The following is a 115,343-nucleotide window of genomic DNA, read 5'->3' as shown; positions in this document are numbered from 1 at the left end:
GAGGTCCTCGCGAGCGCCACCGCGAAGACCTACGACACCCTGCAGTACGCGCTGGCTCTGCCGCCGCTGGCCTTCCTCGCCGTCTTCCTGCTGACCCGCCGCGACCGGCGCCGCACGCTGTGGCCGCGCGTCCGGCGGTACCTGGTCCGCGGGGTGCCCGGCCTGCTCGTCCTCCTCATGCCGTTTCTGCTCTCCCAGCTCTACCTGTGGCTGAACGACGGCGACGGCGCCATCCCCGGCTCGGCCATCGGGCCGAGGGAGATCTTCATCTTCCTCTGGGCCGCCTGCTTCTACGGCAGCACGCTCTACTGGGCGACGCGCACCGGGCTGTGGATCTCCGACATGCACCCGTTGCTCGCGCCGGTCGGCTCCACGCTCGTCATGCTGCTGGTCAGCGGACAGGAGCTCATCAGCCTGGAAAGGAACGGCGTGCCCTCCTGGCTGTGGCTGACCCTGAACATCAGCGGCGTCGTCTCGTCCCTGACGCTGGCCGTGATGGAGTACCGGCTGCTGCGCACGATGGGCTACCGCTGGCGCGAGGGGCCTGACCCGGTCACCGGCCCGCAGGGTCAGCTCTCGCGGACGACGGGCTCACCGTCCGAGCAGACGATCTTGAGCTCGACCTCCTCGCCCTCGTCCGGCTCGAACTCCACCTTCGCCTCGTGATCCGGCCCGGGATCGACCGAGTCCACCTTGTAGCCCTGGGCGGGGCTCCACGAGCGCAGCGTGACCCGGCCGCCCTCGCAGGAGGCGATCACCGTGCCGCCCGCGCTGCGGATCAGCCTGCTCTGCCCCGTCGGCGACGCCGCGGGGACGGGCGCGGCGGTGGCGCGGGAGGTGGCCGTGGCCAGCTCGGCGCGCACCTCCTCGGGGGCGAGCACGTGGCGGTCGGTGCCGGTCAGTCCGTTGCCGAGCAGGCCGAGCACCGCCACGGCGGCGCCGGTGGCGGCGACGGCGGTGGCGGCCCAGGCCGCGACGAGTCTCTTCATCCCGCTCAGGTTCCCCCCTGTCCGGCTAAGGCCAGGTTAAGGCGACGCTAAGGCTGCTCTAGGCAGCGGAAGAAACCGTCTACGTTCTTCCTATGGCTGACATCCTGCTCATCGAGGACGATGTGGCGATCCGTACGGCGCTCAGCAGGGGGCTGCGAGACCTCGGCCATGCCGTCTCCTCCTCCCCCACCGCCATGGACGGGCTGCGCCTGGCCGTCCAGGACCGGCCCGACCTGATCGTGCTCGACCTCGGGCTGCCCGACCTCGACGGCGTCGAGCTGCTGCGCATGCTGCGGGCGGTCAGCCAGGTGCCGGTCATCGTGGCCACCGCGCGCGACGGCGACGCCGAGATGGTGCCGGTGCTGGACGCGGGCGCCGACGACTACGTGGTCAAGCCGTACAGCGCGGCGCAGCTCGACGCCCGGGTACGCGCGGTGCTGCGGCGGGCGGGCGGCTCCGCGCCGGAACCGCTGGCGGTGGGCGGTCTGCGCGTGGACCCGCGCGCCCGTACCGCCACGCTCGACGGCCAGCCGCTGGACCTCACGCCGCGCGAGTTCGACGTGCTGCACTACCTCGCGGCCCGGCCAGGCGAGGTGGTGACCAAGCGGGAGCTGCTGACCGAGGTGTGGCAGCTGCCGTACGGGGGCGCCGACAAGACCGTGGACGTGCACCTGTCGTGGCTGCGCAGAAAGCTCGGAGAGACCGCCGCCGCGCCGCGCTACCTGCACACCGTGCGCGGCGTGGGCGTCAAGCTGGTCGATCCGTCATGAGGCGCTGGCTCGCGCTGCTCGTGGCGGCCACCACCTCGCTCGTGCTCATCGCGCTGCTGGTGCCGATGGCGCTGCTGATCAGGGCCGTGGCCGAGAACGGCGCGATGAGCCGGGCCACCGCCGCAGCCGAGTCGGTCGCCGTCGCGGTCGGCACGCCCGATCTGCCGCTGACGGTCGAGCAGGTGTCCCGCCCCGTGACGGTGTTCCTGCCGGACGGCGGCATCGTCGGCACCCCGGCGCCGCGCTCCGACGCCGTACGCCTGGCCGCGACCGGGCGCAGCGTCACCGCCGCCGCACCCGGCGGCAGGGAGGTGCTGGTCTCCGCGCAGTCGCCCGGCGGCACGGCGGTGATCAGGGTGTTCGTGCCGGACGACGAGCTGGTGCGCGGCGTGCGCGAGGCGTGGCTGGCGCTGCTGCTCATCGGGCTCGGGCTGATGGTGCTCGGCATCGTGCTCGCCGACCGGCTGGCGCTGGCCGTCACCCGGCCGGTGGACGGGCTGGCCAGGGTCTCGCACCGGCTCGCGGGCGGCGATCTGACCGCGCGGGCCGAGCCGGGCGGGCCGCCCGAGGTGCGGTCGGTGGCGCTCGCGCTCAACCATCTCGCCGGCCGCATCGACGAGCTGCTCGCCGCCGAACGGGAGTCCGCCGCCGACCTGTCGCACCGGCTCCGCACGCCGCTGACCGGCCTGCGGCTGGACGCCGAGTCGCTGCGCGACCCTGAGGAGAAGGCCCGCCTGCAGGCCAGGGTGGACGCGCTGGAACGGGCGGTCAGCGCGGTCATCACCGAGGCGCGGCGGCGCACCGCCGACCGGGAGTCGTGCGACGCGGCCGCCGTCGTGAGCGAGCGGGTGCGGTTCTGGTCGGTGCTCGCCGAGGACCAGGGGCGCGAGCTGACGGTCACGCTGCCCGACGGCCCCCTGCAGGTCGCCGCGGGCGCGGGCGAGCTGGCCGCGTGCCTGGACGCGCTGCTCGGCAACGTCTTCGCGCACACCCCCGAGGGCGCCGCCATGTCCGTACGCCTCCAGAGCCGCCCACCCGGGGCCCTGCTGTCCGTCGAGGACGCGGGACCCGGGTTCGAGCCCGCGCTGCTGGAGCGCGGCACCAGCGGAGGCGGCTCGACCGGGCTCGGCCTGGACATCGCCCGCCGCACCGCCGAGTCGTCGGGCGGCGGCCTCTCGGTCTCCAGCTCCGAACTCGGCGGCGCCCGCGTCGACCTCCACCTGGGCGCGCCTTGAGCCTCCTCCTGCGCCTCCAACTGGGCGCGCCTTGAGCCTCCTGTGCCTCCCCATTGACGCGCCTTGAGCCTCCTTCTGCGCCTCCCCCTTGGGCACGCCGTAAGGCTCCAGAGCGCGCCCATTCCGGCCTTCTCCCCGCCTTAACCGCCGTTTAGCGCGCGATTACCGGGGCCGGCGGTTTCGTAGAGGCATGCGAATCACAAAGAAGCTGCTCGTGGCCGGTGCCGGTGTCGTCTCCCTGATCGCGTGCGGTGGCGCGGCGTACGCGACCGCCTCCGCCGCGGCGGAGGCCGCCGCTCCCATCGCTCTGACGGCCACCGCGCCCGCCGCTCCGAAGGTCACGGCCGAACAGGCCATCGCGATCGCGCACCGGCAGGTGCCGGGCGCCTGGATCCGGGAGGTGGAGCTCGACAGGAACGGCGCCGCCCCCGACGTCTGGGAGGTGAAACTGATCAAGGGCTCCCAGCGGTACGAGGTGAAGGTGAACGCCGCCTCCGGCAAGATCACCAAGTCGGAGATCGACAGGGACCATGACCGCGACGACGACCACGGGGGCCGTGGCCGCGACCACGCCGAGGACGACTGATCCTCACCGACCTCTCCGGCTGCGCCGGCTCACCCCCACGGTGGGCCGGCGCGCTCACGCGGTCAGCAGGAGCTCAGGACGTTCTTCATGGCGTCCTTCTCCGCGGCGGTCACCCACACGCCGTACTTGGCCTTCACATCGATCTGCCGGGCGATGTAGGTGCACCGGTACTCCTTGCGCGGCGGCAGCCAGGTGGCCGCGTCGGAGTCGCTCTTCTGGCCGTTCAGCGGGCCGTCAACGGCGAGCAGGTTGAGCGGGTCGTTGGCGAACTCCTTGCGCTTGGTCGCCGACCACTGCTGGGCGCCCTTCTGCCAGGCGTCCGACAGCGGTACGAGGTGGTCGATCTGCACGGCGCTGCTAGTGCTCTGGCCGCGCTTGAACTTGATGGTCTTGCCGCTGTAGGGGTCGTGCAGGGTGCCGGTCAGCACGATGCAGTCGTGGGTGCCCGGCTTGAACGTCTCGTCCTCCATGTCCCGCTTGAGGATGTCGTTACGGGTGTCGCAGCCGTTGCGATCGACGTCGGCCCAGGCCGGGCCGAACTTGTCGCGGTCGAACCCGGTTTTGGGCGCGCGGCCCTTGACGGTCAGCTTCTCCAGCTTCTCCTTGGCTTCGGCGATCGCGGCCGAGTCCGGCTTCGCATCGCCGATCGAGCCGCTGGTCTGCGCTTCGAGTCCGCCGCAGCCGGCCAGCAGTCCCACCGTGGCCAGACCGGCCATGAACGCCCGTACGCGCACGCTCTTCTCCCCAGACTTCAAGCAAAAATCTTCGTAAAGTCTAGGTAATTCCCAGGTATGGCGGTTATCACCCCTGAAGGGCGTCGAGCAGCCACTCCGCCATGTACCGGGTGAAGGACGATCTTACGTAGATCCAGTACATATCGGGCGCTCGCCGCTCCAGGACGACCGGCGCCTTGCCGAGCAGGGTCTGAGCGTGCCCGGGGAAGGCCGACGGGTGCAGGTCGAGCGGGCATCCGGTGATGAGCACGTCTTCGGTCCCGGGGCCCGACAGCTCCAGGATCGTCCGCTGGCCCGAGACGTCCACCCAGCGGGGGCCAGGCGTCGCGTCTCTGGCAGCGTCCCCCACGACGAGCCACCAGGACGGCCCGAGCCGCAGCCCCGTCCCCGGATCCGCGCCCCTGACCTCCCACATCGGTTCGAACGGCACCTCGCGCAGCCGCACCCGCTCACCGCTCGCCGCCGCGAACCGCGCGGCGAAGGAGGCGGCCGGGCTCTCCGCGCGGCAGCCGGTCAGCGGCGCGATCTCGCCGGGCGGCAGCGGCTCGCCGTCGCGGCGGGCGTTATCAGGGTCGTAGAAGACCGGCTCCACGACCGTCACGGGCAGCGCCGCTCCCCCGGACACCGCCGTCAGCCGGTCGCCGGGGGCCGCCTCCTTGGCCAGGGCCAGGCAGAACGTACGGCCCAGCACCTCGCTGTGGTAGCTGGAGGTGACGTGGCCGAGCATCGGCACGACACCGGTGAGTGCCTGCCCGGCCGCCACGAGCTGCGCGCCCTCCTCCACCCGCGCGGCGGGGTCGTCGGGCAGCAGCCCGACCAGGCGCTTGCGATCGGGACGCGCGGTGTCGGGCCTGGCGTGCGAGCGCTTGCCCACGAAGTCCGGCTTGCGCGTGGAGACCAGCCACGACATGCCGAGGTCCTGGGGGGTGACCGTGCCGTCGGTCTCCTGACCGACGATCGCGAAGCCCTTCTCGGCGCGCAGCACGTGCATGGTCTCGGTCCCGTACGGCACCGCGCCCAGCTCCAGCACCGCGTCCCACAGCGCCCGCCCGTAGGCCCAGGGCACGTTCACCTCGTACGCCAGCTCGCCGGAGAAGCTGATCCTGAACACCCGGCCGGGCACGCCCATCACGTCCACGGCCGCGTACCGCATGAACGCCAGGTCGAGCGCGCCGGGCGCGACGGCCGCGATCACCCGCCTGGCCTGCGGTCCCACCACGGCGACCGTCGCCCAGTGGTCGGTGACCGAGGTGAACGACACGTCCAGGCCGGGCCACTCGGTCTGGTGCCACTCCTCCAGCCAGTCGAACACGGCGGCGGCGTTGCCCGTGGTCGTGGTCATCAGGTAGTGGTCGCCGGCGAGCCTGGTGGTGGTGCCGTCGTCGAACACCATGCCGTCCGCCCGGCACATCACGCCGTACCGGCAGGCCCCGACGGGCAGCGTGGAGTACATGTTGGTGTAGATCCGGTCGAGGAAGGCCCCGGCGTCCGCGCCCCTGATGTCGATCTTGCCGAGCGTGGAGGCGTCCATGGCGGCCACGGCGGTGCGGGCCGCCCGGCACTCGCGCCGTACGGCGTCCTCCATCGACTCGCCGTCCTGCGGGAAGTACCAGGGGCGCTTCCACTGGCCGACGTCCTCGAAGACCGCGCCGCGCGCGACGTGGGAGTCGTGCATGGCGGTGGTCCTGACCGGGTCGGACAGCTCGCCCCTGTCGCGCCCGGCCAGCGTGGCGAACGACACCGGCGTGTACGGCGGCCGGAACGTGGTCGTGCCCACCTGACCAGGCTCGGTGCCGAGCAGCGCCGACATGACGCCCACCACGACCGCGCCCGACGTCTTGCCCTGGTCGGCGCCGGTGCCCGCGGTGGTGTAGCGCTTGACGTGCTCGACCGAGCGCATGCCGGTGCCGGTGGCCCTGGCCAGATCGGCCACGGTCACGTCGCGGTGCAGGTCGGCGAAGGCCGGCTCGTCACCGCCCGCCCCCTCGCCTTCGACCAGCCACAGCGCGGCGGGCGGCGCTGTGATCGGCCGCTCGTCGCACTCGGGCACCCGCAGCTCGCCCGGCCCGCCCCGATCGCGCATGCGCGTCTCCGGCCCTGCCTCACCGGAGTCGCGGGTGGTGCCGAACGCCAGGGACGCCGCCTCCGCGCCCGCCGCGTAGCCGTCGGCGATGGCCGCGGCCGTGCCGTACACGCCTTTGCACGCCCCCGCCGACCGCTCGGCCTGGGCGGACGTGCCCGGCACGAACGCCTGCAGCTCCTCGTCGAACCCGACCCGCCCCTGCGACTGGCTGAACAGGTGCACGGCCGGGTTCCAGCCGCCGGCCACGGCGAGCAGGTCCGCCTCGACGTGCCGGGAGCCGATCGAGACGCCGGTCAGCACGCCGTCGGCGTCGCCGGTCGTGCCGGTGACCACCCGCCCGTCCACGCGCGGGTCCACGATCTCGGCCACCTCCACCCCGGCCGCCGCCAGGTCTCCGGCCGCCTCGTACGCGGAGTCCGCGCAGGCGAACACGACCGCCCGCCGCCAGGGCGCGACGCCGTACCGGTTGGCGTAGGCGCGGGCCGCCGAGGCGAGCATCACGCCGGGCCGGTCGTTGCCGGGGAAGGCGACGGAGCGCTCGTGCGCGCCCGTGGCCAGCACCACCTGGCGGGCCCTGAGGTGCCACAGCCGCTCGCCGCGCGCCCGCCGTTCCACGGCCACCACGTAGTTGTGGTCGTAGTAGCCGATGGCGGTCGTCCTGGTGAGCACCCGGCCCGGCAGATCGAGCCCGTCCACCCAGTCGAGCGCGGGCGCGCCGTCGATGCGCAGGCGGGAGTTGAGCAGGTCGCCGCCCAGGCGGGGCTGATCGTCCACCAGGATCACCCGCGCCCCGGCACGGCCCGCCGCCACCGCCGCGGCGAGGCCCGCCGGTCCGCCGCCCACCACGAGCACGTCGCAGTGCAGGTAGCCCTTGTCGCAGCGGCGGTCGTCCACAAGCTCGGCCGCGCTGTGCGGGTCCACCCGGCCCTTGCCGCGCAGGCTCCACGCCTGAAGTCCGTCGTACAGCTCGACCGTGGTGGCGGGCAGCATGGGGTCGGGGCCGACGCGGACGAGCGCGTTCGGCTCCTCGGGCCCGGCGGTGAAGACGCCGCGCGGCCGGCCCAGCGCGACGCTGCGGCCCACCACCCGCACGCCGTTGCGCAGCAGGGCGGCGGCCAGCGTGTCGCCCGGCTCGCCCCGCAGCGGGCGGCCGTCGAAGGTGAACCTCATGAGGGCTTCCTGATCTCGTGGGTGACGGTGTGCCGCTCGACGTCGAACCAGGTCCGGCAGCCGTGCGCGTGGAACCAGCGCTCGCGGAACCAGCCCTTGGGGTTGTCACGGAAGAAGACGTACGCGGCCCACTCGGCGTCGGTGGTCTCGCCCGTGGGGCAGGCGATGCCGGCCTGGCCGCCGTAGCGGAACTCGGTCTCGTCGCGTGGACCGCAGTGCGGGCAGTCGATGAGCAGCATCAGTGGGCCACCGCCGCCGCGCCGTGCTCGTCGATGAGCGCCCCCGTGGTGAACCTCTCCAGCGCGAACGGCTCCGCCAGCGGATGCGGGCGGTCGTGGGCGATCGTGTCGGCGTAGACCCAGCCGGAGCCCGGGGTGGCCTTGAAGCCGCCGGTGCCCCAGCCGGCGTTGATGTAGAGGCCGCCGATCGGCGTGCGGCCGATGATCGGTGAGGCGTCGGGCGAGACGTCCACGATGCCGGCCCAGGTGCGCAGCACGCGGACCCGGCTGAAGATCGGGAACAGCTCCAGGGCCGCCGCCATCTGCGCCTCGATCACGTGGACGCTGCCGCGCTGTCCGTAGGAGTTGTACGCGTCGATGCCCGCCCCCATGACCAGCTCGCCCTTGTGGGCCTGGCTGACGTACACGTGGACCGCGTTCGACATCACCACGCAGTCGAGCACCGGCTCCAGCAGCTCCGACACCAGCGCCTGCAGCGGGTGCGACTGGAGCGGCAGCCGCAGCCCGGCCCGCGCGGCGAGCACCGAGGTGTGCCCGGCGGCGGCCAGCGCGACCTTGCCGGCGGCGATCCTGCCGCGCGAGGTCCCGACGGCGACCACACGGCCGCCGGTGATCTCGAAGCCGGTGACCTCGCAGCCCTGGATCAGATCCACCCCGTACGCGTCCGCCTTCCTGGCCAGCGCCCAGGCGACGTGGTCGTGCTTGGCGATGCCGCCGCGCCGCTGCAGGGTCGCACCCATGACCGGGTAGCGGGCCTGCCGCGAGACGTTGATGATCGGGCAGAACTTCTTGACCTCGTCGGCGTCGAGCCATTCGGCGTCCACGCCGTTGAGCCGGTTGGCGTTGACCCTGCGCTTTCCCTCGCGCACGTCGCTCTGGTTGTGCGCCAGGTTGAGCACCCCGCGCTGGCTGAACTGCAGGTCGTAGTCCAGCTCCTCGCTCAGCCCCTCCCAGAGCTTGAGCGAGTGCTCGTAGATGGCGGCGCTCTCGTCCCACAGGTAGTTGGAGCGGATGATCGTGGTGTTGCGCGCCATGTTGCCGCCGGCCAGCCAGCCGCGCTCCAGGACGGCGACGTTCGTGATGCCGTGGTTCTTCGCCAGGTAGTACGCGGTGGCCAGGCCGTGCCCGCCGCCGCCGACGATGACGACGTCGTAGGAGGGTTTCGGGTCGGGGTTGCGCCAGAGGAAGTCGGGGTGGGTCACCGTCGGATCTTCTCCATCCCGGGGTCGTACAGGGGCTCGGCGGCGACCTCCGCGGGGATGCGGCGGCCGAAGTAGGAGATCTCCACCTGCGTCCCGGGCTCGGCCAGCTCCGCGGGCAGCCAGGCGTAGGCGATGGGGCGCTCGATCGTGTGGCCGTAGGCGGCGCTGGTGACGTAGCCGACCGTGCGGCCGTCGTGCCTGACCGGTTCCTTGCCCATGACGACCTCGGCGCTGAGCAGCGGCACCAGTGTGCGGGTGACGTCCGTGGTCAGCGCGTCGCGGCCGATGAAGTCCTTGTCCGTCTTGACCGCGAAGCCCAGCCCCGCCTCGTACGGGGTGTGCTCGGTCGTCATGTCCACGCCCCACAGCCGGTAGCCCTTCTCCAGCCGCAGGCTGTTGAAGGCCGCCCGGCCGCCGGCGACCGCCAGGCCCGGGGCCCACAGCGTGTCCCACAGCTTCAGCCCCATGTCGGCGCTGGTGTAGAGCTCCCAGCCCAGCTCGCCCACGTACGACACGCGCAGCGCGAGCACCGGCACGTGGCCGACGTAGCCGCGCCGGCAGCCGAAGTAGCGCAGGCCCTCGTTCGACAGGTCCATGTCGGTCAGCGGCTGCACCAGCTCCCTGGCCCGTGGTCCCCACACGCCGACGCAGCAGGTGCCGGGCGTGATGTCGCGCACCCGCACGCCGGACGGCGCGTGCCTGGCCAGCCATTCGAGGTCGAGGTTGCCGTTCGCGCCGACCTGGAAGGTGTCCTCGTCGAGCCGGGCCACGGTGAGGTCGGAGCGGATGCCGCCCCGGTGGTCGAGCAGCAGCGTGTACGTGACGGAGCCCGGCTTTCTGTCCACGTTGTTGGTGGTCATGCGCTGCAGGAACGCCGCCGAGCGCGGCCCGCTGACCTCGATCCGCTTGAGCGGCGTCATGTCGTACAGGGCCACGCTCTCCCTGGTGGCGCGGGACTCGCCGGCGGCGATCGGCGACCAGTAGCGGCTCGCCCACGCATCGCGCAGCTCGGCGCCGGTGGCCGCGCGGGGCAGCCCTTCGTTGGCCTCGAACCAGTGCGGGCGCTCCCATCCGGCCGCTTCGAGGAAGAACGCGCCCAGCTCCCGCTGCCGTACGTGGAACGGGCTCGTCCGCAGCGGGCGCGGCGACTCCATCGGCTGCAGCGGATGGACGACGTCGTACACCTCGATGAAGTTCTGCTTGCCGCGCTCCTCGATGAACGCCGGCGAGAGCTGCGCCTGCTCGAACCTGCCCAGCTCGCACTCGTGCAGATCGATCTCGGAGCGCCCGTTGACGAGCAGCTCGGCCACCGCGCGCGCCACCCCGGCCGAGTGGGTCACCCAGACGGCCTCGGCCAGCCAGAACCCGTCGAGGTGCGGGGCCTCGCCGATCAGCGGGAATCCGTCGGGAGTGAAGGAGAAGATCCCGTTGATGCCGTCCTCGTACTTGGATCCGGCCAGGGCGGGCAGCAGCTCGACCGCGTCGCGCCAGGCCGGGTCGAAGTCCTCCTCGGTGAACGCCTGCACCGACGGCATCGTGGTGGACTTGGGGCCGATCTCGTGCTGGGCGACCGGCATCGGGCGGTGGGAGTAGGAGCCGATGCCGACCCGGTCGCCGTGCTGCCGGAAGTACAGGTCGCGGTCCTGGTGGCGAAGTATCGGGCCGGGGCGCAGGTCGCCGAGGGGGCCCGACTTGGCGTACTGGTGGGCGAGCGGCAGCAGCGGCACGGTCAGCCCGGCCATGGCGCCGATCGACGGCCCCCAGAAGCCGGCCGCGCACACCACCACGTCGGCGGGGATGGTCCGGTGCTCGCCCCCGGCCACGACGGCGACGCCGGTCACCCGGCCGCCGCGCTGGTCGATGCCGGCCACGGTGTGCTCGCCGAGGAACGTCGCGCCGCGCTCGGTGGCGCGCGCCGCCTGACGCTCGCCGCAGGCGACCGCCGCCGCGAGCCCGTCGGACGGCACGTGAAAGCCGCCGAGCACCTTGGTCTTGTCGAGCAACGGCCATAACCGCGCGCACTCCGCCGGGTCGATCAGGTGCGCCTCGACGCCCCACGACTCGGCCCAGCCGAGCTTGCGGTGCAGGTCGGCCCAGCGTTCCGGGGTGGTCGCCACCTCCAGGCCGCCGACCTGGGCGAAGCAGCCGGCGCCGAGCGCGGTGTACTTCCTGACCGTGTAGGCGGCGAACTCCGTCATCGTCTTCGACGGGTTGGTCTGGAAGACGAGGCCGGGCGCGTGGGAGCTGGAGCCTCCGGCGGCGAACAGCGGGCCCTGGTCGACGACCGTGACGTCCGTCCATCCCCGCTCGGTGAGCTCGTCGGCGAGGGCGCAGCCCACGATGCCCGCTCCCACGATCACCGTACGCGGTCGGCTCATGGTCGCCTCCGGAGTTGTTCCTTAATACGCAACACGCACCGCACTACGCAACGACCATAGATTCCCGGGACCGCCGGTACAAGAGTCACCTTCGGTGCGCGATCCGCCGGGGGACGAACGCCGCGAAATGTGATCATCCACAGCGGGCGTACCAGTACGCTGACCTCGGATCATCGCACGGGGAGGGGGCGTCACGAGACCATGGCGCAGCGGCGCTTACTGGAAGGGCTCGGTGTCACGGCGGCCGAGGAGACGGCCTACCGCGCACTGCTGCGGCACGGCCCGGCCACGCTGAGCGAACTGGGGGCGGAGACCGGCTCGTCCGCCGGCGCCATCCGCCGCATGCTGCCCAGACTGGAGGACCTCGGCCTCGTCTCCCGCGTGGCCGGCCGTCCGCTGCGCCTGGTCGCCACGCCGCCGAGCATCGCCATCGACATCCTCGTCGCCCGCCGCCAGGAGGAGCTCACCCACAGCAGGGCCGCCGCCGCGCTCCTCGCCACCGAGGTCGCCGACCGCGGCGGGCCGCACCCTGAGGAGGTACTCGAGGTGGTGACCGGGCGCGACGCCGTCGCCCGCCGCTACCTCCAGCTCGAACGCAACGCCACCCAGGAGCTGCTGGTGCTGGTGCATCCGCCGTACGCGGTGGACATCAGCGACGATCAGGAGAACCGCCGCCGCGCCGCCCGCCGTGGCGCGCCCGTCACGCGCGGCATCTACAGCCCGCTCGCCTTCGAGCAGCCCGGCATGCTCGCCCACACCCGCCGCGCCGTCGCCGACGGCGAACTCGCCCGGCTCGGCCCTGTGCCCGTCAAGCTCGCCATCGCCGACGCCCAGACCGCGATACTCCCGCTGGTCTCCGACGAGGACCAGGCGGTGGAGAGCGCCCTGGTCGTGCACCCGTCGGCGCTGCTCGACGCCCTCGTCGGGCTCTTCGAGACGCTGTGGCGGGCGGCCGTACCGCTACGGCTGTCGGAGGACGGCCTGGAGACCGAGTCCTGGCCCTCGCCGTCCGACACCGAGGTCCTCGCCCTGCTGGCCGCCGGCATGAAGGACGACGCCATCGCCCGCCAGCTCGGCCTCAGCCCCCGTACGGTGCAGCGCCGCGTCCAGGTGCTCGCCGAACGCCTCGGCGCCCGCACCCGCTTCCACGCCGGCTACCTCGCCGCCCAGAACAAACTTCTCGCCCGCGACCCCTGACGACCACCTGCCGCACCCTCCGGCGGCCAGGGGCCGCAGCCCGCGCCCTCTCACGGTCGCGAGGCGATGCATGCGGCCCCTTACGACCATCGGCTGCGGCCCGCACCCTGACCGCCGCAGGTCCGGCCGGCACACCGGATAGACATCCTGCTATCCCGCTGAGGGACCGCCTTCCAGAGCGCTGGATTCTCCCTCCCATCGCGATGCGCAACCGGGCGGAACGCGATCGTGAGGCCCTGCATCGCCGGAAGGTGGTCTTGGCCACCCGCTGGCGCTCCGGGCGTCGGCTTCGTCTTCGAGCCGCGGGCCGCTAGGTGAGGAGGAGGCCGCCGTCCACGGGCAGGGTGACGCCTGTGATGTACGACGAGGCGTCGCCGGCGAGGAAGACGGCGGCGGCCACGAGCTCGGCCGGGTCGCCGGCGCGGCCCATGATGACGCGGGCCTCCGTCATGCGTTCGAGGTAGCCCGGCTTGTACTGCTCGGTCATCTCCGAGGCGAAGAAGCCGGGCTCCAGGCAGTTGACCCGGATGCCGCGCCGCCCCGTCCACTGCTGGGCCAGGTCGCGGGTGAGACCCACGACGCCGGCCTTGGAGGCGCTGTAGGCGGCCTGCGGCAGCCCGGCCGTGGTCTCGCCGAGCACGCTGCCGATGTTGACGATCGACGAGCCGGGCCGCATCACCCGCGCGCACGCCTGTGCCATCCAGTACGTGCCGTGCAGGTTGATGTCGATGACCCGCCGGAACTCCTCGGGCGTCTCCCGCAGAGCGGGCACGGCGGTGCCGACCCCGGCGTTGTTGATGAGCACGTCGACCGCACCCATGCCCTCGACGGCGGCGGCGACCAGCGCGTCGCACTCCTCGGGCTTGGACACGTCGGTCTGGACGGCCAGGCACCGGCGGCCGGTCTCCTCGACCAGCCGCCGCGTCTGCTCCAGGCGTTCGGCGCGGCGGGCGGCGATCACCACGTCGGCCCCGGCCTCGGCCAGGCCGCGGGCGAAGGCGACGCCGAGGCCCGAGGACGCGCCCGTGACGATCGCCACCTTGCCGTCGAGCCGGAACCGCTCCAGCACCACCGGCCGCCCTCCGATCGGTCTAGAGCCCGTATTCCTTCACGATGCGCTCGTGCCGCTCGACCTCGACGCCGATCTCGCGCGCCAGGTCGAGCCAGGCCAGCGGGTGGACCCAGCGCTCGGTGGCATCGTCGAGCAGCGCGTCGACCTCGGCGGGCGTGACGTTGGGCGGCACCGCGACCCAGCCGAACACGCCGGGCAGCGGCTCGCCGGTGCTCGGGTGGGTGACGGTGTAGTTCTCGTCGCTGTAGACCCACATCGGCCAGCCGCGCTCGGCCATGACCTCGGTGAACTCCGCCCAGTCCTCCTCGCTCGGCGCGGCACCGTCGAAGAAGTAGCTGGTGTAGCCGCCGGGCCGCAGCATGCGCACCGCGGCGAAGGGCGGCACGAAGTTCTGCTGCTCCTCGGGGTCTTCGGGCACCGGCTCGAGCAGCTGCGGGTCGAAGACGACGAGGTCGCCGGCGTTGTAGTCCATGCCGCGCGGCTGCGGCAGGGCGAGCCGGGCGGTGGCGGGGCCGGTGCGGATGGACAGCACCTGGCGCTGGCCGCCGTCGGGCGCGGGCAGGACGAGCCGGATGAGGCCCATCTCCTCCTCGATCGGCCCCTCGGTGGACTTGAGCGGCATGCCGATCTTGGCGGCGCCCTTGCGCACGATCTCCCAGTCCTCGGCCGAGGTGGCCATGACGATCATGCGCCAGGTGTCCTCCTCGGTCAGCTCGTCGAGGGCCTCGGCGAGCACCTGGGCGGCCCTGGCGTTCTGGTCGATCTGCTGGGCGGCGCCGGCCAGCAGGCGGCGGGCCTCGACGCCGGCCCCGCCGCGATGGCGTGCTCGGCCGCGTCGACCGCCTCGGGCCAGCGCTCGCGGGCGCTGTGCAGGCGGGCGAGCGCGAACTGCTGGTCGGCGTGCGGCAGCATGGCGGCCATCTGCTCGAGCCGCTCGTCTTGGCGGGCCTCGATGAGCAGCGTGGTGAGGTAGGCGACGTCGTCGCTGTGGGCCGTGGCGATCTCGCCGGTGTCGACCAGCATCTTCCAGTAGATGTCGGCGCCGGCGGCGGGGTAGCCGAGGAAGCCGAGCGTGGTGGTGTGGCGGCGGGTCGCCTCGATGTCGCTGCCGGACAGCGGGGCCAGCCATTCGACCCACTTCTCGGGGTCGGCGTTGAAGCCGTCTTCGGCGTCGAAGCGCCCGACCCGCTCCTCCAGGGGCACCTCAGCGGGCGGCGGCTCGGTGGCGTCGGCGGCGGCGCGCAGCGCGGCGATGCGCTCGGCCAGGCCGGCGGTCTCGCGCAGCTCGGCGGTGCCGGACTCGGCCAGGTCGGCGAGCAGCCTGGCCTGCCACACGCCCTTCCTGCCGATGGCGAGGTCGCCGCCGACCAGCGCCAGCTCGACGCGGGCGCGGTAGCCGCCCATCATGCCGAAGTAGTCGATCCACTGGCGCACGACGCGGCCGAGCTGCCAGGTGTTGGTGATCACACCGGACGGCGCGAGCTTGCTGACCGCCTGGGTCCACTCGACCCACACGCGCGGGTGGTCGCCCACGACGTCGAGGTCGGGCAGCGCGTCGACGGACTCGGCGGTACGGCCGAGCGTGGCGAGGATCAGCGCCCTGCGCACGCCGTCGCGGTGCTCCTTGGCCACCGGGTCGTCGGGCTTGAAGCCGGATGCGGCCTGCAGCGCGGTGAGCGCGTCTTCGGCGCGGCCCGCGGCCAGCAGCGCACGGGCGCTCTCGGCGCCCAGCTCGAAGCTCGCCTCACGGCCGGCCGCGCGCAGCCGCTCGACGGCGGACTCCGCGTAGCTGACGGCCTCGCCCGGCTTGCCGGCGTCGATGAGGGCCGCGACGTACTGCGTCACGAGACCGGAGAAGGCCGGGTTGTCCGGGCCGACGCCCTCGATGACGGGCGCGAGCGTCTCCAGCCGCTCGGCGGCGTAGCCGGGGCCGTCGGCGTTGGCCAGCGCGATGGCCATCGCCTCGGCCGCCGCGGGGGTGGCCGGGCAGTCGCGTACGTCTTCGCGCTGAGCGAACGCCACGAGCTGCCTGGCGTCGTCGATCGCGACCGCGCCCTGGGCGCGGTCGCCGATGCGGCCCATCAGATGCCAGTAGCGGGCGTAGAACTCGAGCCAGGGCAGCTGGAGGGTCTCCGCCTGCCCGGCGATGGCCGGCGCCATGACGTCGAGCTGCGGGTATCGGCCCTCGTAAGCCTGTGCGGGAAGGTCTCCCAGCGCCATGGCGAGGCCAACGTTGCCCGCCTCGGAAAGCTGCTGCTGGGTTTCGCCGACCCAGGCCCAGATGTCCACGTCCATGGGCAGTCAGTCTGCCAGGTCAACGAGCGTGCCCAAAACGCAGAAGCTCGATCAGCTCGTCCGATTCGCCGTCGCTCATGACCGAGAACACCTCCGCCATGAGATCGTCGGTGGCCTCTTCCACGGCCGCGCGCTTGGCGACGACCTCGGGACCGGGCTTTTCATACGGTTCCGGCCACTGGAAGAACCGCGCCAGGTCCTCCCCGCTCCGCCGCCCGAAGGGGGTGGCGTCGTGGTCGGCGGCCAGCGTCGCCTCCAGGGGGTGCAGCCCTGCCGCGAGCACCGCGTTGGCGTGCAGGCCGCCGCGCAGCTCGCGTACCAGATGCATGAGCTGGACGGCCCTGGCGGGCGGGTCGTCGGGCAGCGGCACCGCCCGCCAGCCGGCGAACAGCGGCGCGCCGACGGGCGACGCCTGCTCGACGACGGGCTCCAGCAGCTCCGCGATCCTCGCGCAGCCGTCGTAATCGCCCAGCTTGCGCCGCGCCCACTGGTGGCAGGCGGCGGCGTACAGCTCGACGGCGCGGTCCGTGGCGAGCTTGCGCCCGCCGTTCCAGCTCTCCTCGACGTGCTCGGGCGGGAAGAAGACCGCGACCGACGTGACGACGTCGGCCGCGCACTCGCCGAGCACGCCGCAGCGGCCGCGGAAGTAGAACTCGCGACCGCCGAGGCCGTACTCGTCGCAGACGGCCTTGACCTCGCGCGAGATCATCCATCCGCCGCCGAGCTGCCCGATCGGCCCCTTGACCTGGGCCGCCGTGGTACGTGGGTGCGCCATGTCCACCTCTCAGTCCGGAATGTGGACTCAGCATCCCCTACCAGAACATCATTCTGCAATAGTGAGTTCGCCCTGGGCGATGATCACCGCAGGGCCGGACAGGTAGCTGGTCTCCTCGTCCAGGATCACCGTCAGCGTGCCGCCCAGCACCTCGATCGTCCACGTGCCCGTGGTCTCGCCGCTCAGGGCCGCCGCCGCGACCGCCGTGGCCACCGCGCCCGTGCCGCAGGCCCGCGTCTCGCCGGAGCCGCGCTCGTAGACGCGCATGACCGCCCGGCTCGTGCCCACGGGGTTGAACAGCTCGATGTTGACCCCCGCGGGGAAGACGCCGGTGTCGAAGCCGGGCTGGCGGTCGAGGTCGAGCTGGGCGACCGGGTCGCCGATCGCGCAGGCCAGGTGCGGGTTGCCCATATCGACGTGGAGCCCGGTGTACTCCTGGCCGCACACCGTCGCCACGCTCTCGCCGTGGACGACGGGCTTGCCCATGTCGACCGTGATGTCGCCGTTCGGCTCGACGCGCACCCTGCGTACGCCGCCCCTCGTCGCCACGGCGAACTCCGTGCCGTGCGCGAGCCCGGCCTCCAGCAGGTAGCGGGCGAACACCCGCACGCCGTTGCCGCACATCTCGGCCGTGCTGCCGTCGGCGTTGCGATAGTCCATGAACCACTCGGCCTGGGCCGCCTGATCGGCCACCTCCGGGCTCTGCTTCGTGGGCGCCACGCGGAGCACGCCGTCGGCTCCGATGCCGGCTCTCCTGTCGCAGATCTTCGCGACCAGCGAAGCCGACAGATCGACCTCACCGCCGGGATCAGGCAGGATGACGAAATCGTTCTCGGTGCCGTGCCCCTTGAGAAAGCGCATCTTAGGAGTTTATTCGTACGGGTGTCCGCCTATGAGCGCGAGGGAGCGCTCCAGAAGATCGGGGGCGTCGTACGGCAGCCAGTGCACCCGCGGATCCCGGCGGAACCACGACTCCTGCCGGCGGGCGAAGCGCCTGGTCAGCCTGATCGTCTCGGCCTTCGCCTGCTCCTCGCTCCACTCCCCCTCCAGGAAGCGGATGACCTGGGCGTACCCCAGGGCCCTGCTCGCCGTGCGCCCCTCGGCCAGGCCCTGCCCGAGCAGCGTGCGCACCTCGTCGACCAGCCCGGCCTCCCACATGCGCTCGACCCTGCGCTCGATCCGCTCGTCGAGCACCGGCCGCGGCACCTCGATGCCGATCTGAACGCTCGGGTAGACCGCGTCGTACGACGGCATGGTGGCCGAGAACGGGCGGCCGGACAGCTCGATCACCTCCAGGGCCCGCACGATGCGGCGGCCGTTGCTGGGCAGGATCGCGGCGGCCGCGGCCGGGTCGAGCTCGCGCAGCCGCTCGTACAGCGGCGCGGAGCCACGCTCGGCCAGCTCGGCCTCCAGCCTGGCCCTGATCTCCGGCTCGGTGCCGGGGAACTCCAAGTCGTCGATGGCCGCCCGCACGTACAGGCCGCTGCCGCCGACCAGCACGGGCACCTCGACGGCGTCGAAGACGGCCCTGGCCAGCTTCTGGTACTCGGCGACGCTGGCGGTGACCGTGACGTCCCAGATGTCCAGCAGGTGGTGGGGCACGCCGCGGCGCTCTTGCGGGGTGAGCTTGGCCGTGCCGATGTCCATGCCGCGATAGAGCTGCATGGAGTCGGCGTTGACGCACTCACCGCCCAGCCTGAGGGCGATGTCGACGGCGAGATCGGACTTTCCTGCCGCCGTGGGGCCCACGACGGCGATCACTGGCTGCTGGCGCACACCGACAAGTCTGCTAGAGATCCAGCAGGGTCGGCTGCAGGTAGCCCTCGTGGGTCAGCAGCCACCGCTTGGTCTCGACACCTTCGCCGCCGCTGAAACCGCCCAGCCCGTTGCCCGCGGCCACCACCCGGTGGCAGGGGATGAAGATCGGGATCGGGTTGGAGCCCATGATCGAGCCGATGCCCCTGGCGGGCACGCTGGAGCCCGCGAGCCTGGCCAGCTCGCCGTAGGTGACGGCGGTGCCGTACGGGACCTTGTGCAGCGCTTGGAGCACCCGCAGCCGCGCGCCCGCCATCAGCCGCCAGTCGATCGGCGTCGCGAACGTCTTCAGCTCGCCCGCGAAATAAGCCTTCAGCTCCGCGACGGCGGAGGCCGTACGATCCGCATCATGGACTTCCGCCAGATCGAGCCGGCCCGCCAGCCGGGCTCGGGTCCCCCAGCCCGACGCCACCAGACCGGTCTCGGTCATGGCCAGGGAGAACACGCCCACCGGCGTGGGCAGCTCGGCGATGGCGACCGTCTCCTCGCTAGGGGTCATCGTGTCCTCACGTGAGCTCGTGGTGCTGGGGACGTCGAGCGCGGTCCCCACCCGCCACCGTAACCACAACGGCTACCTGCTGCGCTGGGACGGCCAGGGCTTCCTGTTCGACCCGGGCGAGGGCACGCAGCGCCAGATGACGTACGCGGGCGTGAGCGCCAACGACGTGCACTGGATCTGCGTGACGCACTTCCACGGCGACCACTGCCTCGGCGTGCCGGGGATCGTACAGCGGATCGCCCGGGACAAGGTACGCCATCGCGTACGCGCCGTCTTCCCCGCCTCCGGCGGGACGTACTGGGACAGGCTCCGCCACGCCACCGCCTTCGCCGACACCGACGTCATCTCCGAGCACCCCGTCTCCGGCGAGGTGGCCGAGGTCGCGCCGATCGTCGCGCGCCGCCTGTCACATCCCGTCGAGTCGTACGGCTACCGCGTCCAGGAGCCGCCGGGCCGCCGCATGCTCCCCGAGAAGCTGGCCGCCCACGGCATCCGCGGCCCCGAGGTGGGCGAGCTGCAGCGCAACGGGTCGGTGCGCGGCGTCACGCTCGCCGAGTGCAGCGTGCCCAAGCCGGGCCAGAGCGTGGCGTTCGTGATGGACACCCGGCTCTGTGACGCCGTCTTCGAGCTGGCCTCCGGGGCCGACCTGCTGGTGATCGAGTCGACGTTCCTGTCGCCTGAGGCGTCCCTGGCCAAGGAGTACGGGCACCTGACGGCGGAGCAGGCCGGTCAGGTGGCGGCCCAGTCCGGTGTGCGGCGGCTGGTGCTCACTCACTTCTCGGAGCGGTACGGCTTCGACGACGAGCCCGCCTTCACCGAGGAGGTGCGCAGGCACTTCGACGGCGAGGTGGTGCTGGCCAGGGATTTGATGAGGATCCCGGTCCCCAAGCGCCGCCACGCCCCTTCGCTCCATCGGCCGCGCTCTCAAGACACCCAGCAGCCGGCGAAATAGCCGACCCCGTAGGGGGCGGTGGCCGTGAGCAGGCGGCCTTTGTACGTCTTCCCGCCCGCCGCTCCCGCCAGCACCTGAAGGGCGGACCTGCCGCTCACCCACAGCCGGTCGGCCTCGTCAGGGCCGATGGCGGCCAGCGGCGCCGGGTCGCCCGCGGCGATGGCGCCCGCGATCAGGTCGTTGAGCGGCTCGGCCGCCTCGTCGTACCGGCCGGGCGCGCGCGGGCCCAGGCACGCCGAGCCGTCCGCCATGACCAGCAGCGCCACCCTGCCGGGGCCGTCCGCCAGCTCCTCGCCCAGCGCGGCGCACTCCTCAGGGGAGGTGTCGAACGCCACGGAGCGCAGGGCGTCCGGCGTCCGGTCGCCGAGCAGCAGCCGGCCGACGGTCAGCGACAGCGGCAGCACCGGCTCGCCGCCGCCCGGCGTCTCCATGTCGATGCCCCAGGGGCGCAGGGTGCCCGCGGCGTCACCGTCGTACGCGGCCGTGGTCTCGGCGCCGCCCACCACGATCAGCGTCTCCGGACGGGCCTCCGCCAGGCTCGCGATCGCGTCATGGCAGGCGGAGCGAAGGCCGGGCAGCGCGAGCACGACCAGCGGGGTTGGCGGGCAGACGGCCGCGGCGACAAGCACGCCGCCAGCGTACTCAGCCCCGGTCCGCCCGCCTCCACCCGGACCGGCTCACCGAAGGGCCGCGGCGCCTCCCGCTCAGAGCGGGCTGCGGCCTTCGGCCACGGCGGCGAGCAGCCCCTTCGTGTACGCCTGGGCCGCCCGGTGCAGCCCGCTGCCGAAGCTGACCCTGGCCACGCCCAGCTCCGCCAGCCGCGCGGGCGGCGGGGTTCCGGGCTCGCACAGGACGTTGACCGGCCCGCCCAGCTCGCTCACCAGCGCCCGGATCTCGTCCTCGCCGGCCGCGCCGATCGGGTACACGCAGTCGGCCCCCGCCTCCAGGTAGCGCCGCCCCCGCCGTACGGCCTCCTCCAGGGAGGGCCGCTCGGAGAGGTAGACGTCCACCCTGGCGTTGATCACCAGCCCTGGGCCCGCCGCGGCGCGCACCTCGGCGAGGAACTCCGCCTGCTCGCCGGGATCGACCGGCTCGCCGGTGTCCGGCCGCGAGTCCTCCAGGTTGCAGCCGACGGCTCCGGCGGCGAGCAGCCGTTCGGCCAGCTCGGCGGGCTTGAGCCCGTAGCCGCGTTCGACGTCGGCCGTCACGGGCACGTCCACGGCCGCGGCCACCCGGGCGATCGCCGCCAGCATCTCCGCCACCGGCGTACGCTCGCCGTCCTCGTACCCGAGCGTGCGGGCCACGGCCGCGCTGCTGGTGGCCACCGCCGGGAACCCCGCCTCGCGCACGGCCCGCGCGGAGGCGGCGTCCCAGGCGTTGGGCAGCAGCAGCGGGCGTCCGGGTACGTGCAGGGCGCGCAACTCGGATGCCTTGTCAGTCGTCATGCGCCGACCCTAGGCACCCGGACGCCCCGCGCCGAAGGTCCAGTACGCCCCAGAACCGTCGAGCCACTTGGCTCAGCGAACCGGCGGCTTCGCGCTGCCGTCGGCGCGAAGCCGCTCAGCGCCTCTCAGCCGCCTTGTGGACCGATCCGGGCAAATGGGGCTAGGCAGCCCGCCGACCGGGCGTAGGGAGCGAGCACAGCCGCTCCCAGCCGCCTTCTGGCCGCACACCACCACCGGCCACCGCACCCGCCGGGCCGAGCGGGGCCGCTCCCGCCGGCGGGCTGGGGTGGGCTCGGTGCGTCAGCAGCCGCTCTTCGAGCACTGCCCGGGGACGAGGCCGGCGGGGCCGTCGGCCGGGGAGTCGGACTGCCCGCCGTCGCCGGCGGACTGCGGTGCCTTGGTGGGGGACGAAGCGGGCTTCTTGCCGTCGCTCGCCTTGTTGCCCGACTCGCCGCGGGAGGTGGCGACGTTCTCGGATCCGCTCCTGTCGCCGGACGGGTCGCCGCCGACGCCGGGGTCGGCCACGTCGCCCACGCCGTCGTCGGCCGGGGCGTCGGCGGCCCGGTCCTTGGCGCCGTCACCGGCCGCCTCGTCGGCGTTGACGTCACCCATGGTCGCCTCGTCGTCGCCCTGGAGGTCGTCGGCGGCGCTCTGGGACGTCTGCGGCCGGGCGCCGTTCTGCGGGGCGACCTCACCGTTGGCGTTGGCCAGCAGATAACCGGCGCCACCGGCGGCGATCAACGCGACGAGCGCAGAGGCGGCGAGGATCGTCGCCTTCTTGTGGTTCTTCGTCGATCGGTTTCTGCGCGGCCTATTCAACTCATCGCGCCGGGCGTCTCCGGGCCCGGACAGGATCTCCTGACGATCCGCCTGGTTCGGATCTTGCATGACGTTACAGCTCCCTGCGGTCGTATCGGGGAAAGCTCACCGGCTTCCGCGGGTGATGGACCACACTAGCCGCAACAGCCGAATGCTCGCACAACAATCACAAAGGAATCACGACTTGTCCCCCCAAAGATCCATTTTCCCAGGTAGCCGCGCCCAGCTCGCGCCCATGGCCGGAGCCTTCGGGGTACTCGTCACCGCCATGCTGGGAATTTTCCTGGCATTCACCGACTCGCCGGAGCCATCATCGCAAACTCGGCATGGATTGGATCGGGAAACCCCGCTTTCCACAAGATCAAAATCATCTGATTCGCCACTCTCGGCGTCGATCAGAACACAAACCGCCACATCAACTCCGACACCCGCTAATGGAGCGATCCATTCATCGCAGCATCCGGCGTCGATCATGTTCGGTCCGCTGTCGCCGCCCTGGATCGAGGCCGTCCCGCCGTGGGACCCCGCCGCCGACCTCCTCCCGGCTTGGGACGCCCCTGCGGGTACGGCGACTCCCGGCGTCCCCTCGGCCGGCCCGCTGGCCTCCCCCGTCCCTCCGCCGTACGACAAGAGCCTCCCCCTCCCGGGAACGGCACGGCCGCTCGCGCCGCCCCACAAGGACGTGGAGCGCCCGCAGGGCTCACCTGCCCCGCAGGCGCCGCCACGGCCGCCCGCGCGCCCCGCTCACGAGCCCGCCCGGCCGCCCGTCGAACCCCGGGCCATCGCCCCGGTCAGGCCGTCGTCCGGCCCGCCCGCCCAGGTGACCCGGCCCGCGCCGCGCCCCGGCATGCCCGACCCGTGTGCAACGTTCCACGACTTCCGCCGCGGCCCCTGCTACGACGTGCTGAACCGCCTCACCCGCTGAAGGGCACGCGAAAGGGCGGCACCGTCGAACCGGTGCCGCCCTCTACGGAGAAACGTGCGGCCCGTGCGGCCGCCCTCGCGCGGGCCGATCGCTGATGGCCGAGGGCCGCTCCCACGCGGCCATCGTGCCACCGCCCTCACGCGGGCCGATCAGCCGCGGCCGAGCGTTCGGCCGACGGGCCCCGGTGAGCGCACGTCAGTGGGCCGAGCAGCCGCCCGTCGCGGCGGGCAGCGGCGCCGGGCGACCGATGGTCGGCATGCCGAGCATCACCCCGGAGGTGCTGGGGCCGCCGCCCTGGCGGGCCTCCCAGGCGTCACCCGCGCGGGTGCGCCGGACCCCGAGCACGGGCCTGTCGGCGACCAGGTGGTGCGGCGCCGCGTACGTCACCTTGACCGTCACCATGTCGCCGGGCCGCGGCGTCTCGTCGCCCACGGCGAAGTGCACGAGCCGGTTGTCCGGCGCGCGCCCCGACAGCCGGCGGGTGGCCTCGTCCTTGCGCCCCTCACCCTCGGCGACCAGCACTTCGAGCGTGCGCCCGACCTGCTTCTTGTTCTCCTCCCAGGAGATCTCCTCCTGCAGGGCGACCAGCCGCTCGTAGCGCTCCTGCACGACCTCCTTGGGCACCTGGTCGGGCATGGTGGCGGCGGGGGTGCCGGGCCGGATGGAGTACTGGAAGGTGAAGGCGTTGGCGAAGCGGCTCTGGCGTACGACGTCGAGGGTGGCCTGGAAGTCCTCCTCGGTCTCGCCGGGGAAGCCGACGATGATGTCGGTCGAGATGGCCGCGTCGGGCATGGCGGCGCGTACCCGCTCGATGATGCCGAGGTAGCGCTCGGCGCGGTAGGAGCGCCGCATGGCCCGCAGGATGCGGTCGGAGCCCGACTGCAGCGGCATATGGAGCTGGTGCATGACGTTGGGCGTCTCGGCCATGGCGGCGATGACGTCGTCGGTGAAGGCCGCCGGGTGGGGCGAGGTGAAGCGCACCCGTTCGAGGCCCTCGATGTCGCCGCAGGCGCGCAGCAGCTTGCCGAAGGCGAGCCGGTCACCGAACTCCACGCCGTAGGTGTTGACGTTCTGGCCGAGCAGCGTGACCTCGAGCACGCCCTGGTCGACCAGCGCCTGCACCTCGGCGAGCACGTCGCCGGGCCGGCGGTCCTTCTCCTTGCCGCGCAGCGACGGCACGATGCAGAACGTGCAGGTGTTGTTGCAGCCGACGGAGATCGACACCCAGGCGGCGTAGGGGGACTCGCGCTTGGTGGGCAGCGTCGAGGGGAAGACCTCGAGCGACTCCTTCAGCTCGACCTGCGACTCGCCCTCGATGCGGGCCCGCTCCAGCAGCACCGGCAGCGAGCCGATGTTGTGGGTGCCGAACACGACGTCGACCCACGGCGCCCGGCGGATGATCTCGCCTTGGTCCTTCTGCGCCAGGCAGCCGCCGACCGCGATCTGCATGCGGGGGTTACCGGCCTTGGCCGGGCGGAGGTGGCCGAGGTTGCCGTAGAGGCGGTTGTCGGCGTTCTCCCGCACGGCGCATGTGTTGAACACGACCACATCGGCCGTCTCACCGTCGGGGACGGGCACGTCAGCCGGCCTCCTCCAGCAGGCCGGACAGCCGCTCGGAGTCGTGGACGTTCATCTGGCACCCGTATGTGCGCACTTCGTAGGTGCGGGCGCCCTCCTGGGTCACAGTCATGGCAGGTTCAAGAGTAGTCGCAGTCGGGCTTGACAAGGCCCGTACGGTTCTAAAAGGCCAGCTTGACGGCTTGATGTGATCGGATCGGTACCGCTCGGTTAGTGCACAGCGTTCTAATGCCCTCTACGTTTTACTCCATGACGGAGAACGGCGACGCCACTCCACTGGTCCAGTTGGAGAACGTCAACAAGCACTTCGGGTCGTTGCACGTCCTGAAGAACATCAACTTGACCGTCTCTCGTGGCGAGGTTCTGGTCGTCATCGGCCCTTCGGGCGGCGGCAAGTCGACGTTGTGCCGCACGATGAACCGGTTGGAGACGATCAGCGACGGAAAGATCATTTTTGACGGCCAGGAGCTGCCGCAGGAGGGCAAGGCGCTCGCCAAGCTGCGTTCCGAAGTCGGCATGGTCTTTCAGTCGTTCAACTTGTTCGCGCACAAGACCATCAGAGAGAACGTCACTCTCGGGCCGATCAAGGTGCGCGGAGTCGCCAAGGACGCCGCGGACAAGCGCGCGATGGAGCTTCTCGAACGCGTGGGCATCGCCGCTCAGGCGGACAAATATCCGGCCCAGCTTTCCGGTGGCCAGCAGCAGCGGGTCGCCATCGCCAGGGCGCTGGCCATGGACCCGAAGATGATCCTGTTCGACGAGCCGACCTCCGCGCTGGACCCGGAGATGGTCCAGGAGGTGCTCGATGTCATGATCGGGCTGGCGCGTGACGGGATGACCATGGTGGTCGTCACGCACGAGATGGGATTCGCCCGCAGGGCCGCGAACCGGGTCGTGTTCATGGCCGACGGGCAGATCGTGGAGCAGAACACTCCCGACGAGTTCTTCACCAACCCGCAGACTGACCGGGCGCGTGACTTCCTTTCGAAGATTCTCACGCACTGACTATCAAGGCAGGGAACACATGCACATGCGTCGAATGGGAGCAGTGCTCGCGGCGGCGGCCATGGTCGCCGGCCTCGCGGCCTGCGGCGGCGACAGCGGCGGCGGTGGCGACTACGCCACCGTGGCCGACAAGATCGCCGGTGGCGCCACCATCGTGGTCGGCACCAAGTGGGACCAGCCGAGCCTGGGCCTGAAGACGGGCGCCGAGCCTGAGGGCTTCGACGTCGACGTCGCCAAGGCCGTGCTGAAGGAGGTGGCCGGCGGCAAGGACGTGAAGATCGAGTGGAAGGAGTCGGCCTCCTCCAACCGTGAGCCGTTCCTCCAGAACGGCACGGTCGACATCATCTTCGCCACGTACTCCATCACCGAGGAGCGCAAGGGCAAGGTGACCTTCGGCGGCCCGTACGTCATCGCGCACCAGGACGTCATGGTCCGCAAGGACGACACCTCGATCAACAGCCCGCAGGACCTCAAGGGCAAGAAGATCTGCAAGGCGGCGGGCTCCAACTCCTACAAGCGCATCACCGACCCGCCACCGGACGGCGAGCTCGACATCGACGCCACCACCGTCGACGCCGCCAACTACTCCGAGTGCGTGCAGAAGCTGCAGGGCTCCAACCTCGACGCGGTCACCACCGACGACCTGATCCTGGCGGGCTTCGCCAAGCAGGCCGGCGGCAACTTCAAGGTGCTCGGTCAGGGCTTCACGGATGAGAAGTACGGCGTCGGCCTGAAGAAGGGCGACACCAAGACCTGTGAGGCCGTGAACACGGCGATCAAGAAGCTGTGGGACGACGGCACCATGAAGCAGCTGCTGGACAAGTGGTTCGGCGGTATCCAGGGCCTCAACCTCTCGACGGAGGCGCCGCCGGCCGAGGGCTGCGCCTGATCTCACCAAGAGCGGCGGCCGGTGCTCCGGCCGCCGCTATCTATGCGGTGGAGCACAATGGACGAACTCATCAAGTACGGCCCCGACCTCGCGCTCGGATTCCTGGAGAACATCAAGCTCTCCCTCGTGGCCGGGGTCGCCTCCATGATCCTCGGCACGGTCCTGGTGGCGATGCGGGTCTCACCCATCCCCGTACTGCGAGCGGCCGGGACGATCTATGTCAACGTGGTGCGCAACACCCCGCTGACGCTGGTCCTGGCCTTCTCGGCGTTGGGCCTGAGCGACAAGCTCGGCCTGGTGTTCTCCGAGACGCCGACGACCAACTCGTTCTGGATCGTGTCGATGGGCCTGTCGGTCTACACCGCGGCCTTCGTCTGCGAGGCGCTGCGCGCTGGCGTGAACACGGTGCCGCTGGGGCAGGCCGAGGCGGCCAGGGCGATCGGGCTGACGTTCATGCAGTCGCTGCGGCTGATCATCCTGCCCCAGGCGTTCCGCTCGGTCATCGCGCCGCTCGGCAGCGTGATCATCGCCATGATCAAGAACACCACGGTCGCGACGGCCGGTGGCTACCTCCTCGACTCCGCGGCGGTCATGAAGATCACCTTTGACCAGACCGGCGCGTCCATCCCGATCTTCCTCGGCATCGTCGTGGCGTTCATGGCGCTGACGATGCCGATCGGCTTCTTCACCGGGTGGCTGGCCCGGCGACTGGCGGTGGCCCGATGAGCACCTCCGTACTTTTCGACGCTCCCGGGCCGCGCGGCCGGCTGCGCAACCACGGCCTCACCGTTATCAGCGTCGTCGCGGTGCTCGCCGTCCTGTACGGCGTCTACCGAGGCTTCGACGCCAAGGACCAGTTCGACGGCAAGATCTGGGCGCCGTTCCTGGAGTGGAACACCTGGCAGGTCTACATCATCCCGGGCCTGATCGGCACGCTGCGCGCGGCGGCCGTGGCGGCAGTGCTGGCGCTGGCGTTCGGCGCGATCTTCGGCCTGGCCAGGCTCTCCGACCACGCCTGGATCCGCATCCCGGCCGGCGTCGTGGTCGAGGTCTTCCGGGCGATCCCGCTGCTGCTGCTGATCTTCTTCATCTTCTACCTGGCGCCCCAGCTGTTCGGCGGCGGCGACTACGCGTTCATCTCCGTCGTGCTCGGCCTCATGCTCTACAACGGCTCGGTGCTCGCCGAGGTGGTCAGGGCGGGCGTGCACGCGGTGCCCAAGGGGCAGTCGGAGGCGGCGTACGCGATCGGCATGCGCAAGAACCAGGTGATGCGGCTGGTGCTGCTGCCGCAGGCCGTCACGGCGATGATGCCGGCGATCGTCAGCCAGCTCGTGGTGCTGCTGAAGGACACCGCGCTCGGTTACATCATCGCCTACGTCGACCTGCTCAACACCGGCTTCAAGATCCTGCCGGCCGCGCTCTTCGGCACGCTGATCCCGGCGGCGATCGTCATCGGCATCATCTATGTCGCCCTGAACCTGTCGCTGAGCTACCTGGCCACCTGGCTGGAGCGGCGCAGCCGGCGCAGCCGCAAGACGGCGGCGGCCCCCGTCGCCGCGCCCGGCGCCGCCGAGGTGGGCGTGGCCGCGGGCCAGGGCACCGAGGGCGGTGGCATGGCCCCCGACCGTCCTGTGGAGTGAGACAGAGGCCCTACCTTGAGCCCCCGGCGAGCGCCTCGCCGGGGGCTCCGGCTTTTCCGGCGTTCCAAAGATGGTCAAGAAACTGCTATGCGCCGTCTGTTCGCTTTTGGGCGGGTTACCGTATTCCATGCGCGTGGTGGTGCTCGCGGCGGCGGCCGTGACGGTCGGCCTGACCGCCTGTAGCAGCGGAGGCCCGGACCTCACCGTCCTCGACAAGATCAAGCACACCCGGAAGGTCGTCGTCGGCACCAAGTGGGACCAGCCCGGCGTCGCCCTGCGCACCGGCGACGGCGAACCGCAGGGTTTCGACGTGGACGTCGCCCGCTACCTCGTCCGTCATCTCGCCGGCGGCGCCAAGGTCGACATCACCTGGCGGGAGTCGCCGTCGTCGACCCGCGAGGCGCTGCTGCAGAACGGCAGCGTGGACATGATCGTGGCATCGTACTCGATCATCGAGTCGCGCAAGCCCAAAGTGACGTTCGCCGGGCCGTACGTGATCGTCAATCAGGACACCATGGTCCGCGCCGCCGATCCCCGGATCCAGAGCGTCCGCGACCTGCGCGGCAGGCGGATCTGCCTGGCCGAGGGCTCCAACTCGTACCGGCGGATCGTGGACCCGCCGCCCGACGGCAAACTGGACCTGCCCGCCGAGCTCGTGCCCGCGGCCAACTACTCCATGTGCGTGCGCAAGCTCCAGGACAACCTGCTGGACGCCGTCAGCACGGAGAACCTCATCCTGGCCGGCTACGCGGCGCGCTCCCCCGGCCGGTTCCGGCTGCTCAACCAGCCGATCAGCGACGAGCCGTGGGCGGTGGGCCTGAAGGAGGGCGACATCAAGACCTGCCAGGCCGTCAACCGCGCCATCGCCGCCATGTGGCGGGACGGCACGACGACCCGGCTGCTGCGCAAGTGGTTCGGCCGTACCAACCTCGCGCTCCCGTCCGCCCTCCCCCGCTCCGCCTCCTGCCCCTGACCCCGCGCACCCGCCGAGACCTCCACCTCGACGCCGGTCGCACCCGGGGCCTTCGCACGCCCCGACCCGCGCACCCGCCGAGGCACACCACCGCCCCACCCGCGCTCCCTACGACGGCACCTCCACCCCGAAACCTCACTCCTTGCCCACGCCCCCGCCGGGACCTCGCCACGCACGGCCCCCACCCGCGCTCCCCCCACTTACGCACCCACCGAAAACTCCACCCCGGAACCTCGCTCCCTGCCCACGCCCCCGCCGGGACCTCGCCGCCCACAACCCCACCCCACCGGCGGTCCCTTCCGGGGAGGGCGGGACGGCATCCAGGGGGTGGGTGATCTCGGCTTCACGGGGTGGGTGATCTCGTGGAACGTGCGCTGAACTGTGAGGACCGGCCCGCACTCCCGGCGATCTTCCGGCAGGATGCGGGTATGCCTTTCTGGCCCTCCCCCATTTCGACCAGAGACGTGGCCGCCGCCGGCGTACGTCCCGGCTGGCCCACGGCCCGCGACGGCCGGGTGTGGTGGACCGAGGACCGCCCTGACGAGGGTGGGCGCACCGCGATCGTGCGCCGCGACCCCGACGGCACCCGCCGTGACCTGCTGCCCGCCCCGTGGTGCGCGCGCACCCGGGTCCACGAGTACGGCGGCCGCCCCTACGCGGTCACCCCTGCGGGCGAGGTGGTGTTCGCCAACCTCAAGGATCAGCGCCTCTACGTTCTGGGCGAAAACGGCGAACCGAAACCCCTCACGGAGGAGGGATCCCGCTACGCCGACCTGGTGGTGCGCGACGGCCAGGTGTGGTGCGTACGCGAGAGCCACGGCGAGGACGGCAAGATCACCCGGGCCGTCGTCTCCATCCCGCTCGACGGCGGCGAGATCCGCGATCGGGCCACCGGCTGCGACTTCTACGCCTCCCCCGCGCTGTCCCCCGACGGGCGGCACCTCGCCTATGTCTGCTGGGACCACCCGCGCATGCCGTGGAACGGCACCGAGCTGCGCGTCACCCGCCTGGCGGACGGCGAGACCTGGACGGTTCGCGGCGGCCCCGACGAGTCCGTGCTGTCGCCGAGCTGGAAGGACGACTCGCGGCTCTACCTCGTCTCCGATGCCTCCGGCTGGTGGAACCTCTACGAGATCGGCCTGCGCGGCGAGGACGCACGGGCGCTGTGGCCGGCCGAGGAGGAGTTCACGCTGCCGCCGTGGCGGCTGGGCGGCATGCCGTACGCGGCGCTCGACGACGGCCGCCTCGCCGTCCTGCACGGGCGCGGCGACCTGCGGCTCGGCCTGCTCGACCCGGAGCGGGGCACGCTCACCGACCTGGAGACGCCCTGCACCGGCTGGGACGCGGCGCTGGCCGCCGACGGCACCACGGTGACCGGCATCGGGCACGCCGCCACGACGCCCCGCTCGGTCGTCACCGTCGACACCGCCACGGGCGGCCACCGGCGTCTCACCGGCGAGACCGCCGCCCTGCCCGACCCCTCCTACCTGCCGCTGCCCCAGGCCGTACGGGTGGGAGGCGACGTCCACGCCTATCTCTACCCGCCGCACCCCGAGGCCGCCGACGACCGCCCGCCCCCTTACGTGATCTTCGTGCACGGCGGTCCGACCGCCCACGCCGACACCGGGCTCGACCTGGAGAAGGCGTTCCTGACCTCGCGCGGCATCGGCGTGCTCGACGTCAACTACGGCGGCTCCACCGGCTACGGCAGGGCCTACCGCGACCGGCTCAAGGGCCAGTGGGGGCTGGTCGACGTCGCCGACACCGTCGCCGCCGCCGAATGGCTGGCCGCCGAGGGCCTCGCCGACCCCGCCAGAATCGCCGTGCGCGGCGGCAGCGCGGGCGGCTGGACCGTGATGGCGGCCTGCTGCAGGTCCGACGTGTTCGCGGGTGGAGTGTCGTACTTCGGGGTGAGCGCGCTCGGCCCGCTCATCGCCCACACCCACGACTTCGAGTCACGCTACGTCGAGTGGCTGGTGGGGCCGGAGGACCCCGAGGTGTACGCGAGCCGCGAACCCCTCGCCCTCGTCGACGGCGTCACCTGCCCCATGCTGCTCCTCCAGGGCCTCGACGACCCCGTGGTGCCGCCCCAGCAGTCCACGGCGTTCGCCGACGCGCTGTCCGAACGTGGCGTGCCGTGCACGTACCTCGCGTTCGAAGGCGAGTCGCACGGCTTCCGCCGTATGGAGACCCGCGTCGCCGCCCTGGCTGCCGAACTCGCGTTCTACCAGCAACTCTTCGCCTGACGCGCCCTGGCTCGGCAGGGCAGGACAGGGCAGGGCCGGGCCGGGGCGGCCTGGGGCTCAGGCGAGGGCGCGCGAATCCGGCGCAGGCCCAGGAATGAGGTCTAGCGGGCGAACTCGGTCGCCCGCGACTCCCTCACCACGGTGATGCGGATCTGCCCCGGGTACGTGAGCTCCTCCTCCACCTGCTTGGCCACGTCCCTGGCGATCACCTGGGCCTGGATGTCGTCGATGGCGTCGGGCTTGACCATCACCCGGATCTCCCGCCCGGCCTGCATGGCGAACACCTTCTCCACGCCCTCGTACGACTGCGCGATCTCCTCCAGGCGCTCAAGCCGCTTGACGTACGCCTCCAGCGACTCCCGCCTGGCGCCGGGGCGGCTGCCGCTGATCGCGTCGGCGGCCTGCGTGAGCACCGCCTCGACCGTACGGACCTCGACCTCGTTGTGGTGCGCCTCGATGGCGTGCACCACCTCCTCGTCCTCGCCGTAGCGGCGGGCGATCTCGGCTCCGATCAGCGCATGGCTGCCCTCGACCTCGTGGGTGAGCGCCTTGCCGATGTCGTGCAGCAGCGCGCAGCGCTTCACCAGCGCCTGGTCCAGCTTCAGCTCGGCCGCCATGATGCCGGCGATGTGGGCCGACTCGATGAGGTGCTTGAGCACGTTCTGACCGTAGGAGGTGCGGTAGCGCAACTGCCCGAGCAGCAGCGTCAGCTCCGGGTGCATGTCGGTGATGCCCAGCTCGACCAGGGCGTCCTCGCCGGCCCGCGCGCACAGGTCCTGCACCTCCTGGCGGCTGCGGTCGTGGGCCTCCTCGATGCGCTGCGGGTGGATGCGCCCGTCGAGCACCAGCTTCTCCAGCGTCAGCCGGGCGGTCTCCCGGCGTACCGGGTCGAAACACGACAGCAGCACCGCTTCCGGGGTGTCGTCGATGATCAGATTGACCCCGGTCGTGGACTCGAACGCGCGGATGTTACGGCCCTCGCGCCCGATGATGCGGCCCTTCATCTCGTCGCCGGGAAGGTGCAGCACGCTGACGACCGACTCGGCCGTCTGCTCCGCCGCCAGCCGCTGAACGGCCAGCGTGATGATCTTCGTGGCGCGCTTCTCGCCCTCTTTGCGCGCCTGCCCCTCGATCTCCCTGACGATGAGCGCCGCCTCACGCTTGGCCTGGTTCTCGATCTCTTTGACCAGCTCGGCCTTGGCCTGCTCGCTCGTCAGCCCGGCCACCCGCTCGAGGATGCGGCGGCGTTCCTCCTCGACCTGCAGCAGCTCCTCGCGGCGGTCGGCCAGCTCGATCTCCGTCTCGGCCAGCTTCCTGTCCCGCTCGGCCTGCCGCCTGGCCTCCTCGTCCAGCCGCTGCTCCCGCTCGGCCAGGCGGGCCTCGCGGCGTTCGAGGTCGGCGCGCAGCTCCTTGAGCTCGGACTTGAGTATCCGGCTCTCCTCCTCGACCTCCCGCCGCATCTGCGCGGCGCTCTCGGCCGCCGCCTCCGACCTGCGCAGGATCTCCTCGGCGTCGCTCTCCGCCTTGCTGCGAATCTCCCTTGCCTGCTCGCGTGCCTGCTCCAGCTCCTGCTGCACGGCCTCCATCTGCGCGGGGTCAGGCTCAGCGGCGCGCGGCACAACGGCCGATGTGCGCCGTACGACGACGAGGAGCGCCCCCACCATGCCGAACGCGAGCACGAGCACCGCCACCATCAGCACCACGACCAGCGGCCCCATGTGCGCCCCGCCCTCCTCGCGTCGTCAGGAACTCATAACGCGGCCACAAAACAGGAGGGGTCACAGGCGCGCCGCGGATCGCCAGGTCGGCACCATCGCCACGATCGAGGCCAAGACACGGCCGACCGGGCGCCGACCCCCGCGGCCGACACCTCGCCTGCCTCGATCAACCCTGCTCGTTCGTCCGTCGTTCACCGGTATGGCAATCCGCGCTGCGCGGAGTAACTCCTCACTGCCGTCGAGGTTATGCGTCGAACAGGTCACGAGCAAGCAAACGCGGCATCAAGCGTGTCTTACGAGCCCCGCCCGCACACCCCACCCCCGACGCCTCACAGAGCCACCACACCAAGCCCCGCGAGCCACGCCGAAGGCCACGCACGCGAACCTAGAACCCGGCACACCACGAAAACCCGAACCGTGCACCCCACCCCCACCCGCGCCTTTCAACCACCCAACGCCCAAAACACCGTCAATCTGTGAAGACCGCACACGCGAGGCCCGTAACCGCACCTGCAAAGCCGGAACTCAACGGTCCCAGCACCTCACACCGCCTGAGAATCAGGCCCCTCAACCCCGACCGCATAAGACCGGAAGCCCGGAATCCACGGTGAGACTTCGTAACCCCGCCTGGCCAAGACGGAGCCACGTGAGTCGGCGACGAGGCACGATACGACCACAGAGCCGCCCGAATCGACGATAAGACGCGACACCACCGCCAAACCGCTCAACCCGACAGCAAGACGCAACACCACCGCTGATCCACCCGAATCAACGGCAAGACGCTACGCAACCACCGAACCGCTCAAACCGACGACAAGACGCAACACCACCGCCAAACCGCCCGAACCGACGACAAGACGCAACACCACCGCCAAACCGCCCGAACCGACAGCAAGAGGCAGCACAACCGCCGACGCGCCCGAACCGACAGCAAGACACGACGCGACCACGCACTCCGATGCACGACTACGTGCTCCGGTGGCCCCTAAGCGTCGCGGCCGGCCTGCTTACGACGGGAACTCTTCGTCCATCTCGATGCCCTCCTGTTCGAGGGCTTCGCGGATGACGCGGTAGGCGAGGCCTGAGGGGTAGCCCTTGCGGGCCAGCATGCCGGCCAGGCGGCGGGTGCGCTTCTGCGGGTCGAGCGAGCGGGTGGAGGCGAGCTTGCGTTCGACGAGCCGCCGGGCGGTCTCCACCTCCTGCTCGGGGTCGAGACGCTCTACGGCCTCGCTGACCGTCTCGCTGTCCACGCCCCGCTGTCGCAGCTCGGCCGCCAGCGCGCGCTTGGCCAGCCCACGGCCGTGGTGACGCGAGTCGACCCACGCCGCCGCGAACGCCTCGTCGTTGATCAGCCCCAACTCGGAGAAGCGGCTGAGCACCGCCTCCGCGGCCTCCTCCGGCACGTCCCGTTTGCGCAGGGCGTCCGCGAGCTGGGCACGGGTCTTGGGGGCGATGGTGAGCAGCCGCAGGCAGATGGCCCGCGCCACTGCCTCCGGATCCGCGTGCGGCCCGGTGCCTGCCGGGCTGTCGTCGTCCGGCCCGTCAGGCAACCATCCCCGACGCCGCCCTCGGCGCCGCTCCCCTAGCCGGCCCCACCGTCAGCGTCGGACCCCTTAGGCGACCATCCCCGACGCTGCCCTGAGCCAACCTGACCGTCGTCGTCGGCCCCCTCAGGCGACCACCCCCTACGCCGACCTTGGCGCCGGAAACCTGGGCCGGCCCCACTGTCATCATCGGACCCATCAGGCGACCAGCCTCGGTCCTGGGTGCCGCTTCCGCGGGACTTCCTCCCGTAGCGACCGCCCTTCCGTCCGCGCCGCACGGCCCCCTCGCGGAACGACCCGTCTCCCTCGCCGAACGGCCCGGCATCCTCCTCGAAGGCCCCTGCGCCGCCACCGAACACCCCGGTTTCCTGCACGGAGGCCCCTGCGCCATCACCGAACGACCCTGTGTCTCGCCCGAAAGGCCCTGCGTCCCCACCGAACGGCCCGGTGCCCTCTCCGGAGACCTCTGCGCCCCCACCAAACAGCCCGGTGCCCTGCCTGGAAGCCCCTGCGCCCCCACCAAACGACCCGGTGTCCTGCCTGGAGGACTCTGAGCCCTCACCGAACAGCCCGCTCTCCGCGCTGAACGAGCCACGCTCCCCACTCGAAGAAGCACGCCCGTCACCGAACGAGCCCCGCTCCTCACCTGAGGAACGACGCCCGCCACCTGACGAGTCACGCTTCCCGCGTGAAGAGCCACGCCCTTCGCCGGGCCAGTCAGGCTCGCCGCCGAGCTGAGCACGCCCGCCACCGCCTGGCTCGTGCTCCCCATGCAAGGGACCGATTGTCCCCGCGAGCGAATCGCGCTCCTCGTCCCCGGAACCGGCTGCTCCACCGACCGAGTGGTGCGCCCCGTCCGAAGAGTCACGTCCTTCGTCGGGCCGGCCGGACTCGCCGCCGAAGGGGGCGGGCTCGGCGTCGATCCGCCCGGGGTCGGTGGGCGGGCGGCTGCGGCCCTTGCGGGATCGGCCGCCTGCCGGGGGCTCTGCGGACGGCGTACCGAATCGGCTGGAACGGTCGCCGGACGCACTGCCGGAACCACCGCCGCGGCGTGCTCGGCCTCGCCGTCGCGAGTCGCCCTCGTCAGGGACGGGAGCGAACCAGCTCGGACCGGCGAGCACCTCCGAGTGCCATTCATCCGCCGGGCGGCGCTGCTGTGAACGCTCTGGACGGACCTCGTCGCCGTCCTGAGCCGTTGTGAAGTTCGGTCCTTCGCTGTGCTGGAAGAACGGGTGTGGGGCCTTGGAGGGCGGCTCTGGCGGAATGCCGGCGGTGTGAGAGCCTCGCCGATCCGCGTCTCGGGAGTCCCGCCAGTCCCCGCCTAGGGAAGCTCGCCAGTCCTCGCCATAAAGGCCCGGCTGACCGTCACCTCGGGCGCCCCGCCGGTCGTCACCTCGGGCGCCCCGCCAGTCCTCGTCTGCACTGCTCTCAGGCACATCCGCAGGCGGTTCGGCCTCCGCACGACGCCTGGTGCCGTCAGCCGACGGCTGTGGGACGGCCTGCACGGAGAGGGCCTGCGCAAACTCGGCCTGCACGGACTCGGCTTGCACGAACTCGGGCTGCGCGGAGTCGGCCGTTGCGGAGGTGTCCTTCTTGCGGCTCCCTGTGGCCGGGTTCGGAGCGTCTCCCGTGAGGACCCTCGCCGCTGGGCTTTCGGGAGGGTTCTCTGCCGGGTTCGCCGGTGGTGCTGGTTCCTTCTCTGCTGATGGGGTTTCGTGGGCGCGTTGGCGGGCGCGCTGTTCGCGCCATTCGGCTACCGACGGCCAGCCGTCCGTGGCTGAGCGGGCCAGGTCACGGCGGCGGGAGGAGGGGTCGGGCCAGGCGCCCCGATCCGGTGTACGGGGCACCTGTGGCCGGTCGGTGTTGCTCATGCGGCCGACGCTCAGACGTCACCCGGCTTGGGAGTGGACTTGGAGCCGCGGCCCGAGGAGGCGGCGGCCGGAGCCGGAGCAGCGGTCTCGGCGGGAGCGTCGAGGCGCGGGCCCACACCCAGCTTGTCCTTGATCTTCTTCTCGATCTCGTTGGCCATGTCGGGGTGGTTGCGCAGGAAGTTGCGAGCGTTCTCCTTGCCCTGGCCGAGCTGCTCGCCCTCGTACGTGTACCAGGCGCCGGACTTGCGGACGAAGCCGTGCTCCACACCCATGTCGATGAGGCCGCCCTCGCGGGAGATGCCCACGCCGTAGAGGATGTCGAAGTCGGCGACCCGGAAGGGCGGGGCCATCTTGTTCTTGACAATCTTGACCCGGGTGCGGTTGCCGACCGCCTCCGTGCCGTCCTTGAGGGTCTCGATGCGCCGGATGTCCATGCGGACCGAGGCGTAGAACTTCAGCGCCTTACCACCGGTCGTGGTCTCGGGGCTGCCGAACATGACGCCGATCTTCTCGCGGAGCTGGTTGATGAAGATGGCGGTGGTGCCGGTGCTGCTGAGCGCGCCGGCGATCTTGCGCAGCGCCTGCGACATCAGGCGGGCCTGGAGACCGACGTGGCTGTCGCCCATCTCGCCCTCGATCTCGGCCTTGGGCACCAGGGCGGCCACGGAGTCGACGACGATGATGTCGACCGCGCCGGACCTGATCAGCATGTCGGCGATCTCGAGCGCCTGCTCACCCGTGTCGGGCTGGGACACCAGCAGGGCGTCGGTGTCGACCCCGAGCTTCTTGGCGTATTCGGGGTCGAGCGCGTGCTCGGCGTCGATGAACGCGGCGATGCCCCCGGCGCGCTGGGCGTTGGCCACCGCGTGCAGGGCGATCGTGGTCTTACCCGACGACTCGGGGCCGTAGATCTCCACGATGCGCCCGCGCGGCAGACCGCCGATGCCGAGGGCGACGTCCAGGGAGATGGACCCAGTGGGGATCACCTCGATGGGAGCTCGGGCGTCGTCGCCCAGCCTCATGACAGAGCCCTTGCCGAACTGCCGCTCGATCTGAGCGAGGGCGGTCTCGAGGGCCTTCTCGCGGTCGTTGATAGCCATGGGAACTCCCCCTGGAGGGTCGTGGTCCGATCAGTCGAGTGAAAGCTACGGCCTGCCACCGACATTTTCGACGCAGTCGGGGAAGACGTGGCCCGGCTTCGTCCATCGTAGCCGAACGGCTGTTCGATCACAGCAGGAACACGCAGGAACACGCAGGTGACCTCTCCCCTGGTGGTTTCACTCCCGACCCCTGGCCCCTGGTCTGTTTCCCTCCCGACCCCTGGCCCTGGCCTGTTTCCCGGCCCCTGGCCCTGGTCTTCCTCCCGGTCCCTGCTCCGGGTTCTCTCCAGACTCTGCTCTGGTTTCTCTCCCTGCTTCTCCCCTGGCTTCCCGCCCGGCCTCTCCCCGTCCTCCCTCGTCCCCTTCGTCCCTCGCCCGACATGCGGAGGCGCGACCTATCCGTTCTGTGCACGTACTGGCTTTTCGTGGGGGTCAGGCGGCTCTCCGTGGGGTCGGGCGCGCCTCCGATGACGCGGATGGCGCCCTTGGGACATCCGGCCTCTGCGGGATCGAGGGCCCTTGCGATAGGGCGGGCGTCCAGACAGGACAGGCCCAGCCGCGGTGGCGGGCCCAGCCGCTGAGGCGGGCGCGACCGAAGGGGACGTACCGGAAGAAATGGACGCCTCGAAGGGGTGAACGTAGCGGGAGCAATGAGCGTCCTGAACGAGCGGGCGTAGCGGAAAACGGGTGGCGGTCTCAGCGTGCGGTGACGTTGCGATCACGGGCCGCCCACGCCGCGGCCCCCGCGTACGGATCACCCGCCGATGATGCCGTCCCGCATGTTGATCGGCGGCTGAGCTGGGGAGACTCACTGCAACGGCGACGGTTGGAGGCGCACGTGGCGAGCGGCTACACCGGGGAACGGCGCGCTCATCTTCAGGCCCTCGCCGACCTGTTGCCCGCCCACGGTCTGGTCAGCCGGATGGTCGGAGGCGACGATCCGGTGCTCTGGGTGTGGCATCCGCATACGGGCCGCAGGACGCTCGTCTTCGCCACCCCGTCGAACCGGGGCTGGCAGTTCCTCTGGTCGCCGGCCGGTCAGGGGGCGGCCGATGATCTGTACGGCACGTGCGTCGCGCTGCGCCGTACGCTCGACGCGCCGCAGCCCGGCACGGAGTGAGACGCACCCCGGCCCGGCACGGAGTGACCGGTCAGCGGAGCTTCGGCGAGACGTCCTCCACCTGGCAGACCGCGCGCCACACCGTCTTGGCGCTCTCGCCCTCGGCCAGCGCCTGCATGACGGTGCGACCGCCCAGCGGGGCCAGGACGTAGTCGCGGGCCCACGACTCGGCGTACGTCTCGCCGAAGTGGGCGTTCATCCGTCTCCAGAACTCGGTCAGGCGCATGCACTCAAGTATGGAAGCGCCTCTGGGGTGGGTACGACATCCTCATGCCAAAGACCCCCAAGTCTTCACCCCCGAAGACCGCCAAGACGAAGGCCAACAGGGCGAAACGCCGCCGCCTGTTAGCGATGCTGCGGCAGGTCGTACAGAAGGAGAAGGCCGCGCGCGCCGAGCGGCACGCCGGCATCAGGCAGGCGCCGCGTGCGGGCAAGCCGAGGGCGCGCAGGCCGTCGCGGCGCTAGCCACATCACCTGCGCGGCACTGGCCGCGTCACCCGCGTTAGCGGCATCACCCGTGCGACGCTGGCCGCGTCACCCGCGCGAGACTGGCCGCGTCACCCGCGCTAGCCGCATCACCCGTACGAGGCTGGCGTGTCACCCGCGCGAGTCACATCACCCGCGCGCCGTACATCTCACCGAGAGGGTCGGCGAGCAGCTCCAGCCGGGCGCCGTCGGGGTCCCTGAAGTAAATGGAGGCGCCGCTTTCGATCTGGTGCGGCACGCCGGCCATCTCGAGCTTCCCGCGCAGCCGTTCCCATGTGGCGGGATCGACGGAGATCGCGATGTGGTGCAGCCCGCCGAGCACTTCCCGGTACGGCCCCAGGTCGAGCCCCGGAAAGTCGAAGAAGGCCAGCAGGTTGCCGTTGCCGATGTCGAAGAAGAAGTGGTTGGAGCCCTTGTAGTCGCGGTTCTCGAAGATCTCGGTGAGCGGGAACTCCAGAAGCTCCTGGTAGAACTTGATGGTCCGTTCGACGTCGGACGAGAGCAGCGCCACGTGGTGCAGGCCGCGTGCGCTGCTCGATGGCCGGTGCGCTAACAGGTAACGCTCGCGTATTTCCGCACGGCGGGCTTCGATGGCCGCGTAGTCGATGGTCACGGTCGCTGTATGTCCGCCAGGGCCCGCACCCAACCGTCACGCCGCGAAGCGACATGCGTTTTCTGTCGGTGGCGCGAGGCAGTATGGGCAGGTGAGCTCGCTAGCCCAGTTCAGCCAGGTGACCAGGGAATGGTTCACCGGAGCCTTCCAAGCCCCCACGGCCGCGCAGGAGGGGGCGTGGGAGTCGATCTCGCGTGGCGACAACACGCTCGTCGTGGCGCCCACGGGGTCGGGGAAGACGCTGGCGGCGTTCCTGTGGTCGCTCGACCGGCTCGCCGCACGCGACCTCGAAGCGACGCGAGATCTCGACGCGACGCGCTCCCCGAAGAAGCAACCGAAGGAGAAGCGGCCTGCCGGTACGCGGGTCGTCTACGTCTCGCCGCTCAAGGCGCTGGCCGTCGACGTCGAGCGCAACCTGCGCGCCCCGCTGGCCGGGCTGAAGCAGACGGCGCGGCGGCTCGGCCTTCCGGTGCCGGAGATCTCGGTGGCGATCCGCTCGGGCGACACCCCGGCGGAAGACCGCAGGCGGTTCGCATCACGGCCGTCCGACATCCTCATCACCACGCCGGAGTCGCTGTTCCTGCTGCTCACGAGCCAGGCGCGGGAGGCGTTGCGCGGCGTGGAGACCGTGATCGTCGACGAGGTGCACGCGGTCGCGGGCACCAAGCGCGGCGCGCATCTGGCGCTGACGCTGGAGCGGCTCGACGCGCTGCTCGACAAGCCGGCGCAGCGGGTGGGGCTGTCGGCGACGGTACGCCCGGTGAGCGAGGTGGCGACGTTCCTGGGCGGCACGCGCCCGGCCACGGTGGTGCAGCCGCCCGCGGACAAGCGCATCGAGGTCGAGGTCGTCGTCCCTGTCGAGGACATGACGGAGATGGAGACGCGCCCGAGGAGCCAGGTGGAGGGCGAGGAGTTCGCGCCCGAGCCGGGCAACCGGTCGATCTGGCCCCACGTCGAGGACCGGTTGTTCGACCTGATCGAGTCCCACAGCTCCACCATCGTGTTCGCCAACTCGCGGCGGCTGGCCGAGCGGCTGTGCACGCGGCTCAACGAGCTGGCGTACGAACGCGAAAACGGCCCGGATACCGTCGATTTGTCGATCTGGGAGACCCGGGCCGGCCCAGAGGAGACTCGGCAGGCTCAGAGGAGACCCCGGCAGGGCCGGACACAACCCCGGCGGGCCCGGACACAACCCCGGCGGGTTCTAGGAAGACCTCAGCGGGTCAGGTGAAGACCCCGGAGCCTTCGCAGCCGCCCAAGCGCATGCCCGCCGACCTGATGGCGCAGGCCGGGGCGAGCAAGGGCGCGGCGTCGGAGATCGTACGCGCGCACCACGGCTCGGTCTCCAAGGAGGAGCGGGCGCAGATCGAGGAGGCGCTGAAGTCGGGCCGGCTGCCCGCCGTGGTCGCCACGTCCAGCCTGGAGCTGGGCATCGACATGGGCTCGGTGGACCTGGTGGCGTGCGTGGAGGCGCCGCCGAGCGTGGCCAGCGGCCTGCAGCGCATCGGACGGGCCGGACACCAGGTGGGCGCGGTGTCCAAGGGCGTCATCTTCCCCAAATACCGCGGCGATCTGGTGCAGACGGCGGTGGTCGCCGAGCGTATGAAGAACGGCCTCATCGAGGAGCTGCGCTATCCGCGTAATCCGCTCGACGTGCTGGCGCAGCAGATCGTGGCGATGACCGCGCTCGACGAGTGGACGGTCGACGAGCTGGAGCGCGTGGTCAAGCGGGCCGCCCCCTACGCGACGCTGCCGAGGAGTGCCCTTGAGGCCACGCTCGACATGCTGGCGGGGCGCTATCCGAGCGAGGAGTTCGCCGAGCTGCGCCCGCGCATCGTGTGGGACCGCGTCACCGGCACGCTCCAGGGCCGTCCCGGCGCGCAGCGGCTCGCGGTCACCAACGGCGGCACGATCCCCGACCGTGGCCTGTTCGGCGTGTTCCTGGTGGGCGAGCGCGGCTCCCGGGTGGGCGAGCTGGACGAGGAGATGGTCTACGAGTCGCGGGTCGGTGACGTGTTCGTGCTGGGCGCGACCTCGTGGCGCATCGAGGACATCACCGCCGACCGGGTGCTGGTCTCGCCCGCGCCGGGGCAGCCGGGCAAGCTGCCGTTCTGGCACGGCGACGCACCGGGGCGTCCTGCCGAGCTGGGCCGGGCGATCGGGGAGTTCCTGCGCGAGCAGGCGAAGGACGACTCGACCGAACGCCTGCGCGCGGCCGGCCTTCGACGAATACGCCGCGGGCAACCTGCTCGCCTACCTCCGTGAGCAGCGCGAGGCCACCGGCTACGTCCCCGACGACCGCACCTTGGTGGTCGAGCGCTTCCACGACGAGCTGGGCGACTGGCGGGTGGTGATCCACTCCCCCTACGGCGCGCGGGTGCACGCCCCGTGGGCGCTGGCGATCAACCGGCGGCTGCGCGAGCGCTACGGCATCGACGTGCAGGCCGTCCACTCCGACGATGGCATCGTGCTGCGCATCCCTGACACGCTGGCCGAGCCGCCCACCGACGTGGCGGCGTTCGACGCCGAGGAGATCGAGCAGATCGTCACCGAGGAGCTGGGCGGCTCGGCGCTGTTCGCCTCCCGGTTCAGGGAGTGCGCGGGCCGGGCGCTGCTGCTGCCGCGCCGCACGCCGGGCCGGCGCAGCCCGCTGTGGCAGCAGCGGCAGCGGGCCGCGCATCTGCTGGGCGTGGCATCGCAGTACGCCTCGTTCCCGATCGTGCTGGAGACCATGCGCGAATGCCTCCAGGACGTCTTTGACGTGCCGGGGCTGGTGCAGCTCATGAGCGACATCGCCGCCCGCCGGGTGCGGGTGGTGGAGGTGGAGACCTCGCAGGCCTCGCCGTTCGCCACCTCGCTGCTGTTCCACTACATCGGCGCGTTCATGTACGAGGGCGACGCGCCGCTCGCCGAACGCCGCGCTCAGGCACTGGCGCTCGACACCACGCTGCTCGCGGAGCTGCTCGGCCAGGCCGACCTGCGCGAGCTGCTCGACCCCGACGTCATCTCCGACACCGAACGCGAGCTGGCCAGGCTCGACCGGCCGCTGCGCGACATCGAGGACCTCGCCGATCTGCTGCGCTCGCACGGTCCGCTGCTCGCGCCCGACGTGAGCGTGCGCGGCGGCGACCCGGCATGGCTCGATGAGCTCGAACGCGCCAGGCGGGCGATCCGGGTGCGGGTCGCCGGCGAGGAGCAGTGGGCGGCCATCGAGGACACCGCCCGCATGCGCGACGCGCTCGGCGTCCCGCCGCCGGTCGGGGTGCCGCACGCGTTCCTCGAGCCGGTGGCCGACCCGCTGGCCGACCTGCTGGCCAGGCACGCCCGCACGCGCGGCCCCTTCCACGCCTCCACGGCCGCGGCCAGGTTCGGTCTCGGCGTCGCCGTGGTGACCGACGCGCTGCGGCGGCTCGCGGCGTCGGGGCGGGTCGTGAGCGGGGAGTTCCGGCCCGGCGGGCGGGGCGAGGAGTGGTGCGACGCGGGCGTGCTGCGGCTGCTGCGCCGCAGGTCGCTGGCCCGGCTGCGCAAGGAGGTCGAGCCGGTCGCGCCGGAGACGCTCGCCCGGTTCCTGCCCGCCTGGCACGGCATCACCGCCGCCGCCGAGACCGCGCCCGGCGCCATCGGCTCCGCCCGTGCCATGGACGCGCTCGTACGCTCCATCGAACAACTCCAGGGCGCCGCCGTCCCCGCATCCGCGCTGGAGACGCTGGTGCTGCCGTCGCGGGTGCCCGGCTATCACCCGGCTCTGCTCGACGAGCTGACCTCGTCGGGCGACGTCATGTGGGTCGGCCAGGGGTCGCTGCCCGGCGGCGACGGCTGGGTGTCGCTCTACTTCGCCGACACCGCGCCGCTGCTGATGCCCGAGCCCGCCGAGATCACGATGACCCCGCTCCACGAGCGGATCCTGGAGCTGCTGGGCGGTGGCGGGGCGCTGTTCTTCCGCGACATCTCCGACCGGCTCGGCTCGCTCGACGACGGCACGCTCGCATCGGCGCTGTGGGACCTCGTGTGGGCCGGGCGCGTCTCGGGCGACACGCTCGCGCCGCTGCGGGCCACGCTCGGCACCGGGCGGCCCGCGCACCGGCCCGCCACCACGCGGCGGCGCAGGGCCGTGCTGCCGAGCAGGAGCGGGCCGCCGACCGTGGCGGGGCGGTGGTGGCTGCTGCCGCCGCCGGCCGCCGACGCCACCCAGCGGGCGCACGCGCAGGCCGAGGTGCTGCTGGAGCGGCACGGCGTGGTGACGCGCGGGGCGGTGACGTCCGAGCGGCTGCCCGGCGGGTTCACGCCCGTTTATCAGGTGTTGCGGGCGTACGAGGAGAGCGGGCGGTGCCGGCGCGGCTACTTCGTCGAAGGGCTCGGGGGCGCCCAGTTCGCGCTGCCCGGGGCGGTGGACCGGATGCGCGCCATGTCACCGAGTGCGGGCTCGCCTGAGGGGCGGGCGGCCGACGGTGACGGGCGGGGGCGGCGGGCCGTGGTGCTGGCCGCCGCCGACCCGGCCAGCCCGTACGGCGCCGCGCTCCCCTGGCCACCGCATCCCGGGGAGGTCTCGCACAAGCCGGGCAGGAAGGCCGGGTCGCTGGTCGTGCTCGTGGACGGTCACTTGGTGCTGTACGTCGAGCGCGGCGGCAAGACGCTGCTGTCGTTCACCGACGGCGAGCGGCTGCGGCCTGCTGTGGACGCGCTGGCTCTGGCCGTACGCGACGGGGCGCTGGGCAAGCTGACCGTCGAACGCGCCGACGGGACGAGCATCGTCGACTCCCCGCTGGCGGCCGCCCTGGAAGAGGCCGGCTTCCACCCCACCCCGCGCGGCCTCCGTCTCCGCGCCTGACCTCTGCCGGCGAAGCCGCGCACCACTCCCGCCCGAAGGGTGTGGAGGCCGCTGGTCGTCCGGGGACGCCTGAGACGAGGAGCTGTCGCAGCCGCAGCACGCGACCAGGCGCGGGGCCACAGCGCGTAGCAGCGCCCAGCAGCGGCGGCTGCCCGAGGCGGAAGGCGTAGCGGCGCTGTACGCAAGGCGTCGTATACAGCGAGGTAGGAGGGCTACGCCGGACCGGTGGCGGTCGCAGCGCACGGCGAGGACTGCCGGCCGTGCCTGGTCGCCGTCGCTGTCACCACCGCTGTCGCCCACGACCGCGTGCCATCGCCGCACGCACCGAGCCACGCAGCCGCCAGACACCAGACGGCGGACGGCGGACTTTCCTCAGGCGGAACCTGAGTGTGGTTTGGTGGGGCGAAAGTGGTAGATGATGGGCTTTGCGTGACTTCGGGCTTGAAGCGCCGAGCGGCAGGCGCGCAGAGCGCTGAGCGGCGAGCGGCGAGCTCGCCGATCGCAGGCGCGCCATCCGGCACCGACCGGCAGGCGCGTCGTCCGGCACCGACCTGCGGGCGCATCGTCCGGCACCCGACCGGCAGGCGCGCCATCCGGCACGGCAGGCGCGTCGTCCGGCACCCGACCGGCGGGCGCGCCGTCCGGCACTCAGCCGGCCGGGGCTGCCACAGCCGCGGCGCGGCGGCGCCGCACGGCGCCCTGGCGGCAGCGCGCCATCAAGACCGGGTCAAGCGAATCTGTCCGTTGTATACGATAAGTTCCCCTATGACTGATCTGACGCTGGGCGCGGCCCACCGGACCTTGCGCGACAAGGTCACCGGAGAGCTTCGCCGCCGCATTCTCTCCGGCGAGCTGGCTCAGGGTGAGCGACTGGTCGAGGACCGGCTGGCCGCCGCGCTCGGCGTCTCGCGCAACCCCGTACGCGAGTCCATCAGAGTCCTGGCCGCCGAGGGGTTCATCGAGGTCGTCCCCCGGCTCGGCGCCACGGTCGCGCGCCTGTCGGCCGAGGAGGGCGAGGAGCTCTTCGACGTACGCATGGCGATCGAGGGCCTGGCCGCGCGGCTGGCCGCGCGCAAGCGCACCCCCGAGGCGGTCGCCCGGCTGCGCCAGGTGCTCGACCAGGCCAAAGAGGCGGTGGAGAGCGGCCGCCTGGAGCAGGTGGCCGACCTGAACACCGCCTTCCACCTGGCGGTCGGCGAGGCGGCGGGCAACTCGTACCTGGCGCTGATGATGACGCCGATGCTGCAGCGTGCGCAGTGGGTCTTCAGCCAGACGGCCGCCGTGCGCGGCCCGCACTCATGGCAGGAGCACCTGAGCCTGTGCGAGGCCATCGAGGCGGGCGACGAGGACGAGGCGCAGGCGCGCGCGGTCGCCCACGTGGCGGCGGCGCGGCGGTCGTTCCTGGCGGCGGCGGGCCGCAAGCCGGGCCACGATCGCCAGCCAAAGCCCCCAAACGATTAGGAAACGCTCAGATAACGACATAGGGTCCCGAAACACCATTGAAACGTCAGACCTTGTATACAGTCTCCTAAACGTTCAACCGGAGGCCCCATGCGACCGTCACCCAAGGTCGTCGCGGCGCTCGTCACACTCCCCCTTGCCCTGACGGCCTGTGGTGGAAGCGGGACGAGCAGCACCCCCGCGGCACCTAGTTCCATAGCCAGCGCCTCGGCCGACGACCGGCCGGTCAAGGACGGCGGCACACTCAACATCGCGCTGAACGCCGACCCCGACGCGCTGGACCCGAGCATCTCGACCACGCTGGTGGGCCGCGAGGTCTTCACCAGCATGTGCGAGAAGCTCTACGACATCGACGCCTCGTCCGCGATCGTCCCGCAGCTCGCCGCGGCACCGCCCGAGCTGTCGGACGACGGCAAGGAAGTGACGATCAAGCTGCGTGAAGGCGTGAAATTCAACGACGGCACGCCGTTCGACGCCGACGCCGTCAAGAAGTCGCTTGACCGCCACCGCACGTGGGAGAAGTCCGCGCGGCAGGCCGACCTGGCCGCGGTGTCGAAGGTGACGGTGGTCGATCCGGCCACGATCAAGCTCACGCTGACGCAGGCGTTCACGCCGCTGACCGCGCAGCTCGCCGACCGCGCCGGCATGATCATGTCGCCGAAGGCGCTCGACTCCGAGGGCGACAACTTCGGCGCGAACCCGGTGTGCGTGGGCCCGTTCAAGTTCGTCAGCAGGACCTCGGGCAGCCAGATCGTGCTGGAGAAGTCGGCCGACTACTACGACGCCGACAAGGTCAAGCTGGACAAGCTCGTATACAAAATCATCGTCGACCCCAACGTGCGCGCCGCGAACCTCAAGTCCGGCGACGTGCAGGTGGCCGACCAGCTCGCCACCAACACGGTCAAGGGCGTGCAGGACGACCCCAACCTGACCGTCGTCTCCGGCGGCGGCCTGGGCTACTACGGCTTCCAGATCAACATCGGCAACGTCAAGGGCTCGACCGCGAAGCCGGGCCCGGTGGACACGCCGCTGGGCAAGCACCCGCAGCTGCGCGAGGCGTTCGAGCTGGCCCTCGACCGGGACGCGATCAACAAGACCGTCTACAACGGGCTGCACGAGGTGGACTGCTACCCGGTGCCGATCGACAGCCCGTACCGGCCGAAGGACCTGCCCGCCTGCCCCAAGCGTGACATCGCCAAGGCCAAGCAGCTCGTGCAGGCGTCCGGCGTGCCGACGCCGATCCCGGTCACCATGGCCACCCCGAACGACGCCGTGAACCAGCGCCTCGCGCAGGTCATCCAGTCGATGACCAAGGAGGCCGGCTTCGACGTCAAGGTGCAGACGGCCGAGTTCGTCAGCGTGCTGGAGCAGGGCAAGGCCGGCAAGTTCGACGTGCTGCTGAGCGGCTGGTCGGGCCGGGTGGACCCGGACGGCAACCTGACGAACCTGATCACCACGCAGGGCAGCAACAACTACGCCGGCATGTCCGACCCGGGCATCGACGAGCCGATCAAGCAGGCGGCCGCCGAGACCGACCCGGCCAAGCGGGCCGAGCTCTACGGCGCCGCCATGAAGAAGGCCGCCGAGCTGCGGGGCGTGGTGTACCTGTACCACAACCTGTACTACCTGGGCATGCACAAGAGCGTCGCGGGCGTGGAGTACTTCAAGGACGGCCTGCCGCGCTTCCGCACCGCCGGGTTCGCCGCCTGATGCTGTGGTTCATCCTCCGTCGATGCGGTTCTGCCGTGATCGTGCTGTTCGTGTCGAGCGTGCTGATCTTCCTGGGGGTACGGGCGCTGCCCGGTGACCCGGCCACCGTCATGGCGGGCCAGGAGGCGTCGCCCGAGGCGATCGAGGCGATCCGGCACGAGTTCGGCCTGGACAAGCCGCTGCCCGCGCAGTACCTCGACTACCTGGGCCAGACGCTGAGCGGCAACTTCGGGCGTTCGACGCAGGACCAGCTGCCGGTGGCCGACATCCTTCTGGAGCGGCTGCCGGTCACGCTGGAGCTGTCAGTGCTGGCCATGCTGGTCGCGATCGTGATCGGCGTGGGTGCGGGCATCGTGGCGGCCGTACGGCGCGGCAAGCTCGCCGACTACCTGGCCACGGCCTTCGGCCTGGCCGGGTTGTCGGTGCCGCACTTCTGGCTCGGTCTGCTCGGCATCCTGCTGTTCGCGGTGACCTGGCGGGTGCTGCCCGCCTCCGGGTACGTGCCCTTCACCGAGGACCCCGTGCAGAACCTGCAGCGCATGATCCTGCCCGCCCTCGTGCTCGGCACGGGCTTCGCGGCGATCCTGATGCGGCAGACCCGCTCGGCCATGCTGGGCGCGCTGTCGGCCGACTACGTCAGGACCGCGCGGTCCAAGGGCCTGCCGGAGGCCAAGGTCGTCGGCGCGCACGCGCTGCGCAACAGCCTGACGACCGTGGTGACCGTGCTCGGCCTGCAGCTCGGCGCGCTCATCAGCGGCGCCGTGGTGACCGAGCAGATCTTCGTCATCCCGGGTTTCGGCAAGCTGACCGTGGACGCGGTGCTGACCAGGAACTACCCCGTCATCCAGGCGGTCGTGCTGGTCACGGTCGTCGGCTACGTGCTGGTCAACCTCCTGGTGGACATCGCCTACGCCTTCCTCAACCCGCGGATCCGGCTGTCGGGAGGCGGACATGACTGAGGTGATGCGCCGCAGGCGGCTGTGGCGGCGCTTCCGCCGCAGGCCGATGCCGATGGCCGGTCTCGTGCTGGTGGTCGCGTTCGTGCTGCTGGCGCTGATCGGGCCGCTGGTGACCGGCGACCCGGCCGCGCAGGACTACATGGCCACGCTGGCCCCGCCGTCGCCTGAGCACCTCATGGGCACCGACGACCTAGGCCGCGACGCGTTCGCCAGGATCGCGCACGGCGCGCAGGTCTCGCTGCAGGCGGGCGTGCTGTCCACGCTGCTCGCGATGGTGGTCGGCATCCCGATCGGGCTGGTGGCCGGCTTCTACCGGCGCTGGCTGGACCCGATCGTGATGCGGCTGGTGGACGTGACGCTGGCCTTCCCGTTCCTGGTGTTCGCGGTGGGCCTGGCCGCCATCATCGGCCCGTCGCTCAAGGGCGTGGTGCTGGCGCTCGGCTTCTCCCAGCTCCCCGCCGTCATCCGGATCACCCGGGGCGAGGTGCTGGCGGTCAGGGAGATGGACTACGTGGCCGCGGCCGTCGCCGACGGCGCCGGAGACGGTCACATCATCTTCCGTTACGTGCTGCCGAACTGCCTCAGCCCGCTCATCGTGCAGGCCACGGTGGCGATCCCGGCCGCGATCATCGGCGAGGCGACGCTGTCGTTCCTCGGCCTGGGCGTGCAGCCGCCCACCCCGTCGTGGGGCGTGATGCTGACGACCGCGCAGCAGTATCTGAGCGACGCGCCCTGGCTGGCCATCTGGCCCGGCCTGATGATCGCCCTGGCCACGCTCGGCTTCAACCTGCTGGGCGACGGGCTGCGTGACGTACTGGACCCGAGGAGCGCCCGATGAGCCTGCTGGAGATCAGCGACCTGAGCGTGCACTTCGCCACCGAGGACGGGCTCGTCCAGGCGGTCAGGGACATCTCGCTCACCCTGGACGAGGGCGAGATCCTGGCGCTGTGCGGCGAGTCCGGCTGCGGCAAGTCGGTCACCGCGATGTCGATCCCCCGGCTGCTGCCGCCGGACACGACCCGGCTGAAGGGCTCGATCAAGCTGGACGGCCGCGAGCTGACCACGCTGCCCGAGCCGGAGATGCGCCGGGTGCGCGGCAAGACGGTCTCGGTCGTCTTCCAGGAGCCGATGACCTCGCTCAACCCGTCGTTCACCGTCGGCTACCAGATCACCGAGGTGCTGCGGCGGCACGAGAAGCTGTCGCGGCAGGCCGCCGCCGCGCGCGCGGTCGAGCTGCTGGAACTGGTCGGCATCCCGGCGCCCCAGCGGCGCATGAAGGAGTACCCGCACCAGCTCTCCGGCGGCATGCGGCAGCGCGTGATGATCGCGATCGCGGTGGCCTGCTCGCCGCGCGTGCTGATCGCCGACGAGCCCACCACGGCGCTCGACGTGACGATCCAGGCGGGCGTGCTCGACGTCTTCCGCGACCTGCGCGACCGGCTCGGCACCGCGATCATCCTCATCACGCACGACCTGGGCGTGGTGGCCGACATCGCCGACAGGGCGATCGTCATGTACGCGGGCCGCGCCGTCGAGCAGGCCCCGGTGACCGAGCTGTTCGCCAATCCGCGGCACCCGTACACGCTGGGCCTGATGAAGGCCCTGCCGTCGGCGGCGGTCAACGGCAGGCTGGCGGAGATCCCCGGCATGGTGCCCTCGCCGCTGTCGGACCCCGACCAGTGCGCCTTCCACGACCGCTGCCCGCGCGTCCAGGAGGACTGCCGGCTGTCCAGGCCGCCGCTGACCCGCCAGGGAGAGGGCCACCTGGCGGCCTGCTATTACCCGGGAGGTGACCGGTGATCCTGCGCATCGACAACCTGGTCAAGCACTACGGCCCCGTACGCGCCGTGGACGGCCTGTCGCTGGAGATCGGCGAGGGCGAGGTGCTCGGCCTGGTCGGCGAGTCGGGCAGCGGCAAGTCCACGGTCGGCAAGTGCGTGCTGCGGCTCACCGAGCCCACCTCGGGGACGATCGAGCTGGCCGGCAAGGACATCACCCACCTGTCGCGGCGCGCCATGCGGCCGCTGCGCAGGGACGTCCACATGGTCTTCCAGGACCCGTTCTCCTCGCTCAACCCGCGCTTCACGATCGAGCAGATCGTCGCCGAGCCGCTGCTGCGGCACAAGGTGGGCGACCGGCGCGAGGTGGCGGCGCGGGTGGCCGCCATGCTGGAGAAGGTCGGCCTGCGGCAGGAGATGCGCAGGCGCTACCCGCACGAGCTGTCCGGCGGTCAGCGGCAGCGGGTGGGCCTGGCCAGGGCGCTCGTGCTGGAGCCGAAGCTGGTCGTGGCCGACGAGCCGGTCTCGGCGCTGGATGTGTCGGTGCAGGCGTCGGTGCTCAACCTCATCACCGACCTGCAGCGGGACATGAAGTTCTCGTGCCTGTTCATCACCCATGACCTGTCGGTGGTGGAGTTCCTGGCCGACCGGATCGCCGTCATGTACCTCGGCAAGATCGTCGAGTCGGGCCCGACGAAGGAGATCTTCGAACAGCCGCGGCATCCGTACACGCAGGCCCTGCTGTCGGCGGCGCCGGTGGCCGACCCGGTCAAGCAGCGGCAGCGGCGCAGGATCGTGCTGGGCGGCGACGTGCCGAGCCCGGTCGATCCGCCGGCCGGCTGCCGCTTCCACACGCGCTGCCCGCTGGCGTACGACGAGTGCCGCACCACCGAACCCCTCTTGAACGACCCACGTGGCAGCGGTCACCCCGCCGCCTGCCACCTGGTAACGGCGGATCGCGTCCCCGACGCCGCCGCCCCCCGATAAGAAGGAGAAAGTACTTGTTCACCACCAGGCCCGAGCTGTCGGGCGACTTCGGCATGGTCGCCAGCACGCACTGGCTGGCCTCCGCCACCGGCATGAGCGTGCTGGAGCGCGGCGGCAACGCCTTCGACGCGGCGGTGGCCGCCGGGTTCGTGCTGCAGGTCGCCGAGCCGCATCTGAACGGCCCCGGCGGCGAGGTGCCGATCCTGCTGTGGAGCGAGGAGGAGCAGAAGGTGTCGGTCGTGTGCGGGCAGGGTGTGGCGCCCGCCGCGGCCACCATCGAGCGCTTCGCCGAGCTGGGCCTGGACGTCGTGCCCGGCACCGGGCTGCTCGCCGCCACGGTGCCCGGCGCGTTCGGCGGCTGGATGCTGATGCTGGAGCGCTGGGGCACGTGGGAGCTGGCGGACGTGCTGGCCCCGGCGATCCACTACGCCGAGAACGGCGTCCCGGTGCTGGAGCGGATCTCGGCCACGATCTCGTCGGTCGAGAGCCTGTTCAGGGAGGACTGGCACACCTCGGCGGCCACCTGGCTGCCCGGCGGGAAGGTTCCCGCGCCGGGCACGAAGCTGGCCAACCCGGTGCTCGCGGCCACGTACCGCAAGCTGATCGCGGAGGCCGAGGCGGCGGCGAGCACCCGCGAAGGCCGCCTGGAGGCGGCCAGGAAGGCCTGGTACGAGGGCTTCGTCGCAGAGGCGATCGCCGAGTTCAGCGCCAAGACGGCCTGGCGCGACAGCTCGGGCGAGGTGCACGGCGGCCTGCTGACCGGCGACGACCTCGCGGGCTGGCGGGCGTCGGTGGAGGAGCCGCTGACCTTCGACTACCACGGCTACACCGTCGCCAAGACGGGCCCGTGGGGCCAGGGCCCGGTGTTCCTGCAGCAGCTCGCCCTGCTGGAGGGCGCCGGACTCGACGGGATGGACTTCCTCGGCGCCGACTACGTGCACACCGTGATCGAGGCCGCCAAGCTCGCCTTCGCCGACCGCGAGGCGTGGTACGGCGACACCGACGTGCCGATGGCCGACCTGCTGAGCCCCGCCTACAACGCCGAGCGGCGGGCGCTGATCGGCGCGCAGGCCAGCACGGAGCTGCGGCCCGGCTCCCCCGGCGGGCGCACGCCGAAGCTGCCGGTCTTCCCCGACCCCGGCACGTTCAGCAGCGCGCCCGGCGTGTCCGGCTCCCGCAGGCCGCAGGGCGTGGGCGAGCCGACGGTCGCGCGTGACGGCACGGTCAAGGGCGACACCTGTCACGTGGACGTGGTGGACCGGTGGGGCAACATGGTCTCGGCCACGCCCAGCGGCGGCTGGCTGCAGAGCTCCCCCACGATCCCGCAGCTCGGCTTCTGCCTCGGCACGCGGGCGCAGATGTTCTGGCTGCAGGAGGGCGTGGCGACCGCGCTGCGGCCCGGCGCGCGGCCCCGTACGACGCTGTCGCCGTCCTTCGCGCTCAGGGACGGCAAGCCGTGGCTGGCGTTCGGCACCCCCGGCGGCGACCAGCAGGACCAGTGGAGCCTCAACTTCTTCCTGGCGGTCGTGCACGGCAAACTGAACCTCCAGGAGGCCATCGACGCCCCCATGTTCCACAGCGAGCACTTCCCCAGCTCGTTCTTCCCGCGCGGCTCCCGCCCCGGCGTGATGCACGTCGAGGACCGGCTGGATGCGGCCGTCATCGCGGAGCTGCGGCGGCGCGGCCACGAGGTCGAGACGCAGGGCCCGTGGTCGCTCGGCCGGCTCAGTGCCGTGGCCCGTGACGGCGACCTGCTCAAGGCCGCCGCCAACCCGCGTGGCGCACAGGGCTACGCCGTCGGCCGATGACGCTTCACGACCTGCTCTTCCTGGCAGGGGCGGGCCTGCTGGCCGGCGTGGTCAACGCGCTGGCCGGCGGCGGCACGCTCGTGTCCTTCCCGGCGCTGCTCGCGCTGGGCTATCCGGGCCTGACCGCGACCGTGACCAACTCGGTCGCGCTCTGGCCCGGGTATCTGGGCGGCGTGCTCGGCTACCGCGCCGAGCTGCGCGGCCAGCGCCGGCGCGCCGCCGTCCTGTCGGTCACGGCGGTGCTGGGGGCGTGCGGCGGCAGCGCGCTGCTGCTGCTCACGCCGGGCCGGCTGTTCGAGTCGCTGGTGCCCTGGCTGGTGGGCTTCGCCAGCCTCGGGCTGCTCGCCCAGCCGTGGCTGCGCAAGCATCTCGGCGGTGAGGAGGGCGGCAGGACCAGCCGCCTGGTCTACGCGGGGGTGTTCGTCGGCGGCCTGTATGGCGCCTACTTCAACGGCGGCATGGGCGTGGTGCTGCTGACCGTGCTCGGCATGTTCCTGCACGACAACCTGCACCGGGTCAACGCGGTGCGCGCCATGCTGTCGCTGGTGATCAGCTCGGTCTCGGTGATCGCGTTCTCGCTGTTCGGCCCCGTACGCTGGCTGGCGGTCGCGGTGATCGCGCCGGCCAGCCTCGCGGGCGGCTTCCTCGGCACCCGCGTGGCCAGACTCATGCCGCCGGCGGTGCTGCGCGGCGTGGTCGTCGTGTTCGGATTGGGCGTGGCCATCGCCCTGGCGGTGCGCTGACGGGTCAGGCGACGGTGGCCTCGATCAGGTCGTCCACCACTTCCTGCAGATCGTTGCCCCGCTCGTACGCCCTGCGCTGCCGCATCGCCCCCGACCCCGTCCGCAGCAGCCGGTCGAGGCCCTCCTGGACGAACTTCAGGTCACCGGCCTCGGCCAGCGCCGCGCGTACGTGCTCGATGAGCCGCCCGGCCATCACCGCGGCCGGCACGAGCGTGCCGTCGCGCACGTCGAGGATCTCGCCCTGCAGCCCGTAGCGTGCCGCCCGCCAGTACGCGGCGCGCAGCACCTCGCCCGGCACCGGCAGCCCTCGGTCGCCCCGTCTGACCGCGCCGAGCGCGGTGACCACGAGCGCCCGGATGAGCCCGATCAGAGTGAGGCTGTCGGTCACGTCGAGCGGTACGTCGGCCACCCTGATCTCCACGGTCGGCAGCCGGGGCGACGGCCGGGAGTCCCAGTAGACCGTCTTGGCGTCGAGCAGCGCCCCCGACCTCGCCAGGGCCTCGAGTGCGCCTTCGTACGCCCCGTAGGAGGGGAAGTACGGGGGCGCTCCCGAGACCGGCCAGCGCCCCCAGCTGATCACTCGCCAGGATGCGTAGCCGGTGTCGCGGCCCACGAAGAACGGCGAGTTGGCGGCCAGTGCGATGAGCGTCGGCAGCCATGGCCGCAGGTGGTTGCCGACGTAGACGGCGTGCTCGGGATCGGGCACGTCGACGTGTACGTGCAGGGCGCAGATGCTGAGCTCGTCCTGCAGTCCCCGGTAAAGGACGCGGCCCTGAAGGTAGCGGTCGTCGTCGGTGAGCGGCGGTGGCATCACGTTGCCCAGGACCGGGATGCCGCTGGCGACGACCGCGAGGCCGCATGAGCGGGCCGCGCCCGCCACTTCCTTGCGCGCGGAGCGCAGCCGCCAGCCGAGCTCGTTCAGGTCGGCGGACGGCGGCGTGCGCGCCTCCACCTGGAATCGGGTGATCTCTTGCACCACGTCGAGCACGTCCGTTGCGGCGGCTAAGACCTCGGCCGCCCGGGGAGCGACGTGGCGGGTGCGGGGATCGACGACGAGGTACTCCTCTTCGATCCCGATAAGCGGAATCATGCCCACACCTCGCTGGGAGTCCACATCTCCGTAGGAGTGTGCCCCCACCTCACCCACCGGAAAACCAGGGTTGTCAGGGCGTGAACTCGACGGGGCCGTAGAGCGCGTGGGCGGCCTTGGTGGTCATCGCCCAGTAACGGTCGCCGTACGACCAGTGCCACCACTCGGTGGGGTAGTTGACCAGGCCGGCGGCCTCGAGGGCGGCGCCGAGCAGCTTGCGGTGGGCGCGGGCGTCGTCGGAGATGTTGGGCGCGGCGGTGTAGCAGGCGCCCTCGCTCTGCTCGGGGTTGTCGTTGACCTGGGTGCCCATGTCGTACTCGGTGCCGTCGGGCGAGCACAGCGTGAGGTCGACGGCGGCGCCCGCGGTGTGCGGGGCGACCTCGACCGGGGAGACGTAGCGGCTGGCGGCGACGTACGACTCCTCGGGCGTCAGGCCGGTGAGCGTGGCGCGGTAGTCGTCGAAGATCTTGCGCTGGGTGGCGACGGGCCGGTAGCCCTCGACGATGAGCAGGTGGTAGCCGGCGGGCAGCAGGCTCTCGGCGTGTTCGAGCCGCTGCAGCACCCCGGCCCGCAGGTGGGCGTAGGCGCCCTGGTCGTCGGCCAGGCGGTCGTCGACGCGGAGCCTGCCGCGTACGTCGACCAGGGGTTCGCCGCTCTCCTTGACCGGAATCGAGGTCACGCGGGAGTCGGAGATGAGCACGACATCGTACGGGGACTGCCACATGTGCAGTGATTCTCACACAGTGTCGGAGAACACCTGCTCCCGGGCCTGCTCCAACGCCGCCACGAGAGCCCCGCGCAGCACCGGGTTCCCGGCCACCCGCGTGGTGACGACGGCCGGCGGGGTGGGGCACAGCCGCGCCACCGCCTCCTGCACCTTCCCGGCCAGCCTTTCGCCGCCCGCCCTGCCGACGTCGCCGCTGAGCACGATGAGCCCGGGGTCGAGCACCACGCTGACGGCCGCCGCGCCGACGGCGATCCTGGACGCGACCGCGTCGAGGAAGGGGTCGTTTCCGTTGCGCAGCAGGTCGGGCACGGTTTTGCCGGTCACGCCGTGCTCCTCGGCCAGGCCGCGCAGCGCGGCGTGGCCCACCAGCCGCTGGTAGGAGCCGGACTGCGGCTCGGACACGTCGGTCGGCAGCGGCTCTCCGGGGACCGGCAGCCAGCCGATCTCGCCGGCCCCGCCGGTGCTGCCCCGGTGCAGGCGGCCGCCGAGCATGACGCCCATGCCCTGGCCGACGCCGGCCCAGATGACCACGAAGTCGTCGTGGCCGACGGCGGCGCCGTAACGGTGCTCGGCGAGCGCGACGAGGTTGACGTCGTTTTCGATGGTGACGGACGCGCCGAGCGTCTCGCGCAGGCTGGCCAGCACGCCGACGTGCCAGGAGGGCAGGTCGTACGACCAGCGCACGTCCCCGGTGGCCGGATCGACCACGCCCCTGCTGCCGATGACGAAGGAACGCAGCCGCGACAGGTCGATCTCGGCCGCGTCGCAGGCCCGGCGCACGGCGGCGTGCACGGCCTTGACCGGGTCGCCCCCGTCGGCGGGGTCGAGGGTGATCTCGATCACCGTGCGTCCTGTGATGTCCGCCACACCGACCCTGAGGCTGTCGGGCAGCACTTCGAGACCGGCGACGTACGCGCTGGACGGGACGACGGCGTACAGCGCGGCGTGCGGTCCCCTGCCGCCCGCCCGCTCACCCGCCACCTCGACCAGCCCCCGCTCTTCCAGTCGGGCCAGGAGCTGACCTGCGGTTACCTTGGACAGGCCGGTCCGCTCGCCGAGCTCGGCACGGGTGAGCGGGCCTTCTCCGAGGAGCAGTTCGAGTGCCGCGCGGTCGTTCAGCCGGCGCAGCAACCGGGGTGTTCCCGGGTCTCGGCCCATCGGCGCCCTCTCTCCGTCACGATCGGCTAACAAGCGTTTCTTTTAAGAAAGTTTCTTGTTAGTTTAGCACCATCGTTCGGCATATGACGATCAGCCTGGTGCGGACCGTTGGCCAGCACCCGGGAAGGGAGAACCCTGTGAGGATCGCGAAGATCACAGCCGCGGCGGCCACCTCGGCCGCGCTGGCTTTGGGCCTGGCCGCCTGTGGCGGAAGTGAGGAGCCCACCACGTCCTCACCCAGCGCCGCCGCCTCGGGCCCCGCCTTCGCGGGCAAGACGTTGAGCGTGTGGCGCCTCGGCGACAGCAACCCCGCGGCGGCGAAGTACATGGAGGAGCTGAACGCCGAGTTCAAGGCTAAGACCGGCGCGGACGTCAAGCTCGAGTGGATCCCCTGGCCGCAGGTGGCCGACAAGTTCGCCGCCGCCGCCACCGGCACCGGCCCGGACGTGACCGAGATCGGCAACGACCAGGTCCCCATGTGGCAGAGCCAGGACGCCCTTGAGCCGGTCACCGACATCGCCCGCGAGGGCGACAGGGCCCAGATCCCGCAGAACCTCTACGGCTACGAGACGGTGGACGGCGAGATCTACGCCATCCCGTGGGGCGCCGGCGCCCGCGCGGTGCTCTACCGCAAGGACTGGTTCGACGAGCTCAAGATCGAGATCCCGAAGACCTGGGACGAGCTCGTCGCCGCCGCCAAGAAGATCCAGAAGGAGAAGGGCGAGGGCGTGGACGGCTTCGCCTTCAACGGCGGCTCCGACGCCAACCACCTGCTGGCCGCGTTCGCCTGGTCCGAGGGCGGCGAGTACGCCGTCAAGGAGGGCGACAAGTGGGTCGGCAAGCTCACCGAGCCCGGCTTCGCCGCGGGCTTCGCCACCTACACCGGCCTCGTCACCGACGGCCTGTCCAGCAAGGCCAACCTGACGCTGAACACGGTGGACATCCGCAAGCGCTTCGCCAACGACAAGGTCGCGATGTACCTCACCGCCGCCTGGGACCTGCCCGGTATCGAGGAGGACTCCAAGGGCAAGCTGAAGGGCGACAAGCTCGGCTTCTTCCCGCTGCCGTCCAAGAAGGGCGGCCCGGCCCCGTCGTTCTTCGGCGGCAACGACCTCGCGGTGTGGGGCGGCACCCAGCAGGCCGAGCTGGCCAAGGAATACGTCAAGCTGGCCACCAGCAAGACCTGGGCCGACCGCTACGCCAAGGAGGGCGGCCTGCTCCCGGTCTACCCCGACACCCTGGCCCAGATGAAGGAGGACCCCGCGCAGGGCGCCTTCGCCCAGGCCTTCGCCAACGCCAGGGCGTTCCCGGCCGACCCCAACTGGTCGGAGGCCGACGCCACCAAGGCCGTGCTGCAGAACGCGGCGCGCGACGTCATCGAGGGCAAGAAGGACGCCGCCACGGCCCTGGCCGACGCCAACAAGGAACTCGAAGAGATCCTGAACCAGTAACGATGGCCGACACGACGACGGTCGCCCGGGGCACGGAGTCCTCCCCCGCCCCGGGCCGCCGGAAGAAGAGCGACCGGGCTCCGCGCGCCGCAGGACTGCCCGTCTGGAGCATCCCGTACCTCCTGCTCGTCCCCGGCCTGCTGGTCATCGCGGGGCTGCTGCTCTACCCGATGGTCCAGCTCGGCATCATGGCCTTCCAGAAGGTCGGCCTGGCGCAGATCAGGGGCAGCAGGCCCGCCGAGTGGGTGGGGCTGGAGAACTTCGAGAAGATCCTGAGCAACGACATCTTCTGGTCGGCTCTGCGCAACACCGTCGTCTTCGCGGCCGTCGCGGTCAGCATGACGCTCGTCGTCGGCACGGCGGTCGGCGTGCTGCTGCACCGGCTCGGCAAGAAGATGTCGCTGTTCGTGGTCATCGGCTGCATGTTCGCCTGGGCGGTGCCGCCCGTCGCGCAGGGCGTCGTCTGGCGCTCGCTGTTCGACGCCGAGTCCGGCATCGTCAACTGGGCGCTGAACCTGCTGCCCGACTGGCTCGCCGCGCCACCGGACGGCCAGCCGAGCTGGACCGGCACCCCCTGGCTCAACGACACCGTCCCCCTCTACATCGCGCTCGTGGTCTGCGTGGTGTGGGCCGGCTTCCCGTTCATCGCCGTCTCGGTGCTGGCCGGACTCAAGGGCATCCCCCACGAGCTGTACGAGGCCGCCAAGGTGGACGGCTCGGGCCCGTGGCACACGTTCAGGAAGATCACGCTGCCGATGCTCAGGCCGGTCTTCGCGGTCCTGACAGTCCTGTCGATCATCTGGGACTTCAAGGTCTTCAGCCAGCTCTACGTGCTGATGAACGGGCCGACCAACCGTGACGGCTTCAACCTGTCCATGTACGCGGTCGCCGAGGCGTTCCGTCCTCCGCAGAAGCTGGGCACCGGCGCGGCCATCTCGGTGGTGCTGACGATCATCCTGCTCATCGTCACCGTCGTGTACGTCAGGCAGATCGTGAAGCAGGAGGAGATGTGACCCCCCTCGCCCGCAAGAGGCTCGGCAAGGTCCTGCTGAACACGGCAGGCGTCCTGGTCTTCCTGTACGCGGTCTTCCCCGTCTACTGGATGGTCTCCACCGGCTTCAAGGAGAACGACCAGATCTTCACGACGGAGTTCATCCCGTTCCCGACGCACTTCACCTTCGAGCACTTCGAGCGGGTGCTGACCGAGGGCGTCGCGAACAACTCCATCTGGCTCTACATGCGCAACAGCGCGATCGTGGCGCTCGGCACCGTGCTCATCGGCTCGGTCTTCGCGCTGCTGTCGGCCACCGCGATCGCCCGCTTCCGCTTCAAGGGCCGCGGCCTGTTCCTGGTGACGCTGCTGGTCGTGCAGATGCTGCCCGCCGAGGGCCTGCTCATCCCGCTGTACATGATGGTCAAGCGGGTCGGGCTCGGCGATCAGCTCCTCGGCCTCATCGTCACCCAGGTCGCGCTGACGCTGCCGTTCGGCGTGTGGATGCTGCGCACGTTCGTCGCCGCCGTGCCCAAGTCGCTGGAGGAGGCGGCCTGGATCGACGGCGCCGGACGCATGACGGCGTTCTGGCGGGTGGTCTTCCCGCTGGTCGCGCCCGGCCTGGTGGCCACCAGCATCTTCTCGTTCATCACCGCGTGGAACGACCTGGTCTTCGCCCTCTACCTGATGTCGGGGTCCGAGGGATACACGATGCCGGTCGCCCTGCAGTACTACTTCGGGCAGAAGGGCGTCGACTGGGGCGCCATCATGGCCGGCTCGACCCTCATGACGCTGCCGGTCGTCATCTTCTTCCTGTTCGTGCAGCGCCGCATGGTCTCCGGGCTGGTCGCCGGGGCCGTCAAGGGCTGACACGACACCGTACGGGGTCCGGCACGGCCCTTCGCTGTGCCCATCTACCCAACCGCCAACTGATGAGGAGCCATGAGTCAGAGTGATCGGGGGCTGCGCCGCCTCGCGGCCGGCACACTGCTCGTCGCCTTCCAGGGCACCACGGCGCCCCCGTGGGTGCTGCGCGAGCTTGAGCAGGGCCTGGGCGGCGTGACGCTCTTCGGGTTCAACGTGGCCGATCCCGGCCAGGTGCTCGGCCTCACCACCGCTCTGCGGTCCGCCGGCGAGCCCGTCATCTCGCTGGACGAGGAGGGCGGCGACGTGACGCGCCTTGCGTACCACGTCGGCAGCCCCTACCCCGGCAACGCCGCCCTGGGAGTCGTGGACGACGTGGAGCTGACCCGGCGCGTCTACCGCGCCATCGGCTCCGAGCTGGCCGCCTGCGGCATCAACCTCGACATGGCGCCGAGCGCCGACGTCAACAGCGAGGCCGACAACCCGGTCATCGGCACCCGTTCGTTCGGCCCCGAGCCGGGGCTGGTCTCCCGGCACACGGTCGCCGCCGTCGAGGGCCTGCAGTCCGTAGGCGTGGCCGCCTGCGTCAAGCACTTCCCCGGCCACGGCGCCACCCGGGTCGACTCGCACCTGGCCGTTCCCGTCGTGGACGTCGGCATGGACGTGCTGCGCGAGCGCGAGCTGGCGCCGTTCCGCGCGGCCATCGAGGCGGGGGCCAAGTCGGTGATGACCGCGCACGTCGCGGTGCCGGCGCTGACCGGCGACACGCCCGCCACGCTGTCCCCGGCGGCCCTGACCGAGCTCCTGCGGGGCGAGCTCGGCTACGACGGCGTGGTCGTCACCGACGCGCTCGACATGCACGCCATCACCCGCAGCGTGGGCCTGGCCGGGGGCGCGGTGCTCAGCATCGCGGCCGGGTCCGACCTGCTGTGCCTGGGGCCGCTGCCCACGTACGACGACGTGCAGGCCATCATCGCCGAGATCGTCGCCGCCGTGGGCGATGGGCGGCTGCCGGCGGAGCGGCTTGAGGAGGCCGCCGCCCGGGTCGCCGCCCTGCGCTCCTGGTTCGGCTCGGAAGAGGCGGCCCGAGCCGAGAACAGGGCCGAGCGGAACAGGGCCGAGCAGGACGTCGTCGGCCTGCACGCGGCCCGCCGCGCCGTGCGGCTGACCGGCCGGGCCGAGCCGCTCGTCGAGCCCCTGGTGATCGAGGTGGACACGCCGCCCACGATCGCCGTCGGCGACGTGCCGTGGGGCGTGGGGCCGTGGCTGCCGGACGCGGAGGTCATCCGCGTCAAGCCCGCCGCCGCGGACGCGCCCGCCCTGCTCGCCAAGGCCGCCGACCGGTCGCTCATCATCGTGGTCAAGGACGCGCACCGCCACGAGGACAGCCGCGAGCTGGTCTGCGCGCTGGTGACCGCCCGGCCCGACTCGATCGTCATCGAGATGGGGCTGCCGGTGTGGCGGCCGGACAGCGCCGCCTACATCGCCACGTACGGGGCCGCGCGCGCCAACGCCCAGGCCGCCGTCGAGCTGCTCACCGCCTGACCGCTTGAGGCCGTCCCGGCGGATGGCGGGACGGCCTCAAGCAGGGGTTCCAGGAAGGCGGAGCCCTCCAGGCCTCAGCAGGCCCGCAGAAAGGCGTCAGAGCGCGCCTGACGACCGTGAGGCGGGCTGCGCGGAGGCGGCGTGGCTCGGCGGCTCAGCGGCTCGGCGGCTCGGCGGCTCAGCGGCTCAGTGGCTTCAGTCGGCCAGGAGCTCTTCGCGGGCCTCTTCGAGCGCGGCCAGGACCGCGCCGCGCCGCACCGGGTTGTCGTCGGTGACCGTGGTGGTCACCACCTGGGGCCGCACCGGGCAGATGCGGGCCACCGCCTCCTCCACGCGGGACGTCAGCGCCTCGCCTCCGGCGTGCCCGACCTCGCCGGCCAGCACCACGAGCCCGGGGTCGAGGATCACGCACACCGCGGCGACGCCCAGGGCCAGCCGGTGGGCGATCTCGTCGAGCAGCGGCTCACCCTCGGCACCCGCCTCCACCGCGACCTTGACGCACTCGGTGGCGCTGCCCGCCGCGAACCCGTAGCCGCGCGCCAGCTCGGTCACCGCCTCCGCGCTGACCAGCGACTGCAGGCCGCCCGCCAGCGAGGGCAGCCGCCCAGGCTCGGTGCGGATGTCCTCGGGCAGCGGCACGCCGGGCACCGGCAGGTAGCCGATCTCGCCCGCGCTGCCCGAACGCCCGCGATGCAGCCGCCCGCCGAGCATGATGGCAAGGCCCAGCCCCCGGCTCGCCCACAGCAGCACGAAGTCGTCGAGCCCTTTGGCCGCGCCGTCGTGGCGCTCGGCGATGGCGGCGAGGTTGACGTCGTTCTCGATCGTCACCTTGCGCCGCAGGGCGCCCGCCAGCGCCTCGTGGATGCCCTCGTGCCAGCCGGGCAGGTCGAACGAGAAGCGCACGTCGCCGCTGCGCGGATCGACCACGCCCGGCGTGCCGATCACCACGCCGCGCAGCTTCGACAGGCTGAGCTTGGCCCCTCGGCACGCCTTGACGATGGCGTCGTGCACCACGGAGACCGGGTCGTCGTCGGCGCCCGGCTCGACGGTGACCTCGGAGACGGTGCGGCCGTGGATGTCGGCGACCGCCGCGGAGATCAGCTCGGGGCCCACTTCGAGGCCGGCGACGTACGCGCTGGAGGGGATCACGGAGTAGAGCGCCGCGTTGGGCCCCCTGCCGCCCGCCTGCGTGCCGACCACCTCGACCAGCCCGCGTTCCTCCAGCCGCGCCAGCGTCTGCGAGGCCGTCACCTTGGACAGCCCGGTCAGATCGCCGATCTGGCCGCGTGTCATGGGCCCGGTCTCCAGCAGCAGCTCCAGAGCGGCCCGGTCGTTGATCTCCCTGAGCAGTCTGGGCACACCAGGGCGTCGCTCCACGCTGAATCCCGCCGTCGCAACTCGAAGGGCTGTTATCGGAAAGGTTGTTGGAAGTTTAGCGCTCGACACCCCGCCCGCCGCCGCAGGTGACGCGTGGCCTGGTATGGCCGCGGATCACGGATTCCCGCCCGATCTGACGTCCTTGCGCCTAACCAGTCTTGACCAGGAGGGATAATCGAGAACATGCGCCTTTCCGCTCGTGTCGACTACGCCCTCCGTGCCGCCGCCGAACTGGCCGCCGCCGGTGCAGGCCCGACCACTGTGGGCGAGCTCGCCAAGGAGCAGGACATGCCGCCCAAATACCTTGAGAACATCCTGCTGCAGATGCGCCGCGCCGGGCTCGTCCGCGGCCAGCGCGGCCCCGAGGGCGGCTACGTGCTGGCGCGTCCGGCGGGCGAGATCTCGCTGGCCGACGTCATCCGCGCCGTGGACGGCCCGCTGGCCAACGTGCGCGGCGAGCGTCCCGAGCACGTCGGCTACCGCGGGCCCGCCGAGTCCCTGCAGCAGGTGTGGATCGCGCTGCGGGCGACCGAGCGTGCCATCCTCGAGGAGGTCACGCTCGAACACGTGGCCACGGGTGCCCTGCCCGAGCGCGTCCGCCAGCTCGCCGCCGACCCCGCCGCGTGGGACTGAGCGCCGCTCTCCCGCGCCCGGCGTCACTTCCTGAAGAAGCCATAGGGCGACCCCGTCCAGCTCGTCCCTGGAGGCGCTCAGAAGCGTTCTGACGGGCTTTCCCGTGGCGTCCGTCACGACGATGCGGGCCCGGCCGCCCTCGCGTACGGTGGCCATCGGGTGGCGCTCGTCCAGCCGGCCGTGGAAGGCGGCGCCGTCCGGCCGCCGGGCCTCGCCCTTCCTGGCGCCGGTCCGCTCGTCCCAGAAGCAGATGTCCCGCGACCGTCCCGGGAACGTGGTGGCGAAGACCGCCTCGAGCGGCGCGGCTCCTCATGGTCGCCGCCCACGAGAAGCGGCGTCCTGGCGGCTCCTACGCACGCCGGCCCGGCCTGGTGCACCGCGACGAGCGCGGCGATGGTCCCGGCCGTTAAGCCGGTGCCTCACCGTTCTCCGAGCGCCCCAGGAACTGCCGTCAAGCCGGTGCCTCGCTCTCCGAGCGCCCCAGGAACACGTCTGGCGCCGGCCGCCCGGTCAAGCGGTGGCCCGTGACCTCGGTCGGATCCCCCGCAGGTGAATCCGTGATCTCCGGCATGCCCCGCTCAAGCCCTTCGTCAAGGCGAAGTCCAGAGCGTCATTACGACGAGCACGATCACGGAAAGCGATGATCCACCGGAATCGTCACGGAGAGTACCCGGCGGCGCACGCAGGCGCGGGCGATTCCTAGACTGGGGGCGTGCCCGAAGGAGACGCCGTCTACCGCACGGCCGCGCGCCTGAGGGGCGCGCTCGACGGCCGTGTGCTGGTCCGTTCGGACTTCCGCGTCCCCCGGTACGCCACCGCCGACCTGTCGGGACGCGCGGTCATCACCACGCTGTCGCGCGGCAAGCACCTGCTCACCCGGGTCGAGGGCGACCTGACGGTGCACACGCACCTGCGCATGGACGGCAGCTGGCGGGTCATGCCAGGCTGGCCGCCCCACCAGGCCCGGCGACCAGGTGCGGCTGATCCTGGCCAACGAGCGGTGGCAGGCGGTCGGCCTGAAGCTGGGGATGGTCGATCTCGTCAGGACGGCCGACGAGGGGCGGCTCGTAGGCCATCTGGGGCCGGATCTGCTCGGCCCTGACTGGGACATGGACGAGGCCGTGCGGAGGTTGCGAGCGGAGCCCGGCAGGACCATCGGGGAGGCGCTGCTCGATCAGCGCAACCTGGCCGGGATCGGCACGATCTATCGCGCCGAGACCCTTTTCCTGCGCGGGATCTGGCCGTGGAAGAAGGTCGGGGAGATCGAGGATCTCGAAGGGGTCGTGTCACTCGCCCAGCGGCTGCTGGAAGCGAACAAGGGGCATGCGGGCACGGTGACCACAGGGGATCGCCGCCCAGCGAACGCGACCTGGGTCTACGGCAGAGCCGGCAGGCCATGTCGCCGATGCGGCACCCGCATCAGCCGTGGGGAGATGGGGGCGCAGCCACAGGAACGGCTGATCCTGTGGTGTGCGAGCTGCCAGCCTCGCTAGGCAGCCACCATGTCCTTGACCTCGGGGAACACGGAGTCGGATATCGACCCCGGAACCGACTCGGAAAGGGCCAGGCGCTCGTGCTCGGGCACGTCGGCCAGCACAGGGGCAGCCTGCAGCTCCGCCAGCGCGAACTGGTCGGAGACCTCACGCAGCACCTGCGAAAGGGGCACGCCGAGCGCGCCGCAAATGGACGCGAGCAGCTCGGACGAGGCTTCCTTCTGGCCGCGCTCCACCTCGGAGAGGTAGCCGAGCGAAACCCGGGCCAGCGTGGACACCTCGCGTAGCGTGCGTCCCTGCCGGACCCGCAACCGCCTCAGCACGTCGCCGAGCAGCTGACGCAGCAGAATCATCTGTCGCTCCCTCCCCGGCGCGGATGACTTCACCACGCCCCGCGCGATCGGATCGTGCCGCACATCGGTCTTCTTAGCTTCGTACATACTCCTCGCCGTCATCATGGGGCGTCGCCGGCCCTGAACCGCCGCTCGTGGCTCGTTGCGCGACTCATCAGGCCCGCCTGCCGGGCGCTCGGTGCTTGCAGTTGGCTCACGGACCTCACTCACAGCTCCACCGTACCCGTATCCACCGACACCGCGTCAGACCGCACATCGCATGTTCGCTCGGGACGTAACACGGTAATCACCCGGAATGTTCCCCTATGTTCGCCTTCACCACACCTGACAGGAGATCGACTGCCTCGTCCACCGTCTCTACCCTGATACGTTCGCGCGACCCCTCCAGTCTCAGTTCCCGCGTCCATTTCCGGCCGCCGGGCCCCGCGACCGCGACGTAGACGGTGCCCACGGGCTTGCCGTCCTGCGGCTCCGGCCCGGCCACCCCGGTCACGGCCAGCCCGTACGTCGCCCCGCACAGCCGTGCCACCCCGGCCGCCATGGCGCCGGCGACCTCGGGGTGCACCGCGCCCTCACGCCGCAGCAGCTCCGCGGGCACGCCCAGCAGCTCGTGCTTGAGGTCGGTGGCGTAGGAGAGCACCCCGCCGCGGAACGCCTTCGACGCCCCCGGCACCGAGGTGATCGTCGCCCCGATGAGCCCACCGGTCAGCGACTCGGCGACCGCCATCGTCGCGCCGGCGCCGACCAGCAGGTCGAGCATCTCGGCCGCATCCGCCATCGTTTCACTGCCCCTCACGCGCCCGCTTGGCCACTTTACGCAGCCGGACGGCCCGGACGACATAGTCGATGCCCGTGCCCACGGTGACCACCACGGCCGCGCCCATCACCGCCCACCGTACGGGATCAGGCACGAACGGCAGCAGATACAGCACGATGGCCGCGATCTGCAGCACGGTCTTGACCTTGCCGCCGTAGCTGGCCGGGATGACCGCATGCCGCAGCAGCACGAACCTGAGCGCGGTGATGCCCAGCTCCCTGCCGAGGATGACGAGCGTGACCCACCAGGGCAGCTCCTGCAGGATCGACAGGCAGATCAGCGCCGCTCCGGTGAGCGCCTTGTCGGCGATCGGGTCGGCGATCTTGCCGAAGTCGGTGATGAGGCCGTAGCGCCTGGCCAGCTCGCCGTCGAGGTGGTCGGTGATCGAGGCCACCGCGAAGACGGCCAGCGCGGCCACCCGCCAGCCCGTGCCAGGCATGAAGAGACAGACGACAAAGAAGGGGACGAGCGCCAACCGGAGGACCGTGAGGACGTTGGCGATGTTCCACGGGCTGACCACCCGGCGCTCGTCCCTTTTCATGGACCGGCCTTGATGCGCGCGATCAGGTCGACGCCCTCGGCGTCGACCGCGACCGCGCGGACGATCTGCCCTCTGACCAGGCCGATGCCCTGAACGGTGACCGAGCCGTCGACCTCGGGCCCCTGGTGCGCGGCCCTGCCTTCGTAGCCGCCGTCGCCCAGGTCTTCCTCGATCAGCACGTCGAGCTCGGTGCCGATGCGCTCCTCCGCGCGCTGGGCGGTCAGCTCTTCGGCCAGCTCGGTGAGCACGCGCACGCGCTCGTCGATGACCTCCTGGTCGAGCTTGCCCGGCAGGTTCGCCGCCTCGGTGCCGTCTTCGTCGGAGTAGCCGAACACGCCGATCACGTCGAGCCTGGCCTCCTCGAGGAAGCGCACCAGGTCGGCGAACTCCTCCTCCGTCTCGCCGGGGAAGCCCACGATGAAGTTGGAGCGCACGCCCGCCTCGGGAGCGCGCTCGCGGATGCTCTCCAGCAGGCCGAGGAAGCGCTCGGGGTCGCCGAAGCGGCGCATCCTGCGCAGGACGGTGCCGCTGGCGTGCTGGAAGGACAGGTCGAAGTAGGGGGCCACGCCGTCGGTGCCGGTGATCACGTCGATCAGGCCGGGACGCAGCTCGGCCGGCTGGAGGTAGCTGACCCGCACCCGCTCGATGCCTTCGACGGCGGCGAGCTTCGGCAGCAGCTTCTCCAGCGACCTGAGGTCGCCCAGGTCCTTGCCGTAGGACGTGGAGTTCTCGCTGACCAGGACGAGCTCGCGCACGCCCCTGTGGGCCAGCCAGTCGGCCTCGGCCAGCAGCTCGTCCGGCCGGCGCGAGACGTAGGAGCCGCGGAAGGCCGGGATGGCGCAGAACGTGCAGCGCCGGTCGCAGCCGGAGGCCAGCTTGAGCGAGGCCACCGGGCTCTCGTCGAGCCGCTTGCGCAGCACGCGCGGCCCGCTGGCCGGCGCCAGGCCCTCGGGCAGCTCGCCGTGGCCGGGGATGGCGGTCCTGGGGGCCGCGGCCCGCTCGACCGGCGTGATGGGCAGCAGCGTGCGGCGGTCACGCGGCGTATGCGGCTTGAGCGGCCGGCCCGCCACCACGTCGTCGAGCCGATCGCCGATCTCGGCATAGTCGTCGAACGAGATGACCGCGCTCGCCTCGGGCAGCGCCTCGGCCAGCTCGTTGCCGTAACGCTCGGCCATGCAGCCCGCGGCGACCACCTTGGCGCCGGAGTCGGCGGCGGCGAGGAGCGTGTCGATCGAGTCTTTCTTGGCCGACTCGATGAAGCCACACGTGTTGACGACGACGACCTCGGGGTCGTCGTCGTCGAGCTGCCAGCCGGCAGCCTCGAGTCGCGCGGCCAGCTCCTCGGAGTCGACCTCGTTGCGTGCGCAGCCCAGAGTGATCAGCGATGCGGTTCGGCGGGATGACATGGTGAACACTACGGTATCGGGAGTTGGCCACCACCCGATGCACTGGCTCCCCGCCGGCCGCCCCAGAGGGCCCTGTGACGGCTATCTCGACTGGGGTTTCTGCGGCCCGAACGAGCGCCGCACGACCTCTCCCCGGCCACCGAGACCCTTCACCTTCTTGCCGTTGACGTGCAGCGTCACCGCTCCTGCGTCGGCCAGCAGCACGTTGACCTTGTTCGGCGCCCGCCAGGTCGAGGTCTTGCCCGCCTTGAGCGTGCCGGCGAAGAGCTTGCGCCCCTCGGCGTCGTGCACGTTGACGTACGACGACCGCTTGGCCTTGATACGCACCGTGACCATGTTCTTGGCGTTCTTGGCCGCCGCGTTCGACGGCGACGGCCTCGGCGTCTCGGTGAGCGGGGTGTTGGGCGGGACGCTCGGCCGGGCCGACGCGGCGCGCATGTCGCCCGTACGGACCTGGTCGCCGCCCCCTCCCAGCACCCGCATCATGCCGAAGACCACCACGATCGCCAGCGCGAACCCGAGCGCCATCGTCCAGTTGGGCCCCCGCCGCTCCGGCAGGTTGATCTTGCGGTCGGCCTGGAAGACCGACGACGCCGGCATGGGCTGCGGAGCCCCGCCGTGCTGCTGGTCATAGAGATGGACGATGGCCTCGGGGTCGAGCCCCACGGCCTTGGCGTACGCCCTGACGTGCCCTCTGGCGTAGAAGGCACCTCCGCAGTCGCCGTACTCGTCCCGCTCCATGCCATGGATGATCGCCTCGCGAATCCTGGTCGCCGCACTGACCTGCGCGACCGTCAGCCCTGCCGACTGCCTGGCTGCCGCCAGCATGGCCCCGATGCTCTGCTCCTGCACAGCGAACGCCCCCCACCACACCGACTACTCTTCGTGGTAGGAGATATTCAATCAGTTATCGCCGTGCAAGCACGCATTGGGGTCATTCGCCACGCAGGCTTGCCAGCAAACCGGGGAGGTCGTCGGGCTTCAGGAGCACCTCGCGGGCCTTCGAGCCCTCGCTCGGGCCGACCACGCCGCGGCTCTCCAGCAGGTCCATCAGGCGCCCGGCCTTGGCGAAGCCGACCCGCAGCTTGCGCTGGAGCATCGAGGTCGAGCCGAACTGCGTGGTCACGATCAGCTCGGCGGCCTGGATGAGCAGGTCGAGGTCGTCGCCGATGTCCTCGTCGATCTCCTTCTTGACGGGGGCCGCCGTGACGTCCTCGCGGTATTCGACCTGCATTTGCTCCTTGCAGTGCTTGACGACCTCGGAGATCTCCTTCTCGGAGACGAACGCGTTCTGGATGCGGATCGGCTTGCTCGCGCCCATCGGCAGGAAGAGCGCGTCACCCTGCCCGACCAGCTTGTCGGCGCCCGGCTGGTCGAGGATGACCCGGGAGTCGGTCAGCGAGGACACCGCGAACGCCAGCCGCGACGGCACGTTGGCCTTGATCAGGCCGGTGACCACGTCGACCGACGGCCGCTGGGTGGCGATCACGAGGTGGATGCCGGCCGCGCGGGCGAGCTGCGTGATGCGCACGATCGAGTCCTCGACGTCGCGCGGCGCGACCATCATCAGGTCGGCCAGCTCGTCCACGATGACCAGCAGGTACGGGTACGGCTGGTAGACGCGCTCGCTGCCGGGCGGCGGCTGCAGCTTGCCCGCACGCACGGCCTTATTGAACTCGTCCACGTGCCTGAAGCCCGACGCCGCCAGGTCGTCGTAGCGCCGGTCCATCTCCCCCACCACCCATTCGAGGGCCTCGGCGGCCTTCTTCGGGTTGGTGATGATGGGGGTGATGAGGTGGGGGATGCCCTCGTACACGCTGAGCTCGACCCGCTTGGGGTCGACCAGCACCATGCGCACCTCGTCGGGGGTGGCGCGCATGAGGATGCTGGTGATCAGGCCGTTGACGCAGACGGACTTACCGGCGCCGGTGGCACCCGCGATGAGCAGGTGGGGCATCTTGGCGAGGTTCGCCACGATGGTGCGGCCCTCGACGTCTTTGCCCAGGCCGACGATCATCGGGTGGTGGTCGGCCTGCGCCACCTGGGAGCGCAGCACGTCGCCGAGCGCCACGAGGTCCTTGTCGGCGTTCGGGATCTCGACCCCGATGGCCGACTTGCCGGGGATAGGCGACAAAATCCGGACGTCGGCGGACTTGACGGCGTACGCGATGTTCTTTGTGAGCGCCGTGACCTTCTCCACCTTGACCGCGGGCCCCAGCTCGATCTCGTAGCGCGTCACCGTCGGGCCCCGGGTGAACCCGATGACCTGCGCGTCGATGCCGAACTGCTCCAGCACGCTGGTCAGCGCGTTGACCACCTGCGTGTTGGCCTTGGTCTGCGGCTTCGGCGGGGTGCCCGGCTTGAGGTAGGACAGGTCGGGAAGGACGTAGGGGCCCGCCTGGGGCGACAGCACGAGCTGCTCCACCTTGCGGGGCGCGGGCGTGGGCAGCGGCGGCTCAGGACGCCTCTCGGCCTCGGGAGCGGGCTTGTCCTCCTCGCCGGTCAACCCGGGCACGATCTCCGGCGAGTGGTCGGTGCGCTTGTCCTTCTCGGCCAGCACCGGCGTGTCGTACGGCTTGATGCCGTCGCCGCTCTCGCCGCCGTCGCCGTCGTCCGGCTTCTTCGTCCTGACCCGCTTCTTGGGCTGCGGCTTCGGCGTCGCCGGCTCCGCCTGCCGCTCGAACAGCAGGTGCTTGAGCTCGGCCAGCCGTTCGGGGATGCGGTGGACGGGCGTCGCGGTGATCACCAGCACCCCGAACCCGGACAGGAGCAGCAGCAGCGGGATCGTCACCCACGCGGGGAGGATGCTCATGGGCGGCGCGGACACCAGGAACCCGATCATGCCGCCGGCCGCCGACACCTTGTCCATGCCCTGGCCCTCGCCGGCCGGGTAGGGGGTGCCGTTGGAGACGTGGATGACGCCGAGCACGCCGACCAGCAGCGCGGCCCAGCCGATCACCATGCGGCCGGTGTCGGCGTTCTGGTCGGGATGGCGCAGGTAGCGCCAGGCCAGCAGGCCGAGCAGCAGCGGCAGCACCCAGGCCAGCGAGCCGAAGATGCCGCGCACGGCCGCGTTGACCGCCCCGGCCACCGCGCCGTCGGAGGTGCGCCAGGTCATGGCCGCGAGCACGATCGCGCCCGCGAGCACGGTCAGCCCCACGCCGTCACGCCGATGCGCCGGGTCGAGCTCGCGGGCGTTCTTGCCGACCGCCCGCGCCGCGCTGCCGATGCCGTTGGCGAACAGCATCCACAGGCCCACGACCAGCTTGCCGAGCATGGTGAACACCCACGTGATCGGATCGGGGTGGGTCACCGGGGGTTTACGGCCGGACGCGGATCCCTTCGCCCTGGGCCGTCCCGCCGGCGTCGCCCCGCGCTTGGCGGGGGTCGAGCGAGACGAGGTCGACCGCTTCGCCGGCCCCTTCGATGCGCTTTTCGGCGTACGGGTGGCCATGATGCCAAAGGTACGACGGAGACACCCCGGTACGCGCGTAGGCTCGCCGGTGTCCTGACACGCGGACGCCCGAAAGGTGACCGCCCACCTGCCCGAAGGCGATCATGGCGGCCTTTTCACAACCGGAGGTATCAACGGCATCAGTCTGCCACTCTGAGAGTGACCGAACTGACACATCGAGTGATGTTCTAGGACGGCAGAGTGGACACGACCAGAGTGTCGAGCACGGCCTTCGACGGCACTCCGCAGGCACCGGCGCACGCGCGCAAGTTCGTCCGCCAGGTGCTCGGCGAGTGGCGCCTGAGCCATCTCACCGAGGACGCCATCCTGCTGACCAGCGAGCTCGTCACCAACGCCGTGGTGCACGCGGGCACCGGCGTCGAGCTGACCTGCCGGCTCGACGTGGGGGCGACGCCGGCCAGGCTCGAGATCGAGGTCGACGACCACCATCCCGCCCGCGCGATCCCGCCCGCCGCGGGCCTGCCGTCCGGCGAGGCGGCCTCCGGGCGCGGCCTGGCGCTGGCCGGCATGCTGGCCGACGCGTGGGGCGTCACCTACACCCAGCGCGCCAAGCGGGTCTGGGTGCGCATGGAGATCGGCGACGGCTACGAGCCGCACGAGCCTGCCGCCCAGGCGCCGGGCGCGCCGTCCGCGGTGCCGCTGGAGACGCTGCGCGTGGGCGTGCTGGTGGCCGATCTCGACGGCGTGGTGGAGTCCTGGAACTCCGAGGCGGAGCGGCTGCTCGGCTGGCGGGCCGACGACGTGGTGGGCCGGTCGCTGAAGGATGTAGTGGCCTGGCAGGGCCACGGGCCGTACGCGCTGTCGCTGATCGACACGCTGGCGCTGTGCCGGTGGCGCGGCGAGGCGCGCATGCGCCACCGCGACGGCGGGCTCGTCCCCGTCTACGTCTCCCAGCTGCGCACCCACGGCCACACCGGTGAGCGCAGGTCGATCTGGATGGTGGTGCCCGCCGAGCACCGCACCGTGCTGATGCCGCCCGCGGCGCCGATGCGCGGTGAGGCGGGCCGGCGGATCAAGGAGCTGCTCGACCGGGACATGCCGTTCGCCGAGCTGCTGGAGACGGTCGCGCGGATCGTCCACGTGTCGAGCGGCGGCGACGCGGCGTACGTGCTGCTGCCCGCCGAGGGCGGCGACAGGTTCGGGGTGGCGGCGGGCGCGGGCGGGACGGCGGGCCTGGTCGGGGCGCTGCCCTCAGGGATGTTCGGGCCCGAGCGCAGGACGCCGGTGCTGTCGGACGATCTGCTGGCCGGCGACGTCGAGCTGGCCGACCGGCTCAAGGCCAGGTCGATGGCGTGCGCGCCGCTGCTGGCGGGCGACGAGGTGATCGGCTACCTGGTGGCGACCGCGGCCGGGCCCGGCCGGTTCGACCGGGATCTGACGCTGAGCCTTGAGCACGTCGCGGCCCAGGTGTCCGCCCCGGTGCAGCGGGCCCGGCTGGCCGAGCAGGACAGGGCGCATCGGGGGCGGCTGTCGTTCCTGGCCGAGGCGGGCGAGCTGCTGGCGGGCGTGCAAGACGAGGAGCTGATCGCGGCGCTGACCGCGCAGCTCGTGGTGCCCAAGATCGCCACGTGGGCGGCCGTCTATCTCACCGACCTGACCGGGATGACCAGGCTGGCGCACGTCTGGCACAGCGACGAGCGCAACAACGCCGAGCTGCGCGCGTCGCTGCCCGCCATCCCCCGCACGGCGCTGGATGAGGACTCCTGGCCGATCGGCGAGGAGAACGTGCTGGCGTTCCCGCTGCTCACGCAGGGCAGGTCGTACGGCACGCTGGTGATCGGCCGCAGCGAGCCGACGCTGCCGCTGGAGCTGGCCGACCTGCTGTCGGACCTGTGCCGGCTGGTCTCGCTCAACCTGCACACCGCGATGCTCTACGCCCGCCAGGCCACCACTTCGCGCGTGCTGCAGCGCAGCCTGCTGCCGATGCGGGTGGCACCCGTGCCCGGCCTGGAGTCGGCGGTGGTCTACGAGCCCGCCGAGGAGGGCGCCGACGTCGGCGGCGACTTCTACGACCTGTTCACGGTCGGCGACCACTGGTGCTTCGCGCTGGGCGACGTGTGCGGCAGCGGCCCCGAGGCGGCCGCGGTGACCGGGCTGGCCAGGCACGCCGTACGCCTGCTCGCCAAGGAGCACTACACGGTGGCCGACATCCTCGACCGGCTCAACAACGCGCTGCTCGAGGAGGGCGACGAGGGCAGGTTCCTCAGCCTGCTGTACGGCGAGCTGACGCCGCTGCCGCAGGGCGGCGCGCTGTGCACGATCGCCTCGGCCGGTCACCCGCCGCCGCTGCGGCTGCGGCCGGACGGCGAGGTCAGCGCGATGGCGACCCCGCAGCTTCTGCTCGGCATCGAGGCGGGCGCCCGCTTCCACGTGGAGACGTTCGAGCTGGCGCCCGAGGAGGTGCTGCTGTGCGTCACCGACGGGGTGACCGAGCGGCGCAACGGCGACCGGCTGCTCGACGATGACGACGGCCTGGCCGCGCTGCTGTCGGGCTGCACGGGGCTGAGCGCGCACGGCGTGGCCGAGCGGGTGCGGCACGCCGTCGAGACGTTCGCACCCGAGCCGTCGCAGGACGACGTGGCCCTGCTGGTGATCAGGGCCGCCGCCGCCCTGCCCCGCGACGCGGGCTAGATGAAGCGGTAAGTGGTGGTGGAGGTGCGGCGCTCGCCCGGCCGCAACACCGTGGAGGGGAACTGCGGCTGGTTCGGCGAGTCGGGGAAGTGCTGGGTCTCCAGGCACAGCCCGGCGAACGGCCCGTACGGCGTCTCGACCCCGTCGAGCATGCTTCCCGCGTAGAACTGCACGCCCGGCTCGGTGGTGGTGACCTCCATGGTCAGGCCGCCGGCGGCGACCGTGATGCCGCCGTTGAGCACGAAGCAGTGGTCGTAGGCGCCGTCATAGCGCTCGCCCACGGTGTGCGGCTCGGTGAAGTCGAACGGCGTGCCCTTGACCGGCGCCAGCTCGCCCGTGGGGATCTTGTCGGCGTCCACCGGCAGGTAGTGGTCGGCCTCCATGCGGATGACGTGGTCGAGGATGTCGCCCTCGCCCACGCCCTTGAGGTTGAAGTACGAGTGGTTGGTCAGGTTGACCACGGTCGGCGCGTCGGTCTCGGCGGTGTAGTCGATGCGCAGCGCGTCGTCCTCCAGCGTGTACGTCACCGACGCGGTCAGCGTGCCCGGGTAACCCTGGTCGCCGTCGGGGCTGACGAGCGTCAGCGTCACCGACGCGTCGCCGCGGTCGGCGATCGTCCACACCTTGCTGTCGAAGCCCTCGGTGCCTCCGTGCAGGCTGTTCGGGCCGTTGTTGACGGGCAGCCGGTATTCGGTGCCGTCGAGGGTGAAGCGGCCGCCGGCGATGCGGTTGCCGTAACGGCCGACGACGGCGCCGAAGTAGCGGCTGCGGGTGCGGTAGTCGTCGAGCGTGTCGAGCCCGAGCACGACGTTGCGGCCCGAGACCTCCAGCGTGCGCACGATGGCGCCGTACGTGAGCACCTCGGCGCGCAGCCGCCCCGACGACAGCTCCACCTGCTCGACCTGCCGGCCAGACGGCAGCGTTCCGAAGATCATTTCTGTGCCCTTCCCGTGGACTCGCGGACAATGAGGGCGGTGTCGAGGGTCACCGTCGCGCCCTCGCCCCCCGACTGCAGGAGCAGATCGACCGCCATTCTGCCCGCCTGCACGGCCGGCATCGCGACCGTGGTCAGCTTGGGGCGGTTGAGCCGCCCGGGCAGGATGTCGTCGAATCCGATCACGCTTATCTGGTCCGGCACCCCGATCTCCATCGCGGCCAGGCCCTCGATGAGGCCGAGCGCCACGAGGTCGTTGTAGGCCAGCACGGCGGTGGCGCCGCAGGCCGCCACCTCGGGTGCCACGGACAGCCCGCCCGCCTCGGTCGGCTGGTTGGGGCCGAAGAAGATCAGGTCCAGCCCGGGGGTCTCGGCGGCCACGCCCTGCATCTCGTTGCTGGTCCAGGAGCCGATCGGGCCGGAGACGAGCGCGATCCTGCGGTGGCCGAGCCCGGCCAGGTGCTCAAGCGCGAGCTTGGCGCCCTGGGCGACGTTCATGAGCACGGCGGGCATGCCCTTGATGCGCCGGTTGATCACCACGAACGGCACGTCCTCGGCCAGGCGCTCGATCATCTTGTTCGACAGGCGGGGGCTGCACAGCAGGACGCCGTCCACCTGCTTGGTGAACGTCCTGATCAGCTCCTCCTCCACGCGCGGGTCCTCGTCGGTGTCGGCCACGAACACGTGGTAGTCGCGCCCTCTGGCCTGCGCCTGCGCGGCCTTGATGAGCGGCGGGAAGAACGGGTTGGCGATGTCGGCCACGATGAGGCCCATGTTGAACGTGCGGCCGGTGGTGAGCGCCCTGGCCGCCCGGTTGGGCCGGTAGCCGAGGTCGTCGGCCGCCGCCAGCACGCGGCTCCTGGTGGCGGGGTTGACCAGGTGCGGCGCGGAGAAGGTGCGCGACACGGTGGACACGTGTACGCCGCAGGCACGGGCCACGTCCTTGATCGTCGCCGCCATCGCCGTCCTCCCTTGCAAACGGTTGCCACTGTAAACCCTGGCCTTGCCGAATAACGGCGTCAAGGTTTGTGCAACCGGTTGCTACAACGGGCGGCGCGCTGTCACGCCGGGTTCACCACTTCCCGCCGAGCTCGTTGAGGGTGAAGATACCGCCGGCGCGGTCGTGCACCGGGTCGCTGAGGTCGGGCTCGCCCTGCTCGGCGATGAGCGCGGGGGCGAACTGCTCGGAGGAGTCTCTCGAGACGTACCCGATGGCCTTGGCCTCCTCAAGCGACCACCAGCGGCGCGGGCTGTCGGAGACGCCCCAGACGACGTGGTAGCCCTCGGCGGTCAGGCCGGCCTTGACGAGCCGGGTCAGGTCGTCGGGAGAGATCCAGGTCGCCAGGCCGCGGGTGTCGACGGGGCCCTCGTTGCAGGTGCCGAGGCGGATGACGGTGATGTGCATGCCGAAGCGGTCGTGATAGAGGCTGCCGAGCGCCTCCATGACGACCTTGCTCACGCCGTAGAAGGTGTCGGGGCGCGGGAAGGCGTAGTCGGGCAGGTCCGCGCCGTCCTTCGGGCGGGTGTGGAAGCCCGCGGCGTGGTGGCTGCCCATGAGGACGAGGTGCTGGACGCCCTCCGCGCGTGCCGCTTCCAGCAGCACCTGCGTACCATCGATGTTGGCACGCACGATGTCGGCCCAGGGGTGCTCCCTGCTCTGACCGCCGAGGTGCAGCACCGCGTCCACGCCCTTCATGGCCTCGGCCACGGCGCCGGGATCGGCGAGATCGGCCGTCACCCATTCTTCGCCGGGACCCGGCTCCACCGGATGAATATCGGAAAGCCGCAGCGTACGACCTTCGCGGGCGAGCCGGGGCCGGAGCAGCTTCCCGACCTTTCCCGCGGCTCCCGTCATGAGAATGCGCATGACTCCATGGTGTACACGATTCTGATGCAAATTCACATCCTTGAATGTTGACCGTGAGCCATGCCACGGTTACGTTCACAGACAAACATTCAAGTGCACGACTCGCGTCCACGTATGTGAACAGGAGGCGGTCTGATGTCACGTCGTTTGCTGGGGGTCGCGCTGGCCGCGACCCTCGCCGCAGGACTGACAGGCTGCGGTTCCGGGGATTCGTCAGGTTCGGGCAACACTTTGGAGATCTGGATCAGGCAGCCGCCCGATTCCGACTCCGCCAAGACCGCCAAGAAGCTGGCCGACGCTTTTACCAAGGCCAGCGGGGTGCCGACGAAAGTCGTCGCGCTTTTCGATGACTTCGAGACCAAACTGAATCAGCAGGCCGCGCAGCGCCGCCTTCCCGACATCGTGATCAACGACACCGCGCAACTCGGAAACATGGTGTCACAGGGCTGGATCCAGCCGGTCGACAAAGCCGGCCTCGCGGGCGCCGACCAGCTCGCAGAAACCGCGTGGAAGGCCGCCATGGGCAGCGACGGCAAGTATTACGCCGCGCCGTTCTCCGCCCAGTCGTTCGCCTTGATCGTACGTAAGGACTGGCGTGAGAAGGTCGGCTTGGAACCGCCCACGACCTGGGACGACCTGACGAAACTCGCCGTCGCCTTCACCGAGCGGGACCCCGACGGCAACGGCGAGAAGGACACCTCCGGCTTCGTCGCCCCCGCGGGCACCAAGCGCGGCTACGCCTCCTGGTACGCCTCCTCCCTCATCTACGCCAACGGCGGCGACTTCGTGACCGCCACGGGCAACGGCAAGTACGCCGCCACCGTCAACGACCCCAAGACCGTCGAGGCCGTGCAATACCTGCAGGACCAGTTCTGCAAGACCAAGACCGTCAACCCCGGCGCCGTCAGCAACGACACGACCGTCACCCACGAGGTCTTCGAGAAGGGGCAGGGCGGCATCTACCTGGTCGGCCCGTACGTGCTGGCGCGGTTCGTCAACAGCATCGGCTCCGACAAGATCGAGGTGCTGCCCGTGCCGAAGGGCCCGTCGGGCGGCCCCGGCACGCTCGGCGAGGGCGAGAACGTCTACATGATGGCCGGCTCCGAGAACCCGGAGGGCCAGAAGAAGTTCGCCGAGTTCGCCATCTCCCCCGAAGGCCAGCGCATCGGCATGAACAAGGACGCCAACGGCGCCATCGTCCGCCTGCCGGTGAACACCACCGTGGACATGTCCGCCGAGCGTCAGGATCCGCGCTGGAAGGTGTTCCAGGAGTCGTACGAGCACGCGGTCTACGCCCCGCCGGTGCCCAACTGGGCGCCGATCCGCCAGACCTCGGCGGACGCCATGAACGCCGTGTGGGCTGACTGCTCGGCCGACGTCAAGACGGCCATGGATGAGCTCAACACCAAGCTCACCCAGGAACTGCAGAGCCAGAACGCCTCATGACCTCCACGCTCACCCCGGCGCGCGGCCGGACGGCGTCCCCTGCCGGCCCCACCCGAGCGGTGCGCTGGCGAGGGCCGCTGATCGCCTGGCTGTTCCTGGCGCCCGCGCTGCTGCTCTTCCTGTACTTCAAGTTCATCCCCATGTTCGTGGGGCTGTGGAAGAGCCTGTTCAAGGTGCAGACCTTCCTCGGCGACGAGTGGGTCGGCCTGAAGAACTACGAGACCATCGTCACCGACGACGAGTTCGCCTCGGCCATCTGGCACAGCGTGGTGCTGGCGCTCGGCACCACGATCGGCTCCATCGTGCTCGGCCTGTGCCTGGCGCTGCTCATCGAGGGGCCCGCCCGCTACCTGTGGTTCGTCAGGACCGCGGCCTTCCTGCCGGTCGTCACCACGATGGCGGCCGTGGCCGAGGTCTGGCGCATCATGTTCCACCCCGCCGACAGCGGCATGCTCAACACCATCATCGGCTGGGCCGGCATCGACCCCCAGCCCTGGCTGGCCAGCGAGAACTCCTCGCTGTGGTCGATCATGCTGATGAGCATCTGGCGCGGGACCCCGTACGACATGATGATCTTCCTGGCCGGGCTGGTCGGCGTGGACCGCGCACTGTACGAGGCGGCCGCCGTGGACGGCGCCTCCACCTGGCGGCGGCTGCGCCACATCACGCTGCCGGCGCTGCGGCCGGTGTTCTGGATCCTGTTCACCCTCGCCGCCATCCGCGGGCTGCGGGTCTTCGTCGAGGTGTACGTGCTCACCAACGGCGGCCCGAACGGCTCGTCGGAGGTGCTGATGACGTTGATCTACAAGCTCGGCTTCCAGAAGAACGAGCTGGGCGTCGCCTCGGCGGGCGGGATCGTGCTGTTCGTCGCCACGCTGGTGCTCACCCTGATCGTGCAGATGCTGCGCAGAAGGCAGGCCGCATCATGACGTTCGACAGCGCGCTGGGGCTGGAGGCCCGGCGGGGGCCGCTAGCCCGCCTGGCCAAGGTCATCATCTACGGCGCCATGGTGATCGTGTTCACCGGGCCGCTGGTCGGGCTGCTGATGAGCGCGTTCAGCAAGACCCTCGACCCCACCTCCTTCTCCCTGTGGCCGGACGAGTTCACGCTGGAGAACTTCATCCAGGCCAAGGACAAGAACGTCTACCTCTACCTGCTGAACTCCTTCATCGTCGTCGGCTTCGGGCTGCTGCTGCAGATGCTGGTGAGCGTCTTCGCGGCGTACTCGCTGGCGCGCAAGAAGTTCCGCGGCATGACGTTCGTGATGCTGCTCATGCTGACCACGATGATGCTCCCCGAGGAGATCATCGCGATCCCGCTCTCGCTCGTCCTGGCCGACATGCCGCTGCTGAACGTCAACCTCATCGGCACCTACGCCGGGATGATCCTGCCCGTCGGCGCCTGGGGCTTCTCCATCCTCGTCATGACCGAGTTCATGAAGGAGGTGCCGGTGGAGCTGGAGGAGGCCGCGCGCATCGACGGGGCCGGCGAGCTGCGCATCTTCGCGACGATCATCGTGCCGCTGTGCCGCCCGGCGCTCGGGGTGATCGGCGTGTTCGGGTTCACCATGATCTGGGACCAATACCTGCTCCCGCTCATCGTGGCGCCGGAGTCGGACATGTGGACCCTGCCCATCGCGCTACGCTCACTCCGCTCGGACGAGGAGGTCGGCATCGGCGTGCTGCTCGCGGCGTCGTTGCTGGCGCTGCTGCCGTCGATCATCGCGTTCCTCGCCTTCCAGCGGCAGTTCATGCGCGGTCTCACCAGCGGTGCGGTCAAGGGTTAGGCATCCATGTATCTGGACGTCATCCAATATCCTGGATGTTCGAAGCCACCGAAGGATACGAGATGGGATGAGCATGGAGCAGCCCCCGCTGGTCAAGTCCGCGGAGCGGACCGTACGCATCCTGGAGACGCTCGCCGAGTCGCACGACCACCTGACGCTTTCGGAGCTGCAGCAGCGCACCGGGTTCCCGCGCAGCAGCCTGCACGCTCTCATGCGCACGCTCGTCGAGCTCAACTGGGTGGAGACCGACTCCGCCAGATCCGCCTTCGGAATCGGGCCACACGCGCTGCTGACCGGCACCGCCTACCTCGATAAGGACCCCGCGCTGCCGTTCGCCCAGGACTGCCTGGAGGACCTGCGTGACGAGATCGGGCAGACCGTGCACTTCGCGCGGCGCGACGGCGCCCACGTCCTCTACCTCGCCACCCGCGAGTCCCGCGAGGCCGACCACGTCATCCCCCGCGTCGGGCGCCGGCTGCCCGCCCACGTCACCGCACTCGGCCAGGTGCTGCTGGCCCAGCTCACCGACGACGAGGTCGTCGCCCTGCTCCCCTCGCCGCTGGTCGCGCTCACCGAGCACACCATCACCGACCTGACCAAGCTCACCGACGAGCTCGACCAGGTCCGCACCCGCGGCTGGGCCTACGAGCGCGAGCAGGGCACCCCCGGCGTCGCCTGCGTGGCCGTCGCGGTCGACTACCGCATCCCGGCCACCGACGCCATCAGCTGCTCCATGCCCGCAGGGCTGCCCCGCTCCGAGGTCGAGCAGATCACCGAAGCGATCATCAAACACACCCGCAAGCTGGCTGCCACCCTGCGCAGGGAGGGCATCCGCTAGCCCAGGGAAGGACCGTCGATGCGGTCAGGCGGCGTACTCGTCCTCCCCGTGACCCCGTTCGGCCCCGACGGCGGGCTCGCCGAATCCGTACTCGCCCGCCACGTGGCCGACGGCGTCGCCGCCGGAGCCGGAGGAGTGTTCGCCGCCTGCGGCACCGGCGCCCTCACTCCGGCGAGCACCAGCGGGTCGTCGCCACCGCCACCGCGGGACGCGTCCCCGTCTTCGCCGGAGCCGACGGCCTGCTGCGCACCGCGCGTTCCCTGGCCCGCGCCGCCGCCCCCCGCGGGCGCCGACGGCCTGCTGCTCATGCCGCCCTACCTCGTCACCGGCCTTGTTACCGGCCCGAAGCTCACCACCACCTGACCCCCGACACCCCCTTCACCGCCCGCCTGACCCCGCACACCCTTCACCGCACGCCTGACCCCGCACACCCTTCACCGCCCGCCTGACCCCACACGCCCTTCACCGCACGCCTGACCCCGCACACCCTTCACCGCCCGCCTGACCCCACACGCCCTTCGCCGGCACCTGACCCCGCACGCCCTTCAGCCGGCACCTGACCCCGCACGCCCTTCGTTGGCCCCCGCCCCCGCACACCGGCCGACCGCTGACCGGTAGCCGCTCGCTTCGCGGCGCGCGTTGCCCACCGTCCGGCCGTCCGGCGACGCCTACAAAGCACTCTCCGGCGACGCCTGGAAACGACGAAAGGCCCGCCGAGCCGGGTCGAGGTGCGACCACGCACCCTCATCCCCGTTCGGCGAGCCCTCCTGTCTACGTCAGCTCACCTGGAGCCGGCCGTCCACCCGGCGCGGGATGGACAGCGGGTTGGCGTCCTTGAGCTCGTCGGGCAGCAGCTCCTCCGGCCAGTCCTGGTACGCGGTCGGCGCGACCCACCGCTCGATCGCGGTCGCACCGACGGACGTGGTGGTCGTGGTGGCGGCCGGCCAGGGCCCGCCGTGGTGCATGGCCCAGCAGACGGCGACGCCGGTCGGCCAGCCGTTCCAGATGAGCCGCCCGGCCTTCCTGCCCAGGACCTCGACCACCTCGGCGGCCTCCTGCGGCTCCGTGCTGTGCACGCTCGCCGTCAGCGACCCGTCGAGCCGCTCCAGCACCGGCCGCAGGTCGGCGACGTCGCGGTAGGTGACCACGATGGACGCCGGGCCGAAGCACTCCTCGCCGATGGCGGGCAGCTTGGCCGCGAACGTGTCGAGGTCGGTGGTGAACACCTTGGGCGTGACCGCCCAGCTCCCCTCCCCCGGCTTGCCCTCGGCCAGGAGCTGCAGCTGGCTCAGCCGCTCGACGCCGCCCAGGTAGTTGTCGCGGATGCGCTCGGCCAGCATGGGCCCGCCGGTCGTACCCTCGACGGCCTCGACGATCGCCTTGCGCAGCTCGTCGCCCTCGGGCACGAACAGCAGGCCGGGGTTCGTGCAGAACTGTCCGACTCCGAGCGTCAGGGACGCGGCGAACCCGGTCGCCACTTCCTTGGCCGGCGCCGACGGCAGCACGACCACGGGGTTGACGCTGCCCAGCTCGCCGTAGAACGGGATGGGCGTCTCCCGCTCGTCGATCAGCTTCTGGATGGCCTTGCCTCCGGCCACCGACCCGGTGAACCCGGCCGCTACCACGCTGGGGTGCTTGACCAGGTCGACGCCCGCCTGCATGCCCTGCACCAGACCGAGCAGGTCGGGGTTGGGCAGTGCCTCGCGCACGATCTTCGCGACCCGCTCGGAGGTGTTGGGGTGCCCGGGGTGCGCCTTCACGACCACGGCGCAACCGGCCGCGAGCGCCGAGGCGGTGTCGCCACCGGCCACCGAGAACGCGAACGGGAAGTTGCTCGCCGCGAACACCGCGACCACACCCGGCAACGCCTGCTTCACCCGGCGCACGTCGGGCCGGGGCGGCGTCAGCGAGGGGTCGGCGTGATCGATGATCGCCTCAAGGTAGCCGCCGTCCCTGATGACCTCCGCGAAGAGCCTGAACTGGCCTGCCGCACGCGCGACCTCGCCGCGCAGGCGTCCCTCGCCGAGGGCGGTCTCCTGGTCGGCGAGCCGCCACAGCTCGTCAACGTGAGCGGAGAGCGCGTCGGCGACGGCTTCAAGCGCGACGGCACGCTCGGCGGCCGGAGTCGCCCGCCACGCCGCTCCGGCAGCGGCCGCAGCGGAAACGATCCTGTCGACACCGGCGCTGTCGGTCTCGGGCAGGGCGGCACCCACGGTTTCGCCGGTCCTGGGGTCGTGTCCGTAGATCATCGAAAGGCCCTTCGGAGTCTTGACACTTCTTCAGCCTGATTCTTACAGTTGCGGCAACTTGTCCACAAATCTGGCCATCGTTCACATATATGGACGGCGAGCGAATGATCATTCGGCAGATCCATGTAACTCCCGTCGCCTTCAGGGATCCGCCCCTCCTCAACGCCGCCGGAGTCCACGAGCCGTGGGCTCTCCGTACCATTGTCGAGGTCGTCACCGACGAAGGCCTGAGCGGGTTGGGCGAAACGTACGGTGACCTGCGGCATCTCGCCAAGGTACGCGACTGCGCGAACGCTCTGGTCGGGCTCGACGTCCACGCGCTCAACGAGATGTACGCCAGAGTCGCCGCCACCATCGGCGCACCGCCGGCCGCCCATGGAGGCGGCCCGTCCGACGAGCAGACCGATGCGGCGGCGAGGAGAAAACCGACCGGCGACGCCACGAAGGAGACGACGTCAGCCGAGGGCGCCACGAACGAAAAGGGCCGGCGCGACCACGAAGGAGAAGACGGTCGACCGCGTCTTCTCCCCCTTCGAGGTGGCCTGCCTCGACATCCGCGGCAAGGCGGCCGGCGTTCCGGTGAGCGATCTGCTGGGCGGCCGGGTCAGGGACGCCGTCCCGTACAGCGCGTACCTCTTCTACAAGTGGGCCGGCCACCCGGGCGAGGAGCCGGACCGCTTCGGCGCCGCCCTGGACGAAGCGGGCATCGTACGGCAGGCGAAGCTGCTCATCGACGAGTACGGCTTCCAGTCCATCAAGCTCAAGGGCGGCGTCTACCCGCCCGACCAGGAGATCTCCGCGATCAGGGCGCTGCACGAGGCGTTCCCCGGCGTACCGCTCCGCCTCGACCCGAACGCCGCCTGGACGGTGCAGACCTCGATCCGCGTGGGCCGCGAACTCGACGGCGCGCTCCAGTACCTGGAGGACCCGACGCCGGGCATCGAGGGCATGGGCGAGGTCGCCGCCGCCGTCCCCATGCCGCTCGCCACCAACATGTGCGTGGTCGCCCCCGAACACTTCCCGCCCGCCATGGCCGCCCGCTCCATCGGCGTCCTCCTCCTGGACCACCACTACTGGGGTGGTCTCGTACGCTCCTCGCACGTGGCCGCCATGTGCGACGCCTTCGGCCTGTCCATGTCGATGCACTCCAACTCCCACCTCGGCATCAGCCTGGCCGCCATGACGCACCTGGCCGCCGCCACGCCGAACCTCACGTTCGCCTGCGACACGCACACCCCCTGGCAGGACGGCCAGGACGTGGTCGCGCCCGGCGCCCTGCGCTTCGAGAACGGCGCCGTCCCCGTTCCCACCGCCCCGGGTCTCGGCGTGGAACTCGACAGGGACGCGCTGGCGGTGATGAACGAGCAGTACGAGAAGTGCGGGATCAGGAAGCGGGACGACACGTCGTATATGCGACGCTTCGACCCGTCCTTCACCGCCAAGCGCCCCCGCTGGTAACCCCACCCACCTCAGGCTGGGAAGGTAGGACCCCCTCAGAACACGGACACCACGCACCCACCCCCACAGGGGACTGCTCAGTAAGGAGAGGCCCCCGCCCACAGGGCAGAAACACCACCACCCACCACCGACCGAACCACAGCCGAGCCGAAACTCCCCCACCCACCACCGACCGAGCCAAAACACCACCGGCCACCACCAGCCGAGCCAAAACACCACCGCCCAACACCGACCGAACCAAAACACCACCGGCCACCACCAGCCGAGCCAAAACACCACCGCCCAACACCGACCGAACCGAAGCACCACCGCCCATCACCGGACGGACCGGAAAAACCACCGGCCACCCCTGACCGATCCGAAACACCACCGCCCACCCCAACGAGCCACAAGCCGAATCGCACAGCAACCCCGACCGCCAGAAACCACCATCGGAGTCGAGGGAACCCACCCACGACCACGAAGACCAACACCCAAAAGACCAGCAGCTATGACACTTCCGGCAAGGAGAGCCCTGTGGTGAACGTCGCCTACCTGTACCCCTGGGACGTGGTCGGTGACCCGTCGGCCCCGCGCCGCCTGGCCGACCTGGGCGTCGAGGCGGTCGCGCTGGCGGCCAGCTACCACTCGACGCGGGCGGCCACGCCGTACCACCCGGCACATCGCGTGCTGGACGTGCCGTATCCGGCCTTCTACCTCCCGATCCGCCCGTCGTCCTGGTCCCGGCTGGTGCCCGCCGCCCCCACCTGGACTCCTGCCGACGCCTACCTGCAGGCCAGGGACGCACTCAAGGCCGTGGGCCTCCAGGTGCACGCCTGGACCGTCCTCACCCATAACTCCCACCTCGGCGCCGCCCACCCCGACCTGGTCGTGCGCAACGCCTTCGGCGACGCGTACCCGTACGCGCTGTGCCCGTCGCACGAGGACGTCATCGAGTACTGCGAAAACCTGGTCAGCGAGATCCTGAACCTGGGCGAGCCGGACGGCCTCATCCTGGAGGCCTGCGGCCCGATGGGCTTCGGCCACACGAGCGTGCACGAGAAGACCTCCGGCGCCGACTGGACCCCCACCGACACGGACCTCCTTTCCCTCTGCTTCTGCACGAACTGCGCCCCCCGCTACCCCGAGCCGGCAAGGTCCGTCATCCGCAACGCCATAGACCGCACCACCCCAGCCCCCGCAACGGACAACACCACGCCAGGCCCCGCGGCAGACGGCACCACGCCAGGCCCGGCAACGGACGGCACCATGCCAGGCTCCGCAACGGACAACAGCACCACGGGCTCCGCACCAGACCGCACCACCGCAACATCCGTCACGAGGGGCACCACCGCAACGCCTGTCACGAGCGGCATCACCACCAGCTCCGCGAAGGACCACACCACCGCAAACTCGGCAGGCTCCACGCCCGCCGTGCAGCCCTCAACCGGCCCGATGACCGTCGACCAGGCTTTGGGCGACCTGGCAGACGAGGTACGGGAGATCCGCACAGCTCTCACCACAACCCTCCGCCAACGCCTGATCAGCGTGGCCAAGCGAACCGCCCCGAACGTTCCCATCACCCTGCACGCCAACCCCGACCCGTGGGCCACCGGCGCCTTCGCTCCCCTCCCCGCGGGTGAGCCGGACGTCGACGTCCTGGTGGGCAATTGCTGGGGCGACCCTGCCACGGACGCCGCCCGCCTGACCCGCCTCGGCGAGCTCGCCACCGCGTCCCAGCGAGTGGGCGCCTACGTCCTCGCCCTCCCACCCCGCCCCGCCGACGCGGAAGTGCTGGCCGACCAGCTCAGGACGTACAGCAAGGCCGGAGCCACAGAGTTCCACCTGTACCACGCCGGCCTGGCCAGCCCTCAACGCCTCCAGGCCCTCGCAAAAGCCCTGAACCTCTGCCGCTAACCGGAAGAATTTGCACACCCCTGCCTGAAAAACCTGCCCCCGCCCACTCCTGACCGGAAGACCCGCCTACCCCCGCCTGCCCAATCTTGACCGGAACACCTGCCCGCCCCTGGCCAGAGCACCTGCCCGCCCCTGGCCAGAGCACCTGCCCTCCCCACCCGGCGGGCCTGCGGTCGCGGCAAGCGCGCCTCCCGACATAACGCACCCCTCCGTCTCCCGGCTCTGGTCACCGGCTTTGGCCAACAGCAACGCTTCGGCCATGATCTTCACCATGGAACGCAACAAGTCGGGGTCCCCGGTCGGGATTTGCTACACCGACTCCCCCTTCTGACACCACACTGTTGTTCGCGGCCATCACGTGGTCTCCTTCGGTCTTGACTTGCGCCTTCGAAGGATCACGAGATGGCCGTCACCATTTGCGGCGCCATACCAGCGACCGGGCCAAACCCGTACACCACACCCAAGGCGTAAGACACAACCGTCGAACCCACACACCACACCCGAGCCGCAATCACGCAACCTCGAGCAACCGCGCCTGCCCTGATGCGCCCAGCAACCATCCCACCCACGCCAAACCCCACATCAAGGCCCCCGAGACCGCACGCCGCCTCCGCGAACTGGCGCACCCCGCCTCTCTCCATCCCACAGCCCCTGCGCCCGTCCCACGCGGCACGCGCTCGCAGCCCGCAAACTGCCAGCAAACGTCCAACCCGACGCCACTCCAGTTGACCAAGTCATACTGGTACACCACTCCCGTGGACGCAGCCCGGCTCTCCTATGCAGCGCCGACGACAGCCAGGCCCTCCAGCCCAGCAGGCCGGTCGTAGCGTGTCCATGCTCGCGTCTCTTCAGTTGGCACATCTTCTACCTGAGCACCAGAAAAGATCACCAGAACCGTACGCCCCCTCAACCGGCAGCCTCACCCCACCCCCGCGCGAACACCCCCGGTGGTGCCTCATGCCCCATCTCGCAGAAGCTGCGGCAATCTCAGCGATTCGCGAGACATTTGGTTGTTGCATCACCGATCCGAGGTTTGATCACCGCCTTGAGTCAGAGAAGCTCGTCCAGGAGCCGGTAGTAGTACATCCGTTCTTCGTCGATGTGATCGACAAGGGCGTAGGCAGAAAGAAACTCCTCCCAGGCTGTCGGGCCGTGGTCCTCGGACAAGTCCCTGTGGACGATGGCGAGGTCGCGGTACCGGTCGGCCACGCCCAGTGCCGGGACATCGATGACCACGGGCTCTCCTGAGGCGGGCACCAGCACGTTGGACGGGGTGTAGTCCCCGTGTGCGACGACGAGATCCGCGACGTGCGGGCGCGTGGCCAGCAGTCGTTCGTAGATCATCTCAGGAGTCAGCCCGATATGGTCGGCGTCGAAGTCGTCCGGGTCCACGAGGCCGTCACGGATATTGGCGCGGGCACGTTCGAGAACCGCTGGCAGTCCGCCATCGAAGGGACACTCGGTGACAGGTAACTCGTGCAGCATGCGTAGCGTCCGGCCCAGCACAGCGCCTATGTCGGCGGGAGCGGCGGCTTCTGAAGACGGAGCGCCCACGTCGGCGATAACGAGGACGTCGTCTTCAAAGGCGACCACCTCAGGGACGGGAACGCGTCCATGAAGCCAGCCCAGTCGCAAGTGCTCGGCGCTGGCGAGGGGGCCGTGCTTGACGTAGAACACCTTCGAACCTGACACGACCCTCAGGGCCGTACCACTGGCTCCTTCGTGGTCGGTCGACCAGGAGGCGTCCTGACCGATCAACCGGCGAAGTCGGTCTGGGAGCTGCATAATCACATCCTCATTCAATCTGCTGCATCGCAGGCAAGGGTGGCCCGCAAGCCAACGAGGTGGACATCTCAACCCCGATCAAGGTCGATGAGCCGACATGAGCACCGCCACCGCGTCGATTCCGCTCAGCGCACGAGTACGACTCTCACTCGCGTACGAATGCGACGGCCTCCGCCCCGAGTTCCGTGTGAGCCACGCCGGCTCCGGATACGTATCACTTCATGAACGATGTGCGAATCGTCTACCGAAAGTACGGCGGCGCACTGCACTGGAACCACCCCGGCCGCCTGCTCGGTGAAGACGAGCACGGCGTCTGGGTGAAGGTCCCAGACGGGACGTTAGCCAGAAAGGGCGATGACCCGCCTGTCTGCTGGAAGACTCCGGTGACCATGCTGTTCCCCCGAAACGCCTGGTGGACCGCTTCCTTCCACGTGCCGCCCCAAAGAAGCGAGCTCTACGTCGACGTCACAACAGTCCCCGAGTGGCGGGACGACGAGGTCACCATGCTCGACCTCGACCTGGACGTCATCAAGATGCGAGACGGGCGCATCATTCTCGACGACGAAGACGAGTTCGCCGAGCATCAACTGCTTCTCAATTACCCGACTGATTTGATCACACAAGCAGAGAAATCAGCCCGCTGGTTGCTCAACGCAGTCAGCAAAGGCCAAGGCCCATTTGGCGGCGCACACTTGGCTTGGCAAACGAAAACATCCTGAACGCTTCAAACTAAGAGACTCGGGCGACGAAGACCGACGATACCCATAACCGCGACCGCTAGGAACCCTCCGCTCGTAGCGGTGAGCCAAGGCCGGTGCGTCCGGCCGCCGCGAGCTGCTCCGCAGCATATCACCGGGCAGCCGTAACCAACCCACTCTCATACGCTGTGATAACGAGCTGCGCTCTATCCCGCGCTTCCAACTTGGCCAGCAGCCGGGTGATATGCGTCTTCACCGTCGCCAAACTCACGTGCAGGTGAGCCGCGATCTCGTTATTTGACAGGCCTCTCGCAATCAACACTAACACTTCCTTCTCCCGCTCGGTCACACCATTTAGCCCTTTCACCCTTGGCATAACCGGCGTACGAGTGAACTCTTCGATCAGCCGGCGCGTCACCGCAGGCGCCAGCAGTGCGTCCCCGCGCGCGATCACGCGTACGGCCTCGAGAAGGTCCGCAGGCGGCGTGTCCTTAAGCAGAAATCCGCTGGCACCGGCACGGAGCGCGTCATACACATATGCATCGAGGTCGAACATCGTCACGACGAGCACCCGAGAAACGTCTTTGATCCGACGCGTAGCCTCAATGCCATCCATTTCCGGCATTCGTACGTCCATAAGCACCACATCCGGTCGCTGCGCCAAAGCGACCTCAACGGCCTCCGCCCCGTTCGACGCCTCGCCCACCACCTCCAGATCAGGCTCTGCATCGACCAGTACCGTGAAACTCCCCCTGATCAGAGCCTGATCATCGGCGACGACCACGCGAATCAAGAAACCTCCTCATAGGGCAATGTTGCGAAAACCCGAAAACCCCGGTCAGGACGGTTTCCGGCCTCGAACGTGCCGCCGTACATCATGACCCGCTCCCGCATGCCGATCAGGCCATGCCCGGAACCCTCTGCGGGAGGCGAAGCCCGTCTCCCCGGGCCGTCGTCGAGTACCTCGATCCGTACCTCCTTCTCATCCACCGTCACGGACACGCGGCACCGAGCGGGTGCGGCGTGCTTGGCCACGTTCGTAAGCGCCTCCTGCACGATGCGGTAGACCGACAGCCCAACGCCCTCCGGCAGCCGCGCCCAATCCCCGGCACTGCTCGCCGCCGAGCCGCCGGGCGCAGTATCCGGCATGAAGCGAAGGTCGAGCTCCGCCTCCACCCCCGCCAGCCGCGCTTGCTCCACCAGCCCCTCGATGCCTTCCGGTCCGGGTGCCGGCGCGCGCTCGGGCGCCTCCGACGACCGCAGCACGCCGAGCAGGTGACGCATCTCTACAAGCGCGCTCCGGCTGGCCGTCTCGATCACGCGCAGGGCTTCGTGAGCCTCTTGCGGCCTGGACGCCAGGACGTGATTGGCGACCCCCGCCTTAATGGCGATCAGCCCCACGTTGTGCGTGACCACGTCGTGCAGCTCGCGAGCCAGTCGTAACCTCTCCTCGGTAACGGCCTGCGCGGCCAGTCTCCCGGCCTCACGCGCCGCGTAAGATCTGCGCTCTTGCACGGCTCTGCCGATCGTCCACGCCCCGCCCAGCGCTCCGATGCCCCATAGCGGCTGGTCGAGGTGTGCCACCCAGCCGGGGGCGCCCGTCTGCGACGTGCCCGCCACCGTCAGCCCCAGGACGGTGACCAGGCTCACCGCCGCGATGGCCGACGTCGGCACCGCGGCACCGAGCCTGTCGGACAGGGCGACGATGTACAACGCGTACGCGGGCGCCAGATAGGCGTGCCCCACCGCACCCGCCAGCGCGGTGTAGAGAGCGAGCACCAGCGTGAAGCAGAAGACGGGCATGGGCCACACCCTGCGCAGGGTGAGCGGCAGGCCCAGCGCCAGCGGGAGCGCCACGCGCATCCACGGCGGCATCGTCACGACGTTGGCCATGACCGTGAACAACAGGAACGCCAGGCACAGCCCCGCCACTAGATCGAGCGCGACCAGCTGGCGCAGGCTCAGCCGCCTGGCGAAGAAGGGATGCGTGTCGTTCACGCGTTGAACCGTAGCCGCTGCGGCGGCGCGGCACGTCAACCCAGGGTCTGACGTTGAAGTTCGGACCGTGGTCCGACGCGCCGGCACGCCGCCGCCCAGCATTCTTTTCGGCGTGATCGAAGTCCAGCACCTGACGAAGCGCTACGGCGCCACCCTCGCCGTCGACGACCTGTCCTTCACGGTCGACCCCGGTCATGTCACCGGCTTCCTCGGGCCCAATGGCGCAGGCAAATCCACCACGATGCGCCTGATCCTCGGCCTCGACGCGCCGACCTCGGGCCGGGCTCTGGTCAACGGCCGCCCTTATACGTCGCTGCGCAGGCCGATGCACGAGGTCGGCGCGCTCCTTGACGCGAGCGCGGTCCATGGGGGCCGCAGCGCCTACGACCACCTGCTGAGCCTGGCTCTCACCAACGGCATCGGCTCCAAGCGCGTCTCCGACGTGCTCGAGCAGGTCGGCCTGGCGAGCGTGGCGCGCAAACGCGTGGGCGGCTTCTCGTTGGGCATGAAACAGCGGCTCGGCATCGCGTCCGCGCTGCTGGGCGACCCCGGTGTGCTGATCTTCGACGAGCCGGTCAACGGTCTCGACCCCGACGGCGTGCGCTGGATTCGCGACCTCATGCGCGGCCTGGCCGCCGAGGGCCGCACGATCCTGCTCTCCAGCCACCTCATGAGCGAGATGGCCCTCACCGCCGAGCACATCGTCATCCTCGGCGGTGGCCGACTCATCACGCAGACCACCGTCGCCGAGCTGACGGCCCGCTACTCCTCGCTCGAAGACGCCTACCTCGCCCTGACCGCCGGCGACGTTCGCTACGGAGCCGCCCGATGACACCGGTCCTCACAGGTGGGCGGCGACTCCTTACCGCCCTGGGCACCGCTGGACCTGCCGTTCGCCAGCACCGCGGGCCGCACTGGCCCTGCCGCTCATCACCACCCCGGGCAACGCTGGCCCTGCCGCTCATCGCCGCCCAAGGTCGCACCGGCTGTGCCCCTCGCGTGCCGATCGTCGCCCTCGCGGTCGGATCCCTCGCGCTCAGGCGGGGCGACGCACGATCGCGTCCCTGCCGAGAGCGAGTACAACGTCGCGGCCAGCCTTTGCTGCCGCACATGTCATCCCCTGACCAACCCCCGCACGATTGCGACCGACGCACCACTGATGCACGCCCCACCCGTTACCAGCCAACACACATCACGGTCGGCCTTCCGCCGACACGCAACCCAGCCTCTGATCGGCCCGCACGCATCGCGACAGGCGCTCCACCGTCACACAAACCCGATCCCTTACCGACGCACACGCATCTGAGAGATACCGCCGACGCTCCCTGGTCGCGACCAGCCCATCATCACGATCAGCGCTCCACCGTCACATGCCCCTGACTCTGACCGGCCCGCACGCATCGCAACCGGCCACCCGTCGGCGCACTACCCGGCCCGTGACCAGTCACCCCATCGCGACCAGCCACCCGCTGACACGCTCCCCAGCCCATGACCAGCCCAGCATCCCGACCAGCACGCCACCGACCAACAACCCGACGACCCTCAATCGCCCCGCATGCGTCCCTCATCGGCACTCCGCCGGCACGCAGCCGCCCCGCCTTCCTGACCAGAAAGCGCATACCAAGATGAGCGTCCTGACCTCTGAATACGTGAAGCTGCGTTCGGTCCGCTCGACCTACCTGATCGTCGGCCTGGCCCTCAGCACGATCCTCGCGGGATTCGTGCTCGCCGCCACGGCGGCGGGCACGTACGACACGGCTCCACCCGAGCGGCAGGCCGTCGCCAGGATCGCGAACCTGGAGGAGGCGTTCGTGATCGTCCCCCAGCTGGCGATGGGGGTGCTCGGCGTCCTGGCCATAACGTCCGAGTACACGACGGGCTTGATCAGGACGAGTCTGGCGATCGTGCCCCGCCGCTGGCCTTTACTGGCCGCCAAGGCGCTGACCGTCACCATCCTGTCCCTGGGAGTCGGCGCCGTCGTGGTCTTCGGCACGTACGCGGCTGCCAGGAGCGCGATCGGTGACCGGTTCTCCGGCGCCTACGCGACGGCCTTCGGCGACCGGCTGCCGCTCCTGCTGGCCCTCACTTTGACGGTGCCCGCGTTCGCGCTGCTCGGTTTGGGGTTGGGGGCGATGCTGCGTTCACCGGCGGCCGCGATCGCCGTGATCGTGGGGCTCGTCTACGTGGTCCCGATCATCGTCGGGAACGTTCCTGAGCCCTGGAGCGAGACCCTCGGGTCGTTCATGATCGGGGCACTTCCCCGCCAGCTCGTAGGCGAGACCAATGCGTCCTCGGTCTACGGCTCCCTGCTGTCCCCGCCGGCGGCCGCCACCGTGCTGATCGCGTACGCGATCGTCCCTTTGATCGCTGCCACCGCACTGCTACGCCGAAGGGATGTCTGACATGCCACATCCGAGTCGCCTGCTGCGCGCGCTCCTGCGAGCCGCCGGGCGGGTACGGCAGGTGTGGAGACCTGCCGTACCGTCCGGATGCCGCTCACACCTCGAGCACCACCGGGATGATCATCGGCCGGCGGCGGTAGGTGTCGCTCACCCAGCGGCCCACCGTACGGCGCACAACCCGGCGGATCTCCTGCATGTCGACCACGCCGTCCGCGGCCTTCTCCTCGAGGGCCCGCTGGATCTGCGGGATGAACTCGTCGAACTGCGCCGGATCGATGCCCGAGCCGCGCGCGTGGATCTCCGGCCCAGCGGTGAGCTTGCCGGTGTTGGAGTCGACCACGACCACCACGGAGATGAAGCCCTCGTCACCGAGGATCTTGCGGTCCTTCAGGGACGTGTCGGTGATCTCACCCACGGAGGAGCCGTCGACGTAGACATATCCGGCGTGGACGGCGCCCACGATCCGTGCGCGCCCGTCGACCAGGTCCACGACCACGCCGTCTTCGGCGATCACGATGTGGTCCTCGGGCACGCCGGTCAGCGCCGCGAGTTTGGCGTGCGCCCGCAGGTGACGCCACTCGCCGTGCACGGGCATGAAGTTGGAGGGGCGCGTCAGGTTGAGCACGTACAGCAGTTCACCCGCGGCCGCATGACCGGAGACGTGCACCTTGGCGTTGCCCTTGTGCACGACGCGGGCTCCCCACCTGGTCAGGCCGTTGATGACCTTGTTGACTGCGGTCTCGTTGCCGGGCACCAGCGACGAGGCCAGCAGCACGGTGTCACCCTCCGCGATGCGGATCGGGTGATCACGGTTGGCCATCCTCGACAGCGCCGCCATGGGCTCGCCCTGAGAGCCGGTGCAGATCAGCACCACGTCCTGGGGCGGCCAGTCCTCGATGTCGCGGGAGTCGACGATCAGCTCCGGCGGCACCTTGAGGTATCCGAGGTCGCGGGCCACGCCCATGTTGCGCACCATCGAGCGTCCGACGAGCGCCACCTTGCGGCCGTGCTTGGCGGCGGCGTCCATGACCTGCTGGATGCGGTGCACGTGGGAGGCGAAGCTGGCCACGATCACCCGCTGCTCGGAGGTGCGGATCACCTCGTCGATGACCGGCGCGATCTCCCGCTCGCTGGTGACGAACCCGGGCACCTCGGCGTTCGTGGAGTCGGACATCAGCAGGTCGACGCCCTCGGAGCCGAGCCTGGCGAAGCCGCCGAGGTCGGTGAGGCGGCCGTCGCTCGGCAACTGGTCCATGCGGAAGTCACCGGTGTGCAGCACGATGCCGGCGGGAGTCCTGATGGCGACGGCCAAGGCGTCGGGGATGGAGTGGTTGACCGCGAGGAACTCGCAGTCGAAGGGCCCGAAAACGTGCCGCTCGCCCTCGACGACCTCGCGTTTGACCGGCTGGATGCGGTGCTCGGTCAGCTTGGCCTCGATGAGCGCGAGCGTGAGCTTGGACCCGACGAGCGGAATGTCGCGCCGCTCGCGCAGCAGGTACGGCACCGCCCCGATGTGGTCCTCGTGGGCGTGCGTCAGCACCACGGCCTCGACGTCGTCGAGCCGGTCCCTGATGTACTCGAAGTCGGGCAGGATGAGGTCGACACCCGGCTGGTCGGGCTCGGGGAACAACACCCCGCAGTCGACGATCAGCAGGCGGCCGTCGAACTCGAAGACGGCCATGTTCCTGCCGATCTCCCCCAACCCGCCGAGCGCGACGATGCGCAGGCCGCCTTCGGGCAGCGCCGGCGGGGGGCCAAGCTCAGGATGCGGATGGCTCATGCCCGGCCCCCATGGTCAGATCTTGTTCTCAAAACTCCCGGTTCCTCCCCGTTCCTATGTGTCTGTCAACTTCACCCCGCCGGCCACCAGGCAAGCACGCAGCTCGGCGATTTGCTGTTCCGTGGCGTCCACGAGCGGCAGGCGTACCGGACCGACCGGCATGCCCACCAGGCTCAGCGCCGCCTTTGCCATGATCGCGCCGCCCGCGCGCAGCATGATCCCGTCCACGACCGGAGCCAGCTGGGTGTGCACGGCCAGGGCCTGCGCGACTTCGCCGCTCTTGTGCAGCTCGATCATGCGCGCCAGCTCGGCCCCGACCACGTGCCCGACGACGCTGACGAAGCCGGCCGCGCCGAGCGAGAGCCAGGCCAGGTTGAGCAGGTCGTCACCGGAGTAGAACGCGAGGTCGGTCGCGGTCATCACCTGACTGGCGGCGAACAGGTCGCCCTTGGCGTCCTTCACGGCCACGATGCGTTCGTGCTGGGCCAGCCGCAGCAGGGTTTCAGTCTTGATCGGTACGCCACTGCGTCCCGGAATGTCGTAGAGCATCACCGGCAGGTCCGTAGCGTCGGCCACGGCGGTGAAATGCCGATACAGCCCCTCTTGCGGCGGCTTGTTGTAGTAGGGCGTCACCACCAGCAGGCCATGGGCTCCGGCGCGGGCCGCCTGCTTGGCGAGTTCGACGCTGTGGCGGGTGTCGTTGGTCCCCGCCCCGGCGACCACGGTCGCACGGTCCCCGACCGCGTCCAGCACAGCGCTGACGATGCGCTGTTTCTCCTCATCAGAGGTGGTGGGCGACTCACCGGTCGTCCCATTGACGATCAAACCGTCGTTTCGCTGCTCGTCCACCAGATAGGTGGCAAGACGTCGCACAGCCGCGTAATCGACCTCGCCGTCGGGGGTGAACGGCGTGACCATCGCGGTCAGCATGCGGCCGAAGGGCGCGTCGGTGGTTCCAGTTGGCGATGCCATAGTGCGAACGCTACCCGGATTCAGAAATCCATTGGACGTCGCCACCCCGCTTCGCCCACCCGGAGCCGCCTTTTGCCCGCTTTCACGGGCTTCTGTACGCCTCAGTGCACGTCGCCGGACGGCTCGACCGGCCGGTGCGACGCATGTCACTCAGCATCGCCGCCCTACACACCGCACCCACCATCCGACCTGGCCACCTCATCGCAGGCTACCCAGGCACCCGCAGCACCTGAGGCAGCAGGCGACGTCCGTCCGCGGCAGCGGGTTCGCATGTGGGCCGACGTACGCACCTCACCTTGAGGGACATGCCGCTCCGGATCGGGTCCCCAGAGAGGCGTTGCGGCGAGGAAGCGCACGTACGCCTCATTCGAATCACTTGGGACATACGCCGCCTTCGCTCGAAGCCTCCACAGCGCCCCGCGAAGCAAACCTTCTGTGGCCACGACCGTCCAAGCGGTGACAATACCGCTCAAGCAGTGACATCGGCCGACCAGCCAAGACCCTGCCCACCCCCCGCCGTACGGAAGGGACCACAGGGCGAGGACACACCGCCACAAGCACGACACGACGGGCCACCAGAGCAGGCGGACCACACCAGAGGGTCAAAAGATCATCGACTTCTAGTCAAAGAAAGGCTGCCTCACCTGGCCGTACGTCACTAAGGTAGGCGGCTGTCAGGCAGGGCCGACATGGAAGAGGTCGCCGATATGTGCTCGGGGGTACACACATCGACGACCTCTATCGGAGAATCGGTCGCCCTTACACCGGCGTTACAGGGTTTCTCCAATAATTTCCCGCCATCGCAAAGTTGGGGCTCCAGCATCCCTCGATGACGGTCGGTTACCTGCCGAATACGGCAACATAGGGCAACGCCTCACACGAACCCCCAGGGATGGACTAGTGGCCACCTCAGATCCGGTCTACCTGCGTGTCGTCGAAGACATCCGGCGACAGATCACCGACGGCACCCTTCCCCCCGGCGCGCCCATTCCTTCGCGGGCGCAGCTGACCCGCAAATATCAGGTCGGCGAGACCGCCGCTCGTCACGCGCTACGTGTGCTCGCGGGCGAGGGCCTCATCATCGGCCGCGTTGGTTCGGGCCATTACGTCCGGGAACGGCCCGACTTGATCGCCTTGCACCGATGGCGTTTCCTCGACCACCCCGCCCCCTTCGCCGCAGACCTGCAGTCGCAAGGCAGGCGCGTGACATGGGACTGGCACAGCGAACTGGCCGAGGCGGGCCCCGACATCGCACGACGGCTCCACGTGCCCGAGAACGCCACGCTGACCAGAACCCGCTACGTCTTCCGCGGTGACGGCCGGCCGCTCCAACTCGCCACGTCGTACGAGATGCGGGAGTTCGCGTCCCACAGCGACGAGGACAGGCGTGGTTTCGTCACGAAGATGTACGCGCACGGCATAAAGATCACGGAGATCGTGGAAAGCGTGCACACCCGCATCCCCCGCCCGGCGGAGAGCGACGCCCTCGACCTGGCGGCCGGCGTGCACGTGCTGCATGTGGAGCGTACGCACTGGGCGGGCGATCGGCCCGTGGAGACGAGCGACATCATCATCCCGGGCGACCGGTTCCGGGTCATGTACAGCATGCCGGTCTAGATCACGATTGCCCCGCCTGTCCAGGTCGGCGAGCTCCGGGCGAGCACCTTCTCTCTCGCCCGGAGCTCCCCTTTTTCGCCCCGCATAACCCTTCACCCCCGCCCCATCCGAGACCCCACCCCACCCGCGACTCCGCACCATCGCGACCCTTTCGACTAGCTCATCAATCAACAGCGGCGCGCTGACCGTCGCCGTCCCACTACCTGGCCCCCGCGTGTCCAAGTGCGCGATAGACGATCTCCAAGATCGGCTTGATACATTCCTTGGAATGGGCCCCGTGGCTCGCCCGCCCAAGCCCATGTGCATCGCCAAGCCCATGTGCATCGCCAAGCCCATGTGCATCGCCAAGCCCATGTGCATCGCCAAGAGCAGCGCGTCGCTGAGAGCTTGCTCGTTGCCGAATCTGCTCGGCCCCTTCGACCTGCGGCAGGTGGGCTGCCACACCAAACTCTGCGCCCGCGTAGCTGCGGTTTTGCTGGGGGCGGGACGCGCGCGATCCCGCTCGCGGAGCCGCTGACGGTTCTGCTGGTAAACGGCGCCGCGCGATCCCGTGGTGCGCCGCGCGACCCCGTGGTGCGCCACGCGATCCCGTGGTACGCGGCGCCGCGCGCGATCCCGCTCGCGGCATGGACGGCTCGCGGCCTCCTAGCGGGCCCGTCGGTGCTTGTCCTCGCCGGCACGCGCCCGGAGGTCAACGAGAAGGGGCGGCCGAAGCCATCCGGCATCGACTACGAGGTCGCGGCGGAGGTCACGCTGGAACTGCACACCGGCGAGCCAGGCGTCGTCCTGGTCTCCGGCAAGCTGCTCACCGAGTTCCGTGACCGCCCACGCGAGGCGAGTGCCGGTGAGGGCACTCGAGTCCGTGCGCACGGTCGCCCCGGCTCAGTGAGGGCAGCGGCGCCGACACCAGGCCGGCCTCGTTCCCCGTCGTCTTTCTGCGCAACCGGCCACCGCAGGACTTCGTCGGCGCGGCGGTGTTGTTCGCCAGCGGGAACCTCGTGCAGAGGTTCAGGACCCGAGCAGCACAGTCAGCAGCTCACGGTCGGACCAGCGCAGTGCTGCGGGTCCCTTGTGCTTTCAGACACGCATGCGGCACTCCTGCTCGGAGCACTTGGCGTCGCGGCTTACGGAGCTCCTCCGGCCAGTGCTTCTGGATGGCCTTCCTGATGTGACCCGCGAGTGACGCCCACCGCCCGCCAGACGAAGGATTCGGCTTGCCGTTGCACCCCTGAGCGCTCGTCGGTGGAGCAAGACATGCGGCGGTCGAACAGGTGGGTGAGCGGGGGCAGAGGGGCCGCGGCACCAGCGGCATACGCCCACGCGAGGCCGTGGAAGACGGAAAGTTCGGGATGCGGGAGCCGATCGCTCGGAGCGAAAGCTGCAGGCGAATGCGCAGGTCAGAGATTGTCGGTGGCCGTTGATACAACGGGGGCGGAGGTTGCCGATGCGAGTCAAAGACCTGTCCAAAGGTGATCGGCCGCGCGAGCGGCTCATGGCCAGCGGTGCCGCTGCGCTGGCCGACCGTGAGCTGCTGGCCGTGCTGCTCGGTTCCGGGTTCCGGGGAGCGAGCGCGCTCGACCTGGCCAGCCAGGTGATCGCGCATTGTGGAGATCTCGATGGCCTGGGCCGTTCGGACCCGCACCGGTTACTCGCGCTGCCTGGGATCGGGCCGGCCAAGGCGGCACGGGTGACGGCGGCCTTCCATCTCGTACGCCGAGCGGAGGCCTGGCCTGAGCGCGAACGCATCACCAGCACGTCCGACCTCGCCCACGCCTGTGCCCCGCTGCTCCACGGCCGTACCCGGGAGCGGCTGGTCATGGTGGCGTGCGACACCGGTGGACGGGTGCTGAAGCGTGCCGTGCTGACCGAGGGCGCGAGCGATCACACGGTGCTGCCCATACGCGAGGTGATCAGGGAGGTGCTGACGGCGGGCGGCGCGGCGTTCGGGCTCGCCCACAACCATCCGGGCGGGTCGCTCGACCCGAGTCCCGAGGATCTGGAGGCCACGGCTCGGCTGCTGGAGGCGGCGGAGACGGTCGGGCTGCGGCTTCTGGATCACGTGATCATCTCGGATGGGGCCTGGAGACGCATTCCGCTATAAAGCCATTTTCCACCGGACGAGGGAGGCGGGATTCCGCAAACGGCATGATCCCGCGTATAGCGTCGAACGCCAGTTTTCCAAGGGATGACCATGAGAACCTAATCCCGCGGGTAGGCCGTTATGGACGTCAGCCGGCCATTACTCGCCTTGGACGTGGCTCCTTGCCCCCTTGAAGTCGCACGGGGCCATGTCCATGGTCCTACGCATGATTCCGGGTGAAGCCCGCGCCTCGTCAGTGGGGTTCGGGCAGGCGCGTCGCCCGGGATCATGCGGGGGACGACGCAGGGTGCGTGGGCGACGGCTGCCGTGGGCGTGCCATAGTCAGCGGTCTCCGGTGCGCTAGTACTGGACGAAGGCGCGTACCAGGCACCCATCGCACCCTTGTCACCGGGCGGGTGGCGACCCCGTCCGGTGACACTGCGTTCATCGTCCTCCCTTCACAGGGGCCGCAACAGAAAGTCGGAGTCACCGGTCGGGGAAAGACTTCACCGGAGGCTGTTCACACGGCAGACTGTTGTTGCGGCCATCGCGCTTGTAATCCTTCGAACTGCGTCTTCGGGGGACCGCGATGGCCGTCACCATTTTTTCGGATCCGGGCTTCTTCCGTACCGGGCTTCTTCCGTACCGGCTTCTTCCTGTGTCGGCTTCTTTGCACCGGCGCTTTATCGCGATCTGCGGGTAAATGTCTGGCATGCCGGTGTGCGCCTACCTCCTCGCGAAGCGACAGAACGCGAGTGGCCCTGCATAGCAGGTTGGACTCATGGGTTGCGAATTGCCGCACACTAACCGACGCTTTGCCTCGCCGCACATCTACAGGCCAAACGGACAATTACGAAGCCAGCCGACCATACCGACGGGTCGTGACTCTGTAGCGGACGGCATGGCTGCACCCACTCTTCAGCGGGCGGCTTGTCTGCGTCCACTCTTCAGTGGGCGGCATGGCTGCGCCGCTACAGTTCCGGGCGACGATGCACTGCGAGGTCCCTTGCTGCGGGCGTACTGCCGACCTTCCCGGCCATCGGGCACTGAAGGACTCCGGAACCGCCGTGCACCACACAGAGCGCCCCATCCGGACCGCTGTGCGGTCCGCGGCGGAGAACAGCGCTAAAGACGCGAAATGGCGCGGCTAGGGTGACTCCACGCCAGGTTGCAGAGCATCTTCAGGCGCGGGGCTAGGATTTTTTTCCGCTCCGTATCGCGGCGTCCATCAGGCTTCGCCTAGGAACGACGGTGAGCCCACCGTCACGTCCACCAGGGCCTTGGGCTCGAAACAAAGGTGACCTCACCATCACGTCTACCATGCCTTGTCTCGGGAACAAAGCTGACCCCACCGGGGAAATGACGCATAAGCCCTGGTTCCTAATTGGCCTTCCTGCTGCCGTTCCGTTGGATACTCTTGGGGCGTGCTGAATCGCGAGGGCGACAGATATCTCTATCTCCAGATCAGCGAGGTCATCCGGTCGCGCATCATCGCCGAACACTCGCCTGGAGACGTGATTATCAGCGAGGCGGGAATCCAGCGGGAATTCAACGTCGCGCGTACGACGGCACGCAAGGCGATTCGCGTGCTACGCAATCAAGGGCTGGTCCACACCCGGCAAGGGCAGGGCACATTCGTCAGTACACCGGGAGAAATACGACCGGTAAGCCGGAGTATACCGCTTTATCGGTATATCGCCGGAGAAATCCGGGAGCGGATAAAGGGCGGTGAACTGGTCGCCGGGCAACAGATTCCTAGCGAGATCGCGTTGGTGCGAACGTATGGGGCCGCGCGCGAGACCGTACGGCGGGCCATTTCGCTGCTGCGCGACGAGGGGTGGGTGTACAGCGTTCCCTATCGCGGCAGCTTCGTCTGCCAAGAGGAACGGTGGCCGACGACACCCGACCTCCGAGGGCCGGTTAAGGCTGCGAACAACGCGGCATCGCAGCCATCCGGCAAACACCGCGGCAAGGCGCGGCGGGGCAAGCCGAGCTAACGCGGCACAGGGCAGGGCCGGCACCCCGTACTGATGCGGTGCCGGACGCGACAGGGCGACTTGGGTTGACTTGGGCTAAGGCCACGCAAGGCGCGGCAGGGCAAAGCGCTGCAATGTCAGCGTGGCCTCCCTCCGCTCGCCGTTCCTGTGGCCGCGTGCGGCCTGTCACCCGTGTACTGCTCCTGCCCCTGCCGCTGGTAGACAACCGCTCACTCCGCCCGCGGCTACGCCAAGGGGCACGACTCGCGGACGCTGCGGTGCCCAGGGCGACGAGGGCGAAGGCGCGGTTTGCGGGTGGCCGACCGGGTGACGCGCGCGGCGGGCGCGGTGGGGCACGCAGGGCGCGCGCGGGTGCACGCAGGGCGCGGCGCTGCGCGCCCACGACGGGCGACGTTGAGGAATCCGGCTCACAGGCGGTTCGGCGACTACGGTGACGAGGCCGAAGACGCGGTTCGCTGGTGGTCGGCGCGCGAGCGTTGCGATCATGCGTCCGCTCCGAGGTGGCCAGCGCACAAGCATTGTCATCAGGCTTCCGCTCGGAGGTGACCGGCGCACCAACACTGCCATCAGGCGTCCACTCCGAGGCGACCGGCGCACCAACACTGCCATCAGGCGTCCACTCCGAGGCGACCGGCGCACCAACACTGCCATCAGGCGTCCACTCCGAGGCGACCGGCGCACCAACACTGCCATCAGGCGTCCACTCGGAGGTGGGCGGCCGCCCTAGACGGCGAGGAAGGACGGACTCATCAGCCCTTGATCACCCGAGACGGACACGGCTCGCGATGGTGGGTAGGCGGCGCACGGCAGCAGGACCGAGAAGAGGGCTTGTCGGGTGGCTGGCCGCACGGGTTGCTGGGTCCGCGGCGGCGGTGATGTCCCTGGTCACGATGGTGTGGTGATGTGGTGTCCGTCGTGATAGCCGGTGCCGGGACGCCTGGTACGGCGAGACGTCGCACAGCAGTCTGGTGCCGAGCCGGTACCGCCCGGCTGTCGCGGGCTCGTGGTCGGACAGCATCCAGGCCGGGCAGTATCCGGGCTGGACAGCCCCGCCCAGACGGCAGCCAGTCCAGACAGCGCTCAGGGCGGTCGGCTTCAGGTCGATGAGCGCCCGATCAGTCAGCGGGAGGTACGCGGCTCACCCGGCGCGTCGAGAGTCCGCACGATCGCAGGTCTGGTCCATACGCGGCCATGCTACGAGCCATACGCGGCCATGCTACGAGGCGCTAGAAGACCGGGATGATGTCCTCCGGGTCGACGACGTCTACCTGCACGCCTTCTAGGTCGAGCTCCGGGATGGCGGGGAAGTCGATCCCCCAGCGCTCGACGATGGCGCGTACGTGGGCCATGGCGATCCGCCAGTTCTCGGCCTGCTCCTCGTACGACAGCACCCCTAGCCCGGCCTGCCGGGCGTGGCCCATGAGGACGCGGTGGTTGGGCAGGAAGTACGGCGGGAGCTCCCAGAAGCCCTCAGGGGGCTCCCAGAGGATCATGCTGAGGAAGACGAACCCGGCTCTGAGCTGACGGGTGATGAGGACGCGGGTGTCATCGGTGAGGCCGGGCCACTCGTTCTCCAGGATGGTCATGCAGATCTGGAGGTGGCGGGACTCGTCGCGGCCGATGCGCTGGAACATTTCGCTGAAGACAGGATGGCGGGTGCCCGAGGCCATGCCGCGGAAGAGCGTGGAGGCGGCCATCTCGCCCATCATGAAGCTGGTGAACAGGACCGGCAGGGAGTACCGGCCGACGGCGGCGCTGTAGCCGTTCCAGTAGCGGCCGCCGTTGTGATAGAGCCAGCCGATGTTGTTGTGGGCGGCGGCTTCGAGGTCGTCGGACGGGGTCCAGTCGAGGGGGCCGCCGGGCCACAGGCGGGCGATGGTGCGCTGGCAGCACTCCTCGTGGTTCATCTCGTCGCGGGTGATCGAGAAGAAGCACTTCCTGACCGGGTCCTCTTCGTGTCGCTCGAACGCCTGGATGGTGGCGCGGGCGAAGACGGCGGGGCCGGAGGCGTCGAAGTTGGCGAGCACGGAGAACCAGTACATGATGCCGAGCCGCTGCTCGCGGGTGAACTCGCCGGGGTCCAGGGCGTCCCAGGGCAGGTCGGCGGGGTTCCAGACGACGCGCTTCGACTTCTCGTAGATGGCGGCGAGCTTCTCGGTCTCGACTCGCCATTCCATCGGGTAGATGTTGGGCTGTGGGATGTCCGGCGCCGGCCAGAAGCCGCCGTCCGGGATCGTGAGGTCCGCCATGGTGACACCTTCTCTCCCCTCCTGCCTTTCCCATCCTGAGCGGCGTTATCGCAGGCAGGCATCTCACGCAGGCATCTCACGCAGGCATCGCACACAGCCGACGCAGGCAGTCATCGCACGCATGTCATCGCAGGTAGTCGTCGCGGGCATAGGACGCCGCGCCGCACGTCGGCGTCGCTTCGCCACGACCATCGCGGGCGGTCTCGCGGCCCGGCCTCACGATCACACCGAGAACGTGTGCGGCACCCCACGGTCATCGAAAAGACGCCACGTTCACGACGCCGGCCCACCTGCTGATCATGATGCCCGCTACGCGCAGTAGAGTGACTGACATGCCGTTCTCCACGGAGCTCGTGCGCGACTTCGTGAACACCTTCGACGTCGAAACCCAGGCGGACGAGCTGTCCTCCCCCTCGGAGCTGGCCCTGTGGCTGCGCGAGCGCGGCCTGGCCGGCGCCCACGACCGCGCGACCGACGACGACCTGCGGATCGCTCACGAGCTGCGTGAGGGCCTGCGGGCGGCGCTCAGGCGCGAGGCGGCCGACCTGCCGCAGCTCCCTCTGCGGGTGCTGGTGACTCCGGAGGAGGGTCCGGGTCTGGTTCCGGTGGCGGACGGCGTGCGGGGCGGGCTGGCGCGTATCGCCGCGGCGGTCATGACGGCGTCGTGGGACCGGCTGAAGGTGTGCGCGGAGGGAACGTGCCAGTGGGCGTTCATCGACTCGTCGAAGAACCGTTCCCGCTCGTGGTGTTCCATGAGGGTTTGCGGCAACCGGACCAAGACACGCGCTTACCGGGCGAGGAAGCGGGGTTCGCGTCGTCCTCAAGGGTCAAACACCGATACGGTGTAACTCGTGCCTTGTGGCATGAACGGCAGGCGAAGGAGCGGGCCGAGATGGCAGACGTAGGCGTCCGGGCGGCCCGGCGCGAGGATGTGCTCCAGGTTGCGAACACTCAGATCCGCGCCTGGCGCTATGGCTATCGGGATTTCCTCCCGGAAGGTCCACTCGAGCAGATGACCGGCGCGGCGGCCGAGAAGATGTGGCTGCGCCAGTGGGACGAGGCGATCGCCGCCCCGCCCAGCCCCATGCATCGGGTGCTGGTGGCGGTGGAGACCATCCTCGACACCGAGGGCTTCCCCGCCCTCGGCGCGGGTGGCAGCGCCGCGCTGGTCACTCCTCGTGGTGGTGAACGTGTGGTGGGGCTGGCCTCTCATGCGCCGGCCGAGGACCCCGACCTCGACCCCAGCGTGACGGCCGAGATGCTGACGCTGCTGGTCGATCCCGACTTCGTACGCCGGGGTCATGGCAGCCGCCTGCTCAACGCGACCGTCGACTACCTCAGGGAGGACGGCTTCCGGCAGATCGTCACGTGGGTGTTCGCCGATAATTACGCTGTGCTCGGTTTCCTGGAGTCGGCCGGTTGGGGCGAGGACATGGCCGAGCGCGTGCTCGACATGGGCCGCCCGATCAGGATGATCCGGCTCGCCACCGACATCAGCTAGAGGTTGAGGAACGAACATGGCAACCCCCGGCCAGTGGATCGCCGGCGCACGCCCGCGCACGCTGCCTAACGCGATCGTGCCCGTCATGGTGGGCACCGGCGTGGCGATCGGCGAGGGCGGCTTCGTGTGGTGGCGGGCGGTCCTGGCGCTGTTCGTGGCGCTGTCGCTGCAGATCGGCGTCAACTACGCCAACGACTACAGCGACGGCATCCGCGGCACCGACGACCAGCGGGTCGGCCCGATGCGGCTGGTCGGCTCGCGGGTGGCGCCGCCGAAGCAGGTGCTGGCGGCGGCGCTGGGCTCGTTCGCGGTCGCGGCGGTGCTGGGGCTCGTGCTGGTGCTGGTCACGCAGGCGTGGTGGGTGCTGCTCGTGGGTGCGGCGGCCATCGCGGCTGCCTGGTTCTACACCGGCGGCAAGCATCCGTACGGCTACCGCGGGCTCGGCGAGCTGGCCGTCTTCGTGTTCTTCGGCATCGTGCCGGTGGTGGGCACCGCGTACGTGCAGACCGAGCAGCTGAGCTGGGCGGCGCTGATCGCCTCGATCCCGGTGGGCCTGCTGTCGTGCTCGATGCTGGTGGTCAACAACCTGCGCGACGTCGTCACCGACGGCGAGTCGGGCAAGCGCACGCTGGCGGTGCGGCTGGGCGCCGAGCGCACCCGTACGCTCTACGTGGCCTGCCAGGTCATCCCGTACGTGGTGGCGCTGGCGATGGTGCCGATCACGCCGTGGGCGGCGCTGGCGCTGCTGGCTGCGCCGCTGGCGGCGGCCCCGATCAAGGCGGTGCTGAGGAAGGCCGTGGGTCCTGCGCTCATCACGGTGCTGCAGCAGACGGGCAAGCTGCAGATGGCGTACGGCGCGCTCTTCGCGGTGGGGCTGGCCCTCGTCTTCTGACCGGCGAACCGGCCCGCGGGCGCTCGCCCGGTCATCAAGTCGCCCGGTCATCAACCCGGTCGCCCGGTCATCAAGTCGCCGGTCGCTGACCTCGGCGGGCGAGCGACCATTCGGCGATAGACGGCGGCCCGGCGCGCGTCCTGACGATTGGGCTCGACGAGGCAGGGCAGGCACCGGCCCGCAAGAGCCGGGCTCCATGGGCAACGAGCGGCCACTGCCGAGGTCAGGCGTTTGACCCTCGTAGGGGCGCGCGTGAGCCGTTAGCCTTAGGGCACGAGCACGCCGACGAGCGCGAGGGATCATGGCCGAACGGGCCAGCGTGCCCACCGACATCGAGGAGTTCGAGCGCGCACTCGCCGAGTGCGTGGCCATCGCCAGGCGGGCGATGCCCGACTCCCCCATGCTGAGCATCGTGCTGCGCCGCCCCGGCGAGCTGTCCACGGTGGCCAGCTCCGACGGGCTCGCCGAGCTGCTGGACGGCGTGCAGCGCGCCACGGGGCAGGGCCCGCTGCTCGACGTGATCGAGGGCGGAGGGCCGGTGACGTCGCTCGACCTGCGGGCCGAGTCGCGCTGGCCGCGGTTCCTGGCGGCGGCCGAGCAGGTGCGCGGGGTGCACTGCGAGCCGCTGGAGTCGCAGGGGGCGCTGCTCGGCGTCCTGACGCTCTACTCGCGCCGTCCCGGCGGGTTCGCCGACGAGACGTGGGTGGCGATGCGCGTGACGGCGGCGCACGTGGGAGTGCTGTTCCGGGCGGCGCTGGACGTGGCCCGCATGCGCGAGGTGGCCGGCCAGCTCAAGGAGGCGCTGACCACCCGGGCGGTGATCGATCAGGCGCTCGGCATCGTCATGGCGCAGCGCCGGTGCACGGCGGGGCAGGCGTTCGAACTGCTCCGGCAGATCTCGCAGGACCGCAACGTCAAGGTGCACCAGATCGCGGCCTCGATCGTGGAGAAGGTGAGCGGCGAGCCGCCCAAGCGCTCCCGCTTCGAAGAGCCGCCCCAACGCGCCCCAGGCTAGCCGGGCAACCCCGCCACGCCCCGGACAACGCGGCGGGCTGAGGAGGCGATGCCCAAGACGGCATGGCAGGCTGAAGAAGCGACGCCCCAGACGCCACCGCACACTGAGGAAGCGACGCCCCAGACGCCACCGCACGCTGAGGAAGCGACGCCCTAAACGGCACCGCACGCTGAGGAAGCGACGCCCTAAACGGCATGGCAGGCTGAGGAGGCGACGCTCTAGACGGCGTAGCGGGCTGAAGAAGCCGCACCTTCAGGTGGCGTGGTGCATGACGACGCGCGGCGCGACCTCGATCCCGAGCTCCCGCTCATGCGCCACCAGCTCCCGCATCTCCGGCCCCCACGCGCCTTCAGGCAGCACGGAGAAGCCGTTGCGGGCGTACCAGAGGGCGTTCCACGGCACGTCCCTGAACGTCGTCAGCGTCACGCCGGGCGCTCCGCAGGCGCGCGCGTGGTCGAGCACGGCCGCCACGAGCCGCCCGCCGATGCCCTGCCGCATGCGCTCGGGACGTACGGCGAGCTGGTCGAGATGGACGTTGCCGTCGACCTGGCCGATGAGCGCGAACCCGGCGGGCGGGGTGCCCTCGACCAGCACCGACCCGGGATCGGTGACCTCTTCGATCATGGTGGTGCCGGGCGGGAACACGATGCCGACCTGCTCGAACAGCCGGTCGGCGGCCAGCTCGATCGGCACCAGTTCTGCCAGCTCGTCCTTCTCAGCCCATCGCACCATGACGACACGTTCTCATGTTTCGGGCGAACCTCGCCGCGCATATTAGGGTTGAAGATCGTAGGCCCGGCTGTGCGGAGCCGGGACCCTCTCCTCACGACGTGCCCACGTCCGCGTGTGCGAGCGTGGGCACGTCGTGTGCAACCGAGCGCTAGAGGTCGAGCAGCGGCTCCAGGCCCACGGTGAGGCCGGGCAGCTCGCGTACGCGGCGCACGCCGAGCAGCACGCCGGGCGTGAACGCGGCCCTGCTCATCGTGTCGTGGCGGATCGTCAGGATTTCGCCGTCGCCGCCGAGCAGCACCTCCTGGTGGGCGATCAGCCCCGACAGGCGCACCGCGTGGACGTGGACGCCACCGACCTCGGCTCCGCGGGAGCCGTCGAGCGCGGTGGTGGTCGCGTCGGGCATCGCCCCCAGCCCGGCCTTGGCGCGCGCCTCGGAGATCAGCTCGGCGGTACGCCGGGCCGTGCCGGACGGCGCGTCGGCCTTGTTGGGGTGGTGCAGCTCGACGATCTCGGCCGACTCGAAGTAGCGGGCGGCCTGCTGCGCGAAGTGCATCATGAGGACGGCGGCGATGCCGAAGTTGGGGGCGATCAGGCAGTTGGTGCCCGGGTTGGCCGCCAGCCACCCGCGTACGGTCTCGAGCCGTTCCTCGGTGAAGCCGGTGGTGCCCACCACCGGGTGGATGCCGTGGCCGATGGCCCATTCGAGGTTGCCCATCACCACGTCGGGATGGGTGAAGTCGACCACCACCTCGGCGCCCGCGAGCTGCTCGATGGAGTCGTCCTTGTCGAGCGCGGCCACCAGCTCCATGTCGCCGGCCGCCTCGACCGCCTTGCACACCTCGACGCCCACACGTCCCCGGGCGCCCAGCACTCCTACCCTGATCACAGAGCGAGCCTATCGTGCCGCCGCCCCGCCGTCGTCGCAGGCGGGGCGGAGGCGGGGCGGACGCGGCGGCGCGCGTCTCAAGCGGATCACAGCCGGCCCGAGCCGGGAGCTCCGCCGAACCCAAGCGGATCACAGCCGGCCCGAGCCGAGAGCTCCGCCGAACCCAAGCGGATCACAGCCGGCCCGAGCCGAGAGCTCCGCCGAACCCAAGCGGAGTTCAGCGGATGGCGTAGCTGAAGTCCTTGTCGCCGTACGGGCCGATGACGGCCAGTGTGAGCGGCCGGTTGAGCACGTCGGCGGCGATCTCGGCGATCTCGTCCGGGGTGACGGCGTCGATGCGCGCGAGCACCTCGTCGACCGACATCAGCTCGTCGTAGACCAGCTCGTTCTTGCCGATGCGGGACATCCGCGAGCCGGTGTCCTCAAGGCCGAGCACGAGCCCGCCGCGCATCTGTCCCTTGCCGCGGGCGATCTCGTCGGCGGTGAGCCCCTCGGCCACCACTCTGGAGACCTCGTCGCGGCAGATCTTCAGCACGTCGTCGATTTTGGACGGCAGACAGCCCACGTAGATGCCGAACTGGCCGGTATCGGCGTAGGCCGAGGTGTAGCTGTAGGCGGAGTAGGCCAGGCCGCGCTTCTCCCTGATCTCCTGGAAGAGCCGCGACGACATGCCGCCGCCGAGCGCCGCGTTGAGCACGCCGAGCGCGAACCTGCGGTCGTCGGTGCGCGACAGGCCGGTGGTGCCGAGCACCAGGTTGGCCTGCTCGGTGGGCCGGTCGAGCACCGCGATGCCGGAGCGGGTCTCGGCGCCGGGACCGCTGGTGCGCGGCGGCTCGAACTCGGCGGGGCCGGACAGCGCCCCCGCCCGCTCGTACGCCCTGGCGACCAGCTCGACGACCTCTTCGTGCCGGACGTTGCCCGCCACCGACACGACGGTGCGGCGCGGCCGGTAGAAGCGGTGGTAGTACTCGGCGATGCGCTCGCGGCCGAGCGCGTTGATGGACTCGACCGTGCCCAGGATGGGCCGGCCGATCGGCGAGTCGCCGTAGAGGGTGGCGGCGAACTGCTCGTGCACGACGTCGGAGGGGTCGTCGTCGTGCATGGCGATCTCCTCGAGGATCACGCCACGCTCGGACTCGACGTCGTCCTCGGTCACCAGCGAGCTGGTCACGACGTCGGCGAGCACGTCGACCGCGATCGGCAGGTCCTCGTCGAGGACCCGCGCGTAGTAGCAGGTGTACTCCTTGGCGGTGAAGGCGTTGATCTCACCGCCGATCCCCTCGATGGAGGCGGAGATCTCCATGGCGTCGCGCGTGGGGGTGCCCTTGAACAGCAGGTGTTCGAGGAAGTGCGTGGCCCCCATGTGCTCGGGGGCCTCGTCACGCGAGCCGATGCCGACCCACATGCCGACCGCGACGCTCCGCACGGTCGGCATGGTCTCGGTCACCACACGCAGCCCACCCGGGAGGACGGTGCGCCTTACCACCCCGGCTCCGTCCTTGCCGGGGTGCAGCGTGGTCGTGGTCACGAGTTCCGGTCGTCTCCCTCGGAGGAGGAGCTGCTGCGGGTGCGCACGCGGGTGCGGGTGCGGCGCGGCCGCTCCGGCTTGTCCTCGGCGGCCGGGGCGGCGGACGCCTCGTCCGGCTCGGCGGCGCTCTCGGCGGCCTTGGCCTCTCTCTCCGCGGCCTCCTTCTCGATGACCTCGACCGGCACCAGCGAGAGCTTGCCGCGGCCGTCGATCTCGGCGATCTCGACCTGGATCTTCTCGCCGACCGTCATGACGTCCTCGACGTTCTCGATGCGCTTGCCGCCGTGCAGCTTGCGGATCTGCGAGACGTGGAGCAGGCCGTCCTTGCCCGGCATGAGCGAGATGAACGCGCCGAACGCGGCGATCTTGACGACCGTGCCGAGGTAGCGCTCGCCCACCTCGGGCATGTGCGGGTTGGCGATGGCGTTGATCGCCGAACGGGCGGCCTCGGCGGACGGACCGTCGGTGGCACCGATGTAGATGGTGCCGTCGTCCTCGATGGTGATCTCGGCGCCGGTGTCGTCCTGGATCTGGTTGATCATCTTGCCCTTGGGGCCGATGACCTCGCCGATCTTGTCGACCGGGACCTTGATGGTGATGATGCGCGGCGCGGTCGGGTTCATCTCCGCCGGGGAGTCGATCGCCTCCTGCATCACGTCGAGGATCGCCAGGCGGGCGCCCTTGGCCTGCTTGAGCGCGGCGGCCAGCACGTGGGCCGGGATGCCGTCGAGCTTGGTGTCGAGCTGCAGGGCGGTGATGAGGTCCTTGGTGCCGGCGACCTTGAAGTCCATGTCGCCCATGGCGTCTTCCGCGCCCAGGATGTCGGTCAGCGTGACGTAGGTGTCGCCCTCGCCGATCAGGCCCATCGCGATGCCCGCGACCATCTCCTTGAGCGGCACGCCGGCGTCGAGCAGCGACATCGTCGAGGCGCAGACCGAGCCCATCGAGGTGGAGCCGTTGGAGCCGAGCGCCTCCGACACCTGGCGGATCGCGTACGGGAACTCCTCACGCGACGGCAGCACCGGGATCAGCGCCCGCTCGGCCAGCGCGCCGTGACCGATCTCGCGGCGCTTGGGCGAGCCCACCCGGCCGGTCTCACCGGTGGAGTAGGGCGGGAAGTTGTAGTTGTGCATGTAGCGCTTGGTCCGCTCGGGGTTGAGCGTGTCGATGACCTGCTCCATGCGCAGCATGTTGAGCGTGGTGATGCCGAGGATCTGGGTCTCGCCGCGCTCGAACAGCGCCGAGCCGTGCACCCGGGGCACCACGTGGACCTCGGCGGACAGCGCGCGGATGTCCTTGGTGCCGCGGCCGTCGATGCGCACGCCCTCCTTGATGACGCGCTCGCGCATCAGCTTCTTCATCACCGCGCGGAACGCGGCGGAGATCTCCTTCTCGCGGCCCTCGAACTCGGGCAGGAGCTTCTCGGCGGCGAGCGCCTTGACCCGCTCGAGCTCGTTCTCGCGCTCCTGCTTGGCGGCGATGGTCAGCGCGGCGGCCAGCTCGGTCTTGATCGCGGCCTCGACGGCGGCGTAGACGTCGTCCTGGTAGTCGAGGAAGATCGGGTATTCGGCGGTCTCCTTGCCGGCGACCTGCGCGATGCGGGTCTGCGCCTCGCACAGCACCTTGATGAACGGCTTGGCCGCCTCAAGGCCCTGCGCGACCGTCTCCTCGGTCGGGGCGACGGCGCCCTCGGCGACGAGCTTGAGCGTGTCCTTGGTGGACTCGGCCTCGACCATCATGATGGCCACATCGCCGTCGTCGAGCACCCGGCCCGCCACGACCATGTCGAAGGTGGCGCGCTCCAGCTCGTGGTGCGTCGGGAACGCCACCCACTGGCCGTCGATCAGCGCGACCCGCACGCCGCCGATCGGGCCGGAGAAGGGCAGGCCGGCGAGCTGCGTGGACAGCGACGCGGCGTTGATGGCGACCACGTCGTAGAGGTGGTCGGGGTTGAGCGCCATGACGGTGGCGACGACCTGCACCTCGTTGCGCAGGCCCTTGACGAACGACGGGCGCAGCGGCCGGTCGATCAGCCGGCAGGTGAGGATCGCGTCCTCGGAGGGACGGCCCTCGCGGCGGAAGAACGAGCCGGGGATGCGGCCCGCGGCGTACATGCGCTCTTCGACGTCGACCGTCAGCGGGAAGAAGTCGAACTGGTCCTTCGGCGTCTTGGACGCGGTGGTCGCGGACAGGACCATGGTCTCGTTGTCGAGATAGGCGACGGCGGATCCCGCCGCTTGACGCGCGAGCCGACCGGTCTCGAACCGGATCGTGCGCGTGCCGAATGAGCCGTTGTCTATGACGGCTTCAGCAGTGTGGACACCCTCCACGGGGGACCTCCTTGTGGGTCGGTCACCCGCGCCCTTCTCACCGGCACCCTCGTTAGGTGCAGCGCCGGTCTTCGATCGAAGCGCCCGGATAAGTGCGTTCTCACCGGAAGCCACTACCGAGGACCGGCCCGCAGGCGTCGCGGGTCGCATGGTGCTGAGCGGACGCGGGGGCTGTGTGTCTCTGATCTTCAGTTGTACGTCAGGCGCGGGGCGGTTTTCACGCCGCCACGCGCCCTCCTTGGGTCCTACCCCATATGAGAAGGGAGCGGCGCAGGCCGCTCCCTCGTCATGTTATCGGCGCAGACCCAGCCGTTCGATGAGCGAACGGTAGCGCTGGATGTCGACCTTCTGCAGGTACTTCAGCAGGCGACGCCGGCGACCCACCAGAAGCAGCAGACCACGACGGCTGTGGTGGTCGTGCTTGTGCGTCTTGAGGTGCTCGGTGAGCTCGCTGATGCGCTTGCTGAGCAGCGCGACCTGCACCTCGGGCGACCCGGTGTCGCCCTCGCTCGTCGCGTACTCTTCGATGATGCTCTTCTTGGTAGCGGTGTCGAGGGACACGGCTCTCCTTCGGATCTACGGGCACGCGCGAATGAAAGGGAAGCGCGAACGACCGTGCGTGCCTACAGCCGCCGCGTGAAGGCCGTCATGGGCAGCGCACAGCGCCGCCGGTACAGAGCCGACATGCAAGGTTACCACCTTGCGTCGAGTGCACGAGGCGGTCGTGTCCGAGTCGAGATGCGCCCTGCGCGGGCGGCTCGTCAGCTCGTCAGGCGTCGCGTGGCCTCCACATCGGCGTGAATCTGCGCGATGAGCGCGTCGATCGAGTCGAAGCGGGTGTTGCCGCGCAGCCGGTCGGCGAACTCGACCGCCACGTGGGCACCGTACAGCTCCAGATCGTCCCGGTCCAAAGCGTACGCCTCGACCGTGCGCGGCACCCCCTCGAACGTCGGATTCGTCCCGATCGAGATGGCGGCGGGCCAGCGCTCGCCGTCGTAGAGCGCGGGCAGGTTGTTCACCGGCACGCACTGCAGCCAGCCGGCGTAGACGCCGTCGGCGGGGATCGCGGTGTGCGGCGGCGTCTCGACGTTGGCCGTGGGGAAGCCGAGCTGACGGCCGCGCTGGTAGCCGCGTACGACCACGCCTTCCACCCGGTGCGGGCGGCCCAGCCCGGCCGCGGCGCCGGCCACGTCTCCTGCCGCGATCCGCTCGCGGATCGAGGTGGACGAGATGTCGTCGATCCTGGGCACGCTCTCCACCTCGAAGTCGTATTTGTCGCCCAGCGTACGCAGCGTCTCCACGTCGCCCGCGGCCCCGTGGCCGAAGCGGAAGTCGGCCCCCACCACCACGACCGCGGCCCGCAGCCGCTCCGCCAGGATCTTCTGCGCGAACTCGGCCGGAGTCCAGCGCGACAGGTCGTAGGTGAACTCGACGGTCTCGACCGCGTCGGCCCCCAGCCCGGCCAGCAGCTCGGCGCGACGGCGCGCGCTGGTCAGCCGCTGTGGATGCGTGCCCGGCCGCACGACCTCGGCGGGATGCGGCTCGAACGTCACCACCACGCTGCGCAGGCCGCGCTCCCGCGCGATGGCGACGGCCCGCCCGGCCACCTTCTGGTGCC

General features: G+C 70.4%; 95 protein-coding genes and 3 pseudogenes (2 of these 98 only partly in view). 49 read left to right on the top strand and 49 right to left on the bottom strand.

The window, feature by feature from the left end; translation table 11 throughout:
- A protein-coding gene (locus ACFMQL_RS23805) for a hypothetical protein (protein ID WP_364057135.1) crosses the window boundary here: on the top strand, positions 1–666 show its 3' portion. 186 nt of this gene lie to the left of the window's left edge; the window shows 666 of its 852 coding nt (coding positions 187–852); the start codon falls outside the window, past its left edge; its stop codon occupies positions 664–666.
- On the opposite strand, the gene ACFMQL_RS23800 is transcribed toward ACFMQL_RS23805, so the two are convergent.
- Positions 570–989, bottom strand: a complete 420-nt coding sequence (locus ACFMQL_RS23800) for a hypothetical protein (protein ID WP_364057138.1) — start codon at positions 987–989, stop codon at positions 570–572. The genes ACFMQL_RS23805 and ACFMQL_RS23800 overlap by 97 nt on opposite strands.
- A gap of 92 nt (positions 990–1,081) precedes the next feature.
- On the opposite strand from ACFMQL_RS23800, the gene ACFMQL_RS23795 reads away from it, so the two are divergent.
- The 3 genes from ACFMQL_RS23795 to ACFMQL_RS23785 all read left to right on the top strand — a co-directional run bounded on the left by ACFMQL_RS23795 (position 1,082) and on the right by ACFMQL_RS23785 (position 3,580).
- Positions 1,082–1,759, top strand: a complete 678-nt coding sequence (locus ACFMQL_RS23795) for a response regulator transcription factor (protein WP_364057141.1) — start codon at positions 1,082–1,084, stop codon at positions 1,757–1,759.
- The gene (locus ACFMQL_RS23790; RefSeq protein ID WP_378787069.1) at positions 1,756–2,994 is read left to right on the top strand and encodes a sensor histidine kinase; all 1,239 of its coding nucleotides are present in this window, start codon (positions 1,756–1,758) and stop codon (positions 2,992–2,994) included. The genes ACFMQL_RS23795 and ACFMQL_RS23790 overlap by 4 nt, the downstream gene beginning before the upstream one ends.
- Before the next feature lie 190 nt (positions 2,995–3,184).
- A complete protein-coding gene (locus ACFMQL_RS23785; RefSeq protein WP_364057147.1) occupies positions 3,185–3,580 on the top strand; it encodes a PepSY domain-containing protein in 396 nt (131 codons plus the stop codon).
- Between the two features lie 62 nt (positions 3,581–3,642).
- Here ACFMQL_RS23785 and ACFMQL_RS23780 read toward each other — a convergent pair whose 3' ends face one another.
- The 5 genes from ACFMQL_RS23780 to ACFMQL_RS23760 are packed head-to-tail and all read right to left on the bottom strand — an operon-like array spanning position 3,643 to position 11,386.
- Entirely contained in the window at positions 3,643–4,335 is a 693-nt protein-coding gene (locus ACFMQL_RS23780) for an HNH endonuclease family protein (RefSeq protein WP_364057149.1), read from the bottom strand.
- A gap of 46 nt (positions 4,336–4,381) precedes the next feature.
- A complete protein-coding gene (locus tag ACFMQL_RS23775) occupies positions 4,382–7,567 on the bottom strand; it encodes a 2Fe-2S iron-sulfur cluster-binding protein (protein ID WP_378787066.1) in 3,186 nt (1,061 codons plus the stop codon).
- Entirely contained in the window at positions 7,564–7,806 is a 243-nt protein-coding gene (locus ACFMQL_RS23770; protein WP_378787064.1) for a sarcosine oxidase subunit delta, read from the bottom strand. Before ACFMQL_RS23770 ends, ACFMQL_RS23775 begins: the two co-directional genes overlap by 4 nt.
- Entirely contained in the window at positions 7,806–9,008 is a 1,203-nt protein-coding gene (locus tag ACFMQL_RS23765; protein ID WP_378787063.1) for a sarcosine oxidase subunit beta family protein, read from the bottom strand. The genes ACFMQL_RS23770 and ACFMQL_RS23765 overlap by 1 nt, the downstream gene beginning before the upstream one ends.
- Positions 9,005–11,386, bottom strand: coding sequence for an FAD-dependent oxidoreductase (locus tag ACFMQL_RS23760; RefSeq protein WP_378787061.1), 2,382 nt, complete (start codon positions 11,384–11,386; stop codon positions 9,005–9,007). The genes ACFMQL_RS23765 and ACFMQL_RS23760 overlap by 4 nt, the downstream gene beginning before the upstream one ends.
- Positions 11,387–11,587: 201 nt before the next feature.
- On the opposite strand from ACFMQL_RS23760, the gene ACFMQL_RS23755 reads away from it, so the two are divergent.
- Positions 11,588–12,583: a helix-turn-helix domain-containing protein gene (locus ACFMQL_RS23755; protein WP_364057164.1), complete on the top strand. Its 996-nt coding sequence runs from the start codon at positions 11,588–11,590 to the stop codon at positions 12,581–12,583.
- A 310-nt stretch (positions 12,584–12,893) separates the two neighbouring features.
- Here the strand turns inward: ACFMQL_RS23755 and ACFMQL_RS23750 are convergent, their stop codons facing one another.
- From ACFMQL_RS23750 to ACFMQL_RS23720, 7 genes are read right to left on the bottom strand one after another with little or no spacing between them, the layout of a single operon-like run.
- On the bottom strand, positions 12,894–13,652 hold the full coding sequence (locus ACFMQL_RS23750; RefSeq protein WP_364057167.1) for a glucose 1-dehydrogenase: 759 nt from the start codon (positions 13,650–13,652) through the stop codon (positions 12,894–12,896).
- A 22-nt stretch (positions 13,653–13,674) separates the two neighbouring features.
- Positions 13,675–14,391 (bottom strand): hypothetical protein, encoded by a 717-nt coding sequence (locus ACFMQL_RS23745; protein ID WP_378787059.1) that lies wholly within the window; start codon positions 14,389–14,391, stop codon positions 13,675–13,677.
- On the bottom strand, positions 14,364–15,950 hold the full coding sequence (locus tag ACFMQL_RS23740; protein WP_378787057.1) for a hypothetical protein: 1,587 nt from the start codon (positions 15,948–15,950) through the stop codon (positions 14,364–14,366). The genes ACFMQL_RS23745 and ACFMQL_RS23740 overlap by 28 nt, the downstream gene beginning before the upstream one ends.
- Positions 15,951–15,969: 19 nt before the next feature.
- Positions 15,970–16,725, bottom strand: a complete 756-nt coding sequence (locus ACFMQL_RS23735) for a hypothetical protein (protein WP_378787055.1) — start codon at positions 16,723–16,725, stop codon at positions 15,970–15,972.
- A 48-nt stretch (positions 16,726–16,773) separates the two neighbouring features.
- A complete protein-coding gene (gene dapF / locus ACFMQL_RS23730) occupies positions 16,774–17,586 on the bottom strand; it encodes a diaminopimelate epimerase (RefSeq protein ID WP_364057176.1) in 813 nt (270 codons plus the stop codon).
- Between the two features lie 9 nt (positions 17,587–17,595).
- Positions 17,596–18,501 carry a tRNA (adenosine(37)-N6)-dimethylallyltransferase MiaA gene (gene miaA, locus ACFMQL_RS23725; protein ID WP_364057179.1) on the bottom strand — a complete coding sequence of 302 codons (906 nt, stop codon included), beginning with the start codon at positions 18,499–18,501 and terminating at the stop codon, positions 17,596–17,598.
- A gap of 13 nt (positions 18,502–18,514) precedes the next feature.
- Positions 18,515–19,039, bottom strand: a complete 525-nt coding sequence (locus tag ACFMQL_RS23720) for a methylated-DNA--[protein]-cysteine S-methyltransferase (protein ID WP_364057182.1) — start codon at positions 19,037–19,039, stop codon at positions 18,515–18,517.
- 1 nt (position 19,040) lies between these two features.
- Between ACFMQL_RS23720 and ACFMQL_RS23715 the strand changes: the two genes are divergently transcribed.
- Positions 19,041–19,991, top strand: a complete 951-nt coding sequence (locus ACFMQL_RS23715; protein ID WP_378787052.1) for a ribonuclease Z — start codon at positions 19,041–19,043, stop codon at positions 19,989–19,991.
- Here the strand turns inward: ACFMQL_RS23715 and ACFMQL_RS23710 are convergent.
- From ACFMQL_RS23710 to ACFMQL_RS23695, 4 genes are all read right to left on the bottom strand, one after another.
- The gene (locus tag ACFMQL_RS23710; protein WP_364057188.1) at positions 19,964–20,620 is read right to left on the bottom strand and encodes a hypothetical protein; all 657 of its coding nucleotides are present in this window, start codon (positions 20,618–20,620) and stop codon (positions 19,964–19,966) included. The genes ACFMQL_RS23715 and ACFMQL_RS23710 overlap by 28 nt on opposite strands.
- Positions 20,621–20,695: 75 nt before the next feature.
- On the bottom strand, positions 20,696–21,436 hold the full coding sequence (locus ACFMQL_RS23705; protein WP_378787050.1) for an isocitrate lyase/phosphoenolpyruvate mutase family protein: 741 nt from the start codon (positions 21,434–21,436) through the stop codon (positions 20,696–20,698).
- Positions 21,437–21,736: 300 nt separating this feature from the next.
- The gene (locus tag ACFMQL_RS23700; protein ID WP_364057194.1) at positions 21,737–22,324 is read right to left on the bottom strand and encodes a hypothetical protein; all 588 of its coding nucleotides are present in this window, start codon (positions 22,322–22,324) and stop codon (positions 21,737–21,739) included.
- Between the two features lie 108 nt (positions 22,325–22,432).
- Positions 22,433–22,729, bottom strand: coding sequence for a hypothetical protein (locus ACFMQL_RS23695; protein WP_364057197.1), 297 nt, complete (start codon positions 22,727–22,729; stop codon positions 22,433–22,435).
- On the opposite strand from ACFMQL_RS23695, the gene ACFMQL_RS23690 reads away from it, so the two are divergent.
- Positions 22,728–23,180 carry a hypothetical protein gene (locus ACFMQL_RS23690; protein WP_378787047.1) on the top strand — a complete coding sequence of 151 codons (453 nt, stop codon included), beginning with the start codon at positions 22,728–22,730 and terminating at the stop codon, positions 23,178–23,180. The two genes, ACFMQL_RS23695 and ACFMQL_RS23690, sit on opposite strands and share 2 nt — an antisense overlap.
- A 195-nt stretch (positions 23,181–23,375) precedes the next feature.
- Here ACFMQL_RS23690 and miaB read toward each other — a convergent pair.
- Positions 23,376–24,813, bottom strand: a pseudogene (gene miaB, locus ACFMQL_RS23685) (tRNA (N6-isopentenyl adenosine(37)-C2)-methylthiotransferase MiaB).
- Between the two features lie 194 nt (positions 24,814–25,007).
- Here miaB and ACFMQL_RS23680 point away from each other — a divergent pair.
- From ACFMQL_RS23680 to ACFMQL_RS23655, 6 genes are all read left to right on the top strand, one after another.
- Positions 25,008–25,763, top strand: a complete 756-nt coding sequence (locus ACFMQL_RS23680) for an amino acid ABC transporter ATP-binding protein (RefSeq protein ID WP_364057206.1) — start codon at positions 25,008–25,010, stop codon at positions 25,761–25,763.
- Positions 25,764–25,797: 34 nt separating this feature from the next.
- Positions 25,798–26,652, top strand: a complete 855-nt coding sequence (locus ACFMQL_RS23675; protein ID WP_364057209.1) for a glutamate ABC transporter substrate-binding protein — start codon at positions 25,798–25,800, stop codon at positions 26,650–26,652.
- Positions 26,653–26,709: 57 nt separating this feature from the next.
- Entirely contained in the window at positions 26,710–27,378 is a 669-nt protein-coding gene (locus ACFMQL_RS23670) for an amino acid ABC transporter permease (protein WP_378787044.1), read from the top strand.
- A complete protein-coding gene (locus tag ACFMQL_RS23665; protein WP_378787042.1) occupies positions 27,375–28,292 on the top strand; it encodes an amino acid ABC transporter permease in 918 nt (305 codons plus the stop codon). Before ACFMQL_RS23670 ends, ACFMQL_RS23665 begins: the two co-directional genes overlap by 4 nt.
- 127 nt (positions 28,293–28,419) lie before the next feature.
- Positions 28,420–29,265 (top strand): glutamate ABC transporter substrate-binding protein, encoded by an 846-nt coding sequence (locus ACFMQL_RS23660; protein WP_364057218.1) that lies wholly within the window; start codon positions 28,420–28,422, stop codon positions 29,263–29,265.
- Between the two features lie 428 nt (positions 29,266–29,693).
- The gene (locus tag ACFMQL_RS23655) at positions 29,694–31,511 is read left to right on the top strand and encodes a prolyl oligopeptidase family serine peptidase (RefSeq protein WP_364057221.1); all 1,818 of its coding nucleotides are present in this window, start codon (positions 29,694–29,696) and stop codon (positions 31,509–31,511) included.
- Between the two features lie 101 nt (positions 31,512–31,612).
- On the opposite strand, the gene rny is transcribed toward ACFMQL_RS23655, so the two are convergent.
- The 3 genes from rny to recA form a co-directional block, all read right to left on the bottom strand.
- Entirely contained in the window at positions 31,613–33,229 is a 1,617-nt protein-coding gene (gene rny, locus ACFMQL_RS23650) for a ribonuclease Y (protein ID WP_364057224.1), read from the bottom strand.
- Positions 33,230–34,236: 1,007 nt separating this feature from the next.
- A complete protein-coding gene (gene recX / locus ACFMQL_RS23645; RefSeq protein ID WP_378787039.1) occupies positions 34,237–34,779 on the bottom strand; it encodes a recombination regulator RecX in 543 nt (180 codons plus the stop codon).
- A gap of 1,876 nt (positions 34,780–36,655) precedes the next feature.
- The gene (gene recA, locus ACFMQL_RS23640; protein ID WP_364057230.1) at positions 36,656–37,744 is read right to left on the bottom strand and encodes a recombinase RecA; all 1,089 of its coding nucleotides are present in this window, start codon (positions 37,742–37,744) and stop codon (positions 36,656–36,658) included.
- An 838-nt stretch (positions 37,745–38,582) separates the two neighbouring features.
- On the opposite strand from recA, the gene ACFMQL_RS23635 reads away from it, so the two are divergent.
- Positions 38,583–38,864 carry a hypothetical protein gene (locus ACFMQL_RS23635; protein ID WP_378787036.1) on the top strand — a complete coding sequence of 94 codons (282 nt, stop codon included), beginning with the start codon at positions 38,583–38,585 and terminating at the stop codon, positions 38,862–38,864.
- Positions 38,865–38,895: 31 nt separating this feature from the next.
- On the opposite strand, the gene ACFMQL_RS23630 is transcribed toward ACFMQL_RS23635, so the two are convergent.
- Positions 38,896–39,090: a DUF3046 domain-containing protein gene (locus ACFMQL_RS23630; RefSeq protein WP_364057236.1), complete on the bottom strand. Its 195-nt coding sequence runs from the start codon at positions 39,088–39,090 to the stop codon at positions 38,896–38,898.
- Between the two features lie 44 nt (positions 39,091–39,134).
- Between ACFMQL_RS23630 and ACFMQL_RS23625 the strand changes: the two genes are divergently transcribed.
- Complete coding sequence (locus ACFMQL_RS23625) at positions 39,135–39,329, top strand: hypothetical protein (protein ID WP_364057239.1); 195 nt, start codon at positions 39,135–39,137, stop codon at positions 39,327–39,329.
- A 145-nt stretch (positions 39,330–39,474) separates the two neighbouring features.
- Here the strand turns inward: ACFMQL_RS23625 and ACFMQL_RS23620 are convergent, their stop codons facing one another.
- On the bottom strand, positions 39,475–39,963 hold the full coding sequence (locus ACFMQL_RS23620) for a VOC family protein (protein WP_364057242.1): 489 nt from the start codon (positions 39,961–39,963) through the stop codon (positions 39,475–39,477).
- Between the two features lie 91 nt (positions 39,964–40,054).
- Here ACFMQL_RS23620 and ACFMQL_RS23615 point away from each other — a divergent pair.
- The 9 genes and pseudogenes from ACFMQL_RS23615 to ACFMQL_RS23575 all read left to right on the top strand — a co-directional run bounded on the left by ACFMQL_RS23615 (position 40,055) and on the right by ACFMQL_RS23575 (position 54,237).
- Positions 40,055–44,791: pseudogene (locus tag ACFMQL_RS23615) on the top strand (DEAD/DEAH box helicase).
- A gap of 765 nt (positions 44,792–45,556) precedes the next feature.
- Entirely contained in the window at positions 45,557–46,252 is a 696-nt protein-coding gene (locus ACFMQL_RS23610; protein ID WP_364057248.1) for a GntR family transcriptional regulator, read from the top strand.
- A 90-nt stretch (positions 46,253–46,342) separates the two neighbouring features.
- Positions 46,343–47,962, top strand: coding sequence for an ABC transporter substrate-binding protein (locus ACFMQL_RS23605; RefSeq protein WP_364057251.1), 1,620 nt, complete (start codon positions 46,343–46,345; stop codon positions 47,960–47,962).
- On the top strand, positions 47,962–48,921 hold the full coding sequence (locus ACFMQL_RS23600; protein ID WP_364057253.1) for an ABC transporter permease: 960 nt from the start codon (positions 47,962–47,964) through the stop codon (positions 48,919–48,921). The genes ACFMQL_RS23605 and ACFMQL_RS23600 overlap by 1 nt, the downstream gene beginning before the upstream one ends.
- Positions 48,914–49,759: an ABC transporter permease gene (locus ACFMQL_RS23595; protein WP_364057255.1), complete on the top strand. Its 846-nt coding sequence runs from the start codon at positions 48,914–48,916 to the stop codon at positions 49,757–49,759. The genes ACFMQL_RS23600 and ACFMQL_RS23595 overlap by 8 nt, the downstream gene beginning before the upstream one ends.
- Positions 49,756–50,721 carry an ABC transporter ATP-binding protein gene (locus ACFMQL_RS23590; RefSeq protein ID WP_364057257.1) on the top strand — a complete coding sequence of 322 codons (966 nt, stop codon included), beginning with the start codon at positions 49,756–49,758 and terminating at the stop codon, positions 50,719–50,721. Before ACFMQL_RS23595 ends, ACFMQL_RS23590 begins: the two co-directional genes overlap by 4 nt.
- Entirely contained in the window at positions 50,718–51,686 is a 969-nt protein-coding gene (locus tag ACFMQL_RS23585; protein ID WP_364057260.1) for an oligopeptide/dipeptide ABC transporter ATP-binding protein, read from the top strand. The genes ACFMQL_RS23590 and ACFMQL_RS23585 overlap by 4 nt, the downstream gene beginning before the upstream one ends.
- 53 nt (positions 51,687–51,739) lie before the next feature.
- Complete coding sequence (locus ACFMQL_RS23580) at positions 51,740–53,494, top strand: gamma-glutamyltransferase family protein (RefSeq protein ID WP_364057567.1); 1,755 nt, start codon at positions 51,740–51,742, stop codon at positions 53,492–53,494.
- Positions 53,491–54,237, top strand: a complete 747-nt coding sequence (locus ACFMQL_RS23575; RefSeq protein ID WP_364057263.1) for a sulfite exporter TauE/SafE family protein — start codon at positions 53,491–53,493, stop codon at positions 54,235–54,237. Before ACFMQL_RS23580 ends, ACFMQL_RS23575 begins: the two co-directional genes overlap by 4 nt.
- Positions 54,238–54,241: 4 nt before the next feature.
- On the opposite strand, the gene ACFMQL_RS23570 is transcribed toward ACFMQL_RS23575, so the two are convergent.
- The 3 genes from ACFMQL_RS23570 to ACFMQL_RS23560 all read right to left on the bottom strand — a co-directional run bounded on the left by ACFMQL_RS23570 (position 54,242) and on the right by ACFMQL_RS23560 (position 57,212).
- Positions 54,242–55,327: a glutamate--cysteine ligase gene (locus tag ACFMQL_RS23570; protein ID WP_364057266.1), complete on the bottom strand. Its 1,086-nt coding sequence runs from the start codon at positions 55,325–55,327 to the stop codon at positions 54,242–54,244.
- A gap of 73 nt (positions 55,328–55,400) precedes the next feature.
- The gene (locus tag ACFMQL_RS23565) at positions 55,401–56,051 is read right to left on the bottom strand and encodes a M15 family metallopeptidase (RefSeq protein ID WP_378787033.1); all 651 of its coding nucleotides are present in this window, start codon (positions 56,049–56,051) and stop codon (positions 55,401–55,403) included.
- 12 nt (positions 56,052–56,063) lie between these two features.
- The gene (locus tag ACFMQL_RS23560; RefSeq protein ID WP_364057272.1) at positions 56,064–57,212 is read right to left on the bottom strand and encodes an ROK family transcriptional regulator; all 1,149 of its coding nucleotides are present in this window, start codon (positions 57,210–57,212) and stop codon (positions 56,064–56,066) included.
- Between the two features lie 137 nt (positions 57,213–57,349).
- On the opposite strand from ACFMQL_RS23560, the gene ACFMQL_RS23555 reads away from it, so the two are divergent.
- From ACFMQL_RS23555 to ACFMQL_RS23540, 4 genes are all read left to right on the top strand, one after another.
- Positions 57,350–58,663 (top strand): extracellular solute-binding protein, encoded by a 1,314-nt coding sequence (locus ACFMQL_RS23555; protein WP_364057275.1) that lies wholly within the window; start codon positions 57,350–57,352, stop codon positions 58,661–58,663.
- Positions 58,664–58,665: 2 nt separating this feature from the next.
- A complete protein-coding gene (locus tag ACFMQL_RS23550; RefSeq protein WP_378787032.1) occupies positions 58,666–59,676 on the top strand; it encodes a carbohydrate ABC transporter permease in 1,011 nt (336 codons plus the stop codon).
- The gene (locus tag ACFMQL_RS23545; RefSeq protein WP_364057280.1) at positions 59,673–60,524 is read left to right on the top strand and encodes a carbohydrate ABC transporter permease; all 852 of its coding nucleotides are present in this window, start codon (positions 59,673–59,675) and stop codon (positions 60,522–60,524) included. Before ACFMQL_RS23550 ends, ACFMQL_RS23545 begins: the two co-directional genes overlap by 4 nt.
- 72 nt (positions 60,525–60,596) lie before the next feature.
- On the top strand, positions 60,597–62,063 hold the full coding sequence (locus ACFMQL_RS23540) for a glycoside hydrolase family 3 protein (RefSeq protein ID WP_378787030.1): 1,467 nt from the start codon (positions 60,597–60,599) through the stop codon (positions 62,061–62,063).
- A gap of 195 nt (positions 62,064–62,258) precedes the next feature.
- Here ACFMQL_RS23540 and ACFMQL_RS23535 read toward each other — a convergent pair whose 3' ends face one another.
- The gene (locus tag ACFMQL_RS23535) at positions 62,259–63,440 is read right to left on the bottom strand and encodes an ROK family transcriptional regulator (protein ID WP_364057286.1); all 1,182 of its coding nucleotides are present in this window, start codon (positions 63,438–63,440) and stop codon (positions 62,259–62,261) included.
- Between the two features lie 183 nt (positions 63,441–63,623).
- Here ACFMQL_RS23535 and ACFMQL_RS23530 point away from each other — a divergent pair, with 183 nt between their 5' ends.
- The 3 genes from ACFMQL_RS23530 (at position 63,624) to ACFMQL_RS23520 (ending at position 65,566) form a co-directional block, all read left to right on the top strand.
- Positions 63,624–64,073 carry an Rrf2 family transcriptional regulator gene (locus ACFMQL_RS23530; protein ID WP_364057289.1) on the top strand — a complete coding sequence of 150 codons (450 nt, stop codon included), beginning with the start codon at positions 63,624–63,626 and terminating at the stop codon, positions 64,071–64,073.
- Positions 64,074–64,785: 712 nt separating this feature from the next.
- Positions 64,786–65,175 (top strand): DNA-formamidopyrimidine glycosylase family protein, encoded by a 390-nt coding sequence (locus ACFMQL_RS23525; protein WP_378787029.1) that lies wholly within the window; start codon positions 64,786–64,788, stop codon positions 65,173–65,175.
- The gene (locus tag ACFMQL_RS23520; RefSeq protein ID WP_378790199.1) at positions 65,057–65,566 is read left to right on the top strand and encodes a hypothetical protein; all 510 of its coding nucleotides are present in this window, start codon (positions 65,057–65,059) and stop codon (positions 65,564–65,566) included. Before ACFMQL_RS23525 ends, ACFMQL_RS23520 begins: the two co-directional genes overlap by 119 nt.
- Here ACFMQL_RS23520 and ACFMQL_RS23515 read toward each other — a convergent pair.
- From ACFMQL_RS23515 to ACFMQL_RS23490, 6 genes are all read right to left on the bottom strand, one after another.
- Positions 65,563–65,919 (bottom strand): helix-turn-helix transcriptional regulator, encoded by a 357-nt coding sequence (locus ACFMQL_RS23515; RefSeq protein ID WP_364057295.1) that lies wholly within the window; start codon positions 65,917–65,919, stop codon positions 65,563–65,565. The two genes, ACFMQL_RS23520 and ACFMQL_RS23515, sit on opposite strands and share 4 nt — an antisense overlap.
- A 286-nt stretch (positions 65,920–66,205) precedes the next feature.
- Positions 66,206–66,697 carry a nicotinamide-nucleotide amidohydrolase family protein gene (locus ACFMQL_RS23510; RefSeq protein WP_364057298.1) on the bottom strand — a complete coding sequence of 164 codons (492 nt, stop codon included), beginning with the start codon at positions 66,695–66,697 and terminating at the stop codon, positions 66,206–66,208.
- Between the two features lie 4 nt (positions 66,698–66,701).
- On the bottom strand, positions 66,702–67,277 hold the full coding sequence (pgsA, locus tag ACFMQL_RS23505; RefSeq protein ID WP_364057301.1) for a CDP-diacylglycerol--glycerol-3-phosphate 3-phosphatidyltransferase: 576 nt from the start codon (positions 67,275–67,277) through the stop codon (positions 66,702–66,704).
- Positions 67,274–68,683: a 30S ribosomal protein S12 methylthiotransferase RimO gene (rimO, locus tag ACFMQL_RS23500; protein ID WP_364057304.1), complete on the bottom strand. Its 1,410-nt coding sequence runs from the start codon at positions 68,681–68,683 to the stop codon at positions 67,274–67,276. The genes pgsA and rimO overlap by 4 nt, the downstream gene beginning before the upstream one ends.
- An 81-nt stretch (positions 68,684–68,764) precedes the next feature.
- Positions 68,765–69,511: a RodZ domain-containing protein gene (locus ACFMQL_RS23495; protein ID WP_364057307.1), complete on the bottom strand. Its 747-nt coding sequence runs from the start codon at positions 69,509–69,511 to the stop codon at positions 68,765–68,767.
- A 106-nt stretch (positions 69,512–69,617) separates the two neighbouring features.
- Positions 69,618–72,137 carry a DNA translocase FtsK 4TM domain-containing protein gene (locus ACFMQL_RS23490; RefSeq protein ID WP_364057310.1) on the bottom strand — a complete coding sequence of 840 codons (2,520 nt, stop codon included), beginning with the start codon at positions 72,135–72,137 and terminating at the stop codon, positions 69,618–69,620.
- A 201-nt stretch (positions 72,138–72,338) separates the two neighbouring features.
- Between ACFMQL_RS23490 and ACFMQL_RS23485 the strand changes: the two genes are divergently transcribed.
- A complete protein-coding gene (locus tag ACFMQL_RS23485; RefSeq protein WP_364057313.1) occupies positions 72,339–74,789 on the top strand; it encodes a SpoIIE family protein phosphatase in 2,451 nt (816 codons plus the stop codon).
- Here the strand turns inward: ACFMQL_RS23485 and ACFMQL_RS23480 are convergent.
- From ACFMQL_RS23480 to ACFMQL_RS23470, 3 genes are all read right to left on the bottom strand, one after another.
- The gene (locus ACFMQL_RS23480) at positions 74,786–75,724 is read right to left on the bottom strand and encodes an aldose epimerase family protein (protein WP_364057316.1); all 939 of its coding nucleotides are present in this window, start codon (positions 75,722–75,724) and stop codon (positions 74,786–74,788) included. The genes ACFMQL_RS23485 and ACFMQL_RS23480 overlap by 4 nt on opposite strands.
- Positions 75,721–76,683, bottom strand: coding sequence for a LacI family DNA-binding transcriptional regulator (locus ACFMQL_RS23475; protein WP_364057319.1), 963 nt, complete (start codon positions 76,681–76,683; stop codon positions 75,721–75,723). Before ACFMQL_RS23475 ends, ACFMQL_RS23480 begins: the two co-directional genes overlap by 4 nt.
- A gap of 112 nt (positions 76,684–76,795) precedes the next feature.
- Positions 76,796–77,590 carry an NAD-dependent epimerase/dehydratase family protein gene (locus tag ACFMQL_RS23470; RefSeq protein ID WP_378787026.1) on the bottom strand — a complete coding sequence of 265 codons (795 nt, stop codon included), beginning with the start codon at positions 77,588–77,590 and terminating at the stop codon, positions 76,796–76,798.
- Between the two features lie 135 nt (positions 77,591–77,725).
- Here ACFMQL_RS23470 and ACFMQL_RS23465 point away from each other — a divergent pair, with 135 nt between their 5' ends.
- The 5 genes from ACFMQL_RS23465 (at position 77,726) to ACFMQL_RS23445 (ending at position 82,023) form a co-directional block, all read left to right on the top strand.
- Positions 77,726–79,036, top strand: a complete 1,311-nt coding sequence (locus ACFMQL_RS23465; protein ID WP_364057325.1) for a sugar ABC transporter substrate-binding protein — start codon at positions 77,726–77,728, stop codon at positions 79,034–79,036.
- Positions 79,033–79,965 (top strand): sugar ABC transporter permease, encoded by a 933-nt coding sequence (locus ACFMQL_RS23460; protein ID WP_364057328.1) that lies wholly within the window; start codon positions 79,033–79,035, stop codon positions 79,963–79,965. Before ACFMQL_RS23465 ends, ACFMQL_RS23460 begins: the two co-directional genes overlap by 4 nt.
- Positions 79,962–80,822: a carbohydrate ABC transporter permease gene (locus tag ACFMQL_RS23455; RefSeq protein WP_364057331.1), complete on the top strand. Its 861-nt coding sequence runs from the start codon at positions 79,962–79,964 to the stop codon at positions 80,820–80,822. The genes ACFMQL_RS23460 and ACFMQL_RS23455 overlap by 4 nt, the downstream gene beginning before the upstream one ends.
- A 67-nt stretch (positions 80,823–80,889) precedes the next feature.
- Entirely contained in the window at positions 80,890–81,660 is a 771-nt protein-coding gene (locus ACFMQL_RS23450) for an IclR family transcriptional regulator (protein ID WP_364057334.1), read from the top strand.
- A gap of 18 nt (positions 81,661–81,678) precedes the next feature.
- The gene (locus ACFMQL_RS23445; RefSeq protein WP_378787025.1) at positions 81,679–82,023 is read left to right on the top strand and encodes a hypothetical protein; all 345 of its coding nucleotides are present in this window, start codon (positions 81,679–81,681) and stop codon (positions 82,021–82,023) included.
- A gap of 413 nt (positions 82,024–82,436) precedes the next feature.
- On the opposite strand, the gene ACFMQL_RS23440 is transcribed toward ACFMQL_RS23445, so the two are convergent.
- Complete coding sequence (locus tag ACFMQL_RS23440) at positions 82,437–83,909, bottom strand: aldehyde dehydrogenase (NADP(+)) (RefSeq protein ID WP_364057340.1); 1,473 nt, start codon at positions 83,907–83,909, stop codon at positions 82,437–82,439.
- 579 nt (positions 83,910–84,488) lie between these two features.
- On the opposite strand from ACFMQL_RS23440, the gene ACFMQL_RS23435 reads away from it, so the two are divergent.
- Positions 84,489–85,367: an enolase C-terminal domain-like protein gene (locus tag ACFMQL_RS23435; RefSeq protein WP_378787024.1), complete on the top strand. Its 879-nt coding sequence runs from the start codon at positions 84,489–84,491 to the stop codon at positions 85,365–85,367.
- Positions 85,368–85,883: 516 nt separating this feature from the next.
- Positions 85,884–87,263 carry a hypothetical protein gene (locus ACFMQL_RS23430; protein ID WP_378787023.1) on the top strand — a complete coding sequence of 460 codons (1,380 nt, stop codon included), beginning with the start codon at positions 85,884–85,886 and terminating at the stop codon, positions 87,261–87,263.
- Between the two features lie 1,050 nt (positions 87,264–88,313).
- Here ACFMQL_RS23430 and ACFMQL_RS23425 read toward each other — a convergent pair.
- Positions 88,314–89,048 carry an aminoglycoside 3'-phosphotransferase gene (locus tag ACFMQL_RS23425; protein WP_364070909.1) on the bottom strand — a complete coding sequence of 245 codons (735 nt, stop codon included), beginning with the start codon at positions 89,046–89,048 and terminating at the stop codon, positions 88,314–88,316.
- Positions 89,049–89,269: 221 nt separating this feature from the next.
- Between ACFMQL_RS23425 and ACFMQL_RS23420 the strand changes: the two genes are divergently transcribed.
- Complete coding sequence (locus tag ACFMQL_RS23420) at positions 89,270–89,767, top strand: DUF402 domain-containing protein (protein WP_364070907.1); 498 nt, start codon at positions 89,270–89,272, stop codon at positions 89,765–89,767.
- A 130-nt stretch (positions 89,768–89,897) separates the two neighbouring features.
- Here ACFMQL_RS23420 and ACFMQL_RS23415 read toward each other — a convergent pair whose 3' ends face one another.
- Positions 89,898–90,539, bottom strand: coding sequence for a response regulator transcription factor (locus ACFMQL_RS23415; RefSeq protein WP_364070904.1), 642 nt, complete (start codon positions 90,537–90,539; stop codon positions 89,898–89,900).
- A complete protein-coding gene (locus ACFMQL_RS23410; RefSeq protein ID WP_364070903.1) occupies positions 90,536–91,744 on the bottom strand; it encodes a sensor histidine kinase in 1,209 nt (402 codons plus the stop codon). Before ACFMQL_RS23410 ends, ACFMQL_RS23415 begins: the two co-directional genes overlap by 4 nt.
- Positions 91,745–91,856: 112 nt before the next feature.
- Here ACFMQL_RS23410 and ACFMQL_RS23405 point away from each other — a divergent pair.
- A pseudogene (locus ACFMQL_RS23405) lies at positions 91,857–92,504 on the top strand (ABC transporter ATP-binding protein); the annotation flags it as partial.
- A 610-nt stretch (positions 92,505–93,114) separates the two neighbouring features.
- Positions 93,115–94,146, top strand: coding sequence for an ABC transporter permease subunit (locus tag ACFMQL_RS23400; protein ID WP_378787020.1), 1,032 nt, complete (start codon positions 93,115–93,117; stop codon positions 94,144–94,146).
- 94 nt (positions 94,147–94,240) lie between these two features.
- Here the strand turns inward: ACFMQL_RS23400 and ACFMQL_RS23395 are convergent, their stop codons facing one another.
- Positions 94,241–95,926 carry a ribonuclease J gene (locus tag ACFMQL_RS23395; RefSeq protein ID WP_364070898.1) on the bottom strand — a complete coding sequence of 562 codons (1,686 nt, stop codon included), beginning with the start codon at positions 95,924–95,926 and terminating at the stop codon, positions 94,241–94,243.
- 54 nt (positions 95,927–95,980) lie between these two features.
- Positions 95,981–96,898: a 4-hydroxy-tetrahydrodipicolinate synthase gene (dapA, locus tag ACFMQL_RS23390; protein WP_364070896.1), complete on the bottom strand. Its 918-nt coding sequence runs from the start codon at positions 96,896–96,898 to the stop codon at positions 95,981–95,983.
- A gap of 900 nt (positions 96,899–97,798) precedes the next feature.
- Between dapA and ACFMQL_RS23385 the strand changes: the two genes are divergently transcribed.
- The 3 genes from ACFMQL_RS23385 to ACFMQL_RS23375 all read left to right on the top strand — a co-directional run bounded on the left by ACFMQL_RS23385 (position 97,799) and on the right by ACFMQL_RS23375 (position 102,592).
- Complete coding sequence (locus tag ACFMQL_RS23385) at positions 97,799–98,515, top strand: GntR family transcriptional regulator (protein ID WP_364070894.1); 717 nt, start codon at positions 97,799–97,801, stop codon at positions 98,513–98,515.
- A gap of 1,444 nt (positions 98,516–99,959) precedes the next feature.
- Positions 99,960–100,616, top strand: a complete 657-nt coding sequence (locus tag ACFMQL_RS23380; protein WP_364069723.1) for a DNA repair protein RadC — start codon at positions 99,960–99,962, stop codon at positions 100,614–100,616.
- Positions 100,617–102,019: 1,403 nt separating this feature from the next.
- Complete coding sequence (locus ACFMQL_RS23375; RefSeq protein WP_378787018.1) at positions 102,020–102,592, top strand: GntR family transcriptional regulator; 573 nt, start codon at positions 102,020–102,022, stop codon at positions 102,590–102,592.
- Between the two features lie 1,226 nt (positions 102,593–103,818).
- Here ACFMQL_RS23375 and ACFMQL_RS23370 read toward each other — a convergent pair.
- Complete coding sequence (locus ACFMQL_RS23370) at positions 103,819–104,841, bottom strand: hypothetical protein (RefSeq protein WP_364069727.1); 1,023 nt, start codon at positions 104,839–104,841, stop codon at positions 103,819–103,821.
- A 353-nt stretch (positions 104,842–105,194) separates the two neighbouring features.
- Here ACFMQL_RS23370 and ACFMQL_RS23365 point away from each other — a divergent pair, with 353 nt between their 5' ends.
- The 4 genes from ACFMQL_RS23365 to ACFMQL_RS23350 all read left to right on the top strand — a co-directional run bounded on the left by ACFMQL_RS23365 (position 105,195) and on the right by ACFMQL_RS23350 (position 108,249).
- Positions 105,195–105,689: a CGNR zinc finger domain-containing protein gene (locus ACFMQL_RS23365; protein WP_364069729.1), complete on the top strand. Its 495-nt coding sequence runs from the start codon at positions 105,195–105,197 to the stop codon at positions 105,687–105,689.
- A 164-nt stretch (positions 105,690–105,853) separates the two neighbouring features.
- On the top strand, positions 105,854–106,342 hold the full coding sequence (locus ACFMQL_RS23360; RefSeq protein ID WP_364069731.1) for a GNAT family N-acetyltransferase: 489 nt from the start codon (positions 105,854–105,856) through the stop codon (positions 106,340–106,342).
- A gap of 16 nt (positions 106,343–106,358) precedes the next feature.
- A complete protein-coding gene (locus ACFMQL_RS23355; RefSeq protein ID WP_364069733.1) occupies positions 106,359–107,234 on the top strand; it encodes a 1,4-dihydroxy-2-naphthoate polyprenyltransferase in 876 nt (291 codons plus the stop codon).
- 301 nt (positions 107,235–107,535) lie between these two features.
- A complete protein-coding gene (locus ACFMQL_RS23350; protein ID WP_378787016.1) occupies positions 107,536–108,249 on the top strand; it encodes a GAF and ANTAR domain-containing protein in 714 nt (237 codons plus the stop codon).
- A gap of 252 nt (positions 108,250–108,501) precedes the next feature.
- Here the strand turns inward: ACFMQL_RS23350 and ACFMQL_RS23345 are convergent, their stop codons facing one another.
- The 6 genes from ACFMQL_RS23345 to ACFMQL_RS23320 form a co-directional block, all read right to left on the bottom strand.
- The gene (locus ACFMQL_RS23345; RefSeq protein WP_364069737.1) at positions 108,502–108,981 is read right to left on the bottom strand and encodes a GNAT family N-acetyltransferase; all 480 of its coding nucleotides are present in this window, start codon (positions 108,979–108,981) and stop codon (positions 108,502–108,504) included.
- A 148-nt stretch (positions 108,982–109,129) separates the two neighbouring features.
- Positions 109,130–109,867 (bottom strand): 4-hydroxy-tetrahydrodipicolinate reductase, encoded by a 738-nt coding sequence (gene dapB, locus ACFMQL_RS23340; RefSeq protein WP_364069739.1) that lies wholly within the window; start codon positions 109,865–109,867, stop codon positions 109,130–109,132.
- A gap of 217 nt (positions 109,868–110,084) precedes the next feature.
- Entirely contained in the window at positions 110,085–111,395 is a 1,311-nt protein-coding gene (locus tag ACFMQL_RS23335; protein WP_364069741.1) for a pitrilysin family protein, read from the bottom strand.
- Entirely contained in the window at positions 111,392–113,725 is a 2,334-nt protein-coding gene (locus tag ACFMQL_RS23330) for a polyribonucleotide nucleotidyltransferase (protein ID WP_364069743.1), read from the bottom strand. The genes ACFMQL_RS23335 and ACFMQL_RS23330 overlap by 4 nt, the downstream gene beginning before the upstream one ends.
- Positions 113,726–114,016: 291 nt before the next feature.
- Positions 114,017–114,286, bottom strand: coding sequence for a 30S ribosomal protein S15 (gene rpsO / locus ACFMQL_RS23325; RefSeq protein ID WP_378787013.1), 270 nt, complete (start codon positions 114,284–114,286; stop codon positions 114,017–114,019).
- A 200-nt stretch (positions 114,287–114,486) separates the two neighbouring features.
- Positions 114,487–115,343: the 3' portion of a bifunctional riboflavin kinase/FAD synthetase gene (locus ACFMQL_RS23320; protein WP_364069747.1), read on the bottom strand. The gene runs 70 nt beyond the window's last position; 857 of the gene's 927 nt are visible here — the last part of the coding sequence; its start codon lies beyond the right edge, outside the window — the gene reads right to left on this strand; its stop codon occupies positions 114,487–114,489.

Source organism: Nonomuraea fastidiosa, from assembly GCF_042751225.1.
In the GTDB taxonomy this organism is placed as follows: domain Bacteria; phylum Actinomycetota; class Actinomycetes; order Streptosporangiales; family Streptosporangiaceae; genus Nonomuraea; species Nonomuraea fastidiosa.
The sequence above is the reverse complement of the archived record's forward strand: the minus strand, read 5'-3'. Positions and strand labels throughout refer to the sequence as shown.

Coding starts and splice junctions, on each gene's coding strand:
- ACFMQL_RS23400 (WP_378787020.1), top strand. CDS start 93,115: ATGCCCCTGACTCTGACCGGCCCGCACGCATCGCAACCGGCCACCCGT.
- pgsA (WP_364057301.1), bottom strand. CDS start 67,277: ATGAAAAGGGACGAGCGCCGGGTGGTCAGCCCGTGGAACATCGCCAAC.
- ACFMQL_RS23470 (WP_378787026.1), bottom strand. CDS start 77,590: ATGCGCATTCTCATGACGGGAGCCGCGGGAAAGGTCGGGAAGCTGCTC.
- ACFMQL_RS23530 (WP_364057289.1), top strand. CDS start 63,624: ATGCGCCTTTCCGCTCGTGTCGACTACGCCCTCCGTGCCGCCGCCGAA.
- ACFMQL_RS23670 (WP_378787044.1), top strand. CDS start 26,710: ATGGACGAACTCATCAAGTACGGCCCCGACCTCGCGCTCGGATTCCTG.
- ACFMQL_RS23790 (WP_378787069.1), top strand. CDS start 1,756: ATGAGGCGCTGGCTCGCGCTGCTCGTGGCGGCCACCACCTCGCTCGTG.
- ACFMQL_RS23420 (WP_364070907.1), top strand. CDS start 89,270: ATGAACGATGTGCGAATCGTCTACCGAAAGTACGGCGGCGCACTGCAC.
- ACFMQL_RS23570 (WP_364057266.1), bottom strand. CDS start 55,327: ATGATTCCGCTTATCGGGATCGAAGAGGAGTACCTCGTCGTCGATCCC.
- ACFMQL_RS23395 (WP_364070898.1), bottom strand. CDS start 95,926: ATGAGCCATCCGCATCCTGAGCTTGGCCCCCCGCCGGCGCTGCCCGAA.
- ACFMQL_RS23610 (WP_364057248.1), top strand. CDS start 45,557: ATGACTGATCTGACGCTGGGCGCGGCCCACCGGACCTTGCGCGACAAG.
- dapF (WP_364057176.1), bottom strand. CDS start 17,586: ATGCGCTTTCTCAAGGGGCACGGCACCGAGAACGATTTCGTCATCCTG.
- ACFMQL_RS23680 (WP_364057206.1), top strand. CDS start 25,008: ATGACGGAGAACGGCGACGCCACTCCACTGGTCCAGTTGGAGAACGTC.
- ACFMQL_RS23460 (WP_364057328.1), top strand. CDS start 79,033: ATGACCTCCACGCTCACCCCGGCGCGCGGCCGGACGGCGTCCCCTGCC.
- ACFMQL_RS23380 (WP_364069723.1), top strand. CDS start 99,960: ATGCGAGTCAAAGACCTGTCCAAAGGTGATCGGCCGCGCGAGCGGCTC.
- ACFMQL_RS23465 (WP_364057325.1), top strand. CDS start 77,726: ATGTCACGTCGTTTGCTGGGGGTCGCGCTGGCCGCGACCCTCGCCGCA.
- ACFMQL_RS23550 (WP_378787032.1), top strand. CDS start 58,666: ATGGCCGACACGACGACGGTCGCCCGGGGCACGGAGTCCTCCCCCGCC.
- ACFMQL_RS23445 (WP_378787025.1), top strand. CDS start 81,679: ATGCGGTCAGGCGGCGTACTCGTCCTCCCCGTGACCCCGTTCGGCCCC.
- ACFMQL_RS23450 (WP_364057334.1), top strand. CDS start 80,890: ATGAGCATGGAGCAGCCCCCGCTGGTCAAGTCCGCGGAGCGGACCGTA.
- dapA (WP_364070896.1), bottom strand. CDS start 96,898: ATGGCATCGCCAACTGGAACCACCGACGCGCCCTTCGGCCGCATGCTG.
- ACFMQL_RS23770 (WP_378787064.1), bottom strand. CDS start 7,806: ATGCTGCTCATCGACTGCCCGCACTGCGGTCCACGCGACGAGACCGAG.
- rny (WP_364057224.1), bottom strand. CDS start 33,229: ATGGGGCCGCTGGTCGTGGTGCTGATGGTGGCGGTGCTCGTGCTCGCG.
- ACFMQL_RS23675 (WP_364057209.1), top strand. CDS start 25,798: ATGGGAGCAGTGCTCGCGGCGGCGGCCATGGTCGCCGGCCTCGCGGCC.
- ACFMQL_RS23605 (WP_364057251.1), top strand. CDS start 46,343: ATGCGACCGTCACCCAAGGTCGTCGCGGCGCTCGTCACACTCCCCCTT.
- ACFMQL_RS23705 (WP_378787050.1), bottom strand. CDS start 21,436: ATGACGACTGACAAGGCATCCGAGTTGCGCGCCCTGCACGTACCCGGA.
- ACFMQL_RS23795 (WP_364057141.1), top strand. CDS start 1,082: ATGGCTGACATCCTGCTCATCGAGGACGATGTGGCGATCCGTACGGCG.
- ACFMQL_RS23515 (WP_364057295.1), bottom strand. CDS start 65,919: ATGATTCTGCTGCGTCAGCTGCTCGGCGACGTGCTGAGGCGGTTGCGG.
- ACFMQL_RS23720 (WP_364057182.1), bottom strand. CDS start 19,039: ATGACCCCTAGCGAGGAGACGGTCGCCATCGCCGAGCTGCCCACGCCG.
- ACFMQL_RS23475 (WP_364057319.1), bottom strand. CDS start 76,683: ATGGCGGCGACGATCAAGGACGTGGCCCGTGCCTGCGGCGTACACGTG.
- ACFMQL_RS23495 (WP_364057307.1), bottom strand. CDS start 69,511: ATGCTGGCGGCAGCCAGGCAGTCGGCAGGGCTGACGGTCGCGCAGGTC.
- ACFMQL_RS23590 (WP_364057257.1), top strand. CDS start 49,756: ATGAGCCTGCTGGAGATCAGCGACCTGAGCGTGCACTTCGCCACCGAG.
- ACFMQL_RS23785 (WP_364057147.1), top strand. CDS start 3,185: ATGCGAATCACAAAGAAGCTGCTCGTGGCCGGTGCCGGTGTCGTCTCC.
- ACFMQL_RS23490 (WP_364057310.1), bottom strand. CDS start 72,137: ATGGCCACCCGTACGCCGAAAAGCGCATCGAAGGGGCCGGCGAAGCGG.
- ACFMQL_RS23355 (WP_364069733.1), top strand. CDS start 106,359: ATGGCAACCCCCGGCCAGTGGATCGCCGGCGCACGCCCGCGCACGCTG.
- ACFMQL_RS23595 (WP_364057255.1), top strand. CDS start 48,914: ATGACTGAGGTGATGCGCCGCAGGCGGCTGTGGCGGCGCTTCCGCCGC.
- ACFMQL_RS23350 (WP_378787016.1), top strand. CDS start 107,536: ATGGCCGAACGGGCCAGCGTGCCCACCGACATCGAGGAGTTCGAGCGC.
- ACFMQL_RS23735 (WP_378787055.1), bottom strand. CDS start 16,725: ATGGCGCACCCACGTACCACGGCGGCCCAGGTCAAGGGGCCGATCGGG.
- ACFMQL_RS23690 (WP_378787047.1), top strand. CDS start 22,728: ATGTTCGGTCCGCTGTCGCCGCCCTGGATCGAGGCCGTCCCGCCGTGG.
- ACFMQL_RS23740 (WP_378787057.1), bottom strand. CDS start 15,950: ATGGACGTGGACATCTGGGCCTGGGTCGGCGAAACCCAGCAGCAGCTT.
- ACFMQL_RS23800 (WP_364057138.1), bottom strand. CDS start 989: ATGAAGAGACTCGTCGCGGCCTGGGCCGCCACCGCCGTCGCCGCCACC.
- recA (WP_364057230.1), bottom strand. CDS start 37,744: ATGGCTATCAACGACCGCGAGAAGGCCCTCGAGACCGCCCTCGCTCAG.
- ACFMQL_RS23630 (WP_364057236.1), bottom strand. CDS start 39,090: ATGCGCCTGACCGAGTTCTGGAGACGGATGAACGCCCACTTCGGCGAG.
- ACFMQL_RS23695 (WP_364057197.1), bottom strand. CDS start 22,729: ATGATCGACGCCGGATGCTGCGATGAATGGATCGCTCCATTAGCGGGT.
- ACFMQL_RS23625 (WP_364057239.1), top strand. CDS start 39,135: ATGCCAAAGACCCCCAAGTCTTCACCCCCGAAGACCGCCAAGACGAAG.
- ACFMQL_RS23360 (WP_364069731.1), top strand. CDS start 105,854: ATGACCGGCGCGGCGGCCGAGAAGATGTGGCTGCGCCAGTGGGACGAG.
- ACFMQL_RS23540 (WP_378787030.1), top strand. CDS start 60,597: ATGAGTCAGAGTGATCGGGGGCTGCGCCGCCTCGCGGCCGGCACACTG.
- ACFMQL_RS23560 (WP_364057272.1), bottom strand. CDS start 57,212: ATGGGCCGAGACCCGGGAACACCCCGGTTGCTGCGCCGGCTGAACGAC.
- ACFMQL_RS23600 (WP_364057253.1), top strand. CDS start 47,962: ATGCTGTGGTTCATCCTCCGTCGATGCGGTTCTGCCGTGATCGTGCTG.
- ACFMQL_RS23425 (WP_364070909.1), bottom strand. CDS start 89,048: ATGCAGCTCCCAGACCGACTTCGCCGGTTGATCGGTCAGGACGCCTCC.
- ACFMQL_RS23510 (WP_364057298.1), bottom strand. CDS start 66,697: ATGGCGGATGCGGCCGAGATGCTCGACCTGCTGGTCGGCGCCGGCGCG.
- rimO (WP_364057304.1), bottom strand. CDS start 68,683: ATGTCATCCCGCCGAACCGCATCGCTGATCACTCTGGGCTGCGCACGC.
- ACFMQL_RS23660 (WP_364057218.1), top strand. CDS start 28,420: ATGCGCGTGGTGGTGCTCGCGGCGGCGGCCGTGACGGTCGGCCTGACC.
- ACFMQL_RS23760 (WP_378787061.1), bottom strand. CDS start 11,386: ATGAGCCGACCGCGTACGGTGATCGTGGGAGCGGGCATCGTGGGCTGC.
- ACFMQL_RS23665 (WP_378787042.1), top strand. CDS start 27,375: ATGAGCACCTCCGTACTTTTCGACGCTCCCGGGCCGCGCGGCCGGCTG.
- ACFMQL_RS23580 (WP_364057567.1), top strand. CDS start 51,740: ATGGTCGCCAGCACGCACTGGCTGGCCTCCGCCACCGGCATGAGCGTG.
- ACFMQL_RS23700 (WP_364057194.1), bottom strand. CDS start 22,324: ATGCAAGATCCGAACCAGGCGGATCGTCAGGAGATCCTGTCCGGGCCC.
- ACFMQL_RS23655 (WP_364057221.1), top strand. CDS start 29,694: ATGCCTTTCTGGCCCTCCCCCATTTCGACCAGAGACGTGGCCGCCGCC.
- ACFMQL_RS23755 (WP_364057164.1), top strand. CDS start 11,588: ATGGCGCAGCGGCGCTTACTGGAAGGGCTCGGTGTCACGGCGGCCGAG.
- ACFMQL_RS23575 (WP_364057263.1), top strand. CDS start 53,491: ATGACGCTTCACGACCTGCTCTTCCTGGCAGGGGCGGGCCTGCTGGCC.
- ACFMQL_RS23345 (WP_364069737.1), bottom strand. CDS start 108,981: ATGGTGCGATGGGCTGAGAAGGACGAGCTGGCAGAACTGGTGCCGATC.
- ACFMQL_RS23370 (WP_364069727.1), bottom strand. CDS start 104,841: ATGGCGGACCTCACGATCCCGGACGGCGGCTTCTGGCCGGCGCCGGAC.
- ACFMQL_RS23480 (WP_364057316.1), bottom strand. CDS start 75,724: ATGATCTTCGGAACGCTGCCGTCTGGCCGGCAGGTCGAGCAGGTGGAG.
- ACFMQL_RS23455 (WP_364057331.1), top strand. CDS start 79,962: ATGACGTTCGACAGCGCGCTGGGGCTGGAGGCCCGGCGGGGGCCGCTA.
- ACFMQL_RS23440 (WP_364057340.1), bottom strand. CDS start 83,909: ATGATCTACGGACACGACCCCAGGACCGGCGAAACCGTGGGTGCCGCC.
- ACFMQL_RS23565 (WP_378787033.1), bottom strand. CDS start 56,051: ATGTGGCAGTCCCCGTACGATGTCGTGCTCATCTCCGACTCCCGCGTG.
- ACFMQL_RS23775 (WP_378787066.1), bottom strand. CDS start 7,567: ATGAGGTTCACCTTCGACGGCCGCCCGCTGCGGGGCGAGCCGGGCGAC.